The sequence below is a fragment of the Sulfurospirillum arsenophilum NBRC 109478 genome, from assembly GCF_000813345.1.
In the GTDB taxonomy this organism is placed as follows: Bacteria; Campylobacterota; Campylobacteria; order Campylobacterales; family Sulfurospirillaceae; genus Sulfurospirillum; species Sulfurospirillum arsenophilum.
Genome location: NZ_BBQF01000001.1, coordinates 114122 through 228556 on the forward strand (window position 1 = coordinate 114122; position 114435 = coordinate 228556).

The window sequence follows — 114435 nt, forward strand, 5'->3', positions numbered from 1 at the left end:
CTAAACGTGAAGTGGCAGGTGGCAATAAAACGAAAGTTACTGTGAGTATTGTGGATGCCATTTCCAGTGATGATGCAAAAAAGATCGTCAAAGAGATTAAAGAGCTTAAACTCAAAGTGCAAGCTTCCATTCGTGGCGATGTCGTACGTGTTGAAGGTAAAGCGATTGATGATTTACAAGAAGCGATTAAAGCGATTCGCGGATGTGATTTTGACTTCCCTGTGAATTTTACGAATCTTAAGTAACCCATGGATCAAATCCCACCTATTATTGAGATTATTCCTAAGATAAAAGGATTTTGGTGCCGTATAGCGATGTTTAGTCTTTATGGCGCACTTACGTATACTCCAATTATCGTTGGGATTTGGCTAGGCTATGTTTATAATCTTTGGATAGGCATCGCTTTTTTTCTTTTTCTTACGCTGGTCAGTGGCGTGGTAAGTTCTAAAATGCGTATTTGCTCGATTCCTTTTGAGCAGCGAGAAATGAGCTATTCGACGATGGCAATTGTTAAATGGTATCTTGCTCGGAACATCTGTTTAAAAAACTAAACTATACTTTACATGTAAAAAGAAACTCGAAGTGAGAATAAATGCAATTTAAACTAACCAGTTCTAGGCTAACGGTGATCGTAGCACTTTTCTTAGTGCTTGCCGATAATATATCTTTTTTTAAGCACGTGACACAAGTTTATGAGCTTTCTATTTCAAATCTTGGCTTTTTGATTTCATTAGGAGTTTTTTTAGCATCTGTTATTACGTTGTTCGTGACCCTACTGAGTTCTCGTTATACCCTTAAACCACTTTTGATAGCGTTGGTTTTGATTGCCTCATTGACGAACTATTTTATGAATACTTACAATGTAATTCTTGATGAATCAATGATTCAAAATGCAGTGGAAACGAACATTAATGAGTCCATGGATCTTATAAATCTGAAGCTTTTGGGTTATTTATTCTTTTTAGGTGTTATACCTTCTTTCATAATTTATCGCCTACCCGTTGCTTATGGAAGTTTCAAAAAAGAGGTTTGGGGAAAAGTAAAAAGTATAGGTATAGCACTTATACTCATTGCGGTCATCCTTTTTGCCTTTAATCGTTTTTACACTTCGTTTTTTAGAGAACATAAGCCTTTGCGCTATTACACCAATCCAACTTTCTGCCTTTATTCGGCGGGTAAATATGTCTATAACAGTTTTTATCAAAAAGAGACAACCCTAAAGCAAATTGGATTAGATGCTAAAAAAATAGAAAGTAGTAGCCGTAAATTGACGATTGTCGTCGTTGGTGAAGCTGCACGAGCAAATCGTTTTTCACTCAATGGATACGAAAGACCAACAAATCCTTTGTTGCAAAAAGAAGATATTATCAATTTTTCTAATCTCTATTCATGTGGGACATCAACGGCTATTTCAGTGCCATGTATGTTTTCTGGATTAGAGCGTAAAAATTATACCGACAAAGAAGCAAAAGCACGTGAAAATGTCATTGATGTACTTAAACGTAGTGGTACAAGTATCTTATGGCGTGACAATAACTCTGACTCAAAGGGTGTTGCATTAAGAGTAGACTATCAAGATTATAAAACGAGCCAAAACAATACGCTATGTGAAGATGAGTGCCGTGATGAAGGGATGCTCGTGGGGCTTCAAGAGTACGTTAATGCTCAAAAAGGTGATATCGTAATCGTCCTGCATCAGATGGGTAATCATGGACCAGCGTATTATAAACGCTACCCTAAAGCTTTTGAAAAATTTACTCCGACGTGTCAAACCAATCAAGTTGAAAAATGCAGTGCAGAAGAGATTGGCAATGCGTATGACAATGCCATTTTATATACTGATTATTTTCTCTCTAAAACCATTACCTTTTTAAAACAAAATGACCAAAATTTTCAAACAGCTATGATTTATATGGCAGATCATGGTGAATCTTTGGGTGAAAAAGGGCTTTATTTGCATGGTATTCCTTACTTTATGGCACCGGATGAGCAGACACATGTAGGCGCACTTATGTGGTTTGGTGCAAAAAGTAAAGAGCGTATTAATACACAGGCTATTGCACAAAAAGCATCACAAGAATACTCACATGATAATCTTTTTCATACTATTTTAGGTGTGATGGGTATTCAAACAGCGCTCTATGATCCGACAAAAGATATACTAATATACCAACAAAAATAAAGGCTTAGTGTGAGAAACCAACCTAAATATCACTTTTTCAAAAATACAACGTATGCGATTAATGGACTCAAAGATATGATTGCGAATGAGACCTCGTTTAAAATAGAGTTGGTGCTCGTACTCATTTTACTTCCTATTTTGTGTGTACTTCCATTGGACCTTTTGTATAAATTGGTAATGTTTATTGCGCTTGTGGGGATTCCTATGGCAGAAGCGATTAACAGTGCGATTGAACGTGTGACTGATTTGGTCACTTTAGAATATCACGAGATGGCAGGACGCGCCAAAGATGCAGGCAGTGCCGTTGTTTTTTTAAGTATTGTGATTTTTGTCGTTGTCTGGGGATTTGGTTTGATTCATGCTTACATGTAAGGAGCCACAAGGCTAGAATGGCCTTGTGATAGAGCGTGTTAGTGACATACCAGTTTTGATCATAATTTTTTTTCATATGCCCTGCAAATGGTATAAAAGAGTACTACCCTAGGATCGCGAAGAGAATTTAACACAAGAGAGAGATCCATAGTTTTCTCCTATTAATTTTGAGTAGTAAGCCAGGCTGCTAGTACTTTTGTTTCATGTTCTGCTAATTTGATAGGTGGTATATAATTGCGCACACCAGCAACAATAAATCTGTGAGAATGATTTCTATTGTTGCTACATCTTGCGCAAGGAAGCGATCTGGCAAATGGTTTATAGGCAGCACCTTTCTCCAGCGCATGGCAATTTGAACACGCTAATTTGGCGATTAGCTTTCCTACTTCAAGTTGAATTGGCGTTTTAAATTTAGAGCAGAAAGAATAGTAGGTCAGTAGAAAAGGCATGAGTGCTAAAAGAGTACTTGAAAATAAAGAGAAGGTGAGAAGAAAATGAAGGGAAATAAATCCCTTCATAGAGGTTATTTGATCGTAGAGATGTACCCTGCAAGTGCTTTAATGTCATCAGCACTTAAATTCTTGACTTGAGGTGTCATGGTTCCTTTTAATGGACCACCATACGTACCTTCCTTGTAACCATTAAGCGCAGCTGTGATTTTAGCAGCATCCCAACCCGCAATAATTTGCGATTTATTGAGTGCTGATTTTTCCGCTTTTGCCCCGTGACAGGTCGCACAGGTTTTAAAAAGTGTTTCTGCATCTGCTGCAAAAATGGAAGTAGCATATACAAGACTTACCAAAAACAATACTTTCTTCATTGTAACTCCTTATACAAATAATAGATGAATTATATAAATATAAAGTGAATTTATTGTGAAATAAAAAAGTAATTATTTTAATTTATCAAAAACTTTGTATTTATCCCAGTAGCTATCGAGAGCTTCTTGGAGTTCTGCATCACTAAGGGTTGTTTTTTTCTTGACCCCAAAGCGATTAATGAGCCCATCCACCAAAATAGAATTTTCAGCTTTTGGATTTTTCAGATAGTGGCTCATGGCACGTTTGACTTCTACCTCACTGCTGTATTTAAGTAAATAGCGGTAAAAAAATTTGTCAATTTTAACAGCCATATCTTCATGACAGGGGATGCAATTTTTTTCATATACACCTGTTTTTGCACTAAGATAAGAGGCAAGCAGTATGAAAATAAAGGCTTTTTTTACCATGTAATCCTCACTGTTGTTCCTTCTTCTAGTATCGAATCTATCTTTACATGTAAAGCATACTCTTTAGCAATGCTAGCCACAATACTAAGCCCTATACCAAAGCCTCCAACACTGCGATCAAAGCGTGAATAGCGCTCAAAGACTTGGTTTATTTTACTCTTTTCGATGCCTCTTCCACCATCACGTATTTCAATGCCATGTTCGGTAAGGCTTATATGAATTGTTCCACCTATTTTATTGTATTTAATGGCATTGGAGAGAATATTATCGAGCAGTTTTGCAATTTTTTTACGGTCAATCGTGAGTACAACACCCTCTTGAAGTTCAATACTTAGCGCAATTTTCTTAGATTCAAAGAGCAGTGAGAAGTACTCTATGCGCTCTTCAATGAGCAATTTGAGATCGACTTCAACATCTTGTGAAAGAATTTGATGTGAGAGTACCAAATAGGTGAGATCATCGTAAAGATTGGAAATAGTTTTGGATGCAATAGTAATACGTTTGATCTTTTTTGCCAAGTTTTCATCCAGTGCTTGTGTGTCGATCATCTCAATATTAGAAAGAATGGCATTTACAGGTGTGTTCAGTTCGTGTGTGGTATCTTTGATGAAGCGATCCAAGAGCGAGATAGTGTCTCTCATGGGACGGAGTAAAAGACCCAGTAAAAAGTAACCTATAACCACTAAAATACCAAAAATGACAGCACCATAAATCAAAAGTTTGCGAAAAACTTTTTTATCCCATGAATGTGGTGCATTCACCTCTATGACAATGTAACGCGCACCCAAGTAGTAGGACTCTAGCTCTTTGATAAAGTAGATGTGAGCGTTTTTAAGGTATATATCTTCATACAAATTAACTTTAGTTGTACTGAGCGTTGAGAAGATTTGTTTGAGGCTACTATCATAAATGGCAGAGTTAAAACGCTCATCTCTAGGATACGTTTGTTCTTTGTCAAGGTTTACATGTAAAGATTTTAGCCGTACAATTTGTTCATTCGTAAGATTGGAAAGGGCTTCTCTTTGGTTTTGAAGCATCAAGTCACGCTCCAAGCCATAGTACAAAAAAGCCACGAACGCTAAAATGAGCAGTGCTAAAAAAGCGTAGAGAAACAAAAACGATCTTAGCGTTTTCTTCTCACGCGAGCGTAAATTTATATCCCAATTTTTTAATGCTAACAATGCGATCCTTCCCCATAATTTTACGAAGGTTCTTAATGTAAGTGCGAAGAGTATCGTCACTACCTTGTTCGTCGTATTCCCACAAATGTGCCATAATCATCTCATGGCTAATGATTTCATTTTTCTTTTGTAAAAAGAGTTTGAGTAGTTTCGCTTCTTTATTTTGAAGTTGAACAACTTTATTTTGAACTAACAGTTGGTTACCCAGTGAGTCGTACTCTATACTTCCATCAATGCGTATTTTAGGGCTAGGCGCGTGAAAAAACTCACGCTTTACAATGGTTTCTATGCGAAAGAGCAGCTCTTTAAGGGCAAAAGGTTTGCGCAAATAGTCATCACAACCACTCTCATAACCATGTTCCAAATCTTCGATGGCATTGAGAGATGTGAGAAAAATAGCAGGGGTTGTGTTGCCTTCTTTGCGTACTTTTGAAAGAAGCTCAAAGCCATTGAGGGAAGGGACATTGACATCGAGTAAAAAAAGATCAAAATGGTGCTCGTAGATAATCTCTTCAGCCTCCGTTCCATCGTACACAGGCGTGACTTCATAGCCTTTGGACTCTAAGAACTCACACACCGTTTCACTTAGATTGGTGTCATCTTCTAAAAGAAGCAATTTAGTTTTGGGCATTATCTCTTCTTTTTTTATCTTCTTCATAAAGTGCTTTTTGCGTTTCACTCATTTGATCTAAACGTGTATCAAGTTCCTCATATAAACGTTCCTCTTTGGATGGATCAATATACCCAATAAGGGCTATTAATTCTTCTGTACTCATCTCACTAAAATCAGTTTTTGCCCAAAGTGTAGAGAGTACGAGTAACCAGACAAAGAGGATTTTTTTCATTTTTATTTGCGAATTCCATTGATCCATAGTGAGAGACTTTTGATAACATCAGCGGTTGCAACGTTAAACGCCTCTACTGCACCTGCTGCACCGTTTGTATTGGTGACATCTTTTTTAGATGAGAGTTTAACGCTTCCTAGCACTTCACCTGTTTTAATTTCAACAAGGCGAAAACGGATGCTTACATAGGCATAGGAGGTTCCATCTTCACGAAAAACTTCTTCAAAATTTTGAAGAACAGGCTCTAACACAAGGTTATTAGATGCCATGGAAGTACCTGAAATGACAGACTCAAAGTGATGTTGATCTTGCAATGCTTCGGTGATGAGGTATTGAAATTTCAAAGGAGGTGTTTCGCTCCATGTACCATATTTGTACGGTTGCAAAGCACCATCTTTTTTGTATGCAATGGCTCTGGAATTGAGACCGCTAGGAGCATCGATATAAGCAACCTTGAGCACATCTTTGTTATGTACACTAAAAGACTCCAATTTCAACATAGGCTCTAATGTATAGTTATAAGGTTTGAGTGTTGTCTCTTTCACACTACAACCGCTAAAGAGTAAAAGCGTGGTTAGGGCTAGAAGTAAGCTTTTCATCATATTTCCTTTATCGTTCATTTGGAGCAGGATTGATACTCCCTTCTTTGAAGAGAAGATCGCTCGGACTATCTTTGAGGTTACTAACCAGATCTTTGGTTTCATTGACGAGTACATGTAATTCTTGAAGGGTTTGTTGAAGTGGAATCAGGTTTTCTTTTACTAAAATATCGACATCAAATGAGCCTTTGTCTAACTTTTGATGAAGCCCTCCCATAACTGTGGAGACGCTTTGAGACGCTTCTTTGACTTTATTCATGGTGTCTATACCTGTATTATCGATCGCAGAGCTGAGTGAATATGACATATCTTTGACCCCTTTTGCCGCAGCCGTTGCTTCTAGTAAAAGTTGGTTGATTTCTTTGTTATGGGCTTCGATGTTTGCCATTGTTTTACTGGTAGATTCAGCTATTTTCGCACTGTTTTCGATGATAATCTCAAGATTTCTAACATTCTTCTCGCTCATAATACTCTCAGCTCGTTCAAAAATCATCTCAGCTTTTGTGCTTAACGAGGTAATGGTCTTATCAAGTCTTGAAAAAGTGGACGGACGTGAATAGATAATGCCGTATTCTTCTACCTTCCCGCTTGTTTTAAGATCTTTGGCTTCATTGGTTCCACCTTGGAGTTGAATAAAACTAAGTCCTGTAATACCTTGCGCTTCAATAGCAGCATAGGTATCTTCTTTGATAGGTGCATCATCTTGAACGCGAATGGTGACTAAAACCTCTTCAGCATTTTTAGGGTTGATGGTGATGGTGCGTACTTCACCTATTTGGACACCTCGAAGCTTGACAGGAGCTTTTTCATTGAGCCCTGAAACAGACTCTTTTGTGGCAACTCTGTAAAATTTAAAGGTACCTTTATCGGAGTAGTTTCCTAGCCAAAGAATTGAAAAAACACCTCCGATGAGCAACACAAAAATAAATGCGCCTACTAAAATATAACTTAGTCTATTTTCCATTTTTGCCTCAACTTAAAAATTTTTTCAACTCATCGTTGGTCGTCTGCTTTAAAAGCTCCATATTTCCTTCAAACAGCACTTTTTTGTTCCCTAGTATAACAAAACGATCTAATACAGTTGCAATGGTGTCTTTATCGTGCGTAACCATAACAACCGTAATGCCCAGTGTATCGCGAAGGGTTACAATGAGTTCATCAAAAGCTCGCGCACTTTGTGGATCAAGACCAGAGGTTGGCTCATCCAAAAAAAGTAATTTAGGATCAAGCGCAAGGGAACGTGCTAAGCCTGCTCTTTTTTTCATACCACCACTGAGTTCCGAAGGATACATCGAAGCAACTTTAGGGGGGAGTCCTACCATGGAAAGCTTCATCAAAGCAGACTCAACAATGAGCCAATCGGGTAGATCTGTATATTCACGCATCGCAATGGTTACGTTTTCTAAAATCGTTAAAGAGGTAAAAAGAGCGCCAAATTGAAATAACACTCCCCACTTTTGCCTAAGTTTCTGAGCCATTTTAAAAGAGGTTGTCCTGACATCTGTTCCCAAGACAAGCATCTGCCCTGCGCTTGTCTTTTGAAGCATAATCATTTCGCGAAGCAGTGTTGTTTTACCACTACCACTACCGCCTAGAAGCCCAAAAATTTCTCCTTTTTGGATTTTGAAGCTAACTCCATCATGGATGACATTCTTCCCAAAAGAGGTCACAATCTCTTTAGCTTCAATAACGACGTGGTTCTTCATAAGCCCATCTCCGTTAGAAGTACAGAGATAATTGCATCAATAGCGATAACCCAAAAAATAGCATTGACGACACTAATCGTTGTGTATTTACCAACACTTTCGGTGCTACTATCGATCTGAAAGCCACGAAAACAACCAATAGTTGCAATGACACAGCCAAAAATAGGTGCTTTGATCAACCCAATAATTAAATGTTTAAGTGCTACCGTCTCCTTAATGCGATCAATAAATTCAACAAAACTGACATCGAGCTTTGTTGAAGCTATCACCATCCCGCCAAAAACAGAGACAATGTCCCCAAAAAAGACTAAAAGAGGTAAAGAAATAATCAGTGCAAACAGACGAGGTAACACTAAAAAATTCCAAGGTGAAAAACCCATGGAACTCATGGCATCCACTTCATCGGTGATTTTCATAACACCAATTTGCGCTGTGTAGGCTGAAGCACTTCGTCCTGCAACAACGATTGCTGTTAAAAGCGGTGCAAGTTCACGTACCGCGGAAATAGTCACCATTTCGACAATGAATATGTTTGCACCAAATTTTTCTAATTGGGTTGCTCCTTGATAAGCGATAACAATACCAATTAAAAATGAGGTCAACAAGATAATAGGAAGCGCACCAGCGCCACTTTGTTCGATGTGATAAAGGGTCGCTTTGAGACGAATAGTGAGAGGTTTTAAAAAAGCGGCAATTACATAATGGGTTAACTCTCCTGTAAAAGCAAAAAAGGAGGAGAGCGTTTTGTAACCTTCAAAGACATCTTTGCCCACATTTTCAAGGTAGGAGAGAATAAATATCTCTTTTTTTTCAATGACGTTTTCGCGTGGATAGTTTTGTTCACAAATGGTGAGTAATTTTTCCAAAGATTCACTTGCTCCCACTTTAGAAACAATACACTTCTGTGCTTCAAGTCTTTTAGCATGATGCAAAATTAGCATAATTCCATGCGTGTCAAATTCAGTGATCTCTGAAAGATCAAGCGTGTAGGTTTCTTTTGGTTTACATGTAAGCGTATTAAATGTCAGATCAAGCGCATGAACGGCTTCTTTGACCCAATTGCCCTGCAATGCCACAGTAAAACCATCGTTTGTTTGTGTTACTTGCAGCGAGGGTTTGTTTTTCATTTTGACATACACCCTATTTTTTTGGTTATTATAACATAATTAGGTTATTCAAAACGGCACAGATTAGGTTTTATCAATGGATGCTATAATCTTTAGCAAAAGGGAGTTGTTCATGAAAAAAGTACTCTTTTTAATGCTGCTTTCACTGAGTGTTATCACTCACGTGAGTGCAAAGGAGACAGATATGAAATACGAAGTTGCAACATTGGGTGGCGGCTGTTTTTGGTGCTTAGAAGCAGTTTTTGAAGAGACACGCGGAGTGATTGATGTCGTGAGTGGTTATGCAGGAGGAACACTTCACAATCCAAGCTATGAGCAGGTCAGCAGTGGCACCACAGGGCACGCTGAGGTGGTTCAAGTGACGTTTGATCCTAACATCATTTCGTATGAAGCACTGCTAAAAATCTTTTGGCTCATACACGATCCAACAACACTTAATCGTCAAGGAAATGACGTAGGTACACAATATCGCTCCGTTATTTTTTACCATGATGAAAAGCAAAAAGAGAAAACTGAGGCTTCGGTGAAAGAATTTGCGAGTAAATTTACCAAACCTATTGTCACCGAAATAAAACCTTTGGAAGTTTTTTACAAAGCAGAAGCGTACCATCAAGACTATTTCAAAAACAATCCCAACCAAGGCTATTGTATGTTTGTAGTTTCACCTAAAGTGCAACACTTTAAGCATGAGTATAAGGATTTGCTCAAGTAGCCAAATCCTTTACATGTAAAACTCAAAAAGTGTGAATCAGTCCTCGTATACCATCGATGAACATCTGTACAGACATCATCAAAAGAAGCATTCCCATGAGGCGCTCAAGGGCTGAAAGTCCTTTTTCACGCAGCAGTTTATAAAGCATGGGAGAAAGGTACATAATGAGTGCTGAAGCAAACCATGCTAACACAAGCGCCATAAAAAGATTACCAAGCTGATCTGTGTGAGATTTACCCAGCACTAAAAGAGTCGCGAGTGTTGAAGGTCCTGCAATGAGGGGCATAGCGATGGGTACCATAAATGGCTCTTTGGATGAGCCGTAGAGCCCGCTACTCCCTTCAACTCCAGGGAAAATCATCTTTATACCAATCACAAAAAAGATGACGGCTCCTGCGATGCGTACAGACTCTGTCTCCAAGTGAAAAATATTCAAAAAGAGCTCTCCTCCAAAGAGGAAGAGCATCAAAATCCCAAGACCAAAAAGCATTTCACGGATAATAATAATTCTTTTGCGTTGCATGTCCACGTCTTTGAGAATAGAGAGGATGACGGGTACTGCTCCAAAAGGATCAATCACAAAAAATAAAAGTATGGCTGTCGAAACAATTGAAAAATCAGCGTTCATTCGTCTACACTCATCAGGTTCTAAACTCAGAAAGTTTGAGGTTCAAGGTCTCAGTCATACGACTCAGATGCTCAGCCGCACTAGCAATCTCTTCAACACTTCTCGCATTTTGAGAAGAGATGTCGTTGATTTGCGAAACATCATTCATCATGGACTCAATGTCAGAACCCGTTTTAAGATAGTTCTCGGCTGTTTTATCCGAAACTTTTGTTGCGTTGCCCATGACGTGGAACATATTGTTTATCTTTGTCTCAACCTCACTGGCCGTAGTTGCAAGGGACTCTACTTTTTTAGAATTTGATGTCATCTGATCGCTACTGTCTGCAATGGCTTGAACGATAACATTGATGGTCGCATTGATCTCTTGAAGGCTTTTTTGAGTACGTTCAGCAAGTTTGCGTACTTCGTCCGCAACCACAGCAAAACCACGTCCATGTTCTCCTGCACGCGCTGCTTCAATGGCGGCATTAAGCGCTAGTAAATTAGTCTGATCGGCAATATCGCCAATCACAACCAAGATGTCTTTCACTTGATTTGCATCTGAACTTAGCTGTTGGACACGGTGTGCTAGTTCAATTTCGGTTGAAGCACTGTTTTGAATATCTTTGGTGAGCTCCAAAATCGCACTGTTAGCATCTTTTAGAAAATCATTGGCTTTAAGAAGCTCTTCTTTGCCAGCTTTGGCTTCCCCCATACCTGTCGTCATCTCATTTTTCAGTGTTGTTGCTTTTGATGTGGTATTGCCAACAATTTGCATGGATGTTTCAACGGCTCGTCCGACTTCCAAAGAAGTAGAAGAGAGTTCATGTGAAATAGACGAGTTTTCATTGGAGAGGTTTTTAGCCTCACTAATTAAAATGCGTACTTTTTCAATAAAACGGTTGATACTTGTACTGGCTTGTGCAATTTCATCATTGCCAACAACTTCAAGCTTTCGTGTTAGATCACCATCGCCACTGGAGAGGTTATCTGCTTTGTCGATAAGATCATTAAGCGGATTGGAAATGGTTTTTTTGATGATAATGGCGGTAGCCACAATACTCAAAATAACTAAGACTAAAGAGATAAGTAAAAAAGAACGAATTTGGGAAGCAACATTATCTCCAATCTGCGTTTTGAGTTTACCGACTTCGGCTTCGACATTATCGACGTAAATACCTGTTCCCATCATCCATTTATAAGGCTCAAAAGGTACGGCATATGCATATTTTAAGAAAGGTTGTCCGTCTTTGATTTTTGGGAAAAAGTACTTCACAAGACCTCCGCCTTTTTGGGCAGTTTCGATGAGTTCTTTAACAAAAAAGACCCCATTGGCATCTTTGAGGGTGCTTAGGTTTTTACCTTGGAGTGATTTATTGGTTGGAAGCATAACATTGGTTCCATCGGATTCATAGATAAAAAGATAACCACTCTTGTCATCAAAAAAGCGAAGTCCATCAAGTTGCGAGACAATAGCTTCTTTAATTTTTTCATCGGGTGTCCCTTTTGCTTTCTCAGCTTTATAGATTGCCTGAGCACTCTGTTGCATCATCTCCATAATGGTTTTGAGTTCATTTTCATAAAAAGAATAGGCACTCTTTTCATAATCGCTCACGAACATCCCTGCATTGCTTTTTGTATTGGTATAAGAAATACCAATTAAACAAGCGCCCAAGACAAGCAGTGATAGGATGAGAGAAATTAAAATGCGTGTTGAAATTTTCATTTTTCCTCCTTTAAGGCTATTAATGTTCATTGTAACACAAAATATAATCCAATTTTATTAAAATAATGAGGAAGGAAAGAGAGTCAAATAATGATTGACGGGAAAGGAACATAGCGTGTTAAAAAAGCATTGGGTAAAGATTTAGCACGCATGCTAAATCTTTACATGTAAAGCTATTTACGTTCTAAATTCTGAGAGTTTAAGGTTGAGTGTTTCGGTCATACGACTTAGATGTTCTGCCGCACTGGCAATTTCTTCAACACTTCTTGCATTTTGGCTGGAAATATCGTTAATCTGGGTGATATTTCCTATCATAGACTCTATATCAATACCTGTTTTGAGGTAATTTTCTGTTGTCTTGTCCGAAAGTGAAGTGGCGTTATTCATAACATGAAACATATTATTAATTTTAGTTTCGACATCACTAGCCGTAGTTGCCAAAGACTCTACTTTTTTGGAATTTGAAGTCATTTGATCGCTACTATCCATAATAGCTTGAACGATGACATTGATGGTCGCATTGATCTCTTGAAGGCTTTTTTGAGTGCGTTCTGCGAGCTTTCGTACTTCATCCGCAACCACAGCAAAACCACGTCCATGTTCACCTGCACGTGCTGCTTCAATGGCGGCATTAAGAGCTAGCAAATTGGTCTGATCGGCAATATCGCCAATGACAACCAAGATATCTTTCACTTGACTGGCGTCTACGCTTAACTGTTGGATGCGATGTGCTAATTCAACCTCTGTTGCGGCACTGCTTTGAATATCTTTGGTGAGCTCCAAAATGGCACTGTTTGCATCTTTAAGAAAATCATTGGCCTTTAGAAGTTCTGTTTTTCCCTCTTTAGCTTCGGATATACCTTCTTCTAGTTCATCTTTTAATACATGTGCTTTTGACGTCGTGTTGCCCACAATTTGCATGGATGTTTCAACGGATCGACCCACTTCGAGTGAAGTAGAAGAGAGTTCATGGGAAATAGACGAGTTTTCATTGGAGAGGTTTTTGGCCTCACTGATTAAAATACGCACTTTTTCGATAAAACGGTTAATGCTACTGCTTGCAATGGCTATTTCATCATTACCAATGACTTCAAGTTTGCGTGTTAGATCGCCATCGCCACTGGAAAGATTATCGGCTCTTTGAATCAAATCGTTGAGAGGTTTAGAAATCGTTCGCGTAATGATAAAGAGCGTCACACCAAGACTGAGTAATAACAATACCACTGAGATCAAAAGAAACGATCGAATCTGCGAAGCCGTATTGTCATCAATGCTATTTTGAAGTTTGTCAACTTCTTTATCCACATCATCAACGTATACACCTGTTCCAATCATCCAGTTATAGGGCTCAAAGGAGAGAGCGTAAGAGAATTTTGGCAAAGGTTTGCCGTCTTTTACTTTGGGAAAGTTGTATTTGACTAAACCACCACCTTTTTTAGCCGCTTCGATAAGATCTTTAATAAGAAAAACACCATTGACGTCTTTGAGCGCCATGAAATTTTGACCTTGAAGTGCTTTATTGGTTGGCATTAAGACATTGTCCCCATTGTAGGCATAAACAAAGATATACCCACTTTTATCATCGAACAAGCGTAAGGCATCAAATTTTTCCAAGATAGCTTTTTTGATTTCTTCATCCGATGTTCCCTTGGCTTTTTCCACTTTATAGATAACGTTTGCGGTCTGTTGCATCATCTCCATAATGGTTTTGAGTTCATTCTCATAAAAAGAGTAGGCACTCTTTTCATACTCTTGAATAAACATGTTCGCATTTTTTTTGGTGTTAGTGTATGCCACACCGATAATACAAGCTCCTAAGACTATCAACGATAGTATCAGGGAGATTAAAATTCGCGTTGATATTTTCATAACAATTGCCTTTTTGTTTTTTATTAGGTTTATGAGTTAACGAGCCTATTTTAGCATAAAAAAAAATTTAAAATTATTAATGAAAAGCGATACAATGATGCCGAATGAATTTAGGAGATAAAATGAACCATTACATAGAATTGTTGCGTACAAATGTAACACTTCTAAGGCTGAGTATTATTCAATTGATCTGTTATTTTGGTGCTTGGTTTAGCCATATGGCAATTTATACACTTTTGATTAACTTAGATGCTCCCATATGGGCACTAAGCGCTGCTGCGGCGTTTACTTTTTTGCCTTCGATGCTTTTAGCACCTTTTAGTGGAGCGATTATTGATAAAGTCAATACCAAAAAGTTTATGCTTTTTCTAACGGCTATAGAGATAGTCACGGTATTTTGGCTTATGTTTATAACATCTCTAGACGCACTTTGGATGTTGTTGGGACTGATTTTTATTCGTATGGGAACAGGGAGCATCTATTTCCAAACGGAGATGTCTCTTTTACCAAAAATTTTAAGTGATAAAGAGCTGAAAATTGCCAATGAAATTCACTCTATTATTTGGTCAACCTCCTATGCTCTTGGTATGGCAGCATCTGGCTTTTACATCCATTATTTTGGAACGACGAGTGCTTTTATTGCCGATATGATTTTGTATGGCGTAGGTTTTTATCTGCTTTTGGGTCTAGATATTCCCTCTTTGGTAAGTAAAAATACGTTACATGTAAGGGCACTGATTTGGAGTGGGTTTATCTATATTAAAGAGAATCCAAAGATCATGCATCTTATTTTTCTTCATGCCAGTATTGGCTTTACTGCGTACGATGCTCTTATTGCGCTTTTAGCAGATCATGAGTACAAACATCTTTTATCGATTGCATTAGTTATGGGATTTATCAATGCTTCTCGTGCATTTTCTCAAGTGCTAGGACAATTTGTACTCAGCCGTTATATCAATCAAAACAGTCTCTTTTATCTCTTCATTGCGCAAGGTGTGAGCATTATTCTTTGGGGCATTTTGCAATATGATTTTTACCTGAGCTTTGTAGGTATCTTTCTTTGTGGGCTTTTTACAACAACGTTATGGTCGTACACCTATACGCTTTTACAGTATGAAACAGATGCCGAATTTTATGGCAGAGTGATCGCTTATAACGATATGGTCTTTATGGGCGTATGTACCTTGGTCTCTTTTGCCATTGGTGCGCTGTTTGAATGGGGAATGCCGTTGTGGATGATAACGTGCATGTTAGGGTTTGCTTTTATCGTGATAGGTTTTTATTGGAAGTGGATACAAAAAGTGATAAAATAGTTTCATTTAAGAAAGGATTGTTATGAATATTCGTACTAAAGTGAAATTGAGCTTTGTTGTGATTATTGCAATGTTGCTTTTTTTAGGCTTTATCAGTGCGATTATTACCTATCAAATCAAAGAAAATAGCAATTTTAGAGAGAGTATTTCTGCCATTCTTTTAATGCAAGAGGGAATGAATGATATTATTCTTGAAAGCACAAAAACGACTGAAGCTAAAAAATTAGAACAATTGCATACAGAGTTTATGACCTATGAAAAGCGTTTTGAAAGCCTTCGAGAAATGCTTTCTTCTCATAAAAAAGTTTATTTTTCCAACACAGTAATATTAAATATTGGCGAAGACAAAACGATCAAAACGTATCTTTACGCTCTTTATTCCAATGAGCATAGTTTAGAGCTCATGTATGATGCACTTTTTAAACTTGAGCTTGAAAAATTGGGATATGTTTCCGTATTTAATGCACTTTATCCACAAGAAAATAGCACGCGTGTTAAAATTCAAGAGCATATTTTAGCGAACAATCGTATAGATCAAATCAAAGCGCTCAGCGACCTTCGTTACTACAGCAAAGAGATGCTTTACCAACATGGCGATGAAGCTACATTGCACAAATGGCTTGTACCCATTGATAAACTTATTGATACAACGCAAAATGAAGTGAGGGATCTTCGAGAAGATCTGCTTCAGTATAAAGAGGTTGTTCGAGCCATTGCAGAAAAGGCAATGAAAATTGAAGAGACAAAACTGGTTGAAACGACAACGATTGATAAGGCTTCTGAAGTTTTAGATGATAACAAAAAAGTCAGTATTGCCTTAGAAGAGACCATTTCAGAATTATCCAGTGGATTTATCGATCAGATGCGCTTCATTCAAATATCTGTTGGGTTTGTTACGATTATTTTTATTATCTTCCTTGCTCTCAAAGTTTCTCGCAATGTATCTTTAACGATGGATGAGGTTGAGGCAAAAATAGAAGAGGGTTTACAAGAGGTCAATACACTTAATCGTGAGATTGAAGACACACAGAAAGAGGTACTTTTTACCATGGGCTCCATTGGTGAGACACGGTCTAAAGAGACGGGGAATCATGTCAAGCGGGTGGCAGAATACACTAAAATATTGGCTTTATATTATGGATTGGATGAAGAAGAGGCTGAGATGCTCAAACTGGCTTCTCCAATGCACGATATAGGTAAAATTGGCATACCCGACAGTGTTTTAAATAAGCCTGGAAGATTTGATGAAGAGGAGCGTAAAATCATGGATACGCATGCAATGCTAGGCTATGAGATGCTTAAACATTCGCAAAGACAGCTTTTAAAAATGGCAGCCATTGTTGCCAAAGAGCATCACGAAAGATACGATGGTAAGGGCTATCCTGATAAAAAAAGTGGCGAGGATATTCATATTTATGGTCGTATTACAGCCTTAGCAGACGTTTTTGATGCCCTTGGTAGTGCGAGAGTTTATAAACCTGCATGGGATGATGAAAAGATCTTTGCGTTGTTTAGAGAAGAGAGAGGAAAGCAGTTTGATCCAAAACTGGTTGATATCTTCTTTGAACATCTTGATATTTTTTTACAGGTACGAGAAGCACTGAAAGATTAAATTCACAAACACTTCACGATTTTGCGTTAGGATTTCTTTATAAAGGCAAAGGAGTCCCAAATGAAAATCGTAAAAACACTATTAATCTCAGCTGTGTTAGTCTTCAGTGGCATCACAAACGCTCATGCAATGGGTGATAGAGAAAAGGGTGCTCTTCTTGGTGCAGGCGCAGTTGTATTATTAGGTGGTTTGATTAACGCATCGCAACAACCAACACGTTATGTTGAAAGTCCTGTATATTATGAACCTAGACCAACCGTTGTGTATAGAGAACCCGTTTATGTGCAAGAGAGAGTCATCTATGTTGACCCAGCTCCTAGATATTATTACCCACCACGTCATCATCGTGATTATGATGATAGGTACTACCGCTCTTATAGATAATTGTTAAAAGTTCAGGAGGTTGCGACACCCATCGCTACCTCTTTTTCAATACTACTATGCGTTTCCCATCGGTTTTTACAACATCCAACCCACATTGATTTGCTAATACTTCGAGTGTTTTAGGCGTATAAAACGTAATATGTGTAGGATCTCTTCGGTACCACCATGTTAAAAAATGGGCTTGATCATTTTGATGAAAAAGCGTCATAATAGCAAAGATCCCTTGAGGTCGGAGGTGTTTTGCTAAAAGAAGAAGCGTTGCTAATGGGTCATCCAAATGCTCAAAGACTTCTGTTGAGGTGATAAAATCATAAGTCTGATTTTCAAAACATTTGATAGGTTGGTAAAACTTATCATAACAATCAACCTGAACACCTCTTTTTTGAAGCAATTGGCTAAGTATCGGGGTTGGACCTGATCCAAAATCAAGCGATTTATCTTTACATGTAAGATCATTCCAAAAATAGTCCAAAAAATTCTCAAACATCTGTACATAACCTTCATTTTCCAGAGAATTTTGGTGATTATTGTAAAGACTATTTTCTTTTTCTAAAGAGAGACAATAGGTAGTGTCAAGACTTATACAGTCGCAGTTTTGACAGTAGTGGTACTGCTTTTGAAGTTGTGGATCGTCAAACATTTTTGTATCACAATCGCAAATTATACATTTCATTTTTTAATTCTCTTTCATTTTGTGCTTAAAACATTATTTAAGTAAATATTTTTTTACTAATTAAGCATTTTTATAAAAAATAATTGATATTATAGCGGCAAAACATAATAGACTTCTTTCATTCATCTATGTTTAAACTATAGCGTTTAAAGTCTAAGGAAAGTTCAATCAAAATGCGTAAATTCATGGGAGTTCTCTTTTTCATTACTCTTCTGCTTTTGCCTTATTACATTTCCAATACAAAATTTGAAGGGAACGTGATTCGACTGGGGATGAGTGGACCTTTTAGCGGAGGGCTCACTAGTGTAGGAAATCAGTTTCTACAAGGCGCAGAAGTGTATCTCAAAAATTTAAATGATGCCGGTGGCGTACATGGACGTAAAATTGAAATTATCTCTAACGATGATCGCTATGAGCCTAAAATTGCAGTAGAAAATGTTTATAATCTTATTGACAAAGAGAAAGTCTTCGCTCTTTTTGGCATCATTGGCACACCCGTGACGGAAGCAGTTTTTCCTATTGCTATTGACAAACGTATTCCTTTTATAGGTGCGTACTCAGGTGCAGAGTTCTTGCGCAATCCCCCCAATCCCATTGTTTTAAATGCACGAGCGGGTGATTTGGATGAGATTGAAAAACTTATAGAATATTACAGTGAAGATCTTAAGTATAAACGGTTTGCTCTTTTTTATCAGAACGATAGCTATGGAACAACAGGGCTAAAGGGTGTAAAAAATGCCCTCGCCAAACGTAATTTAGTGCTTGTAGGCGAAGGCAGTTATAAAAGAAACACGCTTTCTGTTGGTAATGCACTGTATGAAATTGAGCTAAGTAATCCAGAGGTTATTTTGATGATAGGTTCGACAACCCCTGTTGCAGAGTTTATCAAACGCGTTCGTAAAAGTCATAAGATACGTAAAGAGGTTCATTTTGGGCTTTTTTCATTTATCGAACCTAAACCACTCATTAATTTATTAGATGGTAATGGTAAAGGTATTACGTTTGCACAAGTGGTTCCTTCTCCTTGGACGTCAGAGGTTGACGAGGTTGAAACATATCGTATTTTGATGCGGAAATATTATCCCAAAGAAGAGCTCAGTCATGTCTCTTTGGAAGGTTATTTTGCGGCACGTATGATTGCCGAGGTTTTTAAAAGTCTTGGAAGAGACTTTACCAAAGAAGAATTTATCAAGGCTTTAGGAACATTTTCAAAGACATTGGATGAAAATGTCATTTCCAAAAATAGAGATGAACGCTGTAAGTGTTTGCATCGTGTACATTTAAGTGAATATGTGGAAGATGACTTCTATTCGGTAGGACGAAACGATGAGCACTAGTCCTTTCCATGATTTTATGAGTAGCATCGATGAGATGACTATAGCGAAAAAGACAACGCTTCTTTTTTTAATTATGGTTGTTGGAATGTTCTTTATCGGTAGTTTCGCCCATATGAGCATCAATCGCATTAAAAATAATTTTGATATTTTATACACTAAGCGTATGCTTCCAACGATTCGCCTTGAAAATCTCAAAGATATTTATACGGTCAATATTTTAGACACGATCCGTGATATAGAAAAAGGCTCAATCAGTGCGAGTGAGGGTAAAGTCGTTATAGCCCTTGCGCAAGATCTCATCAAAATTGAATTACAAGAATATAAAAATAGTTTGGCGATTGATGAGAGTGATTGGTTGATAAAGTTAGCACGTTCATGGGGTGTTATGACACAGACTCGCCAGTCATTTTTTCAAACGAAAGAAGATGATATTTTAATATCCAAAATTGAACAAAAGATTCACACAATTGATGGCATTTTGCTCAAAATGTTTAGTTATTTTGAAACCAGACAAGCTCCTAGGGCAATTGATACCCTCCAAAATGAGCTCTATCCAAGTGTTTATTCGATCAATATTGATCTTACGGGACTTATTAACCTCAATCTTGATAGTGCAAAAGAGAGATATGCCCGTACGGAAAAAGTTTATGACAATACCTTTGAATGGATTGTGGTGGCAACAATTGGAACGATAGCTTTTGCCGCATTATTGGCGATTGTACTTCTTCAAAATATTCGTTTGCTTCATGCACGACTTGCCAAAATGGTTGATGCTAAAACCTATGAACTACAGCAACTGAACCGTAATCTTGAACTCAAAGTGCAATATGAAGTGGAGCAGAGTCGCCAAAAAGATCAGATCATGTTTCGTCAATCAAGGCTTGCTTCTATGGGGGAGATGATTGGCAATATTGCTCATCAATGGAGGCAACCGCTTAATGCGATTGTGCTGATTATCCAAAGTTTTCAAATGAAGCGTATAGCAGGGTTGGAACTAAGCGATGCGTTTATCGATAAACAGGTAAATGAGGGTATCGAATTGGCATCATTGATGTCCAATACCATTGATGATTTTCGTAATTTTTTTAAACCAAACCATCGTGAAGAGCTTTTTAGTGTTAAAGAGACAGTACTTTACAGTCATAAATTAGTACAAGAGTATTATGCAAAATCAGGCATTGAGATTTTTTTAAATTGTACCAATGATGTGCAAATTAGTGGCTATCCCAATGAATTTTCACAAGTGATTATGAACCTTTTCTCCAATGCCAAAGATGCACTTGAAGAGAGTAGTGTAGAAGAGAAATTCATTGAGGTGGTCATTACTAAAGAGGCAAATAATGCGGTGATTAGTGTTATAGACAATGGCGGTGGGATAAGTGATGAGGTGCAAGATAGGATGTTTGAGCCCTATTTTACAACCAAACACAAAGCCTCAGGCACAGGCATAGGGTTGTATATGTCAAAGCAAATTATTGAAAAACAGATGAGAGGTACCATTAGTGGTACGAATCTTACCTATACATTTCAAAATGGCAAGCGCTATGAACAATGTGCAATCATAACTATTTTAGTACCACTTGAAAAAAAGGAGGAAAAATAACATGGATTTTAACGGGTTAAAAGACTGTGTCGTTTTATACGTAGAAGATGAAAAATCAGTACAGATGCAAACGCAATTGATCTTAAAAGATTTTGTCAAAGAGGTTTATCTTGCATCTAATGGCGAAGAGGGGCTTAAAATTGCACTTGAAAAAGATATCGATATTATTGTAACCGATATTGTTATGCCTGTGATGAATGGTATCGAGATGCTCAAAAAGCTGAAAAAAGAGCATAATCGTGATATACCTGCCATTATCACAACGGCTTTTACAGAGACAGAGTATCTTATGGAGGCCATTACCCTTAAAGTAGATGGTTTTATTATGAAGCCGATTAATGTCAAAGATTTAATTAGCAATATTTACAGTGTGATGCTTCCAAAGTTGCATAATAAAGAGATACAAGGATGTTCTTTTATTATCGAAGGTCTTGCGGCACTCATTGGGGGTAAAAAGATTGAGATTTTAAAATACATCATCAACCATTTGGATGAAAATAAAATATTTAACGGATCTTACCAAGATATTATTGATAACATTGGTGTGAGCAAACCAACGGTGGTGCATATGTTCCAACAACTTATCAAAGTAGGTATTTTAGAGAAAGTTAAAAATAAAATGTATCGTTTCCGCAATACAAAACTCGTTGGAGATCAGTAAATGAAAAAAGTGGTTTTAGTTTTACTTTTGGGTGTTTGGAGTGCTCTTGTCGCAAGTGAAGTGGTTTTTGAAACAACGCAAGGAACCATCGTTTTTGCACTTAAACCTGAAGTTGCACCCAAAGCATGTGAGAATTTCGAAGGTTTAGTCAAAAAAGGGTATTACAATGGTATTTCTTTTCACCGAATTATTAAAGGTTTTATGATTCAAGGTGGAGACCCAACGGGTACGGGCCGTGGAGGGCAGTCAATTTACGGGCAACCGTTTGAAGATGAGTTTAAACCCAATGTCATGTTTAACAAACCTGGTATTTTAGCAATGGCTAATGCGGGGCGTAATACCAATGGAAGTCAATTTTTTATTACGACTGTTCCTACGCCACATCTCAATGGTAGACATACTATTTTTGGTGAAGTGGTTGAGGGAATGGATGTTGTGAAAAAGCTTGAAAATATTGTAACTGATGGTAGAGACATGCCAATGCAACCACAAAAAATTATCAAAGCGTATTTAAAATAATTTAAGGTAAAATAGCCCAATTTTGAAATAATAGAGGAGAGAACCCATGAAAAAGATCGAAGCGATTATTAAACCTTTTAAACTTGAAGAGGTCAAAGATGCTCTTGCTAGTATTGAAATAACAGGTATGACTGTACATGAAGTTAAAGGGTATGGCAGACAACAAGGACACTCTGAACTTTATAGAGGTGCTGAGTATGTGGTTGACTTTTTGCCAAAAATCAAACTTGACATCGTTGTTGCTGATGAAAATGTAGACAAAGTGATTGCAACGATTTCTGAAGCTGCAAAGACCGGTAAAATAGGCGATGGAAAGATTTTTGTGAGTGATGTTCAAAGAGTTATTCGTATTAGAACGGGTGAACAAAACGAAGATGCTATCTAAACTTTAAGCTTTGTGATTAAATTTTAATCACAAAGCTTTTCTTCTTTTTTGTACAATTATCCGTTACACTTTATTTTACTCAAAGGGCACATGTAATGGATTTATCTCACATTCAATATATTATTGACACCTTCTTCCTACTTTTTGCTTCTGTTCTAATTATTTTGATGGTTCCAGGCTTTGCCATGCTTGAAGCAGGGCTTGTTCGTAGCAAAAACGTCTCTGCTGTTCTCACAGGCAATGTTATGCTCTACGCTATCACCTCTTTTATCTTTTTATTATGGGGCTATAACGTTATGTTTGGAGGAGCTGGTTTTTTCCTCGAAGGCGTTGTAACGGAAGGGTATAGTCCTTATGCCTATTTTTTCTTTCAAATGGCATTTGTCAGTAAAACCGTTTCTATTATGAGTGGTGGTGTGAGTGAGCGTATTCGCATTATTCCTTTTATGATTTTTGCCGTCTTAATGAGCGGATTTATTTATCCAACGGTGGGTAATGCCATTTGGGGTGGAGGATTTTTAAAAGAGGTGCATGACCTAGCGGGCTGTACAGTTATACATTCCGTTGGTGGTTGGGCACTTTTAGCAGGTATCTTAGTTTTGGGTGCAAGACGAGGCAGATATAGTAAAGAGGGGCATGTAAGAGCAATCCCTGCTTCTAACATTCCTTTGGTGACGCTTGGTGCGATGTTATTATGGATTGGTTGGTTCGGCTTTAACGGGGGTAGTGCTTTTCACATTTCAAGTGTTGAAAATGCAGACCTCGTAGGCTTAATCATCGTCAATACCAATACAGCGGGACTTGCAGGTGCCATTATTGCAGCCTTTATTGTCTATTTTCAGTATAAAAAACTTGATATTACCATGATCTTAAACGGGGCACTTGGCGGACTGGTTGCAATTACGGCAAGTGCTGATGTTGTTGGCCTTTGGGAACCGATTGTCATTGGTGCTGTTGGTGGGGCATTGGTCGTTTTCGCGATTCCTCTTTTTGATAAATTCAAAATAGATGATCCTGTGGGAGCTCTTTCTGTTCACTTGGTCAATGGTATTTGGGGAACGATTGCGGTAGCGCTTTTTGCAGATTTTTCACTGCTGACACAACTTAAAGGCATTGCTTTAACAGGGCTTTTCACATTTCCTATTTCGTATGTTGCGTTTGTTATCATCAAAAAAGTTATTGGGCTTAGAAGTGATGAAGAGCACGAATATGTGGGGCTTGATCTTGAAGAGTGTGGCTTGGAAGCTTACCCTGAATTTGTTAAATCAAAAGTTTAAACTTTTTAGATGTAAGAAATTTTCTTACATCTAAAATCTCACAAGGAGTTACATCTTAAGATTAATTCCTTTCTTAGTGATTGACCATCTCCACTAATTTTTTACCCATAGCAAATGCCTTTTCGCAATCTAATGGAAATTGTCGTTCTTTTATTTCTGCTTTTACTTTTTCATCAAATATATTGCAATCATATTTCGCATAATCAGTATACTGATAGGTATCATAAGAATATAATGTTTCACAATACCCAAAAAGCCTATTCAAAGCGTTTCCGTTTGCATTAAGTATCGTAGGGTAATCTATCTCTTTCATTAAAAACTCTGGGCAGTTCATTGTATAAATGATTCCCGTTGGGACTATTTTGTCATGAAAGCGTATTCGTTCTTTGGTCTCAGGATTGATCATGTATGTATCAACTGGGAACATGAAACGTTCCATGAAAGCTCTCATTTGAGCAGTTGGGTAGTCATAATAGACGGGTGTTCCAAGAATGATGACATCTGCTTTTTGAGCTTTTTTTAATATAGGTTTTAATTCATCTTTGTGTGCGCATAGACCATTGGTTTTACTGCCTTTTATTTTACATGCAAAGCAACTAAGACACCCTTGAAATGTATAATCATAAAGATTGATTATTTCAACATCTGCTCCTGCTGAAATAGCTCCTTCTAGTGCTTTATTCAAAAGTTTTGCTGTATTAAAATTTTTCCTTGGACTACCATTTACCAATAATACATTCATTGTATTTTCCTTTTTATTTTAAGATATAATTATAAATCAAAAGGAAATAAAAATATAGTACGCAGTTTTTTCTGCCCTACTTTTTTGGAGAAATATATGGCACACATTAAAAAATCTACAACAGAATTACTAGATCTTGAGCAAGTATGTCCTATTTTATATGCATTAGACATTATTGGGCAAAAATGGAAGATACCAATTATGTGGCATCTTGCAGAAGATGGTACATTACGCTATAACCAAATGAAAAGAGCAGTACGTGGTATAACAAATATTATGTTGACTAAGTCACTTCAAGAATTAGAAGTGTACCAATTAGTATGTCGTAAACAATACGATACTGTTCCACCAAAAGTCGAATATTCATTAACAGAACGAGGTTTGACTCTCTTACCTGTCCTCAAATCTTTGGATATTTGGGGTAAGGAGCAAATTGAATATGCACGGATGTGTAAATAATAAAAGCCCTAAAACCTTGATTTTAAGGCTTTTATTAAAAGTAGGTTTTAATTCATCCCATCGGGTATAAAATCTCTTTTTGAACTTTCTCACATTCGTTTAAAATCTCAGGTGTTAGTTTAATTTCTAAAGCTTTAAAGCTCTCTTCTAACTGTGTGGCATAACGCGCCCCAATGATAGTTGAAGCCACAAAATCAAAGTGCATACTCCACGCAACGGCGAGCGTTACGGGGCGCATGCCGTATTTTTTCGCAATTTCCATGTATTTTGCTGTTGCCGTGACTGTTTTATCATTGACAAAGCGTTTATACATTGCTTTTTGTCTAGGTTCTCCTGCATGAAGATACTCACCAAAACGACTCTTAGGGTCAATAAAGGCTTGATTATACTTACCACTAAGAACTCCTCCTCCAATGGGTGAGTAAGGCAACATTGAAACGTTTTCTTTTCTGCATACATTGGCGAGCTCGTCTAAAAACCGAGGATTAAGCAATGAAAAATTGTTTTGGATCGACTCAAAACGGGAGAGTTTTTCATACTGAGAAATGGTGTTTGATTTGGTGAGTCCATAAGCAGTATCGTTAGAGGTACCAATGTAACGCACTTTTCCTGATTTTACAAGTTCATCAAGGGCGCGCATCGACTCTTCTTTGGGGACGACTTCATCGGGCCAATGCACTTGGTAAAGGTCGATGTAGTCCGTTTTGAGACGTTTCAAACTTCCCTCAACCGCTTTTTGAATATGAAAACGATCAATCGCTGTGTAGCCATGACGAATGGGCGGCACAAACCAGCCATTGGCAGCACCTGCAATTTTGGTTGCAAGTATGATGCTCTCACGTGGTTTAGAGGAGAGCCACTCACTGATGATCTCTTCAGTGACACCCGCATAACTCTCTTTGGGAGGAACGGGGTAAAGTTCTGCGGTATCAAAAAAATTAATGCCACGATCATACGCAGTATCGAGGATTTTAAACGATTCTGCTTTGTCACTCCAACTGCCAAAACTCATGGTACCCATACAAATAGGGGTAACTCTTAGTCCACTTTTCCCAATGTAACGATATTCCATCTCTCTTGCCTTCTTTGTTTTTGGAAGTATAACATTTTGGTGATGCTTTGATATAATTAAAACCAAAAAGGCATTGGTAATGACCTACACTCTGATTTCTCCTTTAGATATGCACTTACATTTACGTGATGAAGCGATGCTTAAAGTGGTGGCACCCCTGAGTGCGCATAGTTTTGCGGGTGGTATCATTATGCCAAATATTCTTCCTCCCATTACGACCATTGAAGCGGTTATTGCCTATAAAGAGCGTATTATAAATGCTATTGGCAATAATGTATTTGAGCCATTGATGACGCTTTTTTTTCGTTCGGATTATACACGTGAATTTTTAGAAAAAGCAGCTTTACATGTAAAGGCGTTGAAGCTCTACCCATCAGGTATTACAACCAACTCGGAGGGTGGCGTGGCAAGTATGGACATTGAGACACTTCGCCCTGTTTTGGAGGCTATGAGTGATCTGGGGCTAGTTTTATGTGTACATGGCGAAACCAATGGTTTTGTGATGGATAGAGAAAAAGAGTTTGGCTCTATTTATGAAAGTCTCGCTTCGGCATTTCCAAAGCTGAAAATTGTGATGGAACACATTACGACCAAAGAGAGTGTGGCACTTTTGGATAAGTATGAAAACCTTTATGCTACGGTTACATTGCATCATCTTTTGATAACTTTGGATGATGTTGCCGGTGGTATGCTTCAACCACATCTTTTTTGTAAGCCAATCGCCAAGCGTTATGAAGACCGCGATGCCCTTTTACATGTAAGTCTTAAAGCCCATCCCAAAGTGATGTTTGGGAGTGATTCTGCTCCACATCCAATTCATAAAAAAGAGTGTTGCGGTTGTGCGGCGGGTGTTTTCACTGCACCGATTGCGTTGCAAGTTTTAGTAGAGTTATTTGACAAACATAACGCATTAGCAAATCTACAAGCGTTTGTAAGTAACAATGCACAAACAATTTATAATTATAAAGCCCTGTATAAAGAGGTTTGCTTAGAGAAGAGTCCATTCCAAGTAACACACAGTTATGGTGACGTTGTCCCTATATTTGCTAACGAGACACTCGCTTGGAGCATTAAACATGTCGTATAAAATTCTTATTTTAGAAGATAACACACTGCTTCTTCAAACACTGGAGGATTTTTTAGGTGGACATGGGTATGAATGTACCTTAGTAAAAAGTGGGAAAGCCGCACTTAAACAGTGTTATGAACATAAATTTGATCTCTACTTACTGGATGTAAAAGTACCTGACATGAGCGGCTTTGACTTCTTAAAAGAGCTTCGTGCCTCTGGAGATTATACCCCCGCTATTTTTGTGACATCATTGAACGACCAAGAGAGTCTTACCAAAGGCTTTATGTTAGGGGGAGATGATTACATTAAAAAACCGTTTGATTTAGATGAAATGCTTCTTCGTATCAAAGCGATTTTAGCGCGCTCTAAAGGAATTGTGGATGATTGGCTGGTTATTGATGAAGCCTACAAACTCAACCTTGCACGTAAACGGCTTTTTGCTCATCATCAAGAGTTAGACCTTAATCTCAAAGATTTTGAATTGCTCTATTTGTTAGTGAAAGAGCGAGGACATGTGGTCACGAAAGAGATGATCCATGAAAGGCTTTGGAGTAGCAGTGAAGAGATTAATGAAGGTTCCATAAGAGTTTATATCAATAATCTTAAAAAGATTTTTGGGAAAGAGAGCATTTTAAATATACGAGGAATTGGGTACCGCTTTGAGAAGTAGCGATAGAATCTTTTTTATTCGCTCTATCATTGCATTTAGTATAGCGGTTTGTTTACTGGTAACTTTTGGTGTTATGATGTGGGAATGGGTTGATGAGAAACTATGGTTTTTTGTCTCGCTTCTGATTCTTTCATCGATTGTCGGTTATGTCATTGTTTCCTATACTCTCTCTTCTTTGTTTAAAACCAACCGTTTCTTAGATATTCTGCTCAAAGACACACTTCATGAGCTTAATATTCCGCTTTCTGTCATTAATGCCAATCTTCAAATGCTTCAAGCCGAGGAGCATGATGAGAAAAAATTTAAACGTTTAGGACGCATTGAATTAGCGAGCAAAGATCTTTATGCACTCTATAAAGAGGTGGATTATTACATCAAAAAAGAGATTCAAGAAGATGTTCGCGAGAAATTTTACCTGGATGAGTTGATAGAAAGTGTCATTGTAAAACAAAAAGAGATGGCAGATGGCGTTGAAATCAACTATAACGTTTTACATGTAGAGCTTTTTTCGGATAAACACGGGTTTGCCAAAGTCATTTCAAACCTCGTGCATAATGCCCTCAAATACAACCAAAATCATCATGAAATCTGCATTTTTCAAGAAGCAGAGAATCTTATTATCAAAGATTCGGGTGTTGGGATGAGCGAAGCTGAGCTTTTTCTTGCATTTGATCGCTACTATCAAGCGGATACAAGTAAAGAAGGGTATGGTATAGGGCTGAGCTTAGTGAAGGCTTATTGCGATGAGTTTAAAATTTCTATGCGCATTAATTCTCAAAAAAATGTCGGTACAGAAGTCATCTTAGATATTTCACACCTCCTGAATAAAAAATGATATAATCAATAAAATCACCACCTGGACACTATGATGGAAACGGAAGTTATTTCTCAAAGTGAGAAAGAGAATTTTTTAGTCACTTCTATACTTTTTATAAAAGAGTTTGAGAATACATTTGTAGAGTATTTTACCTGCTTATGTGAAAGTTATGACAAAGCAATGAGTAAAGAAGAGTCAAAAGAGATAGCTTTTGCACTTTACCATGGACTTTTTAAGTCTGATACTGACATCTCAGCGCTTAAGGATGATGTTTTTATACGTATGCGTCAAAATGGTATTATGATTGGTTTTCTCATCACTCGAAGTATGTTTTATCTTGTAGAAAATTATATTTCCTTTGCCCATAAACATAACATTACCTCTCAAATTGAACTTTTGGTTGGATGTATAGGTCAGTTTATAAATATTATAGAAAATGAGACGCCTAGAGTGTGCAGCGCTACAGTCGCTTTTGATGTCAGATTTAGTGATGATGTTATGTTCTCTCCCATCAACAATATTATTGAAGTGTTTCATCAAATGAAGGAGGAGAATCAAGCGATTGTTTTTCTCAATCTATACAAGGGTGTGCCTATCAGCTCGGAGGCTAGTATTGTAAAAATTGAGGGTGAAAATGTGACATTTTACATCGATAAATTGCAAGAAATTGCTATGAAGCTAGATGGTAAAGCCTTTATTGTCAAAAATAATTACTTCAATAAGCATCTTAAAGCGGACATTGTGGATTGTAATTTTCAAACAAATACCGTCGTTCTCACCAATTTTATTTATCTGCTCAATATGCCAGCACTTCAAAGAGAGTTTATTCGGGTACATCCTGATATCGTGTCAAAAGTATTTTTGCATCAATTTGGCAACATTCAAACAAGTGGACGATTATTTGATATCTCTTTGAATGGTTTGGGTGTTGTGAGTAGTGAAAATAATGGCATTTTTGTTGGGGCGAAGGTTCTTGTTGGGTTTGAGCTTAACAGCGCTTCTGTGTCCACCCAAAGCGATCGAAAGATTGAAGTGCAAGGTGAAGTGATGAATGTGATTGAGTATAAAGACTCATACCGCTACTGTATGCGTATTTTCCCCGATCAAGAGATGAGTGGAAAGATATTTCAGTATATTTCAAAGCGAGAAGATGAAATTTTAGAAGAGCTAAATAACGAATTGAATGAGTATGTACTGTAATGGTATGTAAGCTCTAGCTTACATACCACCTTGTTTTTTCATTTTCATTTCAATTTTATGTCCGAGTATTGAGAGCAAAAAGGTAATTGCAAAATAGACGGCTGCGATAATAAGCCATGTTTCAAAAGGTGAAAAGGTATTTGCAACGATCTCGCGACCTACTTTGGTTAGATCGGTAATAGAAATAACAGAGACCAATGAAGAGTCTTTCACGAGTGCAATCATCTCTCCTACCAGTGTTGGAAGTGCACGCTTAAGTGCTTGAGGCATAATGATATAAATCATTGTCTGCGTATAGTTCATACCCAAAGATTTTGCCGCTTCATACTGGCCTTTATCGATGGATTGAATAGCTCCACGTAAAACTTCGGCTATATAAGCTCCAAAGAAGAGTCCAAGCGAGATAGCACCTGCAAGAAAACGTTCAAGTTCAAATATCGTAGCAATAATAAAATAAAAAATAAAAATTTGAACCAGAAGAGGCGTTCCTCTGATAATAGCAATGTAAACAGTCGCTATATCTTTTAAAAATTGGTAACTGGAAATACGCATAAACGCAAGTAAAGAGCCAATAGAAAAGGCTAAAATTGCGGCAAGTCCCGAGATCTCAAGTGTAACGATTAAGCCCTCAAGTAAGGGGCCAATTTGCATTGATGTTTTTTTAGCAATAGTGTCATTTTCATAAACACTGTCGCCATCTTTGACACTCAGTGAGTAGCTTTTATCAATGGCAATTTCTTTACTATCTTCACGCCCTTGAATAATAAGGGCAGATCCTCGAATTTGAATTGTACCATCCAAAGATGCAGGAATGGTCTCAACTTTTTCATATGCAAAATATTTTGGAACACTAGTCCACTTCCAAATGTAGTTCATATTGGATGCAGCCATAAAGAGTAAGTATCCAAATGCAACATAAAAAGCAACGGCCACTACGTGACCGAATGCTTTATTGTGCAAAAGAGTTTGTTTTCCTTTTGCCACTGCTTACATTACCTTTTTTTGCCAAGCGGTATCTGCAAACCATCTGTCATAGATTTTTTTGTAAGTACCATCATTTTTTGCTTGATTTAGGAAGTTGTTAAGCCAGTTAAGGAAATCTGGATCACCTTTACGAATAGCAAAGCCAAGAGGTTCATACGTCAATTCTTCACTTAAGTGAACAAGTTTGTCTGCACCTTTTTCAGCAAAGAAAATAGCGTTGTATGGTTTGTCATAAACAAGACCGTCTGCATTGCCATTAAGAACTTCTTGTGCTGCGTCAGCTTCTGTTTCAAAGGTTCTGATTTTAGCTTTTTTAAACATTTTACGTGTTGCAATTTCACCGGTTACACCAATCTTCGTAACGATAGTGTATTCTGGTTTATCCAAATCACTCCATTTTTTACCTGCATGTTTTTTAGGGGCAAGAATAGTTTGACCAACACTGATGTATGGGTCTGCGAAGTTGATTTTGAGGTTTCTCTCTTGAGTGATAGTCATACCAGACATAATGATGTCATATTTACCTGTTAAAAGACCTGCGATAATACCATCCCATGCAGTTGGAACCAGTTGGAGTTTAACACCCATCGCTTTTGCCATTTCATTTGCCATATCAACATCAAATCCGATGATATTACCTTGTTTGTCTTTCATCTCAAAAGGCATATAACCTGGCTCTAGTCCAACGGTTAGAACACCTTTTTGAACGATACTGTTGAGGGTTGATTTTTGCCATAGGTTGATATCATCAGCCATAGCATTAATGCCAAGCATTACAAGTAATGCAGCTAAAAGTTTCTTCATTGCTACTCTCCTTAAGGGTTTAGTTTTTAATGTGTTAATATCTCTTGTAAAAATTTCTGCGCACGTTCTGTTTTTGGATTGGCAAAGAAAGCTTCCGGTGTAGCTTCTTCAATAATGACGCCCTCATCCATAAAAACGATGCGATCGCAAACTTCTTTGGCAAAACCCATTTCATGGGTCACACAAACGATGGTAAAGTTTTCGTGTGCAAGTTCGCGCATAACATCTAAAACGCCACCAATCATTTCAGGATCAAGGGCAGATGTTGGTTCATCAAATAAAATAATTTTTGGCTTCATTGCAAGTGTTCTTGCTATGGCAACACGTTGTTTTTGACCACCACTGAGTTCATTTGGATAGCCTTCTGCTTTATGTACCAAACCTACACGTTCTAAAAGTTTAAGGGCTGCTTCATTGGCATCGTGTTTGCTGATACCTTTGACTTTACGTTGAGCGATGGTAATATTCTCTAAGATAGTTAAGTGGGGGAAAAGATTGAAGTGTTGAAAAACCATTCCTGTTTCAGCACGGACTTGGTTAATATTGGTTTTTTTAGTGTATAGATCAAAACCGTCAATGACAATTTCGCCAGTGTCGATCTCTTCTAGTTTGTTGATACAGCGAATGAGCGTTGATTTGCCGCTACCACTTGGTCCACAAATCACAACAATTTCACCCTCTGTAACGGAAAAATTTATATTTTTAAGAACATGAAAATCGCCATAATACTTATTAACATTTTCCATGTGAACAATAGCTTGACTCATTCAAACCTTTCTTTCATTATATCGCGTAAACCATAATTGTAGCAGTAGAATATAAAAGTAAGATAAAGGGATTGGTACAAATGTCACGGGTAAAAAGCCTCCATTTTCATGAGAGGGAGGCTTTCGTGTGATTAGTGGTAAAAGAACTTAAAAAAAGCCATCTTTATTTGGATATTTTTTGAGCTGGTTACTCTGTATTTTCCTATTTCATTGTGATACAATGCCTCTTCTATCAAAGTAATGAGGTGTGTAGTGATCAGTCATAAATTAAGAGAATTAGGTGCAGATTTTTTACTGCTTATGGTAGCTGTTGCGTGGGGAAGTACCTTTTTTGTGGTACAAGCTGCAGTTAACGAAACACCCGTCTATACCTTTTTATTTTGGCGATTTTTTCTCGCAGGTGCTTTAATGGTAATGATCTCCTTTAAACAGCTTCGTTATCTTAATCTTGCGGTTTTAAAAGCAGGATCTCTTTTGGGCCTTTTTATGTTTTTAGGATATGCGTTTCAAACGTTTGCGCTCACTTATACCTACTCATCTACGGTTGGTTTTATTACAGGCTTAAGCGTGATTGTCGTTCCTTTTGCTACCTATCTTATCTTTAAACAAAAAGCATCAATGTTTTCAACCCTAGGCGCAATCGTTGCTTCTGCTGGACTTTACTTTTTAACACTCAATAACACGTTAGGTTTTTCGTTAGGGGAATTCTATGCATTTATCTGTGCAATGATGTTTGCATTGCATATTGTCTTTACAGGCCATCTTTCACGTCAACACAATATTTATCTCTTGGTGAGCATTCAATTTCTAACGGTGGGTTTTTGTTCTTTTATTGGAGGGTTTGTGATGGAAGGCTCTATCATCCCTCCACGAACAGATATGTTGTTTATGAATGCTATAGCCATTACGGTTATCTTTGCAACGATTTTTGCCTTTTGGGTACAAACAGCCATGCAGCGTTTTACCACGGCGGCAAAAACAGCGATTATCTTTACCATGGAGCCTGTCAGTGCTGGAATTTTTGGCTATTTCTTCGCCAATGAACTCTTAACCTTTCCACAAATCTGTGGTGCAGTGATGATTTTAGGCGGTATGCTCATCGCGGAACTGGGTTCATACTTTATGGAGCAATACCGCAGACGAAAAAATGCTGTTTAGGCTTTGAAGTACCTGCTATAGAGAAGTTGGAGAAAAAAGGTTGTTGTTGCCACTAAAATAATGGAAGCCCCACCGCTAAGATTGAAACTGTAAGAGAGATAGAGTCCAACGGTGCAAAAAAGGGCTGAAAGAAAAGATGAAACAACCATCATTCCTCCAACAGAATTGGTAAACTTTTCTGCAATGTAAGGTGGAATCGTAAGCAACGCAATTACCAAGATAAGCCCCACCGCACGAATGATAATCACAACACCAAGGGCTATGATCAAGACCAATGCAAAATAGAGCAGGGTAACGTTGATACCTCGAAGTTTTGCAAACTGAGCATCAAAACTCATAGCCAAAAGCTGTTTGTAAAAGATAATTGCAAAGGTCAATACTACAATGAGTACGAATCCCATTGCGTAAAGATCTTCAGGTGTTACGGATAAAATCGCACCAAAAAGATAACTCATTAAATCGACATTGTATCCCGGCGTAAGATCGGTCATGATGATGCCAAGCGCCATACCAAATGCCCATAAAACACCAATAAGTGCATCAAGACGTGCATTGTTGTGGTGGGTAATATAGGCGATAATAGCCCCTAAGAAAAGTGAGAACAAAGATGCACCAAGCATAGGAGCAATGCCAAAATAAAGCGCTAACCCAATGCCGCCGTATGAGCCATGTGCAATACCGCCTGCAATAAAGACCATGCGATTAATAACGGTCAATGTCCCAATGACACCACAAATAATGCTTACTAAAAGAGAAGCTAAAAGTGCATTTTGCATAAAATCAAAGTTAAGGATATCTATCATACGAGCTCTTTATGGGTGTGGTTGCAACGGGTTGCGCTGATAAGCTCAACAGGGCAAACATGTTCATTTTGATTTTCAAAGACTTTGAAATTTTGAGTTTTGGGTACATCATGGACGTAGAGCGTTTTGTTGACATGGACAACTTTGGTGGCGTAATTAAGGGCAACATTGATGTCGTGACTGATGATGACGATGCCCACCGTTTCGTTGAGCGATTTAAGCAGTTTAAACATATCGATTTGCCCTGCGGTGTCGATGCTTGCTGTTGGTTCATCTAAAAACATAATTTTTGCTTCGCAAGCGAGGGCACGTGCAATGAAAACACGTTGGCGTTGACCGCCTGAGAGGGTGTTGATTTTTTGGTTTTCAAACCCTTTCATTCCCACTCTCTCTAACATGTTCAAAGCGATGGTTTTATCTTCTTTTGAGTAAGTCGCAAAGGCTTTGGATTTGGAGAGTCTGCCCATAAGAACAACGTCCATCACCTTAATGGGGAAGTCTTTATTGGCGATGGTGTCTTGAGGAACATAGGCAATTTCATGGCTTACATGTAAAGGATTTTCACCAAAAAGAAGTACTTCGCCACGTTCAGGCTCAAGCAAGCCTATCATCATTTTAAGCAGGGTACTTTTACCGCCACCGTTGGGTCCAATAATGGCTAGAAATTCATTTTTGTTGTACTGGAGGTTAATGTCCTCCAGTACGGTAGCGCCATCATAACTAAAATAGAGGTGATTGATTTGAATATCGTTTTGCATAAAGCGATTATATCATTTTAGTTCTGATTGAAAGGTTTTGGCAATGCTTAAAAGATTTTCATTCCATGCATACGCTAAAGGGTCAATTGGTAAGACTTTTCCGTTGATTTGCTTCGCAATACTGACGGCACTTTTTTGTGAAAATTGTGGAGCAACAAAAACGACTTTAGCATTTTCCTCTTTGGCTTCTTTAATGATAGTGGCTAATTCACTTGGTTTTGGCTCTTTCCCACTCACTTCAATGGCGATTTGCTCCAAGTTATAACGTTGTGCAAAGTAACCAAAAGAAGGATGGAACACGATAAATTTACGACTTTTTACTTCAGCAAGTGTGGTTTGAATAGAGGCATCTAGTGCGTCTAATGAGGCAATAAATGTTTCATAATTTTTTGTGAATTCACTTCTTTGTGTTGGATACAGAATGACAAGTGCATCGTAAATATTTTTAGCTTGTGTTTTAACCAAAATAGGGTCGAGCCAGACATGAGGATCAAGAGATTCGTCTTCATGGTCATGGTGAGCATCTTTTTTTTCACCTTCATGATGGTGTTCTGCCATTGCTATTTTTTCGATCCCTTTAATGGTATCGACCATTACCATTTTAGGATTGCTACTTTTAAATTTAGGAAGCCATGCTTTTTCAAAACCATCGTCAATGCTAAAGTAAGCATCAGAACTTGCAAGTTCTTTCATCTGAGCAGGTTTTGGCTCGTAGGTATGTTGGTTAGCACCTGGGGCTACCATGACGTTTACATGTAAAAAATCTTTAGCAATCTGTTCGACAAAATATTTTTGGGGAAGAATGCTCACCGTTACGGTTGGAGCGGCACTTAAAAGTGAACCAAAGAGGAAGGTAAAAAAGAGTAAAAGAGATTTCACGGATTATCCTTTTGCGACTAAGTTGCATAATTTTGCTGCAATCTTAATCAAATGCAACTTAGTTGTGACTTAATACAATTTTCGATAACATTCACTATCAATTAATGAGGGAAACTATGAGCGAACAGATCAAAACATTGTTTGAAGAACATGACATCAAGTTTACAACCGCACGTTCCTCCATCTTAGAAGTGCTTAAAGAGGCGCATCATCCCATGAACTATGAACAGATTAAAGAGAAGATGAGTATTGCAATGGATAAAGCAACGTTTTACCGCAACATCGCCAAGTTTGAAGAATCGGGGATGGTGCATAAGTTTGAAGCCGATGATCGCAAGTGGTATTTTGAACTCTCTAGCACCACCCACGCCCATTTTATTTGTGAGCATTGCCATAAAATTACCTGTATGGAAGTTGATTTAGGCAAAGTCGAGGGCGAGGTTAAAAGCATTGTATTAAAGGGCACATGTAAGGAGTGTCACATATGAAAATAGTTTTACATGTAAGCTTTTTGATGCTACTTTTTTTGAGTGGTTGTGCCACAAAGCAGGAGATTACCTCTTCCGAAACGTATGTGATTACGATTAAAAATAAGCAGATGGCACTTTCAGATACGGGCTTTATCAATCAAGGCAAGGACTATACCAATGTGCAAATTTTCTCAGCGGGCAGTGTGCTTTTCAACCTCGAAATGATGGGAAACAACATCTGTTTGGATGGGAGATGTATGGATAAACTTGCCTTTAATCAGCAGTTCTTTCAAGAAGAGCATTATGCCAAATTGATGCAAGAGATCATTGCAAAACAACCCATCTATGAAGGGAAAAATTTGCATCAAACCAGTAATGGTTTTGATCAAGAGTTGGAGCTTCCCAATAGCCATCTTATTTATAAAGTTGAAGGATCAAACTTAACTTTTAGAGATACGAAAAATGGCATTTTAATGCGATTAAAACAATTACCATAAAGGAAGAATATGAAATTTGTTGGAGCGCATGTCAGTGCGAGTGGCGGGGTTTTTAATGCTCCGATTAATGCCACAAAAATTGGAGCAAAAGCTTTTGCACTTTTTACGAAAAATCAGCGCCAATGGGAAGGAAAATCTCTGACTCAAGGAGAAATAGATCGCTTTAAAGCCGAGTTAGAGAAAGCGGAGATTTTACCCAAACATGTTTTACCCCATGACAGCTATCTTATTAATCTTGGTCATCCTGAGCTTGAAGCGCGCGAAAAATCATTGAATGCCTTTTTAGATGAGGTACAACGTTGTGAAGCTTTAGGGCTTGATAAGCTCAATTTCCACCCTGGTAGCCATTTAAAACAGATAGGCGAAGAGGCCTGTTTGGAGCTCATTAGTTCATCAATGAACGAAGTGTTACGCCAAACAAATGGTGTCACACTTGTTGTTGAGAACACAGCAGGTCAAGGAAGCAATATGGGTTACAAAATGGAACACTTAGGCTACCTTATGGATAATTCCATCGATAAAGAGCGTGTAGGGGTTTGCATCGATACCTGCCATCTGTTTACCTCAGGTTACGATATTAGGAGTGAAGATGCCTATAGGCAAACGATGGAAAAATTTGCTACAATCGTCGGATTTAAGTATCTTAAAGGAATGCATCTTAATGATTCTAAGCCTGATTTGGGTGCTCGCGTCGATAGACATGATTCTATCGGCAAGGGAAAATTAGGAGTAGAACCATTTAGATTTATCATGAATGATAAACGTATGGATGACATCCCTTTAGTGCTTGAAACCATCGATGATTCAATATGGGCAGAAGAAATTGCGCTGCTTTATAGTCTTATCAACTAAAAAATTCTAAGGAATATAGATGAAACAAACGGTAAGAGTAGCCACGTTACTAAGTCTTAGTGCGGCGACATTGCTAGCTTCAGGATACCGTATCCCTGAGCAATCTTTAAACTCAGTAGCACTAAGTGCCGCTTATGTCGCAGGAGCAAATGGCGCAGATGCCAGTTATTATAACCCTGCAAATATGTCTTTTATGGAAAATGGCGCTTTTACTGAAGTTGCAATGACTTATATTAATTTGCCAAAGGTGAATTATACAGCTGCGGGAGCAACTCCTGCTGGAAATGCTAATGGCGATTCTAAAGAAGAACAATTTTTGATGCCAAACTTGCATTATGTTTCACCTAAAATGGGTGATTGGAGATACGGCCTCTCCATCACTGCCCCTGCAGGTCTTTCTAAACGTTGGGATGAATCATACCAAATGCGAACGAGCGAGGAATTTACACTCAAAGTGATTGAAGTCAATCCAACAGTAAGTTATTTAGTGACTGATCAATTTTCACTAGGTTTTGGATTAAGAGGTGTTTATACAGATGGTGTTGTAAAAAGTAATGCAGGGACAGCTACTAGAGATTTAACGGGAGATTCAATTGATTTTGGTTATAACCTTGCGATGAGTTATAAGCCAATTAAAGACTTGACATTTTCAGCAACATATCGTTCTAAAGTAGATTTAACCGTTGAAGGTGAAGCAACACTAGTTCATCCATTAATTGCTGGAGGAAGATATAGCGGAGGTGCTTCGGTTACTATACCGTTACCAGCCTCCTTGGCATTGGCTACAGCTTATACAATGGATAAAACAACCGTTGAATTTGTATTTGAGAGAACCTATTGGTCAAGTTACAAAGAGTTAGATTTTAATTATGATTCAACACTCTCAACTACAGGGGGAACATCAAGTCCATATGCTGTATTTGATAGCCCAAGACCAAAAAACTGGAAAGATGTTAATGCGTATCGCATAGGTATTTCACATCAATACAGTGATGCTTTAAAATTAATGGCAGGTTTTGCGATTGATAAAACGCCAGTTCCAGATAGTACACTTGGTTTTGAACTACCAGATTCGGATGCAAAGCTTTATTCTGTGGGTTTTGAGTACAAACTTTCACAAAATCTTAAAGTGGGGTTAGCATATTTGTATGACGATAAAGAAGAAAGATCAGTTACAAATACAAGTTCATCAGCACCATCGGGTACCTTTACAGATTCTTCAGCCCATCTTTTGACTGCATCTTTTAAATATAAGTTCTAAGAATGTTAAATTATCCGTATCAGAATTTTTATGAGGTCATGGAAGCGAATGTTAAAAATGATCCTAAAAAAACAGCTATTTTTATTGACGATCGTAAAGTTACGTATGCAAAGCTTAAGCAAAACATCGATACCTTTGCACGTTTTTTAGAATTTAGCGGTATTAAAAGCGGAGACAGAGTTGCTATGATTATTGGCAACTCTGAAGAGTTTGTTGTCTCGTTATTTGCGATTACGAAGATTGGAGCGATAGCTGTACCTCTCAATACTTTTTTGAAAAAAGAAGAGTTTGAGTACATTCTTAATGATTGTGGTGCACGTATGCTTATCTCTTCGGCTTCATTTGCAAATGAGACCAAAAATTTGCTCGATACAACTAAGATTGAAAAAATCGTTTGGACAGACAAATATCCTTATTTGGATGAACGAAATTATAGCTTTACGGAAATTGATGCCAATTTAGAAACACATGAACGCTTGGCAAAACGACCACATTTAGATGATCTTGCATGTATTGTGTATACTTCAGGAACTACGGGTAAGCCTAAAGGGGCAATGCTTAGTTATCGAAACTTTTTTTCCAATGCTATCGCTGGGGCTGAGTCCTTTCAAGTTACATGTAAAGATCGTTTTATTGTTTTTTTACCGATGTTTCACTCTTTTACACTTTCTATTATGGTACTTCTTCCGATGTTTACCTGCTCAAGTATTGTCATTGTTCGCTCCGTTTTCCCATTTGCGAATGTCCTAAAACAGACGTTGTTAAAACAAGTGACCATCTTTTTGGGTGTACCTACCCTTTACAATGCACTTTTAAAAGCAAAGATTCCTTGGTATTTTATGTGGTTTAATAAAGTACGCATTTTTATCTCTGGTAGTGCACCACTCAGTGAACAAGCATTGCATGATTTTAATGCTAAATTTAAAAAAGCGACACTGTTAGAAGGCTATGGACTAAGTGAGTGTTCACCTGCTGTTTCAGTTAATCGACTTGAGCGACAAAAAGCGCTCTCTGTAGGATTACCACTACCAAGTTATGAAGTGAAAATTGTCAATGAAGAGATGATGGAAGTTAAAACTGGCGAGGTTGGTGAGATTATGGTAAAAGGTGATTGTGTCATGCAAGGTTATCTTAACTATGCAGATTCAACCGATGAGACTATTATCAATGGCTGGCTTTTGACGGGTGATTTGGGTAAAAAAGATGAAGATGGCTTTATTTATATTGTGGATCGCAAAAAAGATTTGATTATTTCCAAAGGGATTAATATTTATCCTAGAGAAATTGAAGAGGTTATTTATAAGTACGATGGCGTCGATGCTGTAGCGGTTATTGGAATCAAAGATGAAACAAAAGATGAAGATGTACTAGCATTTATTCAACCCAAAGAAGGTGTAGAGCTTCAAGAGATGGAATTACGTCACTATCTTAAGAAGCATTTGGCGAATTTCAAATTACCAAAGCATATTTACTTTGTAGAAGAGCTTCCAAAGAATGCAACGGGTAAAGTTTTAAAGCGTGTATTGAAGGAAAAAGTACAAACAGGCGGATTATTACGTAAAAAATAGATATTAACTTTTTAATCAAAGGGTTCTTTTATCATCATCTTGTCATTATAAGCTACACTATATTTTTTTCACTTGGATTAAAAGGTTTCGTATTGCAGTATTTGGTAGATTTTTTAGAGAGTAAAACGGTTCAAACATCACAGATTTATGAGCATCTTAAATGTTCTATTGACGAAGCAAAATTTTTACAAATGATGACCAAAGAGTACGTCCTAGGTAGTGTTGATATGGGTGTTGCCGATGGTTTGATAAAGCTTTTTGGCGATAAAAAATATGCTCATTTACAACAGCTTGCATTGGTCAAAGATTTGATTGAACAAGGTTGGATTGTTCAAAACAGTTTTCTAAGTTCCAAAGTTATGGATGTCTCAAATTTAGAACTTTTAAACAGCACCGTAACACTAAGTTCAGCTTTTTTAAAACTACTCGAAGAAGGAACACTCGAAGTAGTGTTACCGGATGTTACGCCTTATGAAGATCATCTTGAATATTTAAAAGATCAATTTTTTCGTATTGAACTTTACCAAAAACTTAGCCAAACAAAGCACAATGCTACGGAAAATTCACCTAGTATTGGTCGCCTAAAAAATAAACTAGAGCTTTTAGAGAGTCGGATCGTTGAGCGTATAAAAGTAACACAAAATGAGATTGTGGTCGAGAATATTTTTAAAGAGAACGAGTTGAGTGCCAAAGAACAGCTCATTTTCTTAGCACTTCTCAAAGAAGAGTATGCAGGAGAGTTTGAAAGTCTCCGTGATATGAATACTCTTATAAGTCTTATTAGCGTCGATGACTATGAGAAGATCAAAAATCGTTCTTTATTGGAAGAGGGCTCAAAGTTGATCGAAAATCTCATTATTGACTACGATGAGATGCTGAGCACCTTTGGTGGCGTAACGCGAAGTTTTTTCATCTCTGAAGAGATTTTGCAAAAGATCATGCACCCCAATAAAGAGAAAAAAAGCAAGAAAATAAAGCTCGATATGCTTATTGGCGAACAAGAACTTTTTGAACTGATCGATCCTAAGACCAATTTAGATGATGTGATTTTGCACCCAAAAACCAAAGAAGTACTCGATAATTTACTAAAACAAATTGATAAAAATGTTGTGAAGCTACTGCGTGAATGGGGTATCAAAGAGCGTCGTAGTGGCATTGATGCGAAGATTATTCTTTACGGCCCTCCTGGAACTGGTAAAACAATGACCGCCCTTTCGTTAGCTAAGTCGATGAAAAAAAGAGTGCTTAGTTTTGATTGTTCAAAGATTCTTTCCAAATATGTGGGTGAGAGTGAAAAAAATGTGCGTAATATTTTTGATACGTATAAAGAGCTATGCAAAAAAACGAAAAGTGAACCTTTATTGCTTCTTAATGAAGCGGATCAGTTTTTAAGCGCACGCTCAACCGATAGTGGAGCAAGTGCAGATAAAATGCACAATCAGATGCAAAATATCTTTTTAGAGCAAATTGAGCGTTTCGACGGACTACTTATTGCAACAACAAACCTTTTAGAGACGATTGACCCTGCTTTTTCAAGACGTTTTGATTATAAAATCGCTTTTGAAAAACCTGATTTGAAACAACGCATTGCACTTTGGAAAAAGCTGTTACCTGAAAATGCTACGTATGAAGAAGGGTTGGATGTTGAAAAGTTAGCCTCGTATCCACTTACGGGTGGACAAATCAAAGTAGTGCTTAAAAATACTGCTTTAAAAGTGGCTACGAAAGCAAAACCGCTCTTTACATTTGAAGATTTTAAACTCTCAATTGATCGCGAAACCAAAGGTGCATTTGGTGATGCGAAATCCGTTGGATTTATGAATTAAAAGCTTTAAACAAGCCTTTTTGAGTACTTTACATGTAAAAGTACTCAGATGGATTTGTTGTGAACCTATAGATTTTGCCTCGTTAGTGGCAAGCTTAAGCACCCTAGTGTTAACGTAGCTTTTTCACAGAAACTGCGTTTTTGGCTCTGCTCAAATAGTGTTATAAAATGAATGAAGGAATGATGATGACCCCTTTGTCACACATGGATTTTGCACATCCTTATTTTGGAGCTTTTTTTCTCCTTGTCTTTGGTGCCGTTGTGTTTTACGGTATTACTGTTCTAGCACGTGTTGTCAGTCGCAGCATGTCACGTTTGGATACTGAAAAACTAAAACTCAGCATTTACGAGTGTGGACCTGAAGTGACCAAACAGCCCAATAAAATTTCTGCACATTTTTACCTTTTTGCAGTTTTATTTATTTTGTTTGATGTGGAGATTATCTTTATGTTTCCATGGGCGGTGGATTTTAAAGTTCTGGGAATGTTTGGTTTTGTCGAGATGATTTTATTTGTCATCATTTTAACCATTGGTTTTGTATACGCATGGAAAAAAGGAGCGCTCGAATGGCACAGCATAAGATAAATTACCTTCAAGAAGCAGGACTTCCTGTGGCACTGACCACAGTCGATAAACTGGTTCAATGGGGTAGAAGTAACTCGTTGTGGCCACTTACTTACGGACTTGCCTGTTGTGCGATTGAGATGATGGCAACGGGTGCGAGTCGTTATGACTTTGACCGTTTTGGAACCATTTTTAGAGCGAGTCCTAGACAAGCGGACGTTATCGTCATTGCAGGAACACTCACTAAAAAACATGCCCCTTTTATGCGTCGCCTTTACGATCAAATGCCTGATCCAAAGTGGGTCATCAGTATGGGAAGTTGTGCCAATACAGGCGGTATGTTTAACACCTATGCAACCGTTCAAGGAGCTGATCGCATCGTGCCTGTGGATATTTATCTTCCAGGTTGCGCGCCACGTCCTGAAACCCTTCAATACGCACTTATGCTTCTTCAAAAGAAAATTCGAACCGAGAAAGCATCACGCAGATTAGAACCTAAAAGGTTGGTATGATGAGAAGTTACAGCGATAAACAAAATGTTCAAAAAAAGCCTTATTACAGCGACCGTTTTTGGGTAGCTCCACAAATTTCTAAAGAAGCCGTGGAGAGCGATGAAATTTTTGCAAACGATTTAGCTGTTTTGAAAGCAAAATTTGAGATTAAAGAAGCATATATTCAAAAAGGGCAATTGGTTGTTTATATAGACCCAAAAGATAATGTGAATGTGTTGCAAACGCTTAGGGATGAACTCTCTTATAACTTTTTAAGCGAACACAGTGCGATTGATTGGTTGGCAAAACGTGGTGAATTTGAAATTTTTTACCAACTGCTTTCGACTTCTAAACATAAACGTCTTCGTGTGAAATGTTTCATCAAAGAGAAAGAAATACTTAAAAGTGTGACAGGCCTTTACAACAGTGCAAACTGGGCAGAACGTGAAATGTATGATATGTTCGGTGTCATCATCAGCGGACATCCGTATATGAAACGTCTTCTAATGCCCGATGACTGGTATGATCATCCCCTTCGTAAAACCTATCCGCTCCATGGTGATGAGGTTGCTCAATGGTATGAAATCGATAAGATTTTTGGCAAAGAGTACCGCGATATCATAGGACCTGAAGAGAGAGACAGTGCGCGTGTTGATGTGAGTGATACCTATCGTTTTGCACATATTAACCATGAAGTTCCTTTTGGAGCACCTGCAAGCAGTGAAAAAACAATCACCGATTACCAAGAAGAGGGTGGTGTATTTATCGTGAAAAAACTCAAAAAAGAAGATGCTAAAATCTTGAAAGAGAGATACTAATCATGCAAAAAGTCAACAGACTTAAACCCTTTTTTGAAAATGTGGTCTTTGAACGTGAAGACAACCACATGATCGTTAACTTTGGACCACAGCATCCTAGTTCTCATGGACAGTTACGTCTGATTTTGGAACTTGATGGTGAGAAGGTTAGCAAAGCAACCCCTGATATCGGTTATTTGCACCGTGGTATGGAAAAAATGGCTGAGAATATGATCTACAATGAGTTCTTGCCAACGACTGATAGAATGGATTACATCGCTGCGAGTGCAAACAACTACGGTTTTGCTTTAGCGGTTGAGACACTCATCGGTCTTGAAGTTCCAAGACGTGCCAAAGTGATTCGTATGATGCTTTTAGAGCTTAACCGCATCTCTTCACACCTTTTCTGGCTTGCAACGCACGCACTTGACGTTGGAGCGATGACCATTTTCCTTTATGCGTTTAGAGAAAGAGAATACACGCTTGATTTGATTGAGGATTATTGTGGAGCACGTTTAACACACTCTTCGGTGAGAATTGGTGGTGTGCCTCTTGATCTCCCAAAAGGGTGGATTGAAGGACTCAATAAATTTATCAATCATCTACCGATTGACATTGCAGATTACGAGGGTTTACTAGATCAAAATCGTATCTGGAAAATGCGTTTGGAAGATGTGGGTGTGGTAACGCCTGAGCAAGCGCAAAGTTGGGGATGTAGTGGTCCGATGCTAAGAGGTTCGGGCATTGCGTGGGATATTCGTAAAGAAGAGCCGTATGAACTCTATGATGAAGTTGAGTTTGATGTCCCCGTCAGTACCACCTGCGATAGTTACGGAAGGTATAAACTGCATATGGAAGAGATGCGCCAAAGCGTTCGCATCCTCAAACAACTCATTCCAATGTATGCGCAAACTTCTCCAGAGATTATCGCGCATGCACCAAGTTATGTGTCCGCTCCCAAAGAGCAGATTATGACGCAAAACTACTCGTTGATGCAACATTTTGTACTGGTAACGCAAGGTATGCGACCACCCGTAGGTGAAGTGTATGTTGCAACTGAATCACCCAAAGGTGAGCTTGGTTTTTACATCAACTCCCAAGGTGATCCATACCCGTATAGACTCAAGCTAAGAACACCAAGTTTCTTCCACACTGCTTTCTTACAAGAGTTGTTAGTGGGTGAATATCTTGCCGACGTTGTTGCGATCATTGGTAACGCAAACATCGTCTTTGGCGAAATTGACAGATAGGAGAGAGAATGCAACGTTATGATTTACGCCATTTAAACGATGATTTTTACGGACGTATGCTTGAGATCATTGATGAAACGGCTTTAGGTGAAGTTTCTATCTTTATGTTTGAGATCGGTGATTTTTCTCCTATTCAAAAAAGTGCAGACGTTATCAAAGAAGCGGGTTGGACATTGATGAACTCTTTGAAGTTTAATGAAACAGACTGGACGATTGTCGTTAAAAAAGTGAAAAGTGAAGTAGCGTGATGATAAAAAAGCAATTTATAGAGGCCTTAAATCAATCAACTTGTGAGAATTTCGCTTTTACATGTAAAGGATTTGATCTTATTATGTGTCTAGGAACGCTTCCTTCTCGCCATGATACAACGCTTTTAGAGAGTTTGAGTGCGAATGATTCAAAATTGGTCTATCTCTTTACGATGGAAGATCAAGCGTTAGTTGAAAAAAGTGCTTTCTTTAGTCGTTATGAAGTGGGGGCAGAAGAGGGCGTATTGGCACTTCTTGCCAAAAGTTTTCTTTTACATGTAAAGCTTCCTGAGGCTATCCAAAGCTATTTTGAAGAGCTTGATGAGGGTTACATCAGTGCTGAGAGCAATCTTGGCGAAGAAGAGATCGAAGAGATCGAAGCGTTGTACCAAGAGGCTAAAAATGTGCTTTTAGTTTTAGGAGATGATCTTGTATGTCATCCACGAGCTTCTCATATAGCGCACCTTGCAGGACTAATCGCGAAGTACGGTAAAGCGAAATTGCTCGTTGTAGGTGCAACATCTGAAGCGATTGTAGAATCAAAACGTGAAACTGTTTTAGAAGAGATTGCAGATCTTAAAAGTTATGATGGTGTTGTAGTCTATCAATGTCCTGTAACAAAAGAGGATGAAGAGAATTTTTTGATAGGTTCAACCCAGTTTCAAATGGCGGCGAAAGTGCAAAATGGTGATAAAATCAGTGTTGCCATCAACCAAGAGGTCTATCCTCGCACCTTTGTTCGCGACGATAGTTTAAAAGGCGTGATCGCTTTAATGCCCTGTGCGAAAGCGGACTCTAGCTATCCCTACCATGTAGTAAAAATAGTGAAGGCAGAAGTGCAATGAGCGATGTTTTAATAACCATAGATGGAAAACAGTGTACCACCCAAGAGGGTGAATACGTTTTAGGCGTTGCGCGCAGAAATGATATTTTTATCCCCGCGCTCTGTTACGTGACCAATTGTTCACCAACCCTTGCGTGTCGTTTGTGTTTGGTGGATATTGATGGTAAAAGGGCGTATAGCTGCAACGCACGTGCTAAAGAAGGCATGAGCGTCATCACCAAAACGGAAGAGATCGAAAAAGAGCGCAGAGCGATTATGGAGATCTATGATATCAACCATCCTTTAGAGTGTGGTGTGTGCGATCAAAGTGGTGAGTGTGAACTGCAAAACTATACCCTTGAAATGGGTGTCGATGCGCAACATCACTGCATCGCTGATACGCATCGTCCGACCAAAAATTGGGGTGCGATTCATTATGACTCTTCTTTATGTATCGTCTGTGAGCGTTGTGTCACTGTCTGTAAAGACATGATCGGCGAATCAGCACTTAAAACCGTCCCTCGCGGTGGGACAGAGCTTGATAAAGCATGGAAAGATAAAACCGAAAAAGACGCGTATGCGATGTGGAATAAACTCCAAAAATCCATCATCGGCGTTGCCAGTGGAGCTGAAACACTTGACTGTACGCAGTGCGGTGAGTGTACAGCGGTTTGTCCTGTGGGCGCACTTGTAGGCTCAGACTTCCAATACACTTCCAATGCATGGGAACTTAAAAAAATCCCAGCATCCAATCCACACAGCTCAGATTGTTCACTTATCTATTATGATGTCAAACACACCAGCATTAGCAATCCTGAGCCTAAAATTTACCGTGTGAGTAGCGATCATAACTACGCGCCACTTCATGCGGCAGCTCGTTATGGTTTTGACTTCCAAAACGACGTTACATGTAAAGATGAGAGTGCTTTTGCAAAAGCGGTTGAACTGCTTAAATCCAAAGTTGACACCATTGTTTTTGACAGTTATATTACCAATGAAGAAGCGTTGATTTTACAAAAACTCAAAGAGAAATTTGGTTATAAGCTAGTCAATGTTGATGCCAAAGCGTACCAAAATTTCCTCAAAAATTTTGCAAGCACAGCGGGAGTAAGCCTTTACAGTGGCGACTTAGAGAGCGTTCGCTCAAGTAATTTTGTGGTTAGTTTTGGTACTGCCATTAAAACCGATAGCCCTAATGCGGGTTATGCAATGAATAATGCTATTGGTATGAACAAAGGTGCGGGACTCTATTTCCATCCAGTGGCAGATCCAATCGTTTCTGCTTACTCTAAAAACTTACTCAGTATCACCCATAAGATTGGCGCTGAAGAAGCCATTGCTTACCTCTTACTTGATCTTTTTGGCGATAAAGAGGCGATGCCAAAAAGTGTTGTAGAGTACTTGGCAACTTTCCACAGTATCCAGAAAAAAACCATCCACGAGAGCGTTAAAGAAGAAGTTAAAGAGATGGTGAAAGACGAAGAGAGTGGCGAAGAGAAAGAGGTTGTTAAAACGATTGAAAAGATGGTGGATAAAGAGATCGAAATCGACACCAACGCTCTGCTTGAACTCATCGGTGCAGACGCAGATTTGGTAGAGAAAATCACCAAACTTTTGGATAAAAAAGATAGCTTTAGTTTAATTGCAGGTGAAGATCTTTACACGCATCCAAGAGCTCAAAATATCGCGAAACTTTTAGGTTTGATTGAGCGATTTACCGCGTTTAAACTGGTCATCATCCCATCACGCACCAACACATTAGGTGTTTCACTCATCTGTGATCTCGATGATGCAAAAGGAAACTTTAGCTTAGGTTATAACGTTAAAGGTGACTTTACGCTCAGCGCACTGGGTAAGGGTGATTTGGCGATGCCAGCTCTTAATCAACAAGAAGGAACATTTACGTCGATGAACAAACGGGTCGTTCCAACTAACGCTGCGCTTTCGTTTAAAGGCTATTGCCTCAATGACATCGCCAACGCGCTTGGACTGGAAGCGGAGTGGACGATTGATTATACGCCGTATTTACCGAATGAAAAAGGATTTCTTGCCGAGAAATTTGATAACTTACCGAATCGTTATGAAAACGATGGCACTGAAAATCGTGGCTATATGCTTGCTTCTCAAAGCCATACATGTAATGATGACGTTGAACCAATTGCAAGCTTTACATGTAAAGAGGGCGATGTGGTTTACAGAGCCAATCCTGTACATCAATTTAGCACCTTTACCAACAAAGCGCATCAGTTAAATGAAGCGGGCGCACTTTATGCATCAACGGCTTTTTTAGAAGCTAAAAATCTTCACGATGGCTCTGTTGTCACTGTAGAAAATGAAGCGGGTGCGAAATTGGTGATTGCGGTTAAAGAAGAAAAAATGATTGATGGCATGATTGCCTACCTTCCGACATTTGATACTAAAATTGATACCGTGCCATTCTTTAAAGATGGCTACCGATTTGCTCACGTAGTGCTTAAAGGAGTTGAACATGTTTGAAACAGCCGTTTTGATTGAAACCATTGTCAAAGCCGTGATTGTTGTGTCAATTGTGGCAGCCATGGCAGGTTTTGCAACGTTTATTGAACGAAAAGTTTTAGCCTTTATGCAACGCCGTCTTGGACCTATGAACGTGGGACCTTATGGTTTATTGCAACTCGCAGCCGATGGCATTAAACTCTTTACCAAAGAGGACATTGTTCCTCAAAATGCGGTTAAGCCTATCTTTATGATAGCTCCTGTTATTGCAGCAGTAACCGCGTTTGTGGCAATGGCAGCTGTTCCTTATTTTCCAGAGTTTACACTTTTTGGCTATACCATTCATCCGATTATCTCAGACATTAACGTAGCGCTTTTGTATGTGATGGGCGTGGCATCGGTGGGTATTTATGGACCGCTCCTTGCTGGTATGAGCAGTAGCAATAAATGGTCGCTTTTAGGTGCAGCACGTGCCGTAGTACAAATGCTCTCGTTTGAAGTGGTAAGCGGTTTATCGGTGCTTGCACCAATTATGCTGATAGGCTCACTTTCACTGATTGATATCAATGACTATCAAAACAGTGGTGTGACAAGCTGGCTTGTATGGAAACAGCCTTTAGCATTTATTTTATTTGCGATGGCGGGATTCATGGAAACCAATCGTGCGCCATTTGATACGATTGAATTTGAAGCAGAAGTCGTTGCCGGGTATGCAACAGAGTATTCGGGTATGCGTTGGGGTCTCTTTTTCATTGGCGAATATGCCAATATGATCACGATTTCAGTTCTTGTCAGCATCATCTTTATGGGTGGTTACAATCCAATTTGGTTTATCCCAGGAGCCATTGCAATGTTGCTGAAAGTTTCACTGTGGATTTTCCTTTTCTTGTGGGTAAGAGCAGCATGGCCACACATTAGACCCGATCAATTGATGTGGGTCTGTTGGAAAGTGTTAATGCCTTTAGCGGTGGTCAATATTTTGATTACCGGTTTTGTGCTGATTTAGGAGGCTGGGATGGAACTAAAAGATTTTAAACAACGCAATATTTCTCCTGGATACATCTTTTTTGAAGGTGAAAAAAAGCCAGAAAATGGATGGCAATCCTTTAATCGAGTGGTTAAACGAGCACTTAAGGGTGAGCTTTTTGTGGGTCTTTGGATTGTTTTCCGTGAGATGATCCGTTTTGATATTCACACCATTCAGTACCCTGCTGAAAAAATGGAAATGAGCCCAAGATATAGAGCGATTCACCGATTACTTCGTCTTTTTGAGAGTGGCAATGAGAGATGCATTGGGTGTGGGTTGTGTGAAAAAATTTGTATTGCTAATTGTATTCGTATGGACACTTACGTGGATGAGAAGAGCCGTAAAGTGGTGAGTGAATATAGCATTAACTTTGGTCGCTGTATCTTTTGTGGGTATTGTGCTGAAGTCTGTCCTGAGCTTGCGATTGTGCATGGCGTGGAGTATGAAAATGCAAGCGAACAGCGTGCTCATTTTGGTCTTAAAGAGGATATGCTCACCCCACTTGATACTTTTAGAGCCAAACAACAACAAGAGTTTCCAGGTTTTGGTGCATTAAGTGATAATGCAGACGAAAATGTGAAACAAACACCATTAGCGTATTGAGGTAACCATGTTTGAAGTTATAGCATTTTATGTTTTTGCCGCGCTCACCATTAGCATGTTCGGGATTGTGGTTATGAGTCGTAATGCGCTCTATTCAATGAGTGCTTTAGCAGGTGGAATGATCTTTATTTCTGGTTTCTTCTTTATCTTGGATGCTGAATTTTTAGGGGTTGTGCAAATTGTCGTATATTCAGGTGCCATTATGGCACTTTATGCGTTTGGTATGATGTTTTTTGATACAACACGTGATGTCAGTGAAAAAATGCGTTCTAAAAAAATTGCGTACACACTCTCTGTAATCAGTGCTATTTTAGTGGTTGCCATTTTATGTGCTCCGCTTGTTTCAGAAAATATCCAAGCGCTCTATCCTAGCATTGACAACGTTGGCAATGTCCAGATGATCGGAATTGTTCTGTTTACAAAATACTTAGTACCGTTTGAGCTTGCAGCTATTATGCTTTTGGTAGCAATGATTTCGGGTATTGTGCTTGCAAGTAAACGAATGGATGAGTATTTAGCCATTGAAGATGATGAAATAGAAGATGCAAAGGAGGGCAGATGATCACCTTAACACATTACCTTGTTTTAGTAGGTATCTTATTTTCCATAGGACTTGTCGGTGTCATGCGACGTACCAACCTTTTGATGCTTTTTTTCTCAACCGAAATTTTACTCAATGCTATCAATGTTGGTTTTGTTGCTGTGTCGAAATATTATGGAGATCTTAGCGGGCAAATGTTTGCCTTTTTTATTATAGCCGTCGCTGCGAGTGAAGTAGCTGTTGGTCTTGGACTTCTCATTTTATGGTACAAGCGTAATGGTTCTGTTGATCTTAACAACCTTCAGATGATGAAAGGGTAAGGCAATGGAAAAATATCTTTACACAGCACTTTTTGCACCTTTAATAAGCTCTTTGTTTGTTGCACTCTTTGCAGCACGCCCTAAGATGCTTTTCACAGGTATCGTTGCCTCTATGCTCATTGCTATTTCGATGATTGCATCGTTTATTTTATTGATTGATGTGAATACGTATGGACCTTTACATGTAACGATGATGGACTGGATCGCAGCGGGTAATTTGGAGATTCCTTTTGGCTTTGTGGTTGATGAAGTTTCGGTTATTATGATGGTAACGGTCACACTGGTTTCAACGATTGTTCATATCTATTCTATCGGTTATATGGATCATGATAAGAGCTTTAACCGTTTCTTTTCTTACCTCTCAGCTTTCGTTTTTTCCATGATGATTTTGGTTATGAGCGATAACTTTGTAGGTCTTTTTATTGGATGGGAAGGTGTGGGGCTTTGTTCATGGTTACTCATTGGTTTTTGGTACCACAAACATTCTGCTTCGTGGGCAGCCAATGAAGCGTTTATTATGAATAGAATTGCCGATCTTGGTATGCTGATGGGACTTTTTCTCATTTATTGGAATGTCGGTTCATTCCAATACGACGATGTTTTTGCCAGTGTAAAGTCAATGGACGTAACGTTGCTTGCAACTATTGGTATGTTTTTATTTATCGGTGCAATGGGTAAATCAGCACAGTTTCCACTTCATACATGGTTAGCCGATGCCATGGAAGGTCCAACACCTGTTTCAGCGCTCATTCATGCCGCAACTATGGTAACCGCGGGTGTCTATCTTGTAATTCGTTGTGGAGAGCTCTACACGCTTATACCTGAAGTGGGTTTTGCTATTGCTTCCCTAGGAGCTTTTGTGGCTGTCTTTGCCGCTTCGATGGCATTGGTCAATAACGACCTTAAGCGCATTATCGCCTACTCAACACTTTCACAACTGGGTTATATGTTTGTAGCTGCAGGATTAGGCGCTTACTGGATTGCACTTTTCCATTTGATGACACACGCTTTCTTTAAATCATTGTTATTTTTAGGTGCAGGTAATGTTATGCATGCGATGCACGATGAGCTTAACATTAAAAAGATGGGTGGACTTTATGGCTCGATGAAAGCAACGGCTATTTTGATGAGTGTGGCTTCAGTAGCGTTAGCAGGTATTTATCCCTTCGCTGGCTTTTTCTCCAAAGATAAAATTTTAGAAGTTGCTTTTAATGAGGGCGCGTATTTCCTTTGGTTTGCACTCTTCATTGGTGCTGGACTTACAGCGTTTTACAGTTTCCGTTTAGTGATGCTCGTTTTCTTTGGCGAGAAAGAGTATGTGAAGTACGGATTGCATCCGCATGAGGCACAACCGTTTGTGATTTATGCACTGCTTCCATTGGGGCTTTTGGCCGTTGTTGCAGGATTTTTGGAACACACCTTTGAAGGTTTTGTTACCCGCCTTTTGGCTCAGTATGAAATTCATATTGAACATGGTACTGAAGCACTATTGATCGCAGGAACGCTAGGAATTGCAGTGAGTGGCATAGCTTTTGCCGTTTACATGTACAAACGTGGCGGTTTTCCAAAATCCTTGGAAGAGCGTGCAGTTTATAAGTTACTCAGTAATCAGTACTATATTCCAAAGCTTTATGAACTTTACATTATGCGTCCTTTTAGTGCCTTATCAAGGTTTGCATGGTTAAAAATAGATACGAAAATTGTAGATTTTACGGTGGATTTGATTGCAAAAACAGTTTATTCAACAGGGCAAAATGCTCGAAAAATGCAAAGTGGAAATCTCTCTGATATGCTCAGATGGATGGTTGTAGGTATGATTGTTTTACTTGCACTCGCAATTTTTTATAGACCAATGGTGTAGGGAGTAGGGCATGGAACATATTTTATCACTTCTTGTATTTTTCCCAGCAATGGCAGGACTCTTAGGCTTTTTGGTCACAAAAGAGAGTATAAGAGCATATGGCATTAGTGTTTGTGCGATTGAGTTTTTCCTTTCCATTGTTTTATGGGTTGGGTTTGATAGCACCAATGCAGGGTATCAGTTTGTTGAGTATTATCCTTTTATTCCAAGTTACGGTATGAGTTATTACCTTGGTGTGGATGGTATTTCACTTTTCTTGGTTATTTTATCGACGTTTATTACAATGATTGCGTTTATTGCGCTTAGTATTAAAGATGAGATTAAAAACCTGATTATTTCGGTTCTTTTCTTAGAAATGACGATGGTAGGCGTTTTCTTAATCCTTGATGTTATCTGGTTTTATGCGTTTTGGGAACTCTCACTTGTGCCGATGCTTTATATCATCGGTGCATGGGGAAGTGCAAACCGTATGTACGCATCTATCAAGTTTTTCCTCTACACGTTTGCAGGATCAGTACTCATGTTAGTGGGGATTTTGTATATGGGCTTTTTATACCATGAAGCAACAGGTATTTGGAGTTTTGCATTGCCAGATTGGTATTTGTTGCAAATTCCATTTGAAACACAACTATGGCTTTTTGGAGCATTCTTTTTAGCGTTTGCTATTAAAGTACCAATGTTCCCTTTCCATACATGGTTGCCTTATGCACATGGTCAAGCACCAACGATTGGTTCTATCATTCTTGCTGCGGTTCTTCTAAAAATGGGAAGTTATGGTTTTGTTCGTTTCTCACTTCCCCTTTTCCCTGATGCTTCGGTCTATTTTCTGATTCCTGTAGCAACCATTTGTATTATCATGGTGATCTATGCAGCGATGATAGCTTACGCTCAAGAAGATATGAAACAGGTCATTGCTTATAGTTCAATTTCGCATATGGGTATCGTTGTTTTAGGAACCTTTGCGATGAATGCTGAAGGTATTACTGGTTCAATTTTCCTTATGTTAAGCCACGGTATTGTGAGTGGTGCGTTGTTTATGTTGGTGGGTGTTATTTACGATAGGCGTCATACGAAGCTTATGAGTGATTTTGGTGGACTTGCTTCCGTGATGCCAAATTTTGCAACGATTTACGGCATTATGCTGATGGCTTCTGTAGGACTTCCCCTTACCATAGGATTTGTGGGTGAGTTTTTATCACTTGCAGGTTTTTACCGCATTAACTGGGTCATGACACTGTTTGCAGGAACGGGTATTATCTTGGGCGCTGTTTACATGCTTGTGTTGTACAAAAAATCATTTTTTGGTCAAGTCGTCCATGCGGAAAATAAAACATTGAAAGATTTGAATGCCAAAGAGCTGACAGCCCTTATTCCTTTAGTAGCTCTTGTGGTTATTTTAGGAGTTTACCCAAAACCAGTGCTGAGCGTCATTGATATGAGTGTTCAAAAAATGCTGGTTTTAATGGAGCAAAAAGCCATAGATCAAACAACGAAAGATCTTATTATTAAAGCCAATACCATAGGAGGAACACACTAATGTTAGAGCCTATTTCGATTGATGTCGCGAGCCTCAATCTACCAGCCCTCCTTCCTATGGCAATTTTAAGTGTAGGTGCATTGGCTGTTATTTGTGCTGATTTGGCGGTCAAAGGATTAAATCGTAGTTTTTTAACGATGATTACGGTACTTTTTATTATCTTAGATTTTGGCGCTGTTATCGGTTACAATGGTCCATCACGTGGATTTTTTGATGTTCTTTTAGTGGATGGTATTGCTATTGTTGCACAAGTGATTATTTTAGTGGCGTCTGCTTTCTTTTTACCACTCTCTTTGAGTCACCGTCATTTTAAAGAGTTTAGAATGGCAGAGTTCTATGCGCTCTTTATGTTTATGATTGTTGGCTTCCAGTTTATGGTCGTAAGTGACAATCTGATTTTGATCTTTATTGGTCTTGAAACATCCAGTCTTGCACTCTACACTCTTATTGCAATGCACAATCGTGCTAAAGCTTTTGAAGCAGCAATTAAATATTTTACTATGGGAGCACTTGCAGCAGGATTTTATGGAATGTCTGCTCTTATTTTTTACGCTCTCACGGGTAGTGTTGAGATTCATCAAATTGAAAGATCCTTGATGCTACAACACTTTGAGCCACTCATCGGTGTGCTTGCGGCAACCGTGTTTATGCTTGGTGCTCTTGGCTTTAAACTCTCTTTAGTACCATCGCATACATGGACACCCGATGTTTATGAAGGAAGTTCAGCACCCCTTGCAGGTTACATGTCCGTTGTGCCAAAAATTGCAGGTTTTGTGGTTGCAATGCGTCTGTTTGAGATGCTTGTTGCTTCAGGTGTCGTCTGGTTAGAGCATATTTTATATGTTGCCGTCGTTCTTACAATGACATTAGCAAATCTTACCGCATTGGTACAAGAAGACGTCAAGCGAATGTTAGCTTTTAGCTCCATTTCGCATGCTGGTTTTATGATGGCAGCCATTTTAATTGGAACAACCCAAGCCAATACAGCACTCTTTTTATACTGGACGCTTTTTATGTTTACTAACTTAGGTGCTTTTACAATGCTTTGGATTGTAAGACACCGTAAAAACCTATGGGACGAACGTTATCAACATCCTTACACGAAGTTTTCAGGGTTAGTTAAAATCATGCCAACAACAGCAACCATCATGGGTATTTTTATGTTTGCGCTTGCAGGTATGCCTCCATTTTCTGTCTTTTGGGGTAAGCTTTATCTCATTAGTGCGGCCATCAACAGTGAGTATATTTCATTGGCAATTATTATTGTACTTAACAGCGCTATTGCCGTTTATTATTACATGAAATTAGTCATTTATATGTTTTTAAAAGATCCCGATCCTGTCAAAGCAGATGCGAGACTGTATGAAACAAATGCATCAACTCCCCTTAAAGTTATTGTAGGTGTTGCGGCAATTATCACGATGTTCGCCATTGTATTTGTAGAGCCTTTATTAACGATTATTACCAAATACGTTGCTGCTAGTGGTTTTTAAATAAGGGGTGAAAACCCCCTTATTTTGCTATAATGCAAGCATGAAATCTATTTTAATCTTCCTTTTAGCATCAGTACAACTCCTTGCATTGGAGATTGTTTTAAACAGTGGTAAAGAGAGCAAAGTAAACTATGCAATCTTACATGTCATTGATGCAAAGCCATTTTTATGCCAAACTATCCCTGACGAACTTGATAAAAAACACTATATTTGTAAAATAAGCCGTCCTATCAGTAAACCGATTGAGTCTAAAAAAATGAAACTGGCGGAGCTAGATTTTTATGAAAAAGATGGTGAATTTTACGTTACGGTTGATCCAAAAGTTGATTCAAAGCTTATTCCCGTCGAAGAAAGCCTTTATTTAAACAGTGAAATTTTGACCAAATCCAAAGAAAAACTCTACACTCACTGGACAATTTTATTGCAAGAAAAGCCTCTGTATGAAGAAAAAAATGTACGCGAAGGGCTTGACTTTTCTGTTGAATTCCCAAAATATCAGCGACCTTATATTGGTGCATTAGACCTTAATGGTGCGCCTATTTCTTATGCACAGAGCAAAGATATTCAGCTCTATTTAGATATTAAACAAGAATACGAGAATGGCTATTATGATAGTGTTGTTAAAGATGTGAAACGTGTCTTAACACTCTTCCCTAACTCAATTTTTCGTAGTGAATTGGAGCTTTATCACATGCGTGCAATGGATAAAATCCTCAGCACAAAAGATGAAGATAAAGCAGATACTCTTGGATTTAATGATAATGACATTGTAACTGTTGGAAAAAGATGGACCAAAGAGTTTGCAAGTGATGAAAATATCCCAGAAGTTTTAATGCTGATGACCAAAGCGTACATTAAAATTGGATCAAAAGCAGATACAAACTATTTTATCGATATTTTAGTCAGTGAACATCCCGATAGCCTTTTTACCAAAAGAGCAATTTTACTCTATGCTGATAATCTCTTTCTCAAAAAAGAGAAAGATAAAGCGATGAAGCTCTACTTAGATGTGCTTTACAGTGCGCAAGATTTGGATATTGCTTCAGAAGCAGCGATTCGCTTAAGTGATTATCAAATGGATGCAGGCAAGATGAAAGAGGCTAAAGAGTATCTATTAAAAGTTCTTAATGTCAATTCACAATTTCTTTTAAAAGATAAAGAGGCAAGCTATAAACTAGCACGAAGACTTTTTGAACATCGACTCTATGATTTAGCCGCTAAAATCACTGACTTACTCCTCGAAAATACACCTAAAAAAGCGGAGAATAGAGAGTTGCTTCTTAAAGAGAGTGGTGATTGGCATGCAAAAGCGAATGAAGTAGAAGCTGCACATACACGTTATCAAGAGTATTTGAGCGATTATAAAAACAGTGGCCAATATGTTCAAGAAGTGAATGAAAGCTTGGATGAACTTTTCTTTAAACGTGTTGAAAATAATGAAACAAAGCTTGCGAATTATTATGATAAATTGATTGAGAAATATAACAATGAAATTGGTCAAAAAGCCTTACTCGAAAAAGCAAAACTCTTTTTGAAACAGCAACGCTATGAAGAGGTGCTGGACCTTCAAAAAGAGCTTGGAAAAGTACCTGATCGTTTTGATATTAAGCCAGAAGAGCTTATATACGAGGCAGCAAAATTACTTGCACTTCAAAAATTGCAAAAAGATGAATGTCAAAATGCTGTGGGTATGATTGAAGAGTATAAACTTCAAATCAGCGAGCCTGAGCATGAAGATAAGCTTTTTAAATGTTTTGTACGCGTGTCACGATTTGATCGTGCGCATGAGATTTCAAGCGCACATCTTAAAGATACAGCATTATCAAGCCGTTATGCATGGGCACAAAAAGAGGTGCAAGTACTCTTTATGATGGGAAAATATAAAGAGGCGTTGGCGTTTAAAGAAGATCTCAAAACCCTTTCATTTTCACTTAGAGAAAAAATTGGGTTGGAGACGATTCGTGACCTCTTTTTCTCTTTAATTAAACTCAAAAATGCAGAAGGTGCTGCATCGCTTGCGGAGAGTATTAAAATTTTATATCCTGATGAATCAAGCAATTTAGATATTTATTATGAAATTGTGAAAATAGCCACAGATACTAAAAACGATCTTTTACTGGCTACCTATGCTCAAGCAACGATGGAGATGCAAAAGAAGTTTAAATCTAATGCCTACACGCCTGTTGTTGAATTTAGTTACATTGATGCACTAAAGCGTTTGGGGCGTGATGAAGAAGCATTGCGCATCGCAGAATCACTTTTACCTCAGAACTTAGTGGATAAAGATAAAATACGACTCTTCTACCAAGCGGGAGAACTCAGTTTAAAATTGCAGAATCCTAGTAAAGCTAAATCGTATTTTACACAATGTGTTGCCATTAATGATAACAGCACATGGAAGAATATTTGTCAACAAAATCTTGAACTACTGCCTTAATGCAGTAAATTTCTTCAAAAACTAATTTTGCAAGAAGCATAAGTAAGGGTGCATGGAGTTACTTCTGAAGTAAATCCATGCTTCGTTTTGAGCTTTACTTTAAAAACTACGTTCAGAGTTCTGTAAAAACTCTATCAAAACAGTATCGATTTTATCTCGCAAAATGCGTCCATTGAGTATCTTCCACCCATTCGTCCGAGTCCTGATTGCTTCATTCCGCCAAAGGGAGGATTCTTGGCTTTTGAAGCGCAGGTATTAATCAAAACTCTTCCACTTTTTATATGCGTTGCAAATTCAAGTGCTTTGGTATCGTTGTTTGAAAAAATATAAGCTGAAAGGCCAAAAAGGGTATTGTTAGCTATTGCAAGAGCTTCTTGCTCATTCTCATAAGGTAAAACGCATAAGACGGGGCCAAATATCTCTTCTTGAACAATTTTTAGCGTTTCATCATTGCAGATAAAAACAGTTGGTTTTACAAAATACCCTTTTTCAAATCCCTCAGGTTTTCCAAGCCCTCCGCAAAGAAGTTTTGCATCATCTTCAATACCGCTTTTGATGTAAGATTGCACGGTATTAAACTGCGTTTGATTGATCATAGGCCCAATTTGTGTCTCTTCCTCTTTGGGATCTCCAATTTTGAGTTTTTGGATGTTAAAAGTAAGTAAACGCTCTACTTCTTCGAGTTTTGATTTTGGAACTAAAAGCCTGCTACCCGCATGACATGCTTGTCCGCTATTGCTATAGGCAATGCTGAGAACCTGAGGAATGACATCTTGTAAAATGGCATCATCTAATAGAATAGTTGGAGATTTTCCGCCAAGTTCAAGCGTCATGCGCTTAATTGTTTTGGAGCAGTTTTCAAAAATCTTTTTCCCTGTTTGTGTGCTTCCGATAAACGAAATGGCATTCACAAGAGGATGTTTGGTTAAGACTTCACCTACACGCTCACCTGTTCCGTGCACCACATTGACAACGCCTTTGGGGATATGTGCTTTATGTAAGCATTCTAAAAACGCTTGGGTTTCTAAGGCGTTAAATTCACTTGGTTTAATGACGAGGGTGCAACCAAGCGCAATAGCAGGAGCGATATTTCCGCACAAGTGGGCAAGGTTTGCATTCCAAGGAATAATAACGCCAATGACCCCTACGCCTTCTTTGACGGTCATCGAATAGTCATCTTTTTTGATGAAATCATAATTTCGAAGCTCTTCTTTGATCGTTAAAAAAAGATTGATAGCGTTCTTCGTTCGCCTTCGTGTTGTTTTGATAGTCGCGCCAAATTCTAAAACTGCCAAATCAATCAATGCCTCTTCTTGCTTGAGGAGTTCATCATGAATTCTTTGTAAAATATCCATTCTTTCATCGATCGAGGTTTTTGAAAAAGATTCAAATGTCTTGGAGGCACATTCAATGGCTTCGTTCATGGCATCTGGCGTACTTAAATAAATTTGAGCAATTTCATCTTCTGTCGTAGGGTTTTTAAGCGTTAAACTTTCTCTTGAATCAATTTCTTTAAATTTTCCATTGATATAGTTTGTATTAATTATTTTCATCTATTTTGCCTGTCATATTATGATTTAAAATAAGTTTCAATGGTGTCAAAGAGATATTTAACATCACCTTTGATGTGCGGTGGAAATTGCGAAGCGTTGAACGTGCGTTGGCGCTTGGCAAGATGTAATGTGTTAAAGGTGATGCGCTCTTCAAGTCCTGGAATTTTAAATTTACCATCAAAATAATCCAGTACTTCTTTAATACCAATAGCCTTCATGCACTGCGGTGCTCTGGTGTAGCGCTTTTCTAATCCAAAAACTTCATCAATAAGCCCCGCTTGAATCATCAGTTCCGTTCGTAAAGCAATTTTTTGGGCTAAAGTTTCTTTTGGAGTCTCTATTTCAAATAAGGCAACCTCTTTGATGATAGGCTCTTGTCTAGCCTGTACAAGGTAGGTTGAAGGTATTTCATTGGTGGTTAAAAAGATTTCCAACCATTTTTCAATTCTGTAACGATCCGTAGAAGCAATTTTGCGTGCATAGGTGTTATCATGCTCTTTCACTAAAGCATACGAAGCTTCTAAATCAAGGAGTTGATTTTCGATTTGTTCTTTTACATGTAAAGATATTTCAGGTTTTGAACTAAGTCCTTCCATCATGGCTTTGAGGTAAAAACCAGTGCCCCCTACAATAATGAGGTTCTTCCCCTCTTTTAAAGAAACTTCATGCGCTTGTTTATAAAGATCGAAAAACATGGTGACATCAAAATGTTCACTCGGAAGAAGAACATCCATACCAAAATGGTGAATGTCTTTTCTCTCCGCAAGAGTTGGTTTTGCAGAAGCAATGTCGATCTCTTTATAGATGCTCAGAGAATCTAGGGATAAAATATGAGCGTTATATTTAAGGGCGAGTTCTATAGAAAGAGCTGTTTTACCTGAAGCGGTTGGTCCTAAAATAGCAATGGTTTTCAATGATTTTCTCTTACATGTAAGTATGAGTACGGACTTGGACTTTGGAGTCTTTATAGGTACTATGCGAGCAATTATAACACTTTTAAAGGGTTTTGTTGTAAAATCAAACAATCTTAAACGTAAAGGTTAGTATTGCAACAACTCTGGTTAAAACTCAAAGATATTAGTGATTTAATTGTTTTTAAACACTCTGTTTTCGCACTCCCCTTTATTTTTGTAGCAATGATTGTTTCTTCTAAAGCGCAGAGTGACACAATGTGGTTTGGATTTAAACTTTTAATTCTAGGGCTTTTAGCAGCAGTGAGTGCGCGTAATTTTGCGATGGCATTTAACCGTTACGCTGATCGTGACATTGATAAATACAACCCAAGAACGGCAAGTCGCCCCAGTGTTGATGGCAGAATTGGTACTACCAATATGCAGCTTTTTATTGCACTGAATGCTCTTGTTTTTATTGTAGTGGCTTATATGATTAATGATCTTGCTTTTTACCTCAGTGTGCCTATTTTGATTATCTTAGGTGGCTATTCACTCTTTAAACGCTTTTCACCGTATGCACACTTGGTGCTTGGTGTTTCGCTAGGACTTGCTCCCATAGCGGGTGTTGTTGCGGTGCAAGAGTCCATTCCTATGTGGGCAGTGTTGCTTTCTATTGGCGTTATGTACTGGGTTGCAGGTTTTGATCTTCTGTATTCGCTTCAAGATATGGAGTATGATAAGGCCAATGGACTTTTTTCTATACCATCTCGTTTTGGACAAGATGCAACTTTTTTTATCTCGCGCCTTTTTCATGCCCAAACAGTTTTGTTTTGGTTACTTTTTGTGTTCAGCGCAGGGCTTGGTTTTTTTGCGTATGTCGGCGTTTTAGTTTCAGCGGTGGTACTCTTTTTTGAACACCGTATTGTACTCAAAGATTTTTCCAAAATTGATCGCGCTTTCTTTACACTCAATGGCTATTTAGGTGTTATATTTTTTGCACTCATCTTTTTAGATAGGATTTGAGAATGGAAGATATTCGTTTTGTTACAGCATTTTTAAAAATCGCTTATGAGCCTAGTAGCTTAGAAAATACAACTTTTATCCAAGAGTACTATGCCCTTTTACAGCTAAATGATGATCCTTTGGGGCTATGGCTAAAGTCTCCTAAGATTCGTAAAGAGTCTGAGCAGAGCGACCACGTTCTGTTAACACTTTTGATTGAGCTACACCGTAAAATAGACAAATTAACCCATTTAGTGACCAGCGATGAGCCTTTATATTTGCTTTTGGAAGTGCAGGGCAATTTGAAGGCAATTGGGCATGGGTACATTGAGTTTGACGCGCATGTTTTAAAACCGAATGAAAGTTATTATGCAAGAATTGACATGCCAACGTTTCCAAGACGTCAAATGCCAATCTTTTTTGAAGCTGTAAACGAAAGTGTTGGAAAAATTGTGATGATGCATGAAGATGATGAACAAGACTGGAGCGCCTATATGGTTGCGTGTGAGCGTGTGATGATACGCCAAATGAAAGGAAGTCAAAGTGAGTATTGAAACACTAGCTTTTATTGCGTTAGCGGCCCTTGTAATTATCATCTTTTTGATGGTTTATATTCGCGATGTTGAGGTGAATAAAAAACTGCTTATTTATGAGAAAAGTATTGAAGAGCTCAACTACCAAAATCATGTGCTCAATAAAACATTAAATGAATTCACAGCAACTCCAAAAGAACCTACATTAGACCCTAAAGCACTTGAAACTAAAATACTAGGGCATGTTAAAGATGAGATTCATCAAAGTGTTTTGCCTCTTCTAGGTTCTCTTAAAGATGTTGAAAAAATTATGCAAAATTTTCGCGATGAGCAAAGCTCACGCATTGATCGTTTAGAAAGCCGTACCAAAGAGATGAGTTTTTCTTCCTCTTCGCCTTCAACTTCTAATGAAAAAGTGATTATTTCTCAATATGCTAAAGGTAAAAATGAAGCAGAAATTGCAAAAGATTTGCGAATTGGTATTGGAGAAGTGGATTTAGTATTAAAGCTGGCTAATTTAAAATAGCTCTTTACATGTAAAATTGAGTTTACATGTAAAGAGTTTTACAGATACGCTTACCTTCGTCCTGAGCGGCACTCTGAAGCAGATTCTTGGATCATTGCGTCCATTAAACTAAAGAGTGTTGTGCTCGCATTTTCCATCTTTTTGAAGTTGTTAATAAAGAGGGAAATTGTATTAACATTGTAGCCATGTTGTAGCTCTTGCATATTCTCAGTAACAGATTGGTGAACAACTTTATGAGGTTCCCCAAGCAATACGTATGATTTTGTCTTACCAAAACGTTCTTGCGTTGCAGGATCTTGATACCATTTACCCAGCCTACAGTTTTCATGATCCGTAAACTTAGCATCAGTTTTTTCATTAAGAACAGCCGAATAAGCATTGGTTTTATGGACAATATGGTCAATTTTAGCAAGGATGGTGAAGATTTTGTTTTCCAGTTTGAAAGAGATATCTGCGGTATCATTAGCATCTGTATTAAAGGCACGCAGTGCATCTTCAAAGTGAATGACATTTTCACCGCTTGTGTTGGCAATCACACTAATACGATCAGAATTGGAGTGAATACCATTGGTCTCTTGTTGCAAAGTTTGAATGGTTATAGCAATCTCTTGCGTTGCTTTTTGGGTACGTTCAGCCAATTTTCGTACTTCATCCGCAACAACAGCAAAGCCTCGGCCATGTTCACCTGCACGCGCTGCTTCAATAGCGGCATTAAGAGCTAAAAGATTGGTTTGATCGGCAATATCTTTGATGAGGTTCACCACGGAAGAGATCTCAGAAGTGCGTTCACTCAGAGAATTAATGGCTTCATTTGTACTATTTAAAAGTTCCAATAATTCTTGAATGCCTGAGGAGAGTTCGATAACAGTCTTTAAACTTTCATTGGATTTTTCAGCGGTCATATTGGAAACGTCTGTAATTTGTAACATCTCTTGGATACTGTTAGAGAGATCTTGTTGAATACTCAGCACGCCATTATTGCCGTTGCCTAGATCGGAAAATGCAGAAGAGAGCATGCCTCTCGCTTTACCTTTTTCTCCTTCGGAAATACCTTTAACTCCTTCAGAGAGATAACGGGCATTAATAGCAAATAGTCCACGAAAACCTTCATTAAAAATATTGCGGTATGTTTTTCCTTGACTTGCTGACTCGATGGACGTTTTTGTTTCTCGCATCAAGGCTTCCATTTGATCTAAAAGATCATTGATAGCATACGCTACTTCACCCATTGGTTTATGCGGATCGACATTGACAATGCGTGGTTCTAAGTTACCTTTAGCAGCTTCTTTAACAACATTGAGTACTTTCTCATATATTTCAGTATCGCATTGCATAGTCTTGCGACTGCCAAAAAAAGAGCCAACACCAACGCCTAGGAGTAATCCTGAGGTAGTAAAACTCTCCGTAAAACCACCATAGTAAGCCCCGATTGTGATAAAAAGAAGAAGCGTTAGAAAAACGAGTTTATAATCGCTGCAACGTGTTAGAAAGTTCTTCATAACTCACTCCTTTTTCATTAAGTAGATTGGTAAGATAGGCAAAAGAAGCGTCCATGCCTCCCGTTTTTTCAAGTTCTAAAAGTTTTGCATACAGAGGTTGGATAACCTCTAGTGCTTTAGGATTTGCTTTACGTCTAACAGAATAGTATCCGATAATTTTTCCTGTTTGATCAGTTGAAGCCGTGACATTGGCATATACCCAGTAGTGACCACCATCAAAGCTGAGGTTTTTGACATAGGCAAAAATTTCTTCTTTGTTTTTGACTTTATCCCATAAGAGTTTGAAGATAATACGTGGCATATCAGGATGCCTAATAATGTTATGGGGCTTGCCAAGGATCTCTTGCTCGCTCGCACCTACGATCTTGATGAAAGGTTCATTGCAATAAGTGATTTTGCCTTGAGTGTCTGTTTTAGAAACCAAAAACGCATCTGCACTTACACTGTGTTCCTTATTATTAGGGATAGGCTTTTGCATTCCTAATACTCCTTATAAAGAAAAATGTCACGTATTCTAGCCCAATTCTTTTTAGAGAGAGCTTCAAATTTCTGATAACCACTTTCAGCAATCTATATTGTTGATATTTATGTATAATAACCTCCGCATTAAAGCAACAAGGAACAAGAATGTTAGTGGATGGATTTGGAAGAAACGTCACTTATCTAAGGGTTTCAGTGACTGAACGATGTAATTTTAGATGTCAATATTGTATGCCTGAAAAGCCTTTTTCTTGGGTGCCCAAAGAGAATTTACTCAATTTTGAAGAGCTATTTTTATTTATTAAAGTGGCAATTGATGAGGGAATTACCAAGATTAGAATTACAGGTGGAGAACCTCTTCTTCGAACGGATCTGGATAAATTTATTGCTATGATTAATAATCATAAAAGTGGACTCGATCTAGCCCTTACGACCAATGGTTTTTTACTCAAAGATGCAGCCCAAAAACTCAAAGATGCAGGACTCCAACGCGTCAATATTTCTCTGGATAGCCTCAAGCCTGATGTTGCAGGAAAAATGGCACAAAAAGATGTTTTAGCCAAAGTGCAAGCAGGTATTGAAGAAGCACTGCGTGTTGGGTTAAAAGTCAAAATAAATATGGTGCCTATTAAAGGCATTAACGCGGATGAAGTTTTAGATGTGTTGGAGTATGCCAAAGCGCGTGGGATGTCGATTCGTTTTATCGAGTACATGGAAAACACCCATGCAAAAGAGCAACTTAAAGGTTTAAGTGGACAAGAAGTCCAAGAGATGATTGCTCAAAAATACCATTTCAAAGAGATAGGACGTGTAGGCCCAAGCCCTGCTCACCTCTTTGAGTTTGATGATGGTTATATCTTTGGGATCATTGACCCACACAAGCACGATTTTTGTGAAGACTGTAATCGTATTCGACTCACAGCGGAAGGCATGTTGATTCCGTGTCTTTACTTTGATGAAGCGATGAGCATCAAAGATGCGGTTCATAAAGGTGATGTCGCTGGAGCTGCAGAGATTTTAAAAGAAGTGCTACGCAACAAACCTGAGAAAAATAAATGGAGCGATGATGATCAAAATGAGACTTCTTCTCGCGCCTTTTACGAAACGGGTGGGTGAGTAAAGTAGAAGAAGGGAATCTCTTCCCCTTCTTCGATCACTTCTTTATCTTCGACGAGTGTGTAACCGTTGCATTTACTGAGTATGTTAAGCCTTCCTGCCTCATAATAGGGAGCATTTACAAAGCTCCTCCCATCACTGTATCCGGGTATAGCACTCATGCAATTATCTTTACATGTAATGCGTTTTTGATTGATACAGGTAATAAAATCAGGAATAATGCAGAGCTGATGCGATAAATGTCTCATCAATGGAACACCAATCATCTCAAAACCCAACATACACCCCAGTGGAAGTCCCGGAAGATGTAAAATAGGCTTGTTTTCAAACAAGGTCAGAGCACTTGGTTTTGCGGGTGCAATACGCACATGATGAAAAAGAGGTGTCACTATTTTTGTCTCTAATAAATGGCGCATGGCATCATGACGACTGAGTGCACCTGTCGTAATCACGCAGTCTGCTTTTTGAATTAAGCGTTTTAATTTCTCTAAAATTTTTGCTTCATCTTCTTCACAAATAACAATTTCATCCACTTTCCCACCCAATTCAATGACACGTGCAGCTAAGCTCATCGCATTGGAGTTGTGAATTTCACCCGTTGCGAGCTGTGTACCAATACTTAAAATACTGATGGTTAGTTTTTGAAATGCTTTGACATTTGAAATACCTTGTGAAGAGAGCGCTGTAATTTTTTGTGCACTGATACGCTCACATTTTTTAAGCAGTAACTCACCTTTTTCGATATCTTCTCCTTCCTTTTTAACGTGCTGAGCTTGCGTTACATGTAAAGGAATTTTGATGCTATCTTCTCTCTCAAAAAGAACATCTTCTTCGGCTATGATCGTATCTGCCCCCTGTGGGATACTCTCTCCCGTAGAGAGCCTTATACCATACCCTAAAGGAATAGTTGTAGGGTAGGGAGGATTAAGGAGCGTGTACATAACGGTATTGGGCTCAAACGCAATGCCATAACCCTCTTTGAGGCTCATAGGATGTTTTGGGAGTGCAAATTTTGCGTAAACATCGCTGCTTGCGATGCGATTGATTGCTTTTAAAAGAGGTAATGTTTGGGTTACATGTAAAGGTTTAATTTGCGTTTGAATAATTTGAAGCGCTTCGTGATAAGAAATAGGCATGGCTTAACCTTATGATTTATGGGTTATATTATACTAAAATGGGTAAAATCTGAGATTATTTTTCTGAAGGATTTTTCATTATGGAAGAACTGATACAATTATCGAGCCAACTGCATTTAGTTTTTATTATTCTTTTGGTCGTATTAATCGCGCTTAATCTTTATTTGTTAAAAAGTGACAAAACATTCCTTAAACTCTCAAAAAGACTTGAACTCATTGCTCCACAGTACTACATCGTACTCTCCGCCATTTTTTTTACAGGTATTATCGTTATGGCAGTGCGCCAATTTACCTTCTCATTTTCGGTTTGGCTGATGATTCTTGTTTGGCTAATGATTGTAGCTTTTGGTATCAGAGGGCATAAAATGTATAAAAAAATAGAGCGAACCGAAGAGTCTCAAAGTGCTTATAAACGGTATGCTATCAAAAAATACAGTCTGGACTTGTTAGCATTGATTGCTACAAGCGCACTTTTTTATATGGTGCATTAAAATGCAGTTTGTTTATCACTCAAGTGCTGGTATTCAAACACTCAGCGTGGATACCAGAGAGTACGAGCATATTTTTAAAGTACGTCGCATTGGTGTTGGAGAGAAGCTTCATTGGCGAAATCTTGAAGATGCGTTTGTGTATGAGTATGAAATTTCTCAGATTGGTAAAAAAGAGGCTCTTTTAGAGTTGATTGGTAAAAAAGAGTTACCACTCCTTCCTTCAAAAATTTTACATGTAGGCTGGAGTATTATAGATCCTAAGATCATTGAAAAGACGTTACCGATGCTGAATGAGCTAGGTGTTTCTAAAATCAGTTTTGTGTATGCCGAATTTTCACAAAAAGGGCATAAGCTTGATTTGGAACGTATCAAACGTATTTTGATTAACTCTTCCCAACAATGTGGTCGAAGTTTACTGATGCACATAGAAGTGCTTCCTACGCTTCAAACCTACCTTGAAGCCTATCCTAAAACCCATGTATTGGACTTTTCAGAGGCAAAATTGAGTGAGTGTGAAGCAGTAACATCAATCTTGATCGGACCAGAAGGTGGGTTTAGCAAGAAAGAGCGAACATTGCTTCAAAAGCAGTCCATTGTAGGTCTTACATGTAACACAATTTTACGAAGTGAAACGGCTGTCGTTGCTGTAGCCTCCAAAATATTGGCATGACTTGAAATAATGAATCTTTTGTGCTATAATTTGCACCCTTTGGCAAGACGTGCCAAATAATAGATTTTATTTTTATGAATAATTAAGGAAAAACATTATGAAAAAAGATATTCATCCTGAATATGTACCGTGCGTTGTAACTTGTGCATGTGGAAATAGTTTCGAGACTATGTCTAACAAAGCAGAGTTAAGAATCGATATTTGCAGTTCATGTCATCCATTCTTCACGGGCAGTGAGAAGATCGTTGATGCTGCTGGTCGTGTTGAGAAATTTAAGAAAAAATATAGCTTAAATTAGTTCTTAAAACCATTGATCTATTTCATTCCTACCCCAATAGGAAACTTAGATGACATCTCAGTTAGAAGCCTTAAACTTCTAGCTGAGTGTAAAACTCTTTTCTGCGAAGATACGCGAATCACTAAAAGACTTCTCACCCTTCTTGCTCAACGACATCATTTAGAATTCCAAGCCAAAAACTTTATCTCCATGCATTCGCATAATGAAAATGCCGTTTTATCAAATATTGATAAAAAAGTCTTTGAAGAGACAGTAGGGTATTTAAGTGATGCTGGAATGCCAGGAATTAGTGATCCCGGAAGTGCACTAGTTCGTTTTTGCCAAGAAAACAGTCTTCCTTACGAAATTCTCCCTGGTGCAAATGCAGCACTGCTTGCCTATGTCACGAGTGGCATTGAAACGCATCAATTTTTATTCTATGGCTTTTTATCACATAAGGGGATGGATCGTCAAAATGAACTTTTTGAAGCATTAAATTCTCCTTACGCTGTTATCCTTTATGAATCCCCTCATCGTATTGAAAAATTAATTGAAGAGTTGGCCGAGTTTGCACCACATCGTCAAATATTTGCGATCAAAGAGGCCACTAAACTGTATGAAAAACGCTTTTTAGGCACATCTTTAGAAGTTCAGCACGCATCGAAAACAGCTAACCTCAAAGGAGAGTGGGTCGTTGTGATTACTCCTGAAATAAAGCACGGTGGTGAAGCGATTACCAAAGAGGATTTGATAGGGCTTGATCTTCCTCCAAAACAAAAAGCGAAGCTACTTTCTAAACTTACAGGAGAGAGCATCAAAGATTGGTACACCAAACTTCAAAATTAATGTCTCTATTTTGTTACATGTAAGCGCCTAAAAAGAATGTTTTACATGTAAGCTAGTATTATTTTAAGCCAGTTTGGATACAATAATTGTCATGATAATCTATGGAAAACAACTATTTTTACATCTGTTAAATCACTATCCTTCAAGGATTGAGACGGTATTCTTACCTAAAAAATGTGACCCTAAACTTTTCTCACAAATTGCACGTGCAACGCAAAAGATTTGCACGATTGATGAGCGCAAAGCACAAGCGATGTGTCATGGAGGAAACCACCAAGGTTTTATTGCTGAGATTAAGGATCTTGAACTCACCCCCTTCAATGAAATAAAACATGGCTCTTTTTTAGTGATCTTGGATGAAGTAACAGATGTGGGAAATATCGGTGCGATTATACGTAGTGCCTATGCTTTTGGAGCGGATGGCTTAATCCTCAGTGGAATGAAAACCTGCAATTTAGAAGCAATTTTACGCACGAGCAGTGCAGCTGCATTCGAATTGCCGATTGCTTTATGCCCTTCAACTCGAGATATGCTCAATGAACTTAAACAAATTGGATTTACACTCTATGGCGCAGACATGGGTGGTGTGGATGTCAAAGAAGTCATATTTGCACCTAAACGCGCTTTGATTATGGGAAGTGAAGGCAAGGGATTGTCTCCAAAAGTAAAAGAGCGATTGGATACGATTGTATCAATCAAAATGGCAAGAGCGTTTGACTCTTTAAACGTGAGTGCAGCAGCAGCTGTACTATGTGATAGGATTGCCAATGGATAATGATATCAGAGTATTGGAAAAGATTGGTTTGCAAGAAGTCTGTAAAAGGACTCATATTGAAGTAAAACAACTAGAGTACATGATCAATAATCAATATGACAAGCTCAATAAAATTAATACGTTAGGTTTTGTTAAAATTTTATCCAGAGAATACAAGCTTGATTTAACCGATTGGCTTGAAGGATTTTATGACTACTGGGCTGAGCATAAAGCTGAAGAAGATTCTCACAAAGAGAAGATATTTATTCGTGCAAAAAGCGATCGTCCGTATAAAAAAGGGGCATGGCTTTTCTTACTGATCTTTTTAATCGCAGGTATTTTTGGTATTTTTTCCATCTTTAAAGTCGAAATAAATTTTGATATTATGGCTCTTTTAGATAAAGCTAGAATGGAAACAAGTCAAGTTAGTGCTTTTCAAAGTGCGCCCGTTGTACAAGAAACAGCAACTTCATTGGGTGTTAAAGTAGAAGAGCGTGTGATTGAAACCAACAGTAGCAATAGTACAGTACAAGCGGTTGTTGTGAGTATCGATGAAAACTTAACACGAAAAGCAGAGTCCAATGATACAAATAGTACGGTTTCTGCTCCTATCCCAACGCTTCCTGAAAGCAATACACAATTAGTAAACAATGTTCCTAAAAACAGTGCAATTCTTGCACCTACTAAACGTATTTGGGTAGGTTTTATTAATTTGGAAACCTTTAATCGTAAAGAGAGTTCGAGTGACCAAAATATTACGATTGATTTAAATAAGCGTCAGATTATTAAAACAGGAAATGGCTTCTTTAAACTCTCTTACGATGGGAGTGTAGAAGATTTTACAGAACAAGGATCGACTCGTTTCTTAGTAGAAAATGGTACGATTAAAAAAATCTCTGATGAGAAATTTGTAGAGCTTAATAGAGGCAAAAACTGGTGAAAAAGCTACTTCTAATTCTAACCCTTTCACTCTCTTTATTTGGTGCACAATCACTTCAAGAGAAGATTAGAAGTTTTGTAGGACCCACAAAATATGAAACGCAAAAAAATCTGATACAAGTACTTTTTGCACAAAGTAGCAACTTCACGAAACCTAATGGGGAAGTTGATAGCGTTAAAGTGATTGCGGTACTGAAAAAAAATGGTTTACTTCAGCTTTTGTATGATAAACCCATACAATTACGCTTAGCGTTTCGTACGCAACATGATCCACTTATTTTTCTTAAAATTGTGAATGAATCTTTAGAAGCAATGGGATATAACTACTTTTTAACGAATAATGCATTACGTGATAGTGCAGGTTTTGTTTGGGAAATTTACCTTCAGACAGAACATATTGTCGATCCCGAAGCCTTTGCAAATGCCCTTGAGGCTAGAGGATGCACTATAACAAATATTGTTAAAAATGATGACAATTACTGGTTTTACGACATTAATTCCGATAATGCTTACTTAGGTGCCAAAAAAGTAGAAAGCGGTGTAACAACGCCACTTGGTAAACCTTTGAAGCCCTATTGGATTGATGTTAAAAACCTGAAAGAGATAACAGTAACGGTTCATTCGGGTGATCGCTGGTTCCCCGATGTTGTATTCTTTGATGAAAATTTACATCTACTCAGTGATGTTAAATCCGAAGAATCGACACGAACACTAAAATTAAAAGTACCAAGTAATGCCGCTTATTTGAAAATTAGCGATGCATTTATGCTTGAGAATATAAAGCATGGATTATCTTTACATGTAAAAGAGTAAAAGAGGAGAAAGATATGTTTGATGAGATTAGATTTAATACAATTGATAGGTTACCTGGGTATGTTTTTGCCGAAATTAATGAGATAAAATTAGCAGCTCGCCATGCAGGTGATGATATTATTGACTTTTCAATGGGTAACCCAGATGGTAGAACGCCGCAGCATATTATTGATAAACTAGTAGAGTCTGCTCAAAAAGATGGCACACATGGCTATTCTGTGAGTAAGGGAATTTTTAAACTTCGTTTAGCGATTTGTAATTGGTATGCACGCAAATATGGAGTTACACTTGATCCAAACACTGAAGCTGTAGCAACCCTTGGTAGTAAAGAAGGTTTTGTACATTTAGCTCAAGCTATTATGAATCCAGGTGATGTGGCCGTTGTTCCAGATCCTGCCTATCCAATTCATGCGTACGCTTTTATGATTGCAGGTGGAAATGTTCATAAATTTGGAATTGATTATAATGAAAAATATGAACTTGATAAAGAGCAATTTTTTACAAAACTGAAAAAAGTATTTAAAGAATCAGCTCCCAAACCAAAATTTGTTGTGGTTAACTTCCCACACAATCCAACCTGTGTTACAACCGATGTTGCTTTTTACGAAGAGTTGGTTGCGTATGCTAAAGAAGAGCGCTTTTACATTATCAGTGATATTGCTTATGCGGATCTCTCTTTTGATGGCTATGAAACACCTTCCATTTTCCAAGTGGAGGGTGCTAAAGATGTAGCGGTTGAGTGCTATACGCTCTCTAAAAGTTACAATATGGCAGGCTGGCGTGTTGGCTTTGTTGTAGGCAATAAAAAATTGGTTGGAGCACTTCAAAAGATTAAATCATGGTTTGATTATGGTATGTTTACCCCAATTCAAGTTGCTTCTACTATTGCGTTAGACGGACCACAAGAGTGTGTGGATGAAATCAGAGAAAAATACCGTAAACGTCGTGACGTATTGGTTGAGAGTTTCAATAATGCTGGTTGGCCAATGGAAAAACCGCAATCAACGATGTTTGTATGGGCAAAAATTCCTAAAGTTGCTGAGCATTTAGGCAGTATGGAGTTTGCAAAACAGCTCTTAAAAGAGGCAAAAATTGCAGTAAGCCCTGGTATTGGTTTTGGCGAAAGTGGCGAAGGCTATGTCAGAATCGCACTGATTGAAAATGAGAATAGAATCCGTCAAGCCGCTCGAAATGTGAAGAAGTATTTAAAGAGTTTAGAAGGTTAAAAAGTATGATAAAAGTTGGAATTATTGGCGTTGGAACCGTTGGAAGCCATGTTGTTAAAATTTTACAAGAGAATGAAGATATTATTACCGCACGCAGTGGCAAAAAAATTGTTCCTATTATGGGTATCGTTCGAGATACAACAAAAAAGAGGGATGTCAATATCCCTCTAAGCGCAAACGTTGATGATGTTTTAGAAAATCCTGAAGTCGATGTTGTGGTTGAGTTAATGGGTGGTGTGGATGAAGCCTATAAAATTGTAACCCGCGCTCTTAAAAATAAAAAAGCCGTTGTCACAGCCAATAAAGCACTTTTAGCATACCACCGCTATGAATTACGTGATCTCGCAGGTTCAACTCCAATTGGTTATGAAGCCAGTGTTGCAGGTGGAATCCCCATTATTAAAGCGCTTCGTGAAGGCCTAAGTGCCAATCATATTGACGCTATTAAAGGCATCATGAATGGTACGTGTAATTTTATTTTAACCAAGATGATGAATGAAAATGCAGAATTTGCTGATGTACTCAAAGAAGCTCAAGATCTAGGCTATGCAGAAGCAGACCCAACGTTTGATGTGGGCGGATTTGATGCAGCTCACAAATTGCTGATTTTGGCAAGTATTGCGTATGGAATTGATGTGAAGCCTGAAGAGATTTTGATCGAAGGTATTGAACACATCAATAGTGAAGATATCTATTTTGCCAAAGAGTTTGGGTATAACATTAAATTATTAACAATTGCTAAAAAAAGCGGCGATCAAGTGGAGCTTCGTGTTCATCCTGCTTTAGTTCCAATCAAACAGATGATTGCCAAAGTGGATGGCGTTATGAACGGCATCAGCGTAATTGGAGATCGTGTGGGTGAAACGATGTATTATGGACCGGGTGCTGGTGGAAGTGCTACAGCAAGCGCTGTTGTCTCAGATCTTATTGACATTGCACGCCATACACAAAATTCACCAATGCTTGGATTTATCAAGCCTCTTGAAAAAAGTGGTTTGACATTGATGAATAGAGATGACATTTGCACACAGTATTATATTCGTGTTACGGTAGCTGATAAAATAGGTGTTCTCTCAAAAATATCAGAAATTTTGGGGAAACATTCTATCTCTATTAGTAGCTTTTTACAAAAACAAGATGCTAAGAGAGAAGAGAGTGCCGTATTGCTCTTTTCAACGCATACATGTAAAGAGAGCGATATTCAAAAAGCACTCAAAGAGCTTAGCAGTTTGGAGTTTGTCGAACTTAAGCCTGCAATGATACGCATCGAGTCATAATGAGCCTAGAAGTAGGTAAAGAGGCTGAAGAAAAGGCCTCTTCCTATCTTAAAAAGGAAGGCTACACCATTCTTACTCGCAATTTTTACTCTAAATTTGGTGAGATAGATATCGTTGCTTTTAAAGACAATATTCTCTATTTTTGTGAAGTTAAATTTTCAAAACACTATGACCCCATTACGCGCATTACACCTTCAAAAATGGCTAAAATCATTAAAACCATCAATTATTATTTCCTAATTCATCCGTGCTCATATGATTATCAAATTGATGCTATCTTAGTAATGCCAGAGAAAATTGAAATAATAAAAAATATTAGTTACTAAAAAAATAACTTGATGTGCTATGGTAATTTTAAAGTTAGAGTGAGTATAATTGAATATCTATAAAATAACGTTTTAGGGGAAAAAAATGGGAAAATATTTAGAGTTAAATGCATCAAATTTTGATAGTACAGTAGCTGAAGGCGTAGCATTAGTAGACTTTTGGGCACCTTGGTGTGGACCTTGTCGTATGATCGCTCCAGTGATTGATGAATTAGCAGGCGATTTTGATGGTAAAGCAAAAATTTGTAAAGTCAATACCGATGAAGAGCAAGATGTTGCTATTAAATATGGAATTAGATCAATCCCAACAATCCTTTTCTTTAAAAATGGTGAGTTAGTGGACCAAATGATCGGTGCATCATCAAAACAAGTTTTAGCTGATAAAATTAATTCTCTTCTTTAATCAAAATTTCGCAGGGGAGTCGTTAGACTTCCTTGACTACATTACCTCTTTTGGGCTATGAATATAGTTTGTGTATAACAATATGTCATGTGTCAGTCTAAAAAACGATAAGGAAAAAATCATGTTAGATCTAGCAATTATTGGTGGTGGTCCAGCAGGACTAAGTGCCGGATTGTATGCAACACGTGGCGGTTTGAAAAACGTAGTGATGTTTGAAAAAGGTCTTCCGGGAGGACAGATCACCAGCAGTAGTGAAATAGAAAATTATCCAGGAAGCGCAGAGATTTTAAGTGGTTTAGATTTTATGGCACCTTGGTCAGAACAATGTATGCGTTTTGGTCTTAAACATGCGATGGATGAAGTTACTCGTATCTCTAAAAATGCAGATGGTACATTTCAAATTGTTTTAGCAGGTGGCAAAAGTGAGCAGGCTAAAAGCGTGATTGTTTGTACGGGAAGCACTCCTAAGAAAGCTAATTTTGAAGGTGAATCTGAGTTTTTTGGCAAAGGTGTTAGTACGTGCGCCACATGCGATGGATTTTTCTACAAAAATAAAGAGGTTGTGGCACTTGGTGGTGGTGACACTGCTTTAGAAGAGGCACTTTACCTTTCGCATATCTGTTCAAAAGTTTATTTAGTTCACAGACGTGACACCTTTAGAGCAAGTCCAAGTACAATTGAAAAAGTTAAAAATAATCCAAAAATAGAGCTCGTTTTAAATGTAACAGTGAAAAAAGCTTATGGTGATAAAACGGGACTTAATGGCATTATTGTGGTTGATAATGCAGGCAATGAAAGAGACATTGCAGTGCCTGGTGTTTTTGTCTTTGTTGGAATGAATGTTAATAATGCAATTTTAAAACAAGAAGATGGAAGTTTTTTATGTGCAATGGATGAGAATGGCAATGTTATTGTTGACCTGAGCATGCACACATCAATCAAGGGTCTTTTTGCAGCAGGGGACTTAAGAACTAAAGCTTCAAAACAAGTGGTATGTGCTGCAGGCGATGGCGCAACGGCGGGTATCCAAGCACTTGAATATGTTAACCATTAATAAGAAGGAAAATTTAGAATGATACACGTTGGAATCCATGGCTCAACAGGCAGAGTAGGTAGACTACTTATTGATAATCTTCTCAAAGATAAAGAGGCAAAACCGTATGTATTACATGCAATTGAGGATTTTGGATTTACGCCTCCTAAGGATGCAGTGGTTACAGATGATGTAAGTACACTTTTGCAAAAAAGTGATGTTGTTATTGACTTTACAATCTCAATTGGAACCGAAGCTCTTTTAGAAAATGCCCTAAAACATCCAACGCCTTTGGTTATTGGAACAACAGGACTCAATGAGCACCAATACAATCTTTTAAAAGAAGCCGCAAATAATATGCCGATTCTTTACTCTACCAATATGTCTTTAGGGGTAGCCGTTTTGAATCGTTTGGTTGAACTTGCTTCAAAAAGTTTGAGTGATTTTGACATTGAAATCGTTGAGCAACACCATCGTTTTAAAAAAGATGCACCGAGTGGTACAGCTTTAACGCTTGGAGAACACGCTGCTCGTGGGCGTGGTCTTAATTTAGATGATGTTCGTGTCAGTGGGCGTAATGGTCTTATTGGTGAACGTAGTAAAGATGAGATTGCTATAATGGCACTTCGTGGTGGTGACATCGTAGGTCGCCATACGGTAGGATTTTATAATGATGGCGAATTTATTGAGATGAACCATACTGCAACCAGTCGTGATACCTTTGCAAAAGGCGCTATCAAAGCCGCAAAGTGGATCATCAATCAACCTAATGGTCTTTATACAATTAGTGACTGTTTGGGTCTTTAAAAAAAGGTGATATGAACTTATGTGTGCAATTGTTGGTGTATTTGATGTAAAACATGCTTCTAAGATAGCTTATTATGCTCTGTTCGCGATGCAACATCGTGGACAAGAAGCAACAGGTATCAGTGCCAGTGATGGCAAGAAAATCCGAACGATTAAAGACAATGGTTTAGTCACCGAAGTTTTTAATGAAGATAAACTCTCATTCTTACATGGAGATATGGCCATAGGTCATAATCGTTATTCCACTGCAGGAAGTGACTCTGTACGAGACGCTCAACCTGTTGCAGCAAGTTATAAACTCGGTGATATTTCGATTGTCCATAATGGAAATTTGATTAACAAACATGAAGTGAGAAGCAAGCTAGTTGAACAAGGTGCAATATTTCAGTCTTCAATGGACACTGAAAATATTATTCATTTAATCGCGCGCTCTCAACAAGGAAAACTCAAAGATCGTATCGTTGAAGCCCTTAATGTTATCAAAGGCGCTTATTGTCTTTTAATTCAAAGTAGATCTAAAATGTTTGCGGTACGTGATCGTTATGGAGTGCGTCCTTTATCGATTGGAAAATTAAAAGAAGGCGGTTATATCGTTGCAAGTGAAACATGTGCATTAGATTTGGTAGATGCTGAATTTGTAAGAGATGTAAGACCTGGTGAAATGGTTATATTTCAGCAAGGTAAAGAGACATTTGAAAGTATTCAACTTTTTGAACCAGATCCACATATCTGCGCTTTTGAATTTATTTATTTTGCAAGACCTGATAGTGTAATTGAAGGTAAAAATGTCTATGCAACACGCAAAAAAATGGGTATGAAATTAGCACAACTCGCTCCTGTGGAAGCAGATTTTGTGATTCCTGTACCTGATAGTGGTGTGAGTGCAGCACTTGGGTATGCACAAGAAAGCGGTATTCCTTTTGAGATGGCCATTGTGAGAAATCACTATGTTGGTCGAACATTTATTGAGCCAACTCAAGCCGTCCGTGATCTCAAAGTTAAACTCAAACTCTCTCCTATTCATAAAATATTAGAGGGTAAAAAGATTGTTGTGATTGATGATAGTATTGTGCGTGGAACGACTTCAAGACAAATCGTTAAATTGTTGAAGCGAGCAGGTGCTGCTGAAGTACATATGCGCATTGCTGCTCCGACGATCGAGCATCCTTGTTTATATGGCATTGATACGCCAAGCTATAAAGAGCTTATTAGTGCTAATAAAACCGTTGAAGAAGTCAGAGAGTATATTGAAGCAGATTCACTTGCCTTTTTAAGCATTGAAGCACTTAAAGAAAGCATTGGCAATGATATGAACTATTCACTGGTTAGTTTTGATGGAAACTATTTTATTAAATAATGCGCGAGATTTTAACTGCTGGGCGGTATTTTAAGAAAAAATTTGGGGAAAAAGTCTATAAAATCCCCATCTCTATCTCTGGCTTTACATGCCCCAACATTGATGGAACTGTAGCTCGGGGTGGTTGTGTCTTTTGTGAAAATGAATCCTTTAGTCCCAATTTGGAGCACAATCAACCCAAACGATTTTTTTTGAGCCCAACTTCTGAAAATCCTTACTTAGAGTTTCAGCTCATACAATTAGAAGCACAATATAAAAAGACAAAAAAAGTGCTTTCCAAAAAATTTGGTGCACAAAAATTTATTGTTTACTTTCAATCTTTTACTAACACCTATGCTCCCCTTGAAACACTTAAAGCGCTCTATTCAAAAGCTTTGAGTTTTGAAGGTGTTGTAGGACTAAGCATTGGAACACGTACGGATAGCATTAACGAAGAAGTGCTTGCATATTTGGCGGAGCTTTCAAAATTACATGAGATTTGGGTAGAGTATGGTGTTCAATCTTCTTCTGACGAAACACTCAAAAGAATTAATCGTGGGCATGACAGCGCCAATATTGAAAAATACATTGCTTTAACGCATCAGTATGGACTTAAAATGTGCGCACATGTTATTTTTGGACTACCTGGAGAAACGCCTCAAATGGCATTGGAAAGCGTTAAATTTGCACTTAAACTTGGTGTACACTCCTTTAAATTTCATCCACTTTATGTTGTAAAGAGAACTGCTTTAGCCAATGATTTTAAAAAAGAAGAGTTCACGCCTATTTCAGAAGAGTGTTATATTCAAACGTTGATAGAAGCGATTAAGCTTTTACCTGAAAATGTGATGTTACAACGTGTGAGTGCAGGTATTGAAGATGATACACTCCTTTCTCCAGCATGGTGTTATACAAAGCATCAACAGATGTTTAATATTCGCCAAGCACTTAAAAAAGAAGGGATGATTTATTAACTAACCTTGTAATTTTGCATGAGCTTAGATTAGTGGCAAAAAAGTTCGTAGCGCGTGTAAGGTTTGGCATAGGAAGGTGGGTAACGCATAAAGACGGTGAAGTTACGCATCTCGCCTGTGTGTAAATTCTCAGCAATGACAAATTCTTTTATTGTCTCAATGCTTTTAGTTCCTTCTCCCCAATTAAACAAATTATCCAATGCTGATTTTGGAACAAAGATAGCCGAATCTGCGCCAATTTTTTCAAGTGAATCATTTGCAATTTTTACTTCTAAAACACATTGCCCTATTTTAAATTGACCAATATTACGGATTTGACCTGTAATTGAAAATGACTCATTAATCAAAACTTTTTTTTGTACAACATTTTCAAGTCTAGCAACTTTGGTGTATTTATCAAGAGCATAAATAGCAAAGATTGCAAAAAGACTCAAGATAAAAAATGTGGCAAGAATGGGTGGAACAAGGGAAGCTTTACCATCATTACTACGAACAGTGAGCGTTACAATCAAAGCAAATAGTAAGACAATAACAATCATTGCAAACCAATGGAGTACTGTAAAATAGGTCAATACGTCTCCTTTAGTAGCATTCTGCTTTTAGCGTTGCATTAACATCACCGCTGTATTTAAAATTATCAAAAACACTTTGGAATTCCATAATGCCTTCTTTTGGAAGATCTTTTTTAACAAATATCGACTGATTGGTGATTGGTTTTAATCGATTGATGAAAGCTTTAAGTCCTTGTGCATCAATTTGTTTAATAATAGAGGTCTGAACTAAACAGAGTGTAAAATCTTTATTTGAATTGTTGTAAATGGTTCCCTCGACAATTAAAGAGTCAGAGAAAGTTAATTTTTTGACCATGCTCACTTCCGTAGATGTAGCACGTAGCGTTTCCTCTAATTTTATTTTAATAAAAAGAGGGGAAACGATTAATAAAACAAGCGCAAAAATAATTAAAAGAAGTGATGCAACAGAGGAGCGTTTCGCAATTAAACTTGCCAAAATAATGAGTACTAAAAATGTAAAAATTAGCCAGCCAAATGCCAAATAATCATACAGACCAAAGTGTTTAATGTAGGTCAATAGTGATAATTTGAGGGCATCAGTGTTCATTGCGGCTATTTTTCTCCTCTATTCCACTAAGTCCAAAGCGTCTTTCAAGCTCTTTGGAAATAAGTGATGGATGAATGTTCTTAGCTCCCAATGCAACAAGGGCATGGAACATAAGATCGGCTGCTTCATAAACGATTTCTTTGCTATCATTGTCTTTATAGGCAAAGCAGAATTCTCCTGCTTCTTCAACCACTTTTTTGAGAATACTGTTATCCCCTTTTTGAAGGAGTGATGCAACATAGGAGCTCTTCGGATCAGCCTTTTTGCGTTCTTGAATAATATGATAAATTTTATCACTAATCGAATAAGCTTCAATCTCTTTGATTGGCTCTTTAGGTGTTTCTTCAACATCTATGCGGTTAAAAAAGCACGAAGGGCGTCCTGTATGACATGCGACACCTACTTGCTCTACTTTAAGCAACAGTGTATCGCTATCGCAATCCAAATAAGCCTCTTTAACATGTTGCAAGTGTCCACTCGTTTCACCCTTTTTCCAGAGGCTTTGGCGGCTTCTGGAATAGTAGTGAGCAAGTCCAGATTGAAGAGTCAAAGTGAGTGCTTCTTGGTTCATATAGGCAAGCATCAAAACTTCACCACTCTTTACATCTTGTGCGATGACAGGTAGAAGTGGTGAAGCATTCCAGTCGATGGAATTTATTAGTGTTGAACTCATTTGGCTATACTGACCGCTTTTTGGCTATCTTTGGTATCAACCCAGATATTAGGGGTTGAACCACCAGGTGTTAGGAAAATTTTTGCATCTTTGTTCTCTTTAAGTGCTTCATTAAACTTTCCTTGAACTTCAATTTGACGAAGTTTTAAAAGTGGATCAGAGATACTTTCACTGATTTTTTTATTGGCGTAAGCATCAGCATCTGCTTCAATTTTAACAGCATTTGCTTCACCTTGCGCATTAATTTGTCTGGCTTTTGCTTGACCTTCAGCTTCAGCAGCACGTTTGAGAGCTTGTTGATTTGCTATTTCTACTTCATATCTTGTTCGCTCAACTTCTTGCTTCGCTACTTGGACTTTTTCAATTTGTTCTTTAATTTTTGTAGGAAGTAAAATTTCTCTAAGTTGCATTGTAAGAAGTTCTACCGGTTTACCTGGTTGTGCATCAATCGCTTTACGAATACCTTCTTCGATATTGACAGCAATCTCATTACGTCTTTGTGGCAACTCTTCTGCGTTGAACTTACCAACAACAGCTCTTGTAACATCTCTGACAACTGGATTGATGATTTTATCTTCCCATGCCATACCCCATGTTGCAATCGTTTGAGGAGCAGTTGAAGGCTCTAATTTATATTGAACTGTTAGCTCAATTGAAACAGGAAGTCCTCTTGCATCAAGAACGGAAATAGCTGCATTTTTTTTGATGCCTGAGCCTCTTTGTAAAACTTCACCTAAGTCTTCGCTTGAAGAGTAGTTCATAATGCGAACTTTTGTATCAACAATAAAAACTTGTTGAATAAAAGGGATAAAAAGGTGAAATCCTGGGTCCATCGGAATAGCTTCAAATTTACCTGTGGTTGCTTTAATACCCATTTCGCCTGAGTTAATAATTACAAAGGGCTTTGCAACAACGGCAATGACCACAAGAGCGATAAGCACATAGATGATCCCTGCTTTTTTACCAAGGTTTTTCATAAAATCGGGAGGTTCAATATTAAAAGGTGTGCGATTATCATTGTCGCCTCCACCGCTGTTTCCTCCACCATTTTTCTTTTTAAAATAATCGTTTAAATCTGCTGGCATAATATTCCTTTGGTTCAATTTTAAAATACGGTTTTTGAGCAAAGCTCAAAAGCCTACGCTAGCCGCTAGGGCGCTAAAATTTGCCTCTTTCGAGGCAGAAATTTAGATAAATGTTAAGAGATGTTTGTATTTTGGATTACGTCCGTAAACAACATCAAAGTACGCGGCTTGAAGTTGTTTGGTTACAGGACCTCGTTTGCCATCTCCTATGATGTAATTATCGATATCTTTGATAGGTGTGACTTCAGCAGCCGTACCTGTAAAGAAAGACTCATCAGCAATGTACGCTTCATCACGAGTAATACGTCTTCGCTCAATAGGAATACCCGCTTCGCGTGCAAGATCAAGCACTGTTGCTTGAGTGATGCTCTCAAGTGATGTGTCATTTGGCGGGGTAATTAAAACACCATTTCTCACGATAAAGAAACACTCACCGCTACCTTCAGCGATAAAGCCTTCATCATCGAGCAATAAGGCTTCTTCATAGCCCGCTTCTAAGGCTTCGTATTTTGCCATTTGTGAGTTAAGGTAGTTTGCCGCAGCTTTAGCTTTGCCCATCGTTGAACTAACAGGGTTTCGTGTAAATGAAGAAATTTTAACGCGAATACCATTTTCAAGGCCTTCATCACCGAGGTAACTACCCCATTGCCATGCCGCGATGGCTGTATTGACAGGTGCTTGAACGTGGTTCAGTCCCATAATACCATAACCTAGATAGATCAAAGGTCTAATGTAAACGTTTGATGTAAAGTTGTTTGATCTTAGCACTTCAATGTGTGCAGCTTCAAGTTCTTCAAGTGAATAAGTTGCTTTAATACGTGTGATTTTAGCAGAATTGAGTAAGCGTTTGGTGTGCTCTCTAAGTTTAAAAATTGCTAGACCATTCTCAGTCATATACGCACGTGTACCTTCAAAAACACCGTTACCATAGTGAAGTGTATGGGTCAAAATATGTACTTTTGCATCGTCCCATGCAACGAGCTCGCCATCCATCCAAATGTATTTTGCTTTATCCATTGTTCTACCTTCTTAAAAGTCGTTTTCTAAAGAGATACTATGTTAGCCAAAAATTAATTAAAGATAGTTTTAGTACGAAAAGTTGCGTTATAATTTGGTGACAAAAAGAGAGGTAAGAACTCATGAAAGCGAATCTATACTACGGTTCTACATGCAAAAATAAAGAGCAACAAAAAGAGGTGCGTTCACCTTATGATGGACGTGTGGTTTCAACCTTTAGTCTCTGCGATGAAGTGGATGCTGTAGAAGTTCTTAATATTGCTCAAAAAGCAGCTTTACATGTAAAGCTGACCCCTTTGCACCAACGCATGAATTGGCTTTTGGATGTAGCCCAAAAACTAGAAGGTGAGCGTGAGCGAATTGCGCTTATTATTACTGATGAAGTGGGAAAACCGATCGCTTTTTCGCGTGTTGAGGTCGATCGTTGTATTGAGACGATAAAACTCTCTGCCAACGCAATGTTACATGTAAACGGGGAAACGTTTGATACTACGGCGATGCCCAGTGGTAAAAAGAGCTTAGCGTTTTACAAACGAGAACCTGTGGGTGTGGTGCTTGCCATTACACCGTTTAATTTCCCACTCAATCTTGTAGCTCATAAAATTGCTCCTGCACTGGTTGCTGGTAACGCAGTCATTTTAAAACCTACTTCACAAGCACCACGTACAGCGTATGAATTGGTGAAGCTCTTCATCGAAAGTCCTTATGCACCAAAAGATGCGTTGAGTCTTATTTACAGTGGCAAAGGGGTTAATGAAACACTCATTAGCAGTGATATTCCCCGTGTGATTAGCTTTACTGGAAGTGTGGGTGTTGGACGTGAGATTATGCGAAACGCAGGGATTAAAAAAGTGGCTTTAGAACTAGGAGGCAATGCAGCAACTTATATCGATGCTTCAGCTAACATTGCACTTGCGGCAAAACGGTGTGCGGTGGGTTCGTTCATCAACTCTGGACAAGTCTGCATCTCTCTTCAGCGCATTTACGTTCATAACGCTGTTTACGAGAGTTTTGCAAAAGCCCTTGTGGAAGAAGCAAAAGCTTTACATGTAGGCTCTCCTTATGATGAGCAAACCTTTATTGGTCCGATGGTCAATGGAGCAGCAGTGGAGAAAGCAAAGCGTTGGATAAAAAGTGCGGTGGATGAGGGTGCAAAGCCACTTTGTGGTTTTACATGTAAAGACCTTTTGTTTGAGCCTACCATCATGGCAGACGTGACTGAGCAGATGCAAATTGTGTGTGAAGAGGTCTTTGCTCCGATCGTTTCGCTGATCAAAGTAAGCGACTATGAAGAAGCAAAAGAGAAGATGAATGCGTCTTCGTATGGACTTCAATACTCTGTTTTCTGCAATGATCTTTCCATGGCTCACAGAGCGATTGATGAACTAGAAGCGGGTGGTATTGTTATCAATGACATTCCAACATTACGGTTTGACTTGCAACCTTATGGTGGCATCAAACAGAGTGGCATTGGTAAAGAAGGCCCTTATTTTGCACTTATGGATGACTATACCCAGATAAAATCTGTGGTAATATGCTGAAAAATATAAACAAAGGAAATACTATGTTAACCATAGGCGATAAAGCTCCAGCTCTCAGTCTTCCAAATCAAGACAATGTTGAGATTTCACTCAGAGACCTTGAGGGCAAATGGATTGTGCTTTACTTCTACCCCAAAGACAGTACACCTGGATGTACTACCGAAGCGTGCGATTTTACAGCAGCACTTCCTGCATTTGAAGATCTTAATGCAGTTGTTTTAGGCATCAGTCCTGATAGTACAGCTTCTCATCAAAAGTTTATTGCCAAGCAAAAACTCGAGATTACATTACTTTCGGATGTCAGTACTGAAGTGGCACAAAGCTATGGTGTATGGCAACTCAAAAAGTTTTGTGGTAAAGAGTATATGGGCATTGTGCGTTCAACTTTTTTGATCGATCCAAGCGGTAAGATTGCAAAACTTTGGTCAAACGTTAAAGTTAAAGACCACGCAAGTGAAGTTAAAAAAGCATTAGAAACACTTCAATAAGAAGTGTTTCTAAGCGGTTTTAGTTACTGACTGAAACCGCACACCCGATCCACTCTTCACGAATGGCATCACTGTTTTGAGGCTCATTTTTGAGAACGCGTTGAGGTGCTATTTTTTGTTTTGTGATGAGATTTTGCATGATGGTATCGGCGCGTTTGAGCGCTAAAGCTTGAAGTGCTTCTGGCGTAATCGTTACACTTTCAGCAATCTTCGCAATCAAATTATCATTGATTGCTCCAACATCTAAATTTTCCTCTTTATAGGTTTTGATAAGCTTGTTATACGCAGTATCAGAATACTTTTGAATGTAAAGTTTTTTAATGGCTTTACCGTAACTATCATCTTCTTTGCTTTTTTTAGGAATCAAAGCTTCAATCTGTGCAGTGACATTTTGATCTTGAAGTGCTTTGGTATCGAGGGTTTCGTTAAAGCTTGGTGTGATGATCAGTTTAAGCTCCGTTCGTTTTTCCAAGATTTGACGATACTGCTCCATTTTCTCCTCTTCAGAGTCGATCAAAGCATAGTCACCTGCTGCAAAATCGATACTTTTCAGATTTTCAGTTTCGATACCAAGCATGGAACCTAAAAGTTTAAAAGGAGAGGTTAAAATACTTCCTATAAGGTTACCAAAAGCTTTCCAAACAATGCCTCCATAACGAAATTCAGGGTCATTAAGGTCGCCACTGATAGGAAGGTCAATGTCAATCTGCCCTTTGGAATCTTTTAAAATGGCAATGGCAAGACCTAATGGAAGATTGGTCGCTTCTTTGCTTTCCACCTTATCACCAAGGGTCAGTGAGTCAAGGTTGATCTTATTTGCACCCTCCATCAGCCCTTTTTTGATTTTATAGTTAAGATCCAAAGAAAGTTTTCCCTCTTTGATAGCATAACCTACAAATTTGCCAGAATAGGGTGAGAGTGAAGACATGTCAATGTTTTTGAAAATAATTTTGAGATTAGCTCTGTCTTTCAAATCAAAGGGTAAAACAGAACCATCGATTTTGGCATAACCGTATTTATCGACTTTTCCTTCGAGTTTAAGAACAGAAGGTTTGGTATTTTTGGTATCGAGCGTTGATATAGTTCCAGTAAGACGATCAGCAAACGTAGCAAAAGGAAGAAGTAGTGAGGCATCTTGAAAATGCGTGGTTCCTCGTTTAAGCACAATATTGCCAATGTAAATAGCCATAGCATCTTGTTTGGTTGGCGCTTTTTTTGTTTTTGAAGGCGCTGGTGGCGGGGTTGTTGATGTTTTGAGAAGATTTGAAAAATTAGTCGTTCCATCTTTTTTGATATCAAGATTGATATAAGGTTTATCCAGCATGATATTTTGAATACTCAGTGTTGCAGGTGTTAGCGTGTATGAGACATTAGCGACATTGAGAGTCTCCCATGCAACAAGAGGTTTTTTAAATTTATCCGCAAGCGAAAATTTTGAGATAGTTGCATCACCTTCAATTTTGAATGTTGTTTCTTGATCAAAAGAAGCTTTGAGTTTGGAGTTGAGCGATAAGACACCGTCTTGAATCAGAGTCGTTGTAAAAGACGCAATGTAGGGTTGGGCTTTTTCTAAAGAGAGCGCATTTGCGTTAATCATCATTTCAAGAGATGCACTTGCAGGAATAAACGTTCCTTTTAAATTTAAAGAAGCGGTGGTATCTATGGTGCTGTTGAAATCATAGGTAATGGGACTATTCATATCTTGTGTGATATTTTGAGCCAATAATTTAAGTGGTGTAAAGCGTATTGAAGTGCTTTTCACGTTTTGATCAGTTACATCAATCGTTGCTTCATCCATTTGTAAAGTTTTAAGAGCAAATTTCCACTCACTACTTTTCTCATGTTTAGCAGGCGTTTCTGATTTTGGTTGAGGTGTTCCTATAGGTGTAAAAAGGCGCACTAAATTAAGCGCATACTCTTTTTCCAATGTTAGATTGACAAAAGGTTTAGCAATGATGGCTTTTTCAATGCTGATCTTCGAGGTTTGTAAGTCAAAATCAATCGTATCCAGCTTCAGTGAAGGAACTTCTATAACAGATTTTTTCTCGGTATCAACAAAATGCACTCCATCCAGTGAAGCGGTTGCTTTTTCCAAAGAGACAAGCGGTTTTTCTTTACTAAGATCGATTGAAAAAGGGACTCTTAGGGAGAGATCGCCCTGTGTAAGAGAAGCAGGAATAGTTGGTAAAGCATATCTCCAAAAGGTTGATAAAGGAAGATGCACAATGTTAAGCTCGCCATGAAATTTGAGTGGTTCAAACGAAGCACTGCTTGCCAGAGAGATTTTTTCTTCATTTTGCAGCATGATTTTGAGAGCGTGAATACTGAGATCGTCTTTATAAAAACTGAGGTTATTTACCGCGTAATTAATAGGCCCAAGCTCGAGTTTAAAGGGCTCACTTGGTCTTTCATCGGTAAAAGTAGTTTTGGCATTTTGAATCTCAACATGTTCGATTATTAAAGGCATTACAAGGCTAGTATTGGCGGTTGCATTGGTTTCGTTTGAAGTATTTGTGGCAAAAAGAGACAGAAGATTGAGGTTACCTTTTGGGTCAATTTTTAGGTCAACAAATGGATTGTCCACGAGGAATGATTTGACAAAAAATTCTTTTTTAAAAAGAAAAGAAGGCTCGTAATTGATATAAAGATGTTCCAGCGTTGCCACATTATTTCCGGTTGTATCATGGAGTGCAAAATTGTTTACATGTAATTCAAAGGTAAAAGGATTAAAAAGTACTTTTTCAATAGAAATATTAAGATTGAGTTTTTCTTTGAGAAGATCAGGTAGCTTTGTTTGTGCCCACCAAGGAAGGATGACAAAACCGCTTAAGGTATAGAGTAATGGGAGAAAAATTAACCAAAATAACACATTTTTAAGAAACTTTTTTTGCATGAAACACTCCTTTTATGGGGCTAATTTATTATACTATAAAATGCAAAAGTTCTATTTAAAAGTGCTATTAGTTTTATGAGGATAGATTCGTTATATGTTACCTATGTTATAATTTTCGAAAATTTACACTTTTAAAGAAACACTATGCTCGTTCATATTTGCTGCTCAGTTGATAGCCACTTTTTTTTGCAAAAACTTCAACAACGTTACCCACAAGAGAAAATCATAGGCTTTTTTTATGACCCAAATATTCATCCTTTTAGCGAGCATGAACTTAGACTCCTTGATGTGAAGCGGAGCTGCGAGAAATTGGGAATTCCTTTACATGTAGGTGCGTATAATTATGAAGGATGGATCGAAGCCGTACGGGGATTAGAAAATGAACCTGAAAAGGGCAAACGATGTTTAGTCTGTTTTGATAACAGGTTAGAAGAAACTGCACGAAAAGCACTGGAAATTGGTGAAAAGGTTATAACAACCACGTTACTAACAAGCCCTAAAAAATCAATCGAGCAGTTAGAAAAAGCACTACACGAAATTGCCAAACGTTACAACCTTGATATTGTTGCTCCTGATTTTCGCAAAGGAGGAGGAACCACAGAACAGTTTGCTTTGGCCAAAGAGGCGATGCTCTATCATCAAGATTATTGTGGTTGTATTTTTGCCTTAAGTGTACAAAGAGAACAGCAAAAAAGATGGGCAGATGAACTAAGCTCTCCTGTGCGACCTCAAGTTTTACCCTCTTCCATTGAAGAACGCATCGAACTTTATGAAAAAGTGATGGAGCTTGAAGCAAAAGAAACTCCTTTTAAATTGGTGCGTGAAAAGTTTTTAAATTATAGATTGCTTCGTGCATGGATTAAAAACAGTGACAAAGAGGTTATTCCTAGCTATATTTTATTTTATTCTACATGTAAAAAAGAGTCGTTTAAAGCAAAAGTGGAGACGATTATTCAAGATGTAGGGTTTTTAAACAAAGAAGATGTACGTTTTATTTCGTTGAAAATGTTTAATAATTTATCCAAGACAACCTACACCAATGTCGAAGAAATGCTACGAAATCCCCCAACTATTGAAGTAGAAATGGCTTTTCGAAACAGCATGATAGCGTCACCATTCGCCTCTTTAACCCCTCTTATCATACTAGATGAGGTTAAAATAGGGTCATATGAACTCTTCATTCAAAGTTTTACCTACCCTGACATTAGAGAAAATTTAGTATTAATTAGGTAAAATATTAGAATTTTGTTAGAAGGTTTCAAAGATGTTAATTGATGTTGTAGAGATTCAAAAAATACTTCCCCATCGCTTTCCTTTTTTGCTGGTCGATAGAATAACGGGGCTTGTTCCAGGTGAGTCTATCGAAGGTTTTAAAAATATTACGATTGGTGAGCAGATTTTTCAAGGACACTTTCCCGATCATCCTATTTACCCAGGTGTTATGATTATTGAGGGTATGGCACAAGCGGGTGGCGTGCTCGCATTTAAGAGTATGGATGAAGAGAAGCAAGAAGATACGAAAGAAAAAGTAGTCTATTTTATGAGTATCGATAATGCTAAATTTAGAAGTCCAGTAAAGCCTGGAGATCAGTTGGTTTATAAACTAAACGTGCTAAAACACAGAGGTAATATTTGGGTTTTAGAGGCTAAAGCGTATGTTGACGACAAGTTGGTCGCCGAAGCTGAACTTAAAGCTATGATCGTGGACAAATAACATGCAAAATATTCACCCAACCGCCATTGTTGAAGAGGGAGCGAGTTTAGCTGACGATGTAAAAATCGGAGCTTATGCGTTTGTATCTAAAGATACCACACTCAAAAGTGGTGTTGAGGTGATGCAAGGAGCGCAAATCTATGGAACGACGAAAGTTGGCGAAGAGACTAAAATCTGTCCTTACGCAGTCATTGGTATGCCTCCACAAGATACAGGCTACACACCAGAAGATGATGTACGCGTTGAAATAGGTCGCAATGTTATGATCCGTGAGTTTGTAACGATCAACGCTGGAACCAAAAAAGGTGGTGGCGTTACGAGGATCGGTAATAACTGTTTTATTATGATCTATTGCCATATCGCGCATGATTGTCAAGTGGGCAATAATGTCATCATGGCAAATAACGCAACATTAGCAGGGCATGTTCATATAGGCTCTTTCACTGTTATTGGCGGGATGACACCGATTCATCAGTTTGTTCATATCGGAGAAGGTGTTATGATCGGTGGTGCAAGTGCGGTGAGTCAAGACATTCCTCATTTTTGCCTTGCTGAAGGTAATCGAGCCGTTGTTCGAGGCCTTAACAGTGTTGGGTTAAAGCGTCGTTTTGAGCGAGAGGATATTAGCGCAATTCAGGGTGCCTATAAACAACTTTTTAGAAGCGAAAATCCTATAAAAGAGACAGCGGCTAAATTGCTGGAGAGTGAAACAAACGAGAAAGTGTTGCAAATGTGCAACTTTATTATGGAATCCACACGAGGAATTCCATTTGAGAGGAAAAATAATGGTCAATAGAGAGTGTAGTTTTTGTGGCACGAAAGAGAGTAGTGACACAAGGTTGATCGCAGGCGATGATGTTTTCATCTGCGAACATTGTGTTATCTCCGCCCATAAAATCTTTTTTGGAGAAATCCCAGAGCCTTCAGTGAGTAGCAGTGAAGAAGCTTTCGATCAAGAACTTTTAGCTCCAAAAGAGTTGAAAAAAGTACTCGATGATTTTGTCATTGGACAAGATCAAGCTAAAAAGATCTTTTCAGTGGGTGTTTATAACCACTATAAGAGAATTTTCAAGCAAAGTACCATTGCCGACGATACCGAAATTTCTAAATCCAATATCTTACTTGTTGGACCAACGGGTAGTGGTAAAACGTTGATGGCACAAACGTTAGCACGCTTTTTAGATGTGCCAATTGCAATTTCTGATGCAACCAGTTTAACAGAAGCTGGCTATGTGGGTGAAGATGTTGAAAACATCCTTACAAAATTACTTCAATGCGCCAATGGTGATATTAAAAAAGCAGAACAAGGTATTGTTTTTATCGATGAGATCGATAAAATCGCTCGTATGAGTGAAAACCGTTCTATCACCAGAGATGTTTCAGGCGAAGGCGTTCAACAAGCATTGCTTAAAATCATTGAAGGCAGTATCGTTAACATTCCACCAAAAGGTGGACGAAAACATCCAAATCAAGATTTTATTCAGATCGATACCACAAACATTTTATTTGTGTGTGCTGGCGCATTTGATGGCTTAGAAGAGATCATCAAACGACGTATCGGTAAAAATGTACTTGGTTTTGAGCAAGAAAAACGTACTAAGAGCCAAGATGAGGGACTTTTTGATCTTGTAGAGCCTGATGATTTAGTGCATTATGGTTTGATTCCAGAGCTCATCGGTCGTTTACATGTAACAGCAAAACTCTCACCAATTACGCAAGAAGATATGGTGCGTATTTTAACAGAGCCTAAAAATGCGATTTACAAACAGTATAAAAAATTGTTTGCAATTGATAATGTAGAACTTTCATTTGAAAAAGAAGCACTTGATTCTGTGGCTGAGCTGGCGATTAAACGTAAAACAGGCGCTAGGGGTCTAAGAAGTATTATGGAAGATATTATGGTAGATGTGATGTATGAACTCCCAGAGCTGGGTGGTTATGAAGTGATGATTACCAAAGATGTGGTTACAAAAGGCGAAAAACCGCTTTATATCAAAAAAGATAAAAAAAGTGCGTAAAAAAGGATTGATGAAATGATTTTGGACAAGATAATAGGATTCTTCTCTAGTGATATGAGTATTGACCTTGGAACGGCAAATACATTAGTATTGGTCAAAGGTAAAGGTATTATTATCAATGAGCCTTCCGTTGTCGCCGTACAACGTAACCGCTATGGTAAACAAAATATCTTAGCAGTAGGTCAAGAGGCAAAAAATATGGTGGGTAAAACACCAGGTGATATTGAAGCGATCCGCCCAATGCGTGATGGCGTTATTGCTGATTTTGATATGACTGAAAAGATGATTCGTTACTTTATTGAAAAAGCACACAGAAGAAAAAGCTTTTTACGTCCTCGCATTATCATCTGTGTTCCATACGGTTTGACGCAAGTTGAGCGTAAAGCAGTACGTGAGTCTGCGATGAGTGCGGGTGCGCGTGAAGTTTTCTTGATCGAAGAGCCTATGGCAGCTGCGATTGGTGCAGGACTTCCTGTACGTGAACCACAAGGTAGTTTAGTGGTTGACATCGGTGGTGGTACCACTGAGATTGGTGTTGTATCTTTAGGTGGTTTGGTTATTAGCAAATCGATCCGTGTTGCGGGTGATAAGATTGATATGGCCATTGTTGATTATGTCAAGAAAAAATACAACCTATTGATCGGCGAGAGAACGGGCGAAGAGATTAAAATTGCTATTGGTTCAGCTGTTCCTATGGATGAGCCACTCTCTATGATGGTTAAAGGAAGGGATCAAGTCAGTGGACTTTTAAGTCGTATTGAGCTTAGCAGCGAAGATGTAAGAGATGCGATTAAAGAGCCACTTAAAGAGATTGCTGATGCGCTTAAAGATGTACTTGAAGTTATGCCTCCTGATCTCGCGGGTGATATCGTTGAAAACGGCGTTGTACTCACAGGTGGTGGTGCATTGATTCGTGGATTTGATAAATACCTTTCAGACATCGTTAAGTTGCCTGTTTTTGTTGCAGATGAACCACTTTTAGCGGTTGCAAAAGGTACAGGTAAAGCACTCGAAGAGATTGAACTTTTACAACAATTGTCGAATGAGTAAATTTAAAATTATCATTTTGCTTGGCATCTTTGTGTTTGTATCGTTTCGGTACAGCACAGAGGCGAGGCACATCATAGGTGGCGTCAACACAAAGATTCTTGCCTCCTATGTTGATATGAAAATGCGCATTCAAGAAAAAATTGATGAGCATTTCTCACAGCAAGAAGAGATCGTGCGCTTACGTGCTGAAAATCAAACGTTACAAAAATCAGCTGTTCTTTCCATTGCATTTGCCAGTAAGCTTAGTGATCTACTGAAAGAACACAATAGCACAGCTGGGTATCATCCAAATGTTGCAATGGTTGAGTCTATTGGCTATGCCAACCTCAATGATTATGGAAAAGTGTGGTTAAAATTTGACGCATTTAACAAAAGCAAGATTTATGGATTATTGCAACAAGGTTATGCTGCGGGTATTGTTGTCGAAAATGATGGTCATCCACAAGGGTTGCTTTTAAGCGATCCAAAAGCAATTTTTGCAGTGTATATCGGTAATCAAAAGATGCAAGGGGTAGCCCAAGGCAATCGTAAAGAGGTCCTTGTCAAATACATTTCACAGTGGCTACAGCCTCAAGTGGGAGATGAAGTGATTACCAGTGGACTGGATCAAATCTTTTTTGAGGGAATTAAAGTCGGTGTTGTAACCGAAGTCATTGATGAAGAGTCTTCTAAAACGGTGGTCGTAAAACCGTATGTAACCACGCATGTACCTTCTTACATGCATGTCATTATGCAAAACTAGTCTTGAACCCAGAGCCTAAGAGGTGTTGGGTTGAATACTACAAGTAGATTAAAGGAAAGAGATGCCAAAACGTCAAGATATTAAAACCATATTATTAATCGGATCAGGTCCTATTGTTATCGGGCAGGCATGTGAGTTTGACTATTCAGGAACCCAAGCGGCGAAAACTTTGAAAGAGCTCGGATACAGAGTGGTACTTGTCAACTCCAATCCAGCGACCATTATGACAGACCCTGAATTTGCAGATCGCACCTATATTGAACCGATTACACCTGAAGTTATTGCACGTATTATTGAAAAAGAGGGTGTTGATGCTGTGCTCCCAACCATGGGTGGACAAACTGCACTCAATGTTGCTATGACGATGCATGAACAAGGAATGCTGAAAGATATTATATTTTTAGGTGCCAACCCAGAAGCTATTAAAAAAGGTGAAGATAGACAAGCCTTTAAAGAGGCGATGATCAAAATTGGTATGGACTTACCTATCAGTGCCTATGCGTATAATTTAGAAGAAGCGTATGCCGCAGCGGAGAAAATTGGCTTTCCTCTCATCATTCGTGCATCTTATACCTTAGCCGGTGGCGGTAGTGGCGTTGCGTATAACATCGATGAGTTCAAAGAGCTTGCGATGGCAGGAATTGATGCAAGTCCTATTAATGAAATTTTGATCGAAGAGTCTTTACTTGGCTGGAAAGAGTATGAGATGGAAGTTATTCGCGATCATGCCGATAACTGTATCATCGTTTGTTCAATTGAAAACTTTGACCCAATGGGTGTACATACGGGAGATTCCATTACCATTGCTCCAGCACTTACTTTAACCGATAAAGAGTACCAACGTATGCGTAATGCGTCGTTTGCGATTCTTCGTGAAATTGGTGTGGATACTGGTGGTAGTAACGTACAATTTTCTATTTGTCCTGAAACAGGTCGTATGACGGTTATCGAGATGAACCCACGTGTAAGCAGAAGTTCTGCCCTTGCTTCCAAAGCGACAGGTTATCCTATCGCCAAAGTTGCTACTCTTTTAGCGGTTGGTTTTACACTCGATGAGATTAAAAACGATATCACTGGAACTGCTGCAAGTTTTGAGCCTGTTATTGATTACATCGTTACTAAAATTCCTCGCTTTACGTTTGAAAAATTCCCATTGGCTGACTCAACACTAACTACTTCGATGAAGAGTGTGGGTGAAGTTATGGCGATTGGTCGAACCTTTAAAGAGTCTTTCCAAAAAGCACTCTGTTCCCTTGAAACAAACTTGAGTGGATTTGAGAGCCTAAAAGTAGAGGAAGATAAACTCAAAAATGAGATCAGAAGACCTAATGCCGATAGAGCACTTTATGTCGGTGAAGCATTTCGCAGAGGTTATAGCGTAGAAGATGTGTTTGCGCTTAGTAAAATTGATCCATGGTTTTTAAATCAAATCAAAGAGATTATTGATTTTGAGAAAAAAATCGATATGTTTATTCTTAACGATGAAAAACTCTTACGCCAAGCCAAAACAATGGGCTTCTCTGACAAGATGATCGCAAAACTCATCAACAAAGAAGATAATTTAGAGCTTACAACCAATGATATTTATTTTGCACGTAACAAACTGAACATTGACTTTGAGTACAATGAAGTCGATACGTGTGCGGCGGAGTTTAAAGCACTTACCCCATACCTTTACTCAACAACCAATGTGACCAAACTTCCTTTACATGTAAAAGAAAAAGAGACACAGAAAAAAGTCATGATCATCGGCGGTGGACCTAACAGAATTGGTCAAGGTATTGAGTTTGACTACTGTTGTGTTCACGCGGCATATGCTCTAAATGATTTGGGTGTTAAAACCATTATGTACAACTGTAACCCTGAAACTGTATCAACGGATTATGATACCAGTGACATTCTTTACTTTGAACCGATTGATTTTGAACACGTGAGAAGCGTGGTTGAAAAAGAGAATCCAGATGGCGTTATTGTACATTTTGGTGGACAAACACCTCTCAAGTTAGCGAAAAAACTAACGGTTATGGGCGCGAAGATCATCGGTACAACAGCACGTGTGATTGATATGGCAGAAGATCGAGAAAAATTCTCACAATTTATTACAGAAAATAACATCAAACAGCCAAATAATGCAACGGCAACGAGTGAAGAAGAGGCGATTGAGAAAGCAAAAGAGATCGGCTATCCTGTTTTAGTACGTCCAAGTTATGTTTTGGGTGGACGTGCAATGCGTATCGTTTATAACGAGAGCGAACTTCGCACCTACATGAATGAAGCGGTAAGCGTAAGCCACAATTCACCTGTACTGATCGATCAATTCCTTGATCGTGCCATTGAGGTTGATGTTGATGCGATTTGTGATGGTAAAGAAGTGTACATCGGTGGCATTATGCAACATATCGAAGAGGCTGGAATTCATAGTGGTGATAGCGCATGTTCACTGCCTTCTATCTCTTTGAGTGATGAACTTCTTTCAAAAATAGAATCACAAACTAAACAAATTGCCCTCAATCTTGGCGTTGTAGGTTTAATGAACATTCAATATGCCATTTACCAAGACGATGTTTACATGATCGAAGTTAATCCACGTGCGAGTCGTACAGTGCCATTTGTCAGTAAAGCAACAGGAATGCCGATGGCGAAAATCGCAACACGCGTCATGTACCAAGGAAATCTAAGAGAAGCACTTGCTTTCTATGACAAATTTGATGTTGTTCGTGAGGGCAATGGCATCTTAAAACCTAAAAAGTTTGACCACGTTGCGGTTAAAGAAGCGGTCTTCCCGTTCAATAAACTCCAAGGTGCAGACCTCATTCTAGGACCTGAGATGAAGTCAACGGGTGAAGTTATGGGCATTAGTCGAAACTTCCCAGCTTCGTTTGCAAAAAGCCAAATTGCTTCGGCTAACGTGCTTCCAAAAAGTGGTTCTGTCTTTATCTCTTTAGTAGACATCGACAAATCCTTTGCAAAAGAGATCGGTACTAAATTTGAAGCCTTAGGTTTTAAAGTGGTCGCAACGGGTGGAACACACAAAGCACTTCGGGATGCAGGTGTGGACGCAGAGTTTGTGTATAAAATCTCAGAAGGTCGTCCAAACATTGAAGATAAACTCAAAAATGGCGACATTGCCCTTGTGATTAATACCAGCGATAATAAATCAAGCAAAGACGATGCGAAGAAAATTCGCCAAGCGGTTCTTCGCTTTAAAATTCCTTACTTTACCACTGTCTCTGCGGCATCTGCGGCAACAACAGCGATTGAGTACATTCAAGACAAAAGCGCACTTGAGCCAAGAGCGTTACAAGATTATTTAAACTAGAACCCATGAACCCCGACCTTGTTTATCTAGCGCAAACAGAGACAACGGCGGGGTTCCTCTCCCAAAATGCAGATGCACTCTCCCGCATCAAAAATCGTCCAAGCGGTAAATCGTTTCTCATCAGTGTCGATTCTCTTCAAACCCTTCGTAGTTTTACCAGAGTTCCAAAACACCATAAAAATCACATTCGTAGAGCCAAAAAAACAACCTTTGTCTATCCATGTGGTTTGGCGATTCGCGTTGTAAAAGATGAAGAACATTTGCAGTTTCTACGAAAATTAAAATGGAGTTACTCGACTTCGTCCAATCTTAGCGGAAAGGGCTTTGATGAAGTTTATGCCCAAGAGAGAGCAGATGTCATACTCTTTACATGTAAAGGTTTTTTTGAAGATAAACCTTCATCTATTTACAGACTTGGAAAAAGAAAAATGAGGAAATTGCGCTAATGAACTTACATAAACTCCAAGAGGCAGAAGCCTATTTTTTAGAACTTTACCCACAAGGTTTTGAAGATGTAGGACTTTTGCCCATCATTAAAAGGCACAACACCGCTAAACTAGGCGAACAAGTCCGTGAGATGTTCGCCAAAGAGAACTTCACACAGCCCGACATCATCTGTGAAAATTTCGCCAAAATCGTCTCCAAATCAACCCTCATTTCACTCTTTGAAAAACCAAAAGTAAGAGATATGATTAAGTCGATGCGCATGGAGCGAAAAGATATGCTCTGCATTGGACTGTACGAAATGCTTTATGGCGATCAAAAAGAGGGATTTGACACTTTGGTAGAGGTGCTCTCGTTTTATAGTTTGGCAAAATGGTCAATCGTAACCTTGATACCTTATTATTTTTACAGAGATAAAGAATTTTTCATCAAGCCTACAACCACCAAAAATATCATTGAATTTTTTGAAATAGAAGGTTTGGCCTATAAGCCTAAACCGAGTTATGAGTTTTACGTGGCATATAAAAAAATCTTAGGGAGCATGAGAGCAGAAGTCAGTGAGAAGATAAGTCCTAATGATAATGCTGGATTTACGGGCTTTTTAATGATGATAATGGAAGAATGATTGAATATAAGATAAGGGAATTTTACTAATGTGCAAAAGAAGTCTAGCTATAATTGTATTTTTTATAAAGAAACTTCTTTTTGTTTTTTGGCCATCATTGATTTTATTTTTTTGGTATGGTGCAATTAGTCTTTTGTGCACATATGAAACTAGCGCTGGCGATAGTGGACTAGGTTTGTATACAACTAATTTTATTTGGATAGGTGGAATAATATCACTGATTATATATGAATTTATTCAGCCCGTAGTTATATTGCTGTTTACTTATAAGTATATTAAAAATACACGAACATTTTTAATAACATATTATCTATTTTTGGTATCTTATTTTTTATTTATTATAAAGTACATTATGTTTAAAGGGGAAATACATTCGATTGCATTAAGTGGGGTAAGCTTAAATGCATTGTTATTTTATTTGTGTTCTTTTTCTTTTATATTTTTTTTTATAACAGAATTATACAAATCCAAAACAAAGATGATTAGATATTTATTTGGATTTTTATCCGCTATTTCTGATGTAGTAATATGTTACTATTTATATAATATTGGTTTTTTACATTTACTTTTTGATAGGTATGATGAGAGATTTTATGAAGATAAAACATATCTCATTCCGCTAGTATTTGCAATGATTCAACTCTTTATCGAAATATATTATTTTATAAAAAGAGAAAAAGAAGGCAGGTTACTTTACATGTAAAAAGCCTATATTTTCCCAGTAATCTTCCGAATCGCAAGCGAAGCCAGTGTCAAACCAAACGAAGCGGTGACACACATTAAACTTCCCATTTCTTTACAAATAGGCTTTTCATCGGAAAAAACGGTTAAAAATGTGCCTTGAAAGCCTGTTTTTTTAAGTCCTTCTCGAAAGCTTTTGGCGAGCATATCACCATACGTATCCCAAATAGGGGCATAGTGAATTTTGGTTGGGTCGATTTTTTTCGCACCACCCGCGGAGCTCAGCAGTTTGGTATGGGCTTTGTGCGCCACGGCGATTTTGGCTTCCATATCGTCTATCGCGTCAATAACGATGTCGTAAGGCTCAAAGTCGAAATTCTGCACCCATTCAGGGGTTACTTTCGCTTCAATAGGCGTGATGCCTTTATAAAGGCTTGCCATGTGTAAGACTTTGACTTCGCCCACGGCTTCACTGCCTAGTTGTCTATTTTGATTCGTCACATCGTAGGTATCAAAATCAACGATGGTGATGTCACTGATACCTGTGCGGTACAGAGCGTCTAAACACGGGCTTCCAACACCGCCAATGCCTAAAAGAAGTATTTTGGCACGTTGGAGTTTTTCAAAGTCTTCACCAAAAACTCTTCTGACGCGTGAATAACGATCTTCCATTATTGTATCCATTGCTTTAAATTTTCTAGTTCATCGTGTGCGGTCATGTCGAGTTTGATGGGCGTAATGGAGATGTAGCCTTCATCGATGGCACTTAGGTCACAGTCTGCTTTTTCACTTTTTCTCCACTCAAGTGTATGAACGCCAAGCCAGTAGTACTCTTCACCTCGTGGATTACGGTGAAGGTGCGCGTCATTGCCGTACATCCTATATCCTGCACGTGTAATTTTGTAGCCTTTGCACTCTTCAGGTTTGAGGGCTGGGATGTTGACATTTAAAAAGCGACGTTCTCCGAGCGGAAATGTGCCTTCTAAAATGCGTTTAGCCAGATCGTATACGGTTTGCTCTGCAAGATCATATCCATGAGTGAGTTCGATGTTTTGAGGCCCACCTGTATAGACTTGTGAAATGGCAATGGCAGGAACACCGTGAATTGCTGCTTCCATGGCAGCACTCGCTGTGCCGCTGTAGGTGATGTCTTCGCCTAAATTAGAGCCTTTGTTGATGCCGCTCACCACTAAATCAGGCTTGCTATCACCCTCAAAAAGAGCATTGAGCGAGAGATAAATACAATCGGTGGGTGTGCCATCATCGAGTTTAAAAAAATCGTCTTCAATCGCAACAAAGCGAAGTGGACGCGTAAGGGTGAGTGAGTGTCCACATGCGGATTTTTCAGAGGTAGGTGCTACGATGGTAACATGTCCTAAAGGACGAAGCGCACGGGCAAGGGCGTGAAGTCCTGCACTTTCAAAGCCATCGTCATTGGTAATTAAAATACGTTTCATTGAAATTGCCTATTATTTTTTAAAAACATTATAACGAAACTGACTTACATTTTTAAGAGATTTTTGTATAGACTTCGTTTTGAAGAAAGTTTAAAAGGTACAATTTTGAAATTACTTGTTTCCGCCCTAGAACCATCGGCAAATTTACACTTAGAGCCTATTTTAAATGCTTTAGAGAAGTGTGAGATGTATGGTATCTTTGATGAGCGCTTTGGAAAACCCTTACTTCCGAGTCGTGCTTTTTCGATTATGGGATTTTTAGATGCATTGCCAAAAATTCGCAAAGCTAAAAAAGCAATCAAGACGATGGCGCGTATGAGTTTTTTTGTCGATAAAGTTTTACTTATCGATTCGCCTGCGTTCAATATCCCCTTGGCAAAAGCAATTAAGACGATCAATCCGAATGTTGAAATTATTTATTACATTTTGCCTCAAGTGTGGGCGTGGAAACCTAAGCGGGTAGCTGTTGTTGAAAAATATTGCGATGTTTTAGCGTCTATTTTGCCATTTGAGCAAAACTTTTATACCAAAGCAACCTATGTGGGGCATCCACTTTTAGATGAGATCCCTCTGTTTAAACTAAGAGCTGATGAGACAGGTGTGATAGCTTTTTTACCGGGAAGTCGTAAAAGTGAAATCCGAAGCTTATTGCCGATTTACAAAGAACTGGCTTCCAAGATAGAAGGCAAAGAAAAACTCTTGGTGATTCCCGCGCATTATGATTACCGTGAAATTGCAGAGATTTATGGCGATATACATGACTTTAAAATCTGTCGCGATACCTATGAAGCATTTGAGCGAAGTGAGTTTGCCTTCGTTTGTTCAGGAACGGCCACGCTTGAGGCTGCTCTGGTTGGTGTTCCTTTTGTATTAGCGTATAAAGCTAAGGCGATTGATTATTGGATCGCTAAGCAGTTTGTGAAGCTTAAGCATGTAGGTCTTGCCAATCTTATTTTTGATTTTGAAAAAATGGAGCCTTTACATGTGGAGTTTCTACAAGAAGAGGTAACGGTTGATAATTTGCTTCAAGCGTATGAAAGTGTCAATAAAGAGGCATTTTTTGATCATGCTAAAAAGCTTAGAGCTATGCTAGGGCACGGTAGTCAAGAGGCAATGATAAGTATAATGACGGTATAATGAAAGATATAAGGAGATAACCATGAACAATCAAAAAGAACCTATGACCGAATATGGTTACAAAAAACTAACACACGAACTAAGCGATTTAAAAAAAAGACAACGACCTGAAACGGTTATAGAATTAGATATTGCACGCAGTCACGGCGACTTAAAAGAAAATGCAGAGTACCATGCAGCCAAAGAGCGTTTAGCATTTATTGATGGACGTATTGGTGAGTTGAGCGACCTTGTTTCACGTACACATGTTATTGACCCAAGCTCTTACGAGCACGATAAAGTGCGTTTTGGCTCGACCATTATGCTGGAAAATTTAGAGACGAACGAAGAAGTGACCTATACGATTGTTGGAAGCACCGAGAGCAATCCTGATCGTGGGCTTATCTCCTACTACTCACCGTTGTCGAAGCAGTTGATGGGACACGGAGAAGGCGAAGAAGTGACCATAAAACTTCCGTCAGGTTCACAAGCGTATGAGATACTAGAAGTCGCATACCATGAGATTAATTTCGAGGGATAAATCATGTCAAAAATAGATGTAGCGATCATTGGTGCAAGCGGTTATACTGGCTTGGAGCTGATGAAAATTTTGATCAATCATCCACATTTTAATATAACCTATATTGCGACAACCGAAGGTGGAGTCAAAGCCTCTGAGTTGCACCCAAGTTTAGCGAGTGTCTTTGAGCAAGAGGTTGTAAAAGCCGATGCTTCAGAAGTTGCCAAACATGCCAAACTTGCTTTTTTAGCGCTTCCTCATAAGGCAGCAATGGGTTTTGCAAAAGAGCTTTTAGCTTTACATGTAAAAGTGGTTGACCTCTCTGCTGATTATCGTTTAGAGTTAGAAGCATATGAAAAACATTACTGCGAGCATGAAGATAAAGAGAATTTAAAAGAGGCTATTTATGGGCTTCCTGAGATCAATCGTGCCAAAATTAAACAAGCCAATTTGATTGCCAATCCAGGGTGTTATCCAACGGCTTCGATTTTAGGGATTTTGCCGTTTTTGAGTTATTTAAATAAAGAAGCGCCTATTTTTATTGATGCGAAGAGCGGTGTGTCGGGTGCGGGTAAAAAGCCAACACAAACAGTGCATTTTGTGACTATTAATGAAAATATTTTTGCCTACAATCCTCTTAAACATCGCCATGAGCCAGAAATCGCTGAAAAACTAAGACTTGTTAGCGGACATGCGTTCGAGGTCAATTTTGTACCTCATTTGCTTCCTGTGAGTCGTGGAATGTTGGTGAGCTCTTATCTTCAAACGAATGAAGTCATCGATGCAAAAGCTGTCCTTCAAGCTTTTTACAAAAACGAGCGTTTTGTACGTATTCGCGAAGTGCCTGTGGACATCAAGTCAACGGCTGGAACAAATTTCTGTGATATTTTTGTCAGTCAAAAAGACAAATCTATTTTTGTCTCTTCCAGCATCGATAACCTTTTACGTGGCGCATCAGCCCAAGCGGTGGTGAATGCCAACTTAATGTGCGGCTTTGAAGAGTCTGCTGGAATTCCTATTATCGCCTATGTCCCCTAATCTTATCATCCAAGAAGGAGCGCTTTTTATCGCTGATGCACATGACTCAGATGAGCGTTCTTTCTTTTTTGATTTCCTTTTATATGTAAAACAAAATCCTCCTCCACAACTCTTTTTAATGGGCGATATGTTCGATCTTTTGGTTGGCAATGTACGTCAAGGTGTTAAACAATATCAACACTATATTGATCTTATTGAAGAGATTGGACAAAGTTGCGAAGTGTACTATTTTGAAGGCAATCACGACTTCAATCTCTCAAAACTCTTTTTACATGTAAAGGTAATTCCGATTGAAGAACAACCCCTTACATGTAAACTTCCTAATGGGAAAAGCTGTCTTTTGTTGCATGGTGACAAATATGGAAGCTTTATACACCGTTGTTATACAAAGATGATCCGTAATAAAGGTGTCTTGAGTCTACTTAGTGGATTGGATGAGTTACTACATGGTACTATTTCTCAAAAGATCCAAAATGACCAGCGTAAAAAAAGATTGTGTAAGCAAATAGAAAATTTTGCAACGCAAATGCAACAAAAGCTATATTTATACCCCAAAGTGGATGTTGTTGCGGAAGGTCATTACCATCAGAACTGTGATTTTATGGTATCTGGAACACATTATATAAATTTTTCATCTTTTGCGTGCAATCAAAGCTATTTTAGTGTACAATCTTCGTCAGAGACAGAATTTGCGCAAAAGCAACTAAGGGGCTGCAATGGCTAAAGAAAGTATTTTAAAAGTAGGCTCCAATGAGATGGAGCTGGTGGACTTCCGTATTTTTAAAAAGGAAGCGAACGGTGTTTATGAGGGAATCTATGGCGTGAATGTCGCTAAGGTACGCGAAATCATCAAAATTCCTAACCTTACAGAACTTCCAGGCGTGCCTGATTATATTGAGGGAATTTTTGATCTTCGTGGTATCGTTATTCCTGTCGTTAATCTTGCCAAATGGATGAACATTAAAGAACCCGATGATGGATCGATTAAACCACGTATTATCATTACCGAGTTTAGCGATATTCTCATTGGTTTTGTGGTACACGAAGCAAAACGCATTCGTCGTATCAGCTGGAAAGATATCGAACCAGCATCGTTTGTTGCAGGTATGGGATCTTTAGATAAAAGTCAGATTACGGGCGTAACGCGTATCGAAAATGACGAAGTACTTTTGATTTTAGATCTTGAAAGCGTTGTTCAGGCATTGGGAATTTATCAGCCGAAAATGGATGTCAATGATGATCAAATCACCAAAGTAGATGGTGTCGCACTGATTCTTGATGATAGTATGACAGCACGAAAGCTTGTCAGCGATGCTCTTAAAAAGATGGGCATGCGTGTGGTTGAGGCAAAAGACGGCATGGAAGGGTTGGAAAGACTTAATGAGCTTTACAATACCTACAGCGATCGTTTAACAGATGTAGTCAAAATTATTATTAGCGATGTCGAAATGCCTCAAATGGATGGATTTCACTTTGCGGCTAATGTGAAAGAGGATGTGAGGTTTAAAAATATTCCAATTGTCTTTAACTCTTCCATTAGTGACCATTTTAGCGAGATCAGAGGCAAAGAGGCGGGCGGTGAAGCCTATTTAACGAAATTTGATGCGTCGATTTTTTACAAAGAAGTTTCTAAAGTAATTAAATCGCACGTGAAAACAGCACAATAGGGGTAGAACGATGGAAGATATTCAAGAAATTTTAGAAGATTTTTTGGTTGAAGCGTTCGAACTTATTGAACAACTTGATCAAAACTTAGTGGAGCTAGAGACCAAGCCGGATGATTTGGAATTGCTCAATAGTATCTTTAGGGTAGCGCATACGATCAAAGGATCATCATCCTTTTTAAATTTTGATGTTTTGACTGGTTTAACACATCATATGGAAGATGTTCTTAACAAAGCGCGCCATGGTGATTTAAAATTGACACCTGAAGTCATGGATGTTGTTTTGGAGTCAATTGATCTTATGAAAAGCTTGTTACATGCTATCAGAGACAATGGTAACGATACCTCAGTGGGTATTGATATTACCGATATTTGTCGTCGTTTAGACATTATTTCAAATGGTGAAACGATACCAACCAATGTTGTTGTAGCAGAAGAAGTGGATGAATCTCCAGTACCTTCATCTGAAGAAGAGGACAATACGGACTATTCTAAACTCAGCGATAAAGAAGTTGAAGACGAGATTGAGCGACTTTTAAAAGTGCGTAAAGAAGAAGATCGTAAGCGTAGAGAAAATAGTGGCACAGCAGCACCAAAAGCAGTTCCTACTCCATCATTTGAAAGCTTGAAAGACAACAGCGATAACGATAATGACGATGAAGCACCAAAAGCAGCAGAGCCAGTCGTAAGACGTAGCGCTGGAGCGGATGCTTCGAGTACGGCACCTGCTAAGAAAGACTCAGCAAGTACCATGGAGCAAACCATTAGGGTTGAGGTTAAACGACTTGACCACTTGATGAACCTTATTGGCGAGCTTGTTTTGGGTAAAAATAGATTGCTTAAAATCTATGATGACGTTGAAGAGCGTTATGAGGGTGAAAAATTCTTGGAAGAACTTAATCAAGTTGTTTCATCGATTTCACTTGTTACAACCGATCTTCAAATCGCGGTTATGAAAACCAGAATGCTTCCAATTGCGAAAGTCTTTAATAAATTCCCAAGAATGGTTAGAGATCTTTCTCGTGAGCTTGGTAAATCGATTGAACTTGAAATTTCAGGTGAAGAGACAGAGCTTGATAAATCTATTGTTGAAGAGATCGGTGATCCTCTGGTTCACATTATTCGTAACTCATGCGATCATGGTATTGAAGATGGCGCAACAAGACGTGCGAATGGTAAGTCAGAAACGGGGCTCATCCAGCTTAAAGCGTACAATGAAGGCAATCATATTGTTATCGAGATTACCGATGATGGTAAAGGACTTGATCCTGATCTCCTTCGTACTAAAGCGATTGAAAAAGGTATGATTACTGAGCGTGAAGCTGACTCAATGAGTGATAAAGAGGCATTTGCCCTTATCTTTAGACCTTCATTATCCACAGCAAAAGTTGTGACCAACGTTTCAGGTCGCGGTGTGGGTATGGATGTTGTTAAAACGAATATTGAAAAACTTAACGGTATTATTGATGTTGATAGCGAAGTGGGTCATGGTACGGTTATTAAACTCAAAATCCCTCTAACATTAGCCATTATCCAAGCATTGCTTGTTGGTGCTCAAGAAGAGTACTATGCGATTCCACTCGCCTCAGTTTTAGAGACGGTTCGTATTCCTCTGGATGAGATTTATACCATTGAGGGTAAAAACGTTCTCAGACTTCGCGATGAAGTTCTCTCACTTGTACGCCTTTCAGATATCTTTGGCGTCAAGCAAGTGTATGAAGGTGGCGAACATACGTATGTTGTTGTCATTGGTCTTGCTGAGTCCAAACTGGGTGTTGTGGTTGATACACTGGTTGGTCAAGAAGAGATTGTTATTAAATCACTCGGGGATTATCTCCAAGGTATTGAAGGTATTGCAGGCGCGACCATCCGAGGTGATGGACGTGTAACGCTTATCGTTGATGTTGCGGCACTCATGAACCTTGCAAAAGGTATTACGGTTGACATTCGTGCAAGTGCAGAAACCGTTGTAAAAGCCAAAACAGTACCAAGTGACTATATTGTCTTAGCGGTTGATGATAGTGCCATGGATCGTAATATCATGAAAAAATCGATGGAGCCAATTGGTGTTAAAGTGCTTGAAGCAAGTAACGGTCAAGAAGCACTTAATATGCTCAAATCGGCAGAATACAGCATTGATGCTGTGCTCATTGATATTGAGATGCCAAGAATGGATGGTTATACACTCGCTGGCGAGATTCGTAAATACTCTAAGTATAAAAATCTTCCATTGATTGCTGTAACATCACGTACTTCTAAATCAGACAGACTTAGAGGCGTTGAATCAGGAATGAGTGAATACATCACCAAACCATACTCTCCAGAATACCTTGAGAGCGTAGTTCGAAAAAATATAAAACTATAAGTGGGGCAGAGCAATGAATGATAAACTCAATCAAATTCTTAAAAAACAGCAAGAACAAGTTGACGAGCCACATAAAAAAGAAGATGACGTTATTCAACTTGTTGGATTTATTATAGGGCAAGAAGAGTACGCAGTGCCAATTCTTAGTATTCAAGAGATTATTAAACCGATTGAATACACAAGAGTTCCGAGTGTTCCTAATTATATTTTGGGTGTTTTTAACCTAAGAGGTAGTGTTATCCCTTTGATCGATCTTAGAAGTAAGTTCAAGATGGATCCTGTGAAAGTTACGGAAGATACTCGCTACATCGTGATGAAGGGAGCCAATAACACGGCAGGTTTTGTAATCGATCGTTTGACCGAAGCGATTCGTATTAAAAGCAGTCGTATTGGACCACCACCTGAAACAATTCATGCGGAAAAAGGGTTGGTTTATGGAATTGGTATGCGAGAAGATAATATCTTGACCATTCTCAAAGTAGAGCAACTTCTAAAACGCGATTTCTAAACGTCTAAAAGAGCCAAACATGGAGTTTGGCTCTTTACATGTAACCCTAATACTTCACTAAATCTGCTACCAATTCAAAGTTGTTCGCACTCATAATATGAATTTTCGGATGTACTTTTTTGAGTTCTAAAAAAGCATTTAAAGAGAGTTCAAATCCTACTTTTTTCTCTTCCTCTTCACTGATTTTCTTGGCCTTTGCAAGTTTGTCCATCCAAAGAGGCGGTACATGAATACCTGGAACATGTGCAGCTAAAAACTGTGCTGTACGAAGTTTTACGATAGGGAAAAATCCTAAAATTAATTGTGTTTGGCTCTGCTCTTTTTTCAGTTCGGTTTTGGCATCTTTTAAAAGAGTTAAAAGCATTTTGGCATTTTCAACACTGTATACAGGCTGAGTAATGATGCCCACTGCGCCATGTTCAACTTTAGTTGCCATCTTTTTCATCAAGTTTTTAGGCGTATTGGCATGTGCATTACAGACTGCAAACGGATAGATAGGTTTAGGCTGTGTTTTAAACGGTTTTCCTGAGTAGTCAATACCCGCATTAAAGCATTGAATGATCTCTAAAAGAAGGGTGCTATTGCCCTCAAAAACACCTTTAAGTGCAGGTTGGTCACTCGCACTAGCAGGATCACCTGTAAGGCAAAGAATCGTTCGTAAATCGTACGCATTCGCACCCAAAAGATCAGACTGAAGAGCTATTTTATTACGATCTCTCATGCTCATCGTTGCAATGACAGGCTTTGAAAAACGTGTTTGGAGTTTTAGTGCGCCAAAAAGAGCGTTAAATTTTAGTCGTGCCAGTGGGTTATCGGTTGTACTAAATCCGTCCACCTTTGCATCAAGTCCAAGAGTTGCTATTTTCTCAATAATAGGCTCAAACGTTGGCTCATGCATCGGTGTTGTCTCAAGCGTTAAGAAGGTGTCATGCCTTAGTTTTTCAATAAACGGTTCTATCATTCTTTTTTCCATGTAGTGAACTTTTGTATATTATAACTTAAACGTAGAAAAAGATGGTAGTTTCTACTTTCAATCTTTAGTGGCATGAAAGTTATAAGGTGTTTTATTGCCTAAGCAAGATATTGCTATAATAAGAGCTTTAATAGCAATGAAGGAGCGGTTTGCATGAAGTTGTGTGTATTTGATTTTGATTCAACACTTATGGATGGTGAAACGATAGATTTTTTAGCAAAAGAGCATGGTGTTGAAAAAGAAGTTTCGATGATTACCGAAGCTGCGATGCGTGGAGAGCTTGACTTTTTTGAGAGTTTAACAACGCGAGTAGGGCTTTTAAAGGGCATGAATGCTCGAAAAGCAGAAGAGATTTGCCATGCACTGCCTTTAATGAAAGGGGCTTATGAGGCTATCGCAGGTTTAAAAGCTAAAGGGTATACCGTCATTGTTTTTAGCGGTGGATTTCGCATAGCTACCACACCTGCCAAAGAAATTTTAGGATTTGATGCTGATTTTGCCAATGTATTGCATGCTCGCGATGGTCACTTAAGTGGTCTTGTTGGTGGCGATATGATGTTTGGTTTTTCCAAAGGTGATATGCTAAGACGTGTGCAAAATCTTTTACATGTAAGTTATGAAAATACTATTGCTGTCGGTGATGGCGCTAATGACATTTCGATGTTTGAGTGTGCAGCCAAAAAAGTGGCATTTTGTGCAAAACCGATTTTGAAGAATGCGGCAAATATTGTCATCGATGAGAAAGATATGCGTAATCTTCTCCAATTTATTTAAAAGAGTGAACCAATGTATAACAATAATTTGAAATTTTCTTTGTGGTGTGATTTTGTTGAGCGTAGCTTTCTTGAGGGTGAATTTGGCGAATTGATCGAAAAAAATATTGTCAATGCCGCAACCAGTAACCCTTCCATTTTTAAGTCAGCTTTTTTAGGCTCACCCGCATATGCTGAGGATAAAGTCAAACTTCAAGGCAAATCTGCCAAAGAGATTTACGAAGCACTTGCCATTGGAGATATCCAATTAGCAGCGAAGAAGCTGTTACCTTCTTATGAAAAAGGGGATGATGGCTTTATCAGCATTGAAGTGGACCCCTTTTTATGCGATGATGCTGAAGCAACAGTTGAAGAGGGAAAACGTCTGTTTAAGGCTATTGGTTATCCAAACGTGATGATCAAGGTTCCTGCGACAGAAGAGGGCTTTATTGCAATGGAAGCGCTTTTAAGTGAAGGTATTAATGTCAATGCAACACTTATTTTTTCCGATGTTCAAACCAAAGGATGCTTGGAAGCTTTTGCAAAAGCAAATGAAACGTTGATTCAAAAAGGAACGAAAAAATTTCCTCAAGCAGTCATTAGCATCTTTGTAAGTCGTTTTGATCGAAAGTTGGATGAACAGCTTAAAAAAGTTGATTTTGTGACTTCCCGTGTAGGCATTATGAATGCAATGCGATGTTATGAGCTTATTCAAAATGCACATTTACCAAATGTAAGAGCACTGTTTGCCAGTACAGGCGTTAAAGGCGATGAGCTTAGCCCTGATTATTACATTAAAGAGCTTCTGCTTGAAAATGCGATCAATACAGCCCCCCTCGGAACGATAAAAGCGTTTATCGCTTCTTCAAAAGAGTGTAAGCCCATCGAACTTAGATCAGACTGGATTGAAAACTTTTTTCACTCGCTTGCGGCTAATGGCATTCACATGCAAGTCGTTTGTGATGAGTTAATGGATGAGGGACTTAGTGCCTTCAAAGAAGCTTTTGTGGAGATTTTAAACGAACTCAAATAGCAAGGAAATCTGATGCCAAAAGAGCCAGTCAATGTGAGTGAACTCACTTTTGAGATGATGGAAAAGTTGAGATTTTATCTCAGCAAACTTATCGAACAAAACGGAAGTGATTTACATGTAAAAACAGGAACAACTATCAGAGGACGCATTAATGGTGAAATTGTCTCTTTTTCTGAAGAGACACTCTCGTATCAAGATGGTCTAACATTGGCAAAAGAGTTACTTAGAAGTCGCTTTCCTGAGCTTGTTGAGAAGAAAAATATTGATTTTACCTTTAAGCTCAATGAGCAGTATCGTTTTCGTGTCAATATGTTCTTTCAAGTTGAGGGTGTCTCTGCGGTATTTAGAACGATCCCAATGGTGCTTCCAACTGTAGAATCACTGCATTTACCTTCCATCATTAATGCACTGTGCGACCTTCCTCGTGGACTTATTTTGGTGACAGGTCCAACGGGATGTGGTAAAACAACGACATTGGCTTCAATGATCAATCGTATCAATCAAACGCAGAAAAAGCATATTATTACCATTGAAGATCCTGTAGAGTTTATCTATAAAGATGACTTGTGTGTGGTGAATCAGCGCGCTATAGGACAAGATGCCATCTCTTTTTCGGATGCACTTCGAGCAGCACTTCGTGAAGATCCCGATGTTATTTTGGTGGGAGAGATGCGAGATCTTGAAACGATAGAAACAGCAATGCATGCGGCAGAAACAGGTCACTTGGTTCTCTCCACACTGCATACGATGGATGCAAAAGAGACCATTGGCCGTATTATCGGCATGTTTCCAGGGAGTGAGCAAAACCGAATCAAGATGTCTTTAGCCTCAGTTTTGCAAGGTGTTATTGCCCAAAGGCTTGTGAGAACAGTGGAAAATGGTCGTACGGCTGCCGTTGAAATCTTAGTCAAAAATGCGAGAATTGAAGCACTCATTTTGGAGGGAAGGGAAGGTGAAATTCCCGATGCGATCAAAGAGGGCAAAGATGTTTATAAAACACAAACATTTGATCAAGCCCTTTTAGGACTCTACGCTGAGGGTAGAATTTCACGTGAAGCAGCCATTCAAACCTCTTCCAGTCGCAATGATATTACGATGGCACTTGATTTTTACGATGCCGATAAAAGTCTAAAAATTGCGCGTAAAGAAGAGCTGCCTGAAGGTATGAAAGAATACGATAAAGACATCATTGGATTAAAGCAATAAAACATTTATGCAGTTTTTAGGTTCAATTTTGTACAATTATTCCCTTATTTTTTATAAAGGAAAACTATGTTAGAAGGCATCATTAGAGATAGTATCGAAAAAAAGGCTACCAAAGCGCTTCGTAGAGATGGATATCTAATTGCAAACATTTACGGTAAGGGTGAAGAAAACATCAATGCTGCATTTAAAGCAAACGAATTCATCAAAGCAGCAAAGAACAAAGAGACTCTTATTTTCCCAGTGAAAGTAGCTGGTAAAGAGTACAATGTTGTGATCCAAGATTACCAAAGAGATCCTGTAAATAGCAACCTTTTACACGTAGATTTACGTTTAGCACTTCCAGGTGTTTTATCTAAATATTTAGTTCCTGTTGTTCTTGAAGGTCTTCCAATCGGTACAAAGAACAAAGGTGTTCTAATCCAATCTAAAAAACGTTTAGCAGTTAAATGTACAGCAGAAAACTTACCAAATAGCTTTGTTATTGATGTAAGCGGTCTCGATGTTGGTGCAACTGTTTTGGTACGTGATATCCCAGTTCCAGAAAACGTAAAAATCATGGATGAGACACGTGTTTCTGTTGCCGGAGTTATTAAAGCGAAGTAACGCTTCATATGACACTGATCGTAGGGCTTGGAAATCCAGACTTACAATACAAAAACAATCGACATAATGTCGGCTTTATGGTCATCGATGCTCTTATCGGTGACCAATCTTCATGCGAAAAAATCACCAAAGCAAATTTCAAAGGCGAGCTTTTTAAAGCCCCTTCTATGTTACTTCTTAAACCAACAACGTATATGAATCTTTCTGGAGAGAGTGTGCGCTCTGTTGATGACTATTTTAAACCTGATCAAATTATTGTTATACATGATGATTTAGATCTTCCTTTTGGAACCTTACGTTTTAAAATCGGTGGTGGTCATGGTGGACACAATGGACTTCGCTCCATTGATGCACACATTGGTGCTGAGTATATTAGAGTGCGTATAGGCATTGGAAAACCTGAACATAAAAGTGATGTCGCCAAATATGTACTCTCTGATTTTTCTGCGTGTCAACGAGAATTTTTGCCAGAAATTATTTTACATGTAAAGAAAAGCATTAAAGCTTTACTCACGGGGGATTTAAAAGAAGTTTCGCTACAATACTCCCTTAAACAAACATTGTGTGATGGGGATAAGGTATGAAACTTTTTGAGAAATATATTGTTAAAAATTATCTCAAAAATTTCTTTGTTATTTTTATAGCCCTCGATCTTTTTTATGTCGGTGTCGATCTTCTTACCAACTACAACAATATCCCAGATTCTGCTAACTTACAGATACTCTATGCTCTTTTTCAAGGGATGAATGCGGTCAATTATGTACTGCCACTTTCTATTGTTTTTGGTATGGTTGTGACCTATTTTACTATGATTAAATCAAACGAGCTTATTTGTATGTATGCATCCAGCATTAGTAAAAAAGCACTCGTTCGACCATTTTTCATTACTTCATTAGGGCTAACACTTCTTTATATAGGGCTTAATTGTACAGAATTTGCTTATGCGTATGAATATAGCTCAAACCTCAAAAAATACAGTCGTATTTCAACTAACTCTGAAGATCTTTTTTTAAAACATAACAATCAATACATCTACTTTAAAAAACTCGATCCTCTCAAACAAATTGCGTATGATGTGACTATTTTTGAAGTGGAGAATGTTGATTTAACCAAAGTGATTCGTGCTTCAGTTGCTTCGTTTGTTCAAAATCACTGGATTTTAGAACACGTGAGTATTATTCATAAACCTCATATTACATCGTTAGAAGATAAAGGTTTTAGTATTGAACACATTGAAAAACTTCAAACGATGGAAAATTTTAAACCTAAAATCATGGACAATGTTTATCAGAGTGAATATACCCTTTCTGTGAGTGATGGCATCGATGCATTGCGTTTTTTTGAGGATCAAGGTGTCAATACCAGTAAGATTAAAGCCACACTCTTTTATCAACTATTTTTCCCATTTTTTGCCCCTTTCTTGATTGTCATTTTATACTACAAAGCACCTGTAATGGGACGTTATTTCAATATGGCAGTCATTGCTTCTTCCTTTGCTTTTATCACACTTGTGGTTTGGAGTGGACTTTTCTTACTCAGCCGTTTAGCAGCCAATGGTGTCATTTTTGCAGAAATTGCAATTTTACTACCTATTGTTGTTCTTTTTTTAACGGCACTGCGTTTTTATTCTAAACATTAAGTTAGATTGCGTTTAATCATTTTTTGTTGAACTTTTTGATAGAATAGAGAATTATTGTTATCTCTAATAAGGTTCAAAATGACGAAATTCCAAGCTTTAGCACAAAAATATGGTACTCCTTTATACGTTTATGATTTCGATACAATAGCCAACAAATTTTCTGCCCTCAAAGAAGTCTTTAAAGCACGAAAATCTCTGA

General features: G+C 38.4%; 122 protein-coding genes and 1 pseudogene (2 of these 123 only partly in view). 86 read left to right on the plus strand and 37 right to left on the minus strand.

Annotated elements, in window-relative coordinates; genetic code table 11:
- The 4 genes in view from SAR02S_RS00575 to SAR02S_RS00590 are tightly spaced (at most 41 nt apart) and all read left to right on the plus strand, a layout consistent with a single transcriptional unit that may run on beyond the window.
- Positions 1-245, plus strand: partial view of a YajQ family cyclic di-GMP-binding protein gene (locus SAR02S_RS00575; protein ID WP_041955920.1) — the 3' portion only. Its footprint begins 253 nt before the window's first position; 245 of the gene's 498 nt are visible here — the last part of the coding sequence; the start codon falls outside the window, past its left edge; it ends in the stop codon at positions 243-245.
- A gap of 3 nt (positions 246-248) precedes the next feature.
- Positions 249-551, plus strand: a complete 303-nt coding sequence (locus tag SAR02S_RS00580; protein WP_041955923.1) for a hypothetical protein — start codon at positions 249-251, stop codon at positions 549-551.
- Between the two features lie 41 nt (positions 552-592).
- Positions 593-2182, plus strand: coding sequence for a phosphoethanolamine transferase (locus SAR02S_RS00585; protein WP_041955926.1), 1590 nt, complete (start codon positions 593-595; stop codon positions 2180-2182).
- A 9-nt stretch (positions 2183-2191) separates the two neighbouring features.
- A complete protein-coding gene (locus tag SAR02S_RS00590) occupies positions 2192-2554 on the plus strand; it encodes a diacylglycerol kinase (protein ID WP_041955928.1) in 363 nt (120 codons plus the stop codon).
- 161 nt (positions 2555-2715) lie between these two features.
- Here the strand turns inward: SAR02S_RS00590 and SAR02S_RS13395 are convergent, their stop codons facing one another.
- The 10 genes from SAR02S_RS13395 to SAR02S_RS00635 all read right to left on the minus strand — a co-directional run bounded on the left by SAR02S_RS13395 (position 2716) and on the right by SAR02S_RS00635 (position 9240).
- A complete protein-coding gene (locus SAR02S_RS13395) occupies positions 2716-3072 on the minus strand; it encodes a hypothetical protein (protein WP_156961421.1) in 357 nt (118 codons plus the stop codon).
- A 5-nt stretch (positions 3073-3077) separates the two neighbouring features.
- On the minus strand, positions 3078-3374 hold the full coding sequence (locus SAR02S_RS00595; RefSeq protein ID WP_041955929.1) for a c-type cytochrome: 297 nt from the start codon (positions 3372-3374) through the stop codon (positions 3078-3080).
- A 72-nt stretch (positions 3375-3446) separates the two neighbouring features.
- Positions 3447-3782, minus strand: a complete 336-nt coding sequence (locus tag SAR02S_RS00600; protein WP_041955931.1) for a hypothetical protein — start codon at positions 3780-3782, stop codon at positions 3447-3449.
- Positions 3776-4897, minus strand: a complete 1122-nt coding sequence (locus tag SAR02S_RS00605; protein ID WP_232293963.1) for a sensor histidine kinase — start codon at positions 4895-4897, stop codon at positions 3776-3778. The genes SAR02S_RS00600 and SAR02S_RS00605 overlap by 7 nt, the downstream gene beginning before the upstream one ends.
- Positions 4898-4919: 22 nt before the next feature.
- Entirely contained in the window at positions 4920-5594 is a 675-nt protein-coding gene (locus SAR02S_RS00610; protein WP_041955935.1) for a response regulator transcription factor, read from the minus strand.
- Positions 5581-5808, minus strand: coding sequence for a hypothetical protein (locus SAR02S_RS00615; protein ID WP_041955937.1), 228 nt, complete (start codon positions 5806-5808; stop codon positions 5581-5583). The genes SAR02S_RS00610 and SAR02S_RS00615 overlap by 14 nt, the downstream gene beginning before the upstream one ends.
- Before the next feature lie 2 nt (positions 5809-5810).
- Positions 5811-6407 (minus strand): ABC-type transport auxiliary lipoprotein family protein, encoded by a 597-nt coding sequence (locus SAR02S_RS00620; RefSeq protein ID WP_041955938.1) that lies wholly within the window; start codon positions 6405-6407, stop codon positions 5811-5813.
- A 10-nt stretch (positions 6408-6417) separates the two neighbouring features.
- A complete protein-coding gene (locus SAR02S_RS00625) occupies positions 6418-7371 on the minus strand; it encodes an MlaD family protein (protein ID WP_041955941.1) in 954 nt (317 codons plus the stop codon).
- 7 nt (positions 7372-7378) lie between these two features.
- Positions 7379-8113: an ABC transporter ATP-binding protein gene (locus SAR02S_RS00630; RefSeq protein ID WP_041955943.1), complete on the minus strand. Its 735-nt coding sequence runs from the start codon at positions 8111-8113 to the stop codon at positions 7379-7381.
- Positions 8110-9240 carry an ABC transporter permease gene (locus SAR02S_RS00635; RefSeq protein ID WP_041955945.1) on the minus strand — a complete coding sequence of 377 codons (1131 nt, stop codon included), beginning with the start codon at positions 9238-9240 and terminating at the stop codon, positions 8110-8112. Before SAR02S_RS00635 ends, SAR02S_RS00630 begins: the two co-directional genes overlap by 4 nt.
- A 184-nt stretch (positions 9241-9424) precedes the next feature.
- On the opposite strand from SAR02S_RS00635, the gene msrA reads away from it, so the two are divergent.
- Positions 9425-9952 (plus strand): peptide-methionine (S)-S-oxide reductase MsrA, encoded by a 528-nt coding sequence (msrA, locus tag SAR02S_RS00640; protein ID WP_041957208.1) that lies wholly within the window; start codon positions 9425-9427, stop codon positions 9950-9952.
- A 22-nt stretch (positions 9953-9974) separates the two neighbouring features.
- Here msrA and SAR02S_RS00645 read toward each other — a convergent pair whose 3' ends face one another.
- The 3 genes from SAR02S_RS00645 to SAR02S_RS00655 all read right to left on the minus strand — a co-directional run bounded on the left by SAR02S_RS00645 (position 9975) and on the right by SAR02S_RS00655 (position 14154).
- Complete coding sequence (locus tag SAR02S_RS00645) at positions 9975-10580, minus strand: YhgN family NAAT transporter (RefSeq protein WP_041955947.1); 606 nt, start codon at positions 10578-10580, stop codon at positions 9975-9977.
- A 13-nt stretch (positions 10581-10593) separates the two neighbouring features.
- Positions 10594-12285 (minus strand): methyl-accepting chemotaxis protein, encoded by a 1692-nt coding sequence (locus SAR02S_RS00650; protein WP_041955949.1) that lies wholly within the window; start codon positions 12283-12285, stop codon positions 10594-10596.
- Between the two features lie 177 nt (positions 12286-12462).
- On the minus strand, positions 12463-14154 hold the full coding sequence (locus tag SAR02S_RS00655; RefSeq protein ID WP_041955951.1) for a methyl-accepting chemotaxis protein: 1692 nt from the start codon (positions 14152-14154) through the stop codon (positions 12463-12465).
- Between the two features lie 122 nt (positions 14155-14276).
- Here SAR02S_RS00655 and SAR02S_RS00660 point away from each other — a divergent pair, with 122 nt between their 5' ends.
- The 3 genes from SAR02S_RS00660 to SAR02S_RS00670 are packed head-to-tail and all read left to right on the plus strand — an operon-like array spanning position 14277 to position 17463.
- Complete coding sequence (locus SAR02S_RS00660; RefSeq protein WP_041955953.1) at positions 14277-15467, plus strand: MFS transporter; 1191 nt, start codon at positions 14277-14279, stop codon at positions 15465-15467.
- A 22-nt stretch (positions 15468-15489) separates the two neighbouring features.
- Positions 15490-17079, plus strand: a complete 1590-nt coding sequence (locus SAR02S_RS00665; protein WP_041955956.1) for an HD-GYP domain-containing protein — start codon at positions 15490-15492, stop codon at positions 17077-17079.
- Positions 17080-17139: 60 nt separating this feature from the next.
- On the plus strand, positions 17140-17463 hold the full coding sequence (locus SAR02S_RS00670; protein WP_041955958.1) for a hypothetical protein: 324 nt from the start codon (positions 17140-17142) through the stop codon (positions 17461-17463).
- A 34-nt stretch (positions 17464-17497) separates the two neighbouring features.
- On the opposite strand, the gene SAR02S_RS00675 is transcribed toward SAR02S_RS00670, so the two are convergent.
- Positions 17498-18136: a class I SAM-dependent methyltransferase gene (locus tag SAR02S_RS00675; protein ID WP_041955960.1), complete on the minus strand. Its 639-nt coding sequence runs from the start codon at positions 18134-18136 to the stop codon at positions 17498-17500.
- A gap of 173 nt (positions 18137-18309) precedes the next feature.
- Between SAR02S_RS00675 and SAR02S_RS00680 the strand changes: the two genes are divergently transcribed.
- The 6 genes from SAR02S_RS00680 (at position 18310) to SAR02S_RS00705 (ending at position 23918) form a co-directional block, all read left to right on the plus strand.
- Positions 18310-19473 (plus strand): ABC transporter substrate-binding protein, encoded by a 1164-nt coding sequence (locus tag SAR02S_RS00680; protein ID WP_041955962.1) that lies wholly within the window; start codon positions 18310-18312, stop codon positions 19471-19473.
- Positions 19463-21076 carry a sensor histidine kinase gene (locus SAR02S_RS00685; protein ID WP_041955965.1) on the plus strand — a complete coding sequence of 538 codons (1614 nt, stop codon included), beginning with the start codon at positions 19463-19465 and terminating at the stop codon, positions 21074-21076. Before SAR02S_RS00680 ends, SAR02S_RS00685 begins: the two co-directional genes overlap by 11 nt.
- Position 21077: 1 nt before the next feature.
- Complete coding sequence (locus SAR02S_RS00690; protein ID WP_041955969.1) at positions 21078-21737, plus strand: response regulator; 660 nt, start codon at positions 21078-21080, stop codon at positions 21735-21737.
- On the plus strand, positions 21738-22256 hold the full coding sequence (locus SAR02S_RS00695) for a peptidylprolyl isomerase (protein ID WP_041955972.1): 519 nt from the start codon (positions 21738-21740) through the stop codon (positions 22254-22256).
- 46 nt (positions 22257-22302) lie between these two features.
- Positions 22303-22641 (plus strand): P-II family nitrogen regulator, encoded by a 339-nt coding sequence (locus SAR02S_RS00700; protein ID WP_041955974.1) that lies wholly within the window; start codon positions 22303-22305, stop codon positions 22639-22641.
- Between the two features lie 95 nt (positions 22642-22736).
- Entirely contained in the window at positions 22737-23918 is a 1182-nt protein-coding gene (locus SAR02S_RS00705; protein WP_041955976.1) for an ammonium transporter family protein, read from the plus strand.
- 73 nt (positions 23919-23991) lie between these two features.
- On the opposite strand, the gene SAR02S_RS00710 is transcribed toward SAR02S_RS00705, so the two are convergent.
- Positions 23992-24660 carry a flavodoxin family protein gene (locus SAR02S_RS00710; RefSeq protein WP_041955978.1) on the minus strand — a complete coding sequence of 223 codons (669 nt, stop codon included), beginning with the start codon at positions 24658-24660 and terminating at the stop codon, positions 23992-23994.
- 96 nt (positions 24661-24756) lie between these two features.
- Between SAR02S_RS00710 and SAR02S_RS00715 the strand changes: the two genes are divergently transcribed.
- On the plus strand, positions 24757-25119 hold the full coding sequence (locus SAR02S_RS00715; protein WP_041955980.1) for a winged helix-turn-helix transcriptional regulator: 363 nt from the start codon (positions 24757-24759) through the stop codon (positions 25117-25119).
- Positions 25120-25171: 52 nt separating this feature from the next.
- Here SAR02S_RS00715 and SAR02S_RS00720 read toward each other — a convergent pair whose 3' ends face one another.
- A complete protein-coding gene (locus SAR02S_RS00720; protein ID WP_041955982.1) occupies positions 25172-26191 on the minus strand; it encodes an aldo/keto reductase in 1020 nt (339 codons plus the stop codon).
- A 79-nt stretch (positions 26192-26270) separates the two neighbouring features.
- Between SAR02S_RS00720 and pyrC the strand changes: the two genes are divergently transcribed.
- Genes pyrC through SAR02S_RS00740 form a run of 4 tightly spaced genes read left to right on the plus strand, consistent with a single transcriptional unit; the run spans position 26271 to position 29950 of the window.
- Positions 26271-27278, plus strand: a complete 1008-nt coding sequence (pyrC, locus tag SAR02S_RS00725) for a dihydroorotase (RefSeq protein WP_041955984.1) — start codon at positions 26271-26273, stop codon at positions 27276-27278.
- Positions 27268-27933 (plus strand): response regulator transcription factor, encoded by a 666-nt coding sequence (locus tag SAR02S_RS00730; RefSeq protein ID WP_041955988.1) that lies wholly within the window; start codon positions 27268-27270, stop codon positions 27931-27933. The genes pyrC and SAR02S_RS00730 overlap by 11 nt, the downstream gene beginning before the upstream one ends.
- Positions 27923-28768, plus strand: coding sequence for a sensor histidine kinase (locus tag SAR02S_RS00735; RefSeq protein ID WP_041955990.1), 846 nt, complete (start codon positions 27923-27925; stop codon positions 28766-28768). Before SAR02S_RS00730 ends, SAR02S_RS00735 begins: the two co-directional genes overlap by 11 nt.
- Positions 28769-28801: 33 nt before the next feature.
- A complete protein-coding gene (locus SAR02S_RS00740; RefSeq protein WP_041955993.1) occupies positions 28802-29950 on the plus strand; it encodes a PilZ domain-containing protein in 1149 nt (382 codons plus the stop codon).
- Between the two features lie 18 nt (positions 29951-29968).
- On the opposite strand, the gene SAR02S_RS00745 is transcribed toward SAR02S_RS00740, so the two are convergent.
- Genes SAR02S_RS00745 through SAR02S_RS00755 form a run of 3 tightly spaced genes read right to left on the minus strand, consistent with a single transcriptional unit; the run spans position 29969 to position 32505 of the window.
- Positions 29969-30934 carry an amino acid ABC transporter permease gene (locus SAR02S_RS00745; protein WP_041955996.1) on the minus strand — a complete coding sequence of 322 codons (966 nt, stop codon included), beginning with the start codon at positions 30932-30934 and terminating at the stop codon, positions 29969-29971.
- 3 nt (positions 30935-30937) lie between these two features.
- Entirely contained in the window at positions 30938-31738 is an 801-nt protein-coding gene (locus SAR02S_RS00750; protein WP_041955998.1) for a transporter substrate-binding domain-containing protein, read from the minus strand.
- A 26-nt stretch (positions 31739-31764) separates the two neighbouring features.
- Positions 31765-32505, minus strand: coding sequence for an amino acid ABC transporter ATP-binding protein (locus tag SAR02S_RS00755; protein WP_269746262.1), 741 nt, complete (start codon positions 32503-32505; stop codon positions 31765-31767).
- Positions 32506-32757: 252 nt separating this feature from the next.
- Between SAR02S_RS00755 and SAR02S_RS00760 the strand changes: the two genes are divergently transcribed.
- On the plus strand, positions 32758-33663 hold the full coding sequence (locus SAR02S_RS00760) for a DMT family transporter (RefSeq protein WP_052433492.1): 906 nt from the start codon (positions 32758-32760) through the stop codon (positions 33661-33663).
- On the opposite strand, the gene SAR02S_RS00765 is transcribed toward SAR02S_RS00760, so the two are convergent.
- From SAR02S_RS00765 to SAR02S_RS00775, 3 genes are read right to left on the minus strand one after another with little or no spacing between them, the layout of a single operon-like run.
- Positions 33660-34466: a metal ABC transporter permease gene (locus SAR02S_RS00765; protein WP_041956002.1), complete on the minus strand. Its 807-nt coding sequence runs from the start codon at positions 34464-34466 to the stop codon at positions 33660-33662. The genes SAR02S_RS00760 and SAR02S_RS00765 overlap by 4 nt on opposite strands.
- Entirely contained in the window at positions 34463-35224 is a 762-nt protein-coding gene (locus SAR02S_RS00770) for a metal ABC transporter ATP-binding protein (protein ID WP_041956004.1), read from the minus strand. Before SAR02S_RS00770 ends, SAR02S_RS00765 begins: the two co-directional genes overlap by 4 nt.
- A 12-nt stretch (positions 35225-35236) precedes the next feature.
- A complete protein-coding gene (locus tag SAR02S_RS00775) occupies positions 35237-36103 on the minus strand; it encodes a metal ABC transporter solute-binding protein, Zn/Mn family (RefSeq protein WP_041956006.1) in 867 nt (288 codons plus the stop codon).
- A 116-nt stretch (positions 36104-36219) separates the two neighbouring features.
- Between SAR02S_RS00775 and SAR02S_RS00780 the strand changes: the two genes are divergently transcribed.
- From SAR02S_RS00780 to SAR02S_RS00880, 21 genes are all read left to right on the plus strand, one after another.
- Positions 36220-36591 carry a Fur family transcriptional regulator gene (locus SAR02S_RS00780; protein ID WP_041956008.1) on the plus strand — a complete coding sequence of 124 codons (372 nt, stop codon included), beginning with the start codon at positions 36220-36222 and terminating at the stop codon, positions 36589-36591.
- Positions 36588-37070, plus strand: a complete 483-nt coding sequence (locus SAR02S_RS00785) for a hypothetical protein (protein WP_041956010.1) — start codon at positions 36588-36590, stop codon at positions 37068-37070. The genes SAR02S_RS00780 and SAR02S_RS00785 overlap by 4 nt, the downstream gene beginning before the upstream one ends.
- A gap of 9 nt (positions 37071-37079) precedes the next feature.
- Entirely contained in the window at positions 37080-37922 is an 843-nt protein-coding gene (gene nfo / locus SAR02S_RS00790; protein ID WP_041956012.1) for a deoxyribonuclease IV, read from the plus strand.
- A gap of 19 nt (positions 37923-37941) precedes the next feature.
- A complete protein-coding gene (locus SAR02S_RS00795; RefSeq protein WP_041956013.1) occupies positions 37942-39183 on the plus strand; it encodes an OmpP1/FadL family transporter in 1242 nt (413 codons plus the stop codon).
- Positions 39184-39185: 2 nt separating this feature from the next.
- The gene (locus SAR02S_RS00800) at positions 39186-40751 is read left to right on the plus strand and encodes a fatty acid--CoA ligase (RefSeq protein WP_041956015.1); all 1566 of its coding nucleotides are present in this window, start codon (positions 39186-39188) and stop codon (positions 40749-40751) included.
- Positions 40752-40843: 92 nt separating this feature from the next.
- Positions 40844-42577, plus strand: a complete 1734-nt coding sequence (locus SAR02S_RS00805) for an ATP-binding protein (protein WP_041956017.1) — start codon at positions 40844-40846, stop codon at positions 42575-42577.
- 194 nt (positions 42578-42771) lie between these two features.
- Positions 42772-43161, plus strand: a complete 390-nt coding sequence (locus tag SAR02S_RS00810) for an NAD(P)H-quinone oxidoreductase subunit 3 (protein ID WP_041957212.1) — start codon at positions 42772-42774, stop codon at positions 43159-43161.
- Positions 43143-43652, plus strand: coding sequence for a NuoB/complex I 20 kDa subunit family protein (locus tag SAR02S_RS00815; RefSeq protein WP_041956019.1), 510 nt, complete (start codon positions 43143-43145; stop codon positions 43650-43652). Before SAR02S_RS00810 ends, SAR02S_RS00815 begins: the two co-directional genes overlap by 19 nt.
- On the plus strand, positions 43649-44449 hold the full coding sequence (locus SAR02S_RS00820) for an NADH-quinone oxidoreductase subunit C (protein ID WP_041956021.1): 801 nt from the start codon (positions 43649-43651) through the stop codon (positions 44447-44449). Before SAR02S_RS00815 ends, SAR02S_RS00820 begins: the two co-directional genes overlap by 4 nt.
- 2 nt (positions 44450-44451) lie before the next feature.
- A complete protein-coding gene (nuoD, locus tag SAR02S_RS00825; protein ID WP_041956022.1) occupies positions 44452-45678 on the plus strand; it encodes an NADH dehydrogenase (quinone) subunit D in 1227 nt (408 codons plus the stop codon).
- 8 nt (positions 45679-45686) lie between these two features.
- Positions 45687-45926, plus strand: a complete 240-nt coding sequence (locus SAR02S_RS00830) for an NADH-ubiquinone oxidoreductase subunit E family protein (protein ID WP_041956024.1) — start codon at positions 45687-45689, stop codon at positions 45924-45926.
- Entirely contained in the window at positions 45926-46771 is an 846-nt protein-coding gene (locus tag SAR02S_RS00835; RefSeq protein ID WP_041956026.1) for a hypothetical protein, read from the plus strand. Before SAR02S_RS00830 ends, SAR02S_RS00835 begins: the two co-directional genes overlap by 1 nt.
- Positions 46768-49245 (plus strand): NADH-quinone oxidoreductase subunit G, encoded by a 2478-nt coding sequence (locus SAR02S_RS00840; protein WP_041956028.1) that lies wholly within the window; start codon positions 46768-46770, stop codon positions 49243-49245. The genes SAR02S_RS00835 and SAR02S_RS00840 overlap by 4 nt, the downstream gene beginning before the upstream one ends.
- Positions 49238-50230: an NADH-quinone oxidoreductase subunit NuoH gene (nuoH, locus tag SAR02S_RS00845; protein ID WP_041956031.1), complete on the plus strand. Its 993-nt coding sequence runs from the start codon at positions 49238-49240 to the stop codon at positions 50228-50230. The genes SAR02S_RS00840 and nuoH overlap by 8 nt, the downstream gene beginning before the upstream one ends.
- Positions 50231-50239: 9 nt before the next feature.
- Complete coding sequence (nuoI, locus tag SAR02S_RS00850; RefSeq protein WP_041956033.1) at positions 50240-50854, plus strand: NADH-quinone oxidoreductase subunit NuoI; 615 nt, start codon at positions 50240-50242, stop codon at positions 50852-50854.
- Between the two features lie 7 nt (positions 50855-50861).
- A complete protein-coding gene (locus SAR02S_RS00855; RefSeq protein WP_041956036.1) occupies positions 50862-51416 on the plus strand; it encodes an NADH-quinone oxidoreductase subunit J in 555 nt (184 codons plus the stop codon).
- Complete coding sequence (gene nuoK, locus SAR02S_RS00860; RefSeq protein ID WP_041956038.1) at positions 51413-51715, plus strand: NADH-quinone oxidoreductase subunit NuoK; 303 nt, start codon at positions 51413-51415, stop codon at positions 51713-51715. The genes SAR02S_RS00855 and nuoK overlap by 4 nt, the downstream gene beginning before the upstream one ends.
- A 4-nt stretch (positions 51716-51719) precedes the next feature.
- Complete coding sequence (gene nuoL, locus SAR02S_RS00865) at positions 51720-53576, plus strand: NADH-quinone oxidoreductase subunit L (RefSeq protein WP_041956041.1); 1857 nt, start codon at positions 51720-51722, stop codon at positions 53574-53576.
- 10 nt (positions 53577-53586) lie between these two features.
- Positions 53587-55113: an NADH-quinone oxidoreductase subunit M gene (locus SAR02S_RS00870; RefSeq protein WP_041956043.1), complete on the plus strand. Its 1527-nt coding sequence runs from the start codon at positions 53587-53589 to the stop codon at positions 55111-55113.
- Positions 55113-56606 carry an NADH-quinone oxidoreductase subunit NuoN gene (nuoN, locus tag SAR02S_RS00875; protein ID WP_041956046.1) on the plus strand — a complete coding sequence of 498 codons (1494 nt, stop codon included), beginning with the start codon at positions 55113-55115 and terminating at the stop codon, positions 56604-56606. The genes SAR02S_RS00870 and nuoN overlap by 1 nt, the downstream gene beginning before the upstream one ends.
- Before the next feature lie 40 nt (positions 56607-56646).
- Positions 56647-59043 carry a tetratricopeptide repeat protein gene (locus SAR02S_RS00880; RefSeq protein ID WP_041956048.1) on the plus strand — a complete coding sequence of 799 codons (2397 nt, stop codon included), beginning with the start codon at positions 56647-56649 and terminating at the stop codon, positions 59041-59043.
- A gap of 134 nt (positions 59044-59177) precedes the next feature.
- Here the strand turns inward: SAR02S_RS00880 and SAR02S_RS00885 are convergent, their stop codons facing one another.
- Positions 59178-60596 (minus strand): aldehyde dehydrogenase family protein, encoded by a 1419-nt coding sequence (locus tag SAR02S_RS00885; protein WP_041956051.1) that lies wholly within the window; start codon positions 60594-60596, stop codon positions 59178-59180.
- 17 nt (positions 60597-60613) lie between these two features.
- The gene (gene miaA, locus SAR02S_RS00890) at positions 60614-61510 is read right to left on the minus strand and encodes a tRNA (adenosine(37)-N6)-dimethylallyltransferase MiaA (RefSeq protein WP_041956053.1); all 897 of its coding nucleotides are present in this window, start codon (positions 61508-61510) and stop codon (positions 60614-60616) included.
- A gap of 132 nt (positions 61511-61642) precedes the next feature.
- On the opposite strand from miaA, the gene mqnP reads away from it, so the two are divergent.
- The 3 genes from mqnP to SAR02S_RS00905 are packed head-to-tail and all read left to right on the plus strand — an operon-like array spanning position 61643 to position 63550.
- Positions 61643-62512 (plus strand): menaquinone biosynthesis prenyltransferase MqnP, encoded by an 870-nt coding sequence (gene mqnP / locus SAR02S_RS00895; RefSeq protein WP_041956054.1) that lies wholly within the window; start codon positions 61643-61645, stop codon positions 62510-62512.
- 2 nt (positions 62513-62514) lie between these two features.
- Positions 62515-63045 (plus strand): hypothetical protein, encoded by a 531-nt coding sequence (locus tag SAR02S_RS00900; RefSeq protein ID WP_041956056.1) that lies wholly within the window; start codon positions 62515-62517, stop codon positions 63043-63045.
- On the plus strand, positions 63035-63550 hold the full coding sequence (locus SAR02S_RS00905; RefSeq protein ID WP_041956059.1) for a DUF6115 domain-containing protein: 516 nt from the start codon (positions 63035-63037) through the stop codon (positions 63548-63550). The genes SAR02S_RS00900 and SAR02S_RS00905 overlap by 11 nt, the downstream gene beginning before the upstream one ends.
- A gap of 50 nt (positions 63551-63600) precedes the next feature.
- Here SAR02S_RS00905 and SAR02S_RS13710 read toward each other — a convergent pair whose 3' ends face one another.
- From SAR02S_RS13710 to SAR02S_RS00915, 3 genes and pseudogenes are all read right to left on the minus strand, one after another.
- Positions 63601-64056, minus strand: coding sequence for a CZB domain-containing protein (locus tag SAR02S_RS13710; RefSeq protein ID WP_439645570.1), 456 nt, complete (start codon positions 64054-64056; stop codon positions 63601-63603).
- Positions 64042-64323 (minus strand): annotated as a pseudogene (locus tag SAR02S_RS13715) (methyl-accepting chemotaxis protein); the annotation flags it as partial. The gene SAR02S_RS13710 and the pseudogene SAR02S_RS13715, both read right to left, overlap by 15 nt.
- Before the next feature lie 691 nt (positions 64324-65014).
- Positions 65015-65527, minus strand: a complete 513-nt coding sequence (locus SAR02S_RS00915) for a PAS domain-containing protein (RefSeq protein ID WP_041956061.1) — start codon at positions 65525-65527, stop codon at positions 65015-65017.
- A gap of 149 nt (positions 65528-65676) precedes the next feature.
- On the opposite strand from SAR02S_RS00915, the gene moaA reads away from it, so the two are divergent.
- On the plus strand, positions 65677-66645 hold the full coding sequence (gene moaA / locus SAR02S_RS00920; RefSeq protein WP_041956063.1) for a GTP 3',8-cyclase MoaA: 969 nt from the start codon (positions 65677-65679) through the stop codon (positions 66643-66645).
- On the opposite strand, the gene SAR02S_RS00925 is transcribed toward moaA, so the two are convergent.
- Complete coding sequence (locus SAR02S_RS00925; protein ID WP_041956066.1) at positions 66627-67781, minus strand: molybdopterin molybdotransferase MoeA; 1155 nt, start codon at positions 67779-67781, stop codon at positions 66627-66629. The genes moaA and SAR02S_RS00925 overlap by 19 nt on opposite strands.
- Before the next feature lie 80 nt (positions 67782-67861).
- On the opposite strand from SAR02S_RS00925, the gene SAR02S_RS00930 reads away from it, so the two are divergent.
- The 15 genes from SAR02S_RS00930 to mnmL all read left to right on the plus strand — a co-directional run bounded on the left by SAR02S_RS00930 (position 67862) and on the right by mnmL (position 79953).
- Positions 67862-68272, plus strand: coding sequence for a hypothetical protein (locus SAR02S_RS00930; RefSeq protein WP_041956068.1), 411 nt, complete (start codon positions 67862-67864; stop codon positions 68270-68272).
- 1 nt (position 68273) lies between these two features.
- The gene (locus tag SAR02S_RS00935; protein WP_041956071.1) at positions 68274-68942 is read left to right on the plus strand and encodes a 16S rRNA (uracil(1498)-N(3))-methyltransferase; all 669 of its coding nucleotides are present in this window, start codon (positions 68274-68276) and stop codon (positions 68940-68942) included.
- 97 nt (positions 68943-69039) lie between these two features.
- The gene (gene rpmE / locus SAR02S_RS00940) at positions 69040-69240 is read left to right on the plus strand and encodes a 50S ribosomal protein L31 (protein WP_041956074.1); all 201 of its coding nucleotides are present in this window, start codon (positions 69040-69042) and stop codon (positions 69238-69240) included.
- Between the two features lie 12 nt (positions 69241-69252).
- Positions 69253-70065, plus strand: coding sequence for a 16S rRNA (cytidine(1402)-2'-O)-methyltransferase (gene rsmI / locus SAR02S_RS00945; RefSeq protein ID WP_041956076.1), 813 nt, complete (start codon positions 69253-69255; stop codon positions 70063-70065).
- 91 nt (positions 70066-70156) lie between these two features.
- Complete coding sequence (gene rlmB, locus SAR02S_RS00950; RefSeq protein WP_041956077.1) at positions 70157-70840, plus strand: 23S rRNA (guanosine(2251)-2'-O)-methyltransferase RlmB; 684 nt, start codon at positions 70157-70159, stop codon at positions 70838-70840.
- The gene (locus SAR02S_RS00955; RefSeq protein ID WP_041956078.1) at positions 70833-71759 is read left to right on the plus strand and encodes a hypothetical protein; all 927 of its coding nucleotides are present in this window, start codon (positions 70833-70835) and stop codon (positions 71757-71759) included. The genes rlmB and SAR02S_RS00955 overlap by 8 nt, the downstream gene beginning before the upstream one ends.
- Positions 71756-72571, plus strand: coding sequence for a hypothetical protein (locus SAR02S_RS00960; protein WP_041956079.1), 816 nt, complete (start codon positions 71756-71758; stop codon positions 72569-72571). Before SAR02S_RS00955 ends, SAR02S_RS00960 begins: the two co-directional genes overlap by 4 nt.
- Before the next feature lie 14 nt (positions 72572-72585).
- Positions 72586-73797 (plus strand): LL-diaminopimelate aminotransferase, encoded by a 1212-nt coding sequence (locus tag SAR02S_RS00965; protein ID WP_041956081.1) that lies wholly within the window; start codon positions 72586-72588, stop codon positions 73795-73797.
- Between the two features lie 5 nt (positions 73798-73802).
- A complete protein-coding gene (locus SAR02S_RS00970; RefSeq protein WP_041956083.1) occupies positions 73803-75074 on the plus strand; it encodes a homoserine dehydrogenase in 1272 nt (423 codons plus the stop codon).
- A complete protein-coding gene (locus SAR02S_RS00975) occupies positions 75074-75400 on the plus strand; it encodes a YraN family protein (protein ID WP_041956085.1) in 327 nt (108 codons plus the stop codon). Before SAR02S_RS00970 ends, SAR02S_RS00975 begins: the two co-directional genes overlap by 1 nt.
- Before the next feature lie 85 nt (positions 75401-75485).
- Positions 75486-75803 (plus strand): thioredoxin, encoded by a 318-nt coding sequence (trxA, locus tag SAR02S_RS00980; protein WP_039671931.1) that lies wholly within the window; start codon positions 75486-75488, stop codon positions 75801-75803.
- 121 nt (positions 75804-75924) lie between these two features.
- Entirely contained in the window at positions 75925-76857 is a 933-nt protein-coding gene (gene trxB / locus SAR02S_RS00985; RefSeq protein WP_041956088.1) for a thioredoxin-disulfide reductase, read from the plus strand.
- An 18-nt stretch (positions 76858-76875) separates the two neighbouring features.
- Positions 76876-77643 (plus strand): 4-hydroxy-tetrahydrodipicolinate reductase, encoded by a 768-nt coding sequence (gene dapB, locus SAR02S_RS00990; RefSeq protein ID WP_041956090.1) that lies wholly within the window; start codon positions 76876-76878, stop codon positions 77641-77643.
- 19 nt (positions 77644-77662) lie between these two features.
- Positions 77663-79000, plus strand: coding sequence for an amidophosphoribosyltransferase (gene purF, locus SAR02S_RS00995; protein WP_041956092.1), 1338 nt, complete (start codon positions 77663-77665; stop codon positions 78998-79000).
- The gene (gene mnmL, locus SAR02S_RS01000; protein ID WP_041956094.1) at positions 79000-79953 is read left to right on the plus strand and encodes a tRNA modification radical SAM protein MnmL/YtqA; all 954 of its coding nucleotides are present in this window, start codon (positions 79000-79002) and stop codon (positions 79951-79953) included. The genes purF and mnmL overlap by 1 nt, the downstream gene beginning before the upstream one ends.
- Positions 79954-79982: 29 nt before the next feature.
- On the opposite strand, the gene SAR02S_RS01005 is transcribed toward mnmL, so the two are convergent.
- The 5 genes from SAR02S_RS01005 to SAR02S_RS01025 form a co-directional block, all read right to left on the minus strand.
- On the minus strand, positions 79983-80525 hold the full coding sequence (locus SAR02S_RS01005; RefSeq protein ID WP_041956096.1) for a DUF2393 family protein: 543 nt from the start codon (positions 80523-80525) through the stop codon (positions 79983-79985).
- Between the two features lie 10 nt (positions 80526-80535).
- Entirely contained in the window at positions 80536-81072 is a 537-nt protein-coding gene (locus tag SAR02S_RS01010) for a DUF2393 family protein (protein WP_041956098.1), read from the minus strand.
- Entirely contained in the window at positions 81062-81745 is a 684-nt protein-coding gene (gene hisIE, locus SAR02S_RS01015; protein WP_041956100.1) for a bifunctional phosphoribosyl-AMP cyclohydrolase/phosphoribosyl-ATP diphosphatase HisIE, read from the minus strand. The genes SAR02S_RS01010 and hisIE overlap by 11 nt, the downstream gene beginning before the upstream one ends.
- Complete coding sequence (locus tag SAR02S_RS01020) at positions 81742-82830, minus strand: SPFH domain-containing protein (RefSeq protein WP_041956103.1); 1089 nt, start codon at positions 82828-82830, stop codon at positions 81742-81744. The genes hisIE and SAR02S_RS01020 overlap by 4 nt, the downstream gene beginning before the upstream one ends.
- 102 nt (positions 82831-82932) lie before the next feature.
- On the minus strand, positions 82933-83847 hold the full coding sequence (locus SAR02S_RS01025) for a branched-chain amino acid transaminase (protein WP_041956106.1): 915 nt from the start codon (positions 83845-83847) through the stop codon (positions 82933-82935).
- 122 nt (positions 83848-83969) lie between these two features.
- Between SAR02S_RS01025 and SAR02S_RS01030 the strand changes: the two genes are divergently transcribed.
- Positions 83970-85388: an aldehyde dehydrogenase family protein gene (locus tag SAR02S_RS01030; protein WP_041956109.1), complete on the plus strand. Its 1419-nt coding sequence runs from the start codon at positions 83970-83972 to the stop codon at positions 85386-85388.
- A gap of 23 nt (positions 85389-85411) precedes the next feature.
- Positions 85412-85876 (plus strand): thioredoxin-dependent thiol peroxidase, encoded by a 465-nt coding sequence (gene bcp, locus SAR02S_RS01035; RefSeq protein WP_041956112.1) that lies wholly within the window; start codon positions 85412-85414, stop codon positions 85874-85876.
- Positions 85877-85895: 19 nt separating this feature from the next.
- Here the strand turns inward: bcp and SAR02S_RS01040 are convergent, their stop codons facing one another.
- Positions 85896-88769 carry a DUF748 domain-containing protein gene (locus SAR02S_RS01040; protein ID WP_041956114.1) on the minus strand — a complete coding sequence of 958 codons (2874 nt, stop codon included), beginning with the start codon at positions 88767-88769 and terminating at the stop codon, positions 85896-85898.
- A 144-nt stretch (positions 88770-88913) separates the two neighbouring features.
- Between SAR02S_RS01040 and SAR02S_RS01045 the strand changes: the two genes are divergently transcribed.
- The 10 genes from SAR02S_RS01045 to SAR02S_RS01090 all read left to right on the plus strand — a co-directional run bounded on the left by SAR02S_RS01045 (position 88914) and on the right by SAR02S_RS01090 (position 99384).
- Complete coding sequence (locus SAR02S_RS01045; protein WP_041956116.1) at positions 88914-90002, plus strand: epoxyqueuosine reductase QueH; 1089 nt, start codon at positions 88914-88916, stop codon at positions 90000-90002.
- A gap of 31 nt (positions 90003-90033) precedes the next feature.
- Entirely contained in the window at positions 90034-90483 is a 450-nt protein-coding gene (fabZ, locus tag SAR02S_RS01050) for a 3-hydroxyacyl-ACP dehydratase FabZ (RefSeq protein ID WP_041956118.1), read from the plus strand.
- Position 90484: 1 nt separating this feature from the next.
- Positions 90485-91279, plus strand: coding sequence for an acyl-ACP--UDP-N-acetylglucosamine O-acyltransferase (gene lpxA / locus SAR02S_RS01055; protein WP_041956121.1), 795 nt, complete (start codon positions 90485-90487; stop codon positions 91277-91279).
- Positions 91269-92501 (plus strand): ATP-dependent Clp protease ATP-binding subunit ClpX, encoded by a 1233-nt coding sequence (clpX, locus tag SAR02S_RS01060; RefSeq protein WP_041956123.1) that lies wholly within the window; start codon positions 91269-91271, stop codon positions 92499-92501. The genes lpxA and clpX overlap by 11 nt, the downstream gene beginning before the upstream one ends.
- A 15-nt stretch (positions 92502-92516) precedes the next feature.
- A complete protein-coding gene (locus tag SAR02S_RS01065; protein ID WP_041956125.1) occupies positions 92517-93551 on the plus strand; it encodes a rod shape-determining protein in 1035 nt (344 codons plus the stop codon).
- Positions 93544-94293, plus strand: a complete 750-nt coding sequence (gene mreC, locus SAR02S_RS01070) for a rod shape-determining protein MreC (protein ID WP_041956127.1) — start codon at positions 93544-93546, stop codon at positions 94291-94293. Before SAR02S_RS01065 ends, mreC begins: the two co-directional genes overlap by 8 nt.
- Positions 94294-94354: 61 nt before the next feature.
- Entirely contained in the window at positions 94355-97612 is a 3258-nt protein-coding gene (carB, locus tag SAR02S_RS01075) for a carbamoyl-phosphate synthase large subunit (RefSeq protein ID WP_041956129.1), read from the plus strand.
- Positions 97613-97617: 5 nt separating this feature from the next.
- On the plus strand, positions 97618-98058 hold the full coding sequence (locus tag SAR02S_RS01080) for a Sua5/YciO/YrdC/YwlC family protein (protein WP_041956130.1): 441 nt from the start codon (positions 97618-97620) through the stop codon (positions 98056-98058).
- Positions 98058-98681 carry a hypothetical protein gene (locus SAR02S_RS01085; protein ID WP_041956131.1) on the plus strand — a complete coding sequence of 208 codons (624 nt, stop codon included), beginning with the start codon at positions 98058-98060 and terminating at the stop codon, positions 98679-98681. Before SAR02S_RS01080 ends, SAR02S_RS01085 begins: the two co-directional genes overlap by 1 nt.
- A 28-nt stretch (positions 98682-98709) precedes the next feature.
- The gene (locus SAR02S_RS01090) at positions 98710-99384 is read left to right on the plus strand and encodes a hypothetical protein (protein ID WP_041956132.1); all 675 of its coding nucleotides are present in this window, start codon (positions 98710-98712) and stop codon (positions 99382-99384) included.
- Between the two features lie 5 nt (positions 99385-99389).
- On the opposite strand, the gene SAR02S_RS01095 is transcribed toward SAR02S_RS01090, so the two are convergent.
- Positions 99390-100046: a tRNA threonylcarbamoyladenosine dehydratase gene (locus SAR02S_RS01095; protein WP_232293964.1), complete on the minus strand. Its 657-nt coding sequence runs from the start codon at positions 100044-100046 to the stop codon at positions 99390-99392.
- On the minus strand, positions 100034-100819 hold the full coding sequence (surE, locus tag SAR02S_RS01100; RefSeq protein WP_041956134.1) for a 5'/3'-nucleotidase SurE: 786 nt from the start codon (positions 100817-100819) through the stop codon (positions 100034-100036). Before surE ends, SAR02S_RS01095 begins: the two co-directional genes overlap by 13 nt.
- A 105-nt stretch (positions 100820-100924) precedes the next feature.
- Between surE and lpxB the strand changes: the two genes are divergently transcribed.
- Genes lpxB through SAR02S_RS01135 form a run of 7 tightly spaced genes read left to right on the plus strand, consistent with a single transcriptional unit; the run spans position 100925 to position 108030 of the window.
- Positions 100925-101956, plus strand: a complete 1032-nt coding sequence (gene lpxB, locus SAR02S_RS01105; RefSeq protein WP_041957216.1) for a lipid-A-disaccharide synthase — start codon at positions 100925-100927, stop codon at positions 101954-101956.
- A 22-nt stretch (positions 101957-101978) separates the two neighbouring features.
- Entirely contained in the window at positions 101979-102476 is a 498-nt protein-coding gene (gene greA, locus SAR02S_RS01110) for a transcription elongation factor GreA (RefSeq protein ID WP_041956135.1), read from the plus strand.
- Between the two features lie 3 nt (positions 102477-102479).
- A complete protein-coding gene (argC, locus tag SAR02S_RS01115; RefSeq protein WP_198133057.1) occupies positions 102480-103493 on the plus strand; it encodes an N-acetyl-gamma-glutamyl-phosphate reductase in 1014 nt (337 codons plus the stop codon).
- Positions 103483-104217, plus strand: coding sequence for a UDP-2,3-diacylglucosamine diphosphatase (locus tag SAR02S_RS01120; RefSeq protein WP_041956136.1), 735 nt, complete (start codon positions 103483-103485; stop codon positions 104215-104217). The genes argC and SAR02S_RS01120 overlap by 11 nt, the downstream gene beginning before the upstream one ends.
- The gene (locus SAR02S_RS01125; protein WP_041956138.1) at positions 104210-105160 is read left to right on the plus strand and encodes a chemotaxis protein; all 951 of its coding nucleotides are present in this window, start codon (positions 104210-104212) and stop codon (positions 105158-105160) included. Before SAR02S_RS01120 ends, SAR02S_RS01125 begins: the two co-directional genes overlap by 8 nt.
- A 10-nt stretch (positions 105161-105170) precedes the next feature.
- A complete protein-coding gene (locus tag SAR02S_RS01130) occupies positions 105171-107522 on the plus strand; it encodes a hybrid sensor histidine kinase/response regulator (RefSeq protein ID WP_041956139.1) in 2352 nt (783 codons plus the stop codon).
- A gap of 13 nt (positions 107523-107535) precedes the next feature.
- The gene (locus SAR02S_RS01135; protein ID WP_041956140.1) at positions 107536-108030 is read left to right on the plus strand and encodes a chemotaxis protein CheW; all 495 of its coding nucleotides are present in this window, start codon (positions 107536-107538) and stop codon (positions 108028-108030) included.
- Between the two features lie 46 nt (positions 108031-108076).
- Here the strand turns inward: SAR02S_RS01135 and SAR02S_RS01140 are convergent, their stop codons facing one another.
- A complete protein-coding gene (locus SAR02S_RS01140; RefSeq protein ID WP_041956142.1) occupies positions 108077-108991 on the minus strand; it encodes a methylenetetrahydrofolate reductase in 915 nt (304 codons plus the stop codon).
- Positions 108992-109156: 165 nt separating this feature from the next.
- Between SAR02S_RS01140 and serB the strand changes: the two genes are divergently transcribed.
- The 7 genes from serB to lysA form a co-directional block, all read left to right on the plus strand.
- Positions 109157-109777 carry a phosphoserine phosphatase SerB gene (gene serB, locus SAR02S_RS01145; RefSeq protein ID WP_041956144.1) on the plus strand — a complete coding sequence of 207 codons (621 nt, stop codon included), beginning with the start codon at positions 109157-109159 and terminating at the stop codon, positions 109775-109777.
- A 12-nt stretch (positions 109778-109789) separates the two neighbouring features.
- Complete coding sequence (locus SAR02S_RS01150; protein WP_041956146.1) at positions 109790-110788, plus strand: transaldolase; 999 nt, start codon at positions 109790-109792, stop codon at positions 110786-110788.
- Between the two features lie 12 nt (positions 110789-110800).
- Positions 110801-111994 carry a type IV pilus twitching motility protein PilT gene (locus tag SAR02S_RS01155; RefSeq protein ID WP_041956148.1) on the plus strand — a complete coding sequence of 398 codons (1194 nt, stop codon included), beginning with the start codon at positions 110801-110803 and terminating at the stop codon, positions 111992-111994.
- A gap of 66 nt (positions 111995-112060) precedes the next feature.
- Complete coding sequence (locus SAR02S_RS01160; RefSeq protein WP_041956149.1) at positions 112061-112597, plus strand: 50S ribosomal protein L25/general stress protein Ctc; 537 nt, start codon at positions 112061-112063, stop codon at positions 112595-112597.
- Between the two features lie 8 nt (positions 112598-112605).
- Positions 112606-113181: an aminoacyl-tRNA hydrolase gene (gene pth, locus SAR02S_RS01165; protein WP_041956151.1), complete on the plus strand. Its 576-nt coding sequence runs from the start codon at positions 112606-112608 to the stop codon at positions 113179-113181.
- Positions 113178-114236, plus strand: a complete 1059-nt coding sequence (locus SAR02S_RS01170) for an LptF/LptG family permease (RefSeq protein ID WP_041956152.1) — start codon at positions 113178-113180, stop codon at positions 114234-114236. Before pth ends, SAR02S_RS01170 begins: the two co-directional genes overlap by 4 nt.
- A gap of 78 nt (positions 114237-114314) precedes the next feature.
- Positions 114315-114435, plus strand: partial view of a diaminopimelate decarboxylase gene (lysA, locus tag SAR02S_RS01175; RefSeq protein WP_041956153.1) — the 5' portion only. The gene runs 1085 nt beyond the window's last position; 121 of the gene's 1206 nt are visible here — the first part of the coding sequence; the start codon lies at positions 114315-114317; the stop codon falls past the right edge of the window.

What these genes read in the sequence shown, in the direction of transcription:
- SAR02S_RS00580 (WP_041955923.1), top strand. Translation starts at nt 249, where the DNA reads ATGGATCAAATCCCACCTATTATTGAGATTATTCCTAAGATAAAAGGA.
- SAR02S_RS00585 (WP_041955926.1), top strand. Translation starts at nt 593, where the DNA reads ATGCAATTTAAACTAACCAGTTCTAGGCTAACGGTGATCGTAGCACTT.
- SAR02S_RS13395 (WP_156961421.1), bottom strand. Translation starts at nt 3,072, where the DNA reads ATGAAGGGATTTATTTCCCTTCATTTTCTTCTCACCTTCTCTTTATTT.
- SAR02S_RS00595 (WP_041955929.1), bottom strand. Translation starts at nt 3,374, where the DNA reads ATGAAGAAAGTATTGTTTTTGGTAAGTCTTGTATATGCTACTTCCATT.
- SAR02S_RS00600 (WP_041955931.1), bottom strand. Translation starts at nt 3,782, where the DNA reads ATGGTAAAAAAAGCCTTTATTTTCATACTGCTTGCCTCTTATCTTAGT.
- SAR02S_RS00610 (WP_041955935.1), bottom strand. Translation starts at nt 5,594, where the DNA reads ATGCCCAAAACTAAATTGCTTCTTTTAGAAGATGACACCAATCTAAGT.
- SAR02S_RS00615 (WP_041955937.1), bottom strand. Translation starts at nt 5,808, where the DNA reads ATGAAAAAAATCCTCTTTGTCTGGTTACTCGTACTCTCTACACTTTGG.
- SAR02S_RS00620 (WP_041955938.1), bottom strand. Translation starts at nt 6,407, where the DNA reads ATGAAAAGCTTACTTCTAGCCCTAACCACGCTTTTACTCTTTAGCGGT.
- SAR02S_RS00625 (WP_041955941.1), bottom strand. Translation starts at nt 7,371, where the DNA reads ATGGAAAATAGACTAAGTTATATTTTAGTAGGCGCATTTATTTTTGTG.
- SAR02S_RS00630 (WP_041955943.1), bottom strand. Translation starts at nt 8,113, where the DNA reads ATGAAGAACCACGTCGTTATTGAAGCTAAAGAGATTGTGACCTCTTTT.
- SAR02S_RS00635 (WP_041955945.1), bottom strand. Translation starts at nt 9,240, where the DNA reads ATGAAAAACAAACCCTCGCTGCAAGTAACACAAACAAACGATGGTTTT.
- msrA (WP_041957208.1), top strand. Translation starts at nt 9,425, where the DNA reads ATGAAATACGAAGTTGCAACATTGGGTGGCGGCTGTTTTTGGTGCTTA.
- SAR02S_RS00645 (WP_041955947.1), bottom strand. Translation starts at nt 10,580, where the DNA reads ATGAACGCTGATTTTTCAATTGTTTCGACAGCCATACTTTTATTTTTT.
- SAR02S_RS00650 (WP_041955949.1), bottom strand. Translation starts at nt 12,285, where the DNA reads ATGAAAATTTCAACACGCATTTTAATTTCTCTCATCCTATCACTGCTT.
- SAR02S_RS00655 (WP_041955951.1), bottom strand. Translation starts at nt 14,154, where the DNA reads ATGAAAATATCAACGCGAATTTTAATCTCCCTGATACTATCGTTGATA.
- SAR02S_RS00660 (WP_041955953.1), top strand. Translation starts at nt 14,277, where the DNA reads ATGAACCATTACATAGAATTGTTGCGTACAAATGTAACACTTCTAAGG.
- SAR02S_RS00665 (WP_041955956.1), top strand. Translation starts at nt 15,490, where the DNA reads ATGAATATTCGTACTAAAGTGAAATTGAGCTTTGTTGTGATTATTGCA.
- SAR02S_RS00670 (WP_041955958.1), top strand. Translation starts at nt 17,140, where the DNA reads ATGAAAATCGTAAAAACACTATTAATCTCAGCTGTGTTAGTCTTCAGT.
- SAR02S_RS00675 (WP_041955960.1), bottom strand. Translation starts at nt 18,136, where the DNA reads ATGAAATGTATAATTTGCGATTGTGATACAAAAATGTTTGACGATCCA.
- SAR02S_RS00680 (WP_041955962.1), top strand. Translation starts at nt 18,310, where the DNA reads ATGCGTAAATTCATGGGAGTTCTCTTTTTCATTACTCTTCTGCTTTTG.
- SAR02S_RS00685 (WP_041955965.1), top strand. Translation starts at nt 19,463, where the DNA reads ATGAGCACTAGTCCTTTCCATGATTTTATGAGTAGCATCGATGAGATG.
- SAR02S_RS00690 (WP_041955969.1), top strand. Translation starts at nt 21,078, where the DNA reads ATGGATTTTAACGGGTTAAAAGACTGTGTCGTTTTATACGTAGAAGAT.
- SAR02S_RS00695 (WP_041955972.1), top strand. Translation starts at nt 21,738, where the DNA reads ATGAAAAAAGTGGTTTTAGTTTTACTTTTGGGTGTTTGGAGTGCTCTT.
- SAR02S_RS00700 (WP_041955974.1), top strand. Translation starts at nt 22,303, where the DNA reads ATGAAAAAGATCGAAGCGATTATTAAACCTTTTAAACTTGAAGAGGTC.
- SAR02S_RS00705 (WP_041955976.1), top strand. Translation starts at nt 22,737, where the DNA reads ATGGATTTATCTCACATTCAATATATTATTGACACCTTCTTCCTACTT.
- SAR02S_RS00710 (WP_041955978.1), bottom strand. Translation starts at nt 24,660, where the DNA reads ATGAATGTATTATTGGTAAATGGTAGTCCAAGGAAAAATTTTAATACA.
- SAR02S_RS00715 (WP_041955980.1), top strand. Translation starts at nt 24,757, where the DNA reads ATGGCACACATTAAAAAATCTACAACAGAATTACTAGATCTTGAGCAA.
- SAR02S_RS00720 (WP_041955982.1), bottom strand. Translation starts at nt 26,191, where the DNA reads ATGGAATATCGTTACATTGGGAAAAGTGGACTAAGAGTTACCCCTATT.
- pyrC (WP_041955984.1), top strand. Translation starts at nt 26,271, where the DNA reads ATGACCTACACTCTGATTTCTCCTTTAGATATGCACTTACATTTACGT.
- SAR02S_RS00730 (WP_041955988.1), top strand. Translation starts at nt 27,268, where the DNA reads ATGTCGTATAAAATTCTTATTTTAGAAGATAACACACTGCTTCTTCAA.
- SAR02S_RS00740 (WP_041955993.1), top strand. Translation starts at nt 28,802, where the DNA reads ATGGAAACGGAAGTTATTTCTCAAAGTGAGAAAGAGAATTTTTTAGTC.
- SAR02S_RS00750 (WP_041955998.1), bottom strand. Translation starts at nt 31,738, where the DNA reads ATGAAGAAACTTTTAGCTGCATTACTTGTAATGCTTGGCATTAATGCT.
- SAR02S_RS00755 (WP_269746262.1), bottom strand. Translation starts at nt 32,505, where the DNA reads ATGAGTCAAGCTATTGTTCACATGGAAAATGTTAATAAGTATTATGGC.
- SAR02S_RS00765 (WP_041956002.1), bottom strand. Translation starts at nt 34,466, where the DNA reads ATGATAGATATCCTTAACTTTGATTTTATGCAAAATGCACTTTTAGCT.
- SAR02S_RS00770 (WP_041956004.1), bottom strand. Translation starts at nt 35,224, where the DNA reads ATGCAAAACGATATTCAAATCAATCACCTCTATTTTAGTTATGATGGC.
- SAR02S_RS00780 (WP_041956008.1), top strand. Translation starts at nt 36,220, where the DNA reads ATGAGCGAACAGATCAAAACATTGTTTGAAGAACATGACATCAAGTTT.
- SAR02S_RS00785 (WP_041956010.1), top strand. Translation starts at nt 36,588, where the DNA reads ATGAAAATAGTTTTACATGTAAGCTTTTTGATGCTACTTTTTTTGAGT.
- nfo (WP_041956012.1), top strand. Translation starts at nt 37,080, where the DNA reads ATGAAATTTGTTGGAGCGCATGTCAGTGCGAGTGGCGGGGTTTTTAAT.
- SAR02S_RS00795 (WP_041956013.1), top strand. Translation starts at nt 37,942, where the DNA reads ATGAAACAAACGGTAAGAGTAGCCACGTTACTAAGTCTTAGTGCGGCG.
- SAR02S_RS00800 (WP_041956015.1), top strand. Translation starts at nt 39,186, where the DNA reads ATGTTAAATTATCCGTATCAGAATTTTTATGAGGTCATGGAAGCGAAT.
- SAR02S_RS00815 (WP_041956019.1), top strand. Translation starts at nt 43,143, where the DNA reads ATGGCACAGCATAAGATAAATTACCTTCAAGAAGCAGGACTTCCTGTG.
- SAR02S_RS00820 (WP_041956021.1), top strand. Translation starts at nt 43,649, where the DNA reads ATGATGAGAAGTTACAGCGATAAACAAAATGTTCAAAAAAAGCCTTAT.
- nuoD (WP_041956022.1), top strand. Translation starts at nt 44,452, where the DNA reads ATGCAAAAAGTCAACAGACTTAAACCCTTTTTTGAAAATGTGGTCTTT.
- SAR02S_RS00830 (WP_041956024.1), top strand. Translation starts at nt 45,687, where the DNA reads ATGCAACGTTATGATTTACGCCATTTAAACGATGATTTTTACGGACGT.
- SAR02S_RS00835 (WP_041956026.1), top strand. Translation starts at nt 45,926, where the DNA reads ATGATAAAAAAGCAATTTATAGAGGCCTTAAATCAATCAACTTGTGAG.
- SAR02S_RS00840 (WP_041956028.1), top strand. Translation starts at nt 46,768, where the DNA reads ATGAGCGATGTTTTAATAACCATAGATGGAAAACAGTGTACCACCCAA.
- nuoH (WP_041956031.1), top strand. Translation starts at nt 49,238, where the DNA reads ATGTTTGAAACAGCCGTTTTGATTGAAACCATTGTCAAAGCCGTGATT.
- nuoI (WP_041956033.1), top strand. Translation starts at nt 50,240, where the DNA reads ATGGAACTAAAAGATTTTAAACAACGCAATATTTCTCCTGGATACATC.
- SAR02S_RS00855 (WP_041956036.1), top strand. Translation starts at nt 50,862, where the DNA reads ATGTTTGAAGTTATAGCATTTTATGTTTTTGCCGCGCTCACCATTAGC.
- nuoK (WP_041956038.1), top strand. Translation starts at nt 51,413, where the DNA reads ATGATCACCTTAACACATTACCTTGTTTTAGTAGGTATCTTATTTTCC.
- nuoL (WP_041956041.1), top strand. Translation starts at nt 51,720, where the DNA reads ATGGAAAAATATCTTTACACAGCACTTTTTGCACCTTTAATAAGCTCT.
- SAR02S_RS00870 (WP_041956043.1), top strand. Translation starts at nt 53,587, where the DNA reads ATGGAACATATTTTATCACTTCTTGTATTTTTCCCAGCAATGGCAGGA.
- nuoN (WP_041956046.1), top strand. Translation starts at nt 55,113, where the DNA reads ATGTTAGAGCCTATTTCGATTGATGTCGCGAGCCTCAATCTACCAGCC.
- SAR02S_RS00880 (WP_041956048.1), top strand. Translation starts at nt 56,647, where the DNA reads ATGAAATCTATTTTAATCTTCCTTTTAGCATCAGTACAACTCCTTGCA.
- SAR02S_RS00885 (WP_041956051.1), bottom strand. Translation starts at nt 60,596, where the DNA reads ATGAAAATAATTAATACAAACTATATCAATGGAAAATTTAAAGAAATT.
- SAR02S_RS00900 (WP_041956056.1), top strand. Translation starts at nt 62,515, where the DNA reads ATGGAAGATATTCGTTTTGTTACAGCATTTTTAAAAATCGCTTATGAG.
- SAR02S_RS00915 (WP_041956061.1), bottom strand. Translation starts at nt 65,527, where the DNA reads ATGCAAAAGCCTATCCCTAATAATAAGGAACACAGTGTAAGTGCAGAT.
- moaA (WP_041956063.1), top strand. Translation starts at nt 65,677, where the DNA reads ATGTTAGTGGATGGATTTGGAAGAAACGTCACTTATCTAAGGGTTTCA.
- SAR02S_RS00925 (WP_041956066.1), bottom strand. Translation starts at nt 67,781, where the DNA reads ATGCCTATTTCTTATCACGAAGCGCTTCAAATTATTCAAACGCAAATT.
- SAR02S_RS00930 (WP_041956068.1), top strand. Translation starts at nt 67,862, where the DNA reads ATGGAAGAACTGATACAATTATCGAGCCAACTGCATTTAGTTTTTATT.
- SAR02S_RS00935 (WP_041956071.1), top strand. Translation starts at nt 68,274, where the DNA reads ATGCAGTTTGTTTATCACTCAAGTGCTGGTATTCAAACACTCAGCGTG.
- rpmE (WP_041956074.1), top strand. Translation starts at nt 69,040, where the DNA reads ATGAAAAAAGATATTCATCCTGAATATGTACCGTGCGTTGTAACTTGT.
- rlmB (WP_041956077.1), top strand. Translation starts at nt 70,157, where the DNA reads ATGATAATCTATGGAAAACAACTATTTTTACATCTGTTAAATCACTAT.
- SAR02S_RS00955 (WP_041956078.1), top strand. Translation starts at nt 70,833, where the DNA reads ATGGATAATGATATCAGAGTATTGGAAAAGATTGGTTTGCAAGAAGTC.
- SAR02S_RS00965 (WP_041956081.1), top strand. Translation starts at nt 72,586, where the DNA reads ATGTTTGATGAGATTAGATTTAATACAATTGATAGGTTACCTGGGTAT.
- SAR02S_RS00970 (WP_041956083.1), top strand. Translation starts at nt 73,803, where the DNA reads ATGATAAAAGTTGGAATTATTGGCGTTGGAACCGTTGGAAGCCATGTT.
- SAR02S_RS00975 (WP_041956085.1), top strand. Translation starts at nt 75,074, where the DNA reads ATGAGCCTAGAAGTAGGTAAAGAGGCTGAAGAAAAGGCCTCTTCCTAT.
- trxA (WP_039671931.1), top strand. Translation starts at nt 75,486, where the DNA reads ATGGGAAAATATTTAGAGTTAAATGCATCAAATTTTGATAGTACAGTA.
- trxB (WP_041956088.1), top strand. Translation starts at nt 75,925, where the DNA reads ATGTTAGATCTAGCAATTATTGGTGGTGGTCCAGCAGGACTAAGTGCC.
- dapB (WP_041956090.1), top strand. Translation starts at nt 76,876, where the DNA reads ATGATACACGTTGGAATCCATGGCTCAACAGGCAGAGTAGGTAGACTA.
- purF (WP_041956092.1), top strand. Translation starts at nt 77,663, where the DNA reads ATGTGTGCAATTGTTGGTGTATTTGATGTAAAACATGCTTCTAAGATA.
- mnmL (WP_041956094.1), top strand. Translation starts at nt 79,000, where the DNA reads ATGCGCGAGATTTTAACTGCTGGGCGGTATTTTAAGAAAAAATTTGGG.
- SAR02S_RS01010 (WP_041956098.1), bottom strand. Translation starts at nt 81,072, where the DNA reads ATGAACACTGATGCCCTCAAATTATCACTATTGACCTACATTAAACAC.
- hisIE (WP_041956100.1), bottom strand. Translation starts at nt 81,745, where the DNA reads ATGAGTTCAACACTAATAAATTCCATCGACTGGAATGCTTCACCACTT.
- SAR02S_RS01020 (WP_041956103.1), bottom strand. Translation starts at nt 82,830, where the DNA reads ATGCCAGCAGATTTAAACGATTATTTTAAAAAGAAAAATGGTGGAGGA.
- SAR02S_RS01025 (WP_041956106.1), bottom strand. Translation starts at nt 83,847, where the DNA reads ATGGATAAAGCAAAATACATTTGGATGGATGGCGAGCTCGTTGCATGG.
- SAR02S_RS01030 (WP_041956109.1), top strand. Translation starts at nt 83,970, where the DNA reads ATGAAAGCGAATCTATACTACGGTTCTACATGCAAAAATAAAGAGCAA.
- bcp (WP_041956112.1), top strand. Translation starts at nt 85,412, where the DNA reads ATGTTAACCATAGGCGATAAAGCTCCAGCTCTCAGTCTTCCAAATCAA.
- SAR02S_RS01040 (WP_041956114.1), bottom strand. Translation starts at nt 88,769, where the DNA reads ATGCAAAAAAAGTTTCTTAAAAATGTGTTATTTTGGTTAATTTTTCTC.
- SAR02S_RS01045 (WP_041956116.1), top strand. Translation starts at nt 88,914, where the DNA reads ATGCTCGTTCATATTTGCTGCTCAGTTGATAGCCACTTTTTTTTGCAA.
- fabZ (WP_041956118.1), top strand. Translation starts at nt 90,034, where the DNA reads ATGTTAATTGATGTTGTAGAGATTCAAAAAATACTTCCCCATCGCTTT.
- lpxA (WP_041956121.1), top strand. Translation starts at nt 90,485, where the DNA reads ATGCAAAATATTCACCCAACCGCCATTGTTGAAGAGGGAGCGAGTTTA.
- clpX (WP_041956123.1), top strand. Translation starts at nt 91,269, where the DNA reads ATGGTCAATAGAGAGTGTAGTTTTTGTGGCACGAAAGAGAGTAGTGAC.
- SAR02S_RS01065 (WP_041956125.1), top strand. Translation starts at nt 92,517, where the DNA reads ATGATTTTGGACAAGATAATAGGATTCTTCTCTAGTGATATGAGTATT.
- mreC (WP_041956127.1), top strand. Translation starts at nt 93,544, where the DNA reads ATGAGTAAATTTAAAATTATCATTTTGCTTGGCATCTTTGTGTTTGTA.
- carB (WP_041956129.1), top strand. Translation starts at nt 94,355, where the DNA reads ATGCCAAAACGTCAAGATATTAAAACCATATTATTAATCGGATCAGGT.
- SAR02S_RS01080 (WP_041956130.1), top strand. Translation starts at nt 97,618, where the DNA reads ATGAACCCCGACCTTGTTTATCTAGCGCAAACAGAGACAACGGCGGGG.
- SAR02S_RS01085 (WP_041956131.1), top strand. Translation starts at nt 98,058, where the DNA reads ATGAACTTACATAAACTCCAAGAGGCAGAAGCCTATTTTTTAGAACTT.
- SAR02S_RS01090 (WP_041956132.1), top strand. Translation starts at nt 98,710, where the DNA reads ATGTGCAAAAGAAGTCTAGCTATAATTGTATTTTTTATAAAGAAACTT.
- SAR02S_RS01095 (WP_232293964.1), bottom strand. Translation starts at nt 100,046, where the DNA reads ATGGATACAATAATGGAAGATCGTTATTCACGCGTCAGAAGAGTTTTT.
- surE (WP_041956134.1), bottom strand. Translation starts at nt 100,819, where the DNA reads ATGAAACGTATTTTAATTACCAATGACGATGGCTTTGAAAGTGCAGGA.
- greA (WP_041956135.1), top strand. Translation starts at nt 101,979, where the DNA reads ATGAACAATCAAAAAGAACCTATGACCGAATATGGTTACAAAAAACTA.
- argC (WP_198133057.1), top strand. Translation starts at nt 102,480, where the DNA reads ATGTCAAAAATAGATGTAGCGATCATTGGTGCAAGCGGTTATACTGGC.
- SAR02S_RS01120 (WP_041956136.1), top strand. Translation starts at nt 103,483, where the DNA reads ATGTCCCCTAATCTTATCATCCAAGAAGGAGCGCTTTTTATCGCTGAT.
- SAR02S_RS01125 (WP_041956138.1), top strand. Translation starts at nt 104,210, where the DNA reads ATGGCTAAAGAAAGTATTTTAAAAGTAGGCTCCAATGAGATGGAGCTG.
- SAR02S_RS01130 (WP_041956139.1), top strand. Translation starts at nt 105,171, where the DNA reads ATGGAAGATATTCAAGAAATTTTAGAAGATTTTTTGGTTGAAGCGTTC.
- SAR02S_RS01135 (WP_041956140.1), top strand. Translation starts at nt 107,536, where the DNA reads ATGAATGATAAACTCAATCAAATTCTTAAAAAACAGCAAGAACAAGTT.
- SAR02S_RS01140 (WP_041956142.1), bottom strand. Translation starts at nt 108,991, where the DNA reads ATGATAGAACCGTTTATTGAAAAACTAAGGCATGACACCTTCTTAACG.
- serB (WP_041956144.1), top strand. Translation starts at nt 109,157, where the DNA reads ATGAAGTTGTGTGTATTTGATTTTGATTCAACACTTATGGATGGTGAA.
- SAR02S_RS01150 (WP_041956146.1), top strand. Translation starts at nt 109,790, where the DNA reads ATGTATAACAATAATTTGAAATTTTCTTTGTGGTGTGATTTTGTTGAG.
- SAR02S_RS01155 (WP_041956148.1), top strand. Translation starts at nt 110,801, where the DNA reads ATGCCAAAAGAGCCAGTCAATGTGAGTGAACTCACTTTTGAGATGATG.
- SAR02S_RS01160 (WP_041956149.1), top strand. Translation starts at nt 112,061, where the DNA reads ATGTTAGAAGGCATCATTAGAGATAGTATCGAAAAAAAGGCTACCAAA.
- pth (WP_041956151.1), top strand. Translation starts at nt 112,606, where the DNA reads ATGACACTGATCGTAGGGCTTGGAAATCCAGACTTACAATACAAAAAC.
- SAR02S_RS01170 (WP_041956152.1), top strand. Translation starts at nt 113,178, where the DNA reads ATGAAACTTTTTGAGAAATATATTGTTAAAAATTATCTCAAAAATTTC.